Raw genomic sequence first — 89,578 nt, 5'->3', positions numbered from 1 at the left:
TCGGATTGACATTACTATTAACCAATGCATCTCGAGCTACCAACAAGATTGATAAAGAATAACTTTATTTTACCTTAATGATTAAACAACATCTAAAAATCAATTATTTATAGAGTTATAAAAAAACATAAAATGCGTCACTTATGAGTTTAATTTCGACTTATTTAGCTGTTCTATCGTTTGGTTACATTTGTTACAATTTATTGAACTCGTGAATTGTTCAACCGGTCAATTTAGAAATAGCACTTATGAGTTAGGTGAGCGATGCATAACTTGGAAAGTCGACCTTGTCCCAAAGTTGCTTTCTTAAATCATCTTGATTAGACCAATTCCCTGCTAATACCCACTCAACGAGTGCACTTGCCACGTCTGGATAGGTGACCACTTCGGCCTGTTTTTCACTGAGCCAAGCACGCAAGATAGCCGCATCTAAAAACGTCATGGTTTGAGCTAACCCAAGGGCCTCTAGCGTCGCCACATTGCTCTGTTGTTCGAACTGCCCTTCGAGTGGTTTGAGAAGCAATTTCTTCCCTAAGGTTAAGGCTTCAGATGGCAATTCAAAGCCGCCATTTGCGACCACACCAGAGCACTGATTGAGGTCGAATTGAAAGCCCGCATGACTCAGTGGTTTGAACTCAATATTTTCAACTCGGCTATGCTCAATCACATCCGGGTGGTAACAGACAAAGTTTTGCGAAATGAACTTCATCAGCAGCTCTGAGATCGACTCAAGATCCTCAAATGGCAAATAGACCAACGTAAAATCTTGTGTTGTTTTTATTTGTTGATCACCAACCAGCGTGTGAACGATAGGCGGCAAAATCGGCTGTTCAAAGTGATACCAGTGCAAGCCAATAGAGTGCTCGGTTGGGGCGAAATGTTGAATCACTGAATGTTCAATCCAGTTGCCCCCTTCTTTGGGTACATCATAACGAAACGCATTCTGGTGGCTTATCCCAATGCATGACACACCTTGTCTCTTAGCCGCCCATGCAGTGACAGGCTCAAAATCATTAATCACTAAGTCATAAGGCGTAAGATCGATCTGGTTAATCTCACGGAGAAATCGCCAGATGTTGTTCTTCATGAATGTTTTGCCGTATTTAACCTGCCCCTGCTCGCTGTAAAAAGTTAAGCCGCTGCGGGTCTGATAGTTGCCAAACGCTTCCATCGAAAAGTATTTGCTCTCATCTCGCCCAGAGAACAGAAAATCGACATCAATATTTTGCTGACGAAAAGCGACGGCCATTGCTCTCGCTCGAGCGATGTGCCCATTTCCTGTGCCTTGTACGCCATATAAAATTTTCATGCATGTTCCTTTATGCTTGCCACTTAAGCTCGGCAGTGGTTGTTGCCAACAAAATGATTACAGAATGAAGCTGATAGCAAGGCTAGTACAAGCGATGCCCAAGGCTGCGCCAATCAGTACGTCCGTTAAAAAGTGCACACCAAGTAGGATTCGAGAGCCAGCAATCGCTGCCGCCCAAATCAGGCTAAAGAGATATAAACTCGGATAGAAATGTCCGATTAGAGTCGCCATAACAAAAGCCGCAGCGGAATGCCCAGAAGGCAGGCTGTATTTATCAGATGGCACAATATGGGAGTAAAGCAATGAAGAGAATTCAGCGGGTCTGCGACGCTTGAGGGTATTTTTGGCAAACCAGTAAATAGGTAACTCGATTGCAAAGGCAGTTAAGCCCACCAAAAGAAAGTCTCGTCCGGTGTAACCGTCAGCCAGTAGTGCAACCAAAGCAATCAAAACGTAAAGGTGTCCATCTCCAGTATGAGACACCGCCTTACTGAGTGTCGCCTGTTGTCCGCTATAACGGCTCTTTAAACAGAAAACAGAAAATGCCACATCCCAGCGGACAATAGGTTCGATAGTACGCATACAATCTCCTTAACAATCCTTATTCAGTTAAGGCTCAAGTTATGCTCCTGAAATGACAGTTAAGTGACGTTTTGAATGAACTAAAATGAATTTTGAGGCGAATTGACCGCTTTCGCTAAGCAAGCTGATGAGGCCTAGAAACTGTCGATAAAAATAAAGCGACCCAAGGCCGCTTTATTCTTCTATGTTTTTACTTCTTTATATAAGCAAGCAAACGCTACTTCTATCGTGTTAATGGTTATAGCGTTCGCTAATGATAATAGTGCTCGCTAATGATAATAGCGCTAAAGGCTATAGCACTAAAAGTTATAGCGCTAATGGCTCGTGCTTTTTCACCAAACCGAAATCCGCCAATATCGCGTAGGCCGCTGGGATCATAAACAATACTAATAAGGTCGAGGCAAATATGCCGAATACGATCGAAATAACCAGTGGCTGGATAACCTGAGCCTGTAAGCTGGTTTCCGTCAACAGCGGTAGCAAACCTGCCGCAGTCGTCATTGAGGTCAAGAATACCGCTCGGAAACGCTCGCGACTGGCTTTCACCACCGAGTCATGCACGCTATCTCCCTCATCGACATGGTGACGAATGTACTGCACCAACAAGATGGAATCATTAACCACAATTCCGGCAAGCGACACAAAGCCCATCATGCTTGGCATACTCAAAGAATGGCCAAGTATCCAGTGACCAACGACCACCCCAATAAAAGCGAGTGGAATCGCTAACATCACGACCACAGGCTCTAAATAGCTTCTGAACTGATAGCTAAGAATCGCAAACACGCCGAATAAGCCGAGCAAGAATCCTTTGCCCATCGAAGCGCCCGTCTTGGCTGCATCCTTGGCCTCCCCTTCGAAATCAAAGCGTAAACCCGGGTACTTCTGAATAAGTTTGGCGGCTTCATCTTTTTGGAACTGAGCCAAAATCGCGGATGAACTCGCTTTCTTATTATCAATATCACCAAAGATACTGATGGTTCTCAACCCATCGATACGTTGGATTCGCACATAGTTACGCTGAAAATCTAACGTTGCCAATGTTGCTAATGGAATCTGACTGCCGTCTGCAGTGATGATTGGGAAGTTAGCCAGCTGCTGTAAATCACCCGCTTGTTCTTTATCAAGACGAACTTCAATCGAGATATTCTCAACACCGATTTGAATCTCATCCGCTGTCTGACCAAAGAAAGCCGCACGTAATTGGGAAGCGATCATCTGTCCATTCACATTGTAGGTCTCAGCGCCCGGACGCAGCTTCACCAAAATCTCTTCTTTACCCATACGCATGTCATCCAGCACGCCGTGCACGCCATCAAACTGATTAAGGTATTCCTGAATATCCAAAGAAGCGGATTTCAATGCGCTCAGGTCATCGTGTTTGGCGCGGATTTCAATAGCACGACCGCCCGGCCCCATAGTCGGTTGCTTGAACACCAATGAAATAGGATCCGCTAAATCGCCAATATCCTCTCGCCACGCATCAATGAAATCATCGATAACCGTATTACGACTCTCTGCTCCGCGTAAATCTAAGCGCACTGTGGCTAAGTGCGGGCCGGATTCATTGGCATCGGCGTTAGCATTGAATTGGCTAGTTATGTGCTCGACCAGTGTATTGCCTTCTTCAACCTCTTCGCTCCATTGCTTGTTCAAACGCTCAGCAGACGCGACAATTTTGTCGACCACTTTCTCGGTTTGAGACAGTGATGCGCCCGGCGGAAGAATAATACGCGCCTCGGCGATATCACCATCTAGCTCAGGGAAAGGTTGAAACTTAACAACGCCACCAGCAATCAAGGCGACCGAAAGTAACAACAACGTAATCACTCCGCCCATAAAGGCGTAGCGGAAGGTCACGACTTTCTCAACCATGTTCATCAAAGTGGTATTACGGAAGTTCTCAAACTTCTCAAGCAACACCACTTTAAAGCGCAGCGCTGGCTTATCATTTTTTTCTTTATGTAATGAATGAGATAAGTGATTAGGTAGAATCAGGAAGGCTTCAATCAAGCTCAACGACAGCACCAAAATCAATACTTGAGGAACGGCCTTAAGCACCGCACCCATCTCGCCATCAAGAAACAGTAAGCTACCGAAAATACACACCGTGGTTAAGAAAGAAGACAGAACTCCAGGAAGCACTTTCTTAACGCCGTTGTACACCGCATCATCTACGCTCTGCCCCCGATCTAAATGGGACGCTATCGACTCGGCGATCACGATGGCGTCATCCATCATAATACCGATTGCCATCAACAACCCGACCAGCGACATAATGTTAATCGACAAACCAAGGTTGGCCATTAAGAACAAGCCACCAAGGAAGGCAACTGGCAGGCCAGCAGCCACCCAAAATGAATAACGTAAGCTGAAGAACAGCCACATAGTTGCGAACACCAGCACAATACCTTGCCAGCCGTTGCTCACCATCATGGTTAGACGATCCCAAAGTACAGAAGATAGATCGTTGGTCATTTGTAGTGTCACGCCATCAGGAGCAATCGCGCTTTGATCTTCAACGAATCGTGTTACGTTCTCTTTGATTCGCAGCGCATCGTCTTCTTTGTTCTTACTGATCTTAAGCAGCGCCGAAGGCTTGCCATCAAATAACACCTTTTGTTCATCAAGCTCAAAGCGGTCGGTTATTTTGGCTATGTCTCTCAAACGAATCACCGAGCCATTAGGCGCAGATCCAACCACGATGCTTTCCAGCTCAACAGGCGTAACTCGTCTCTCGTCGAAACGAATCAGAAAGTTTTTGTCTGGTGTTTCAACGTTACCACTCGGCAGTTTTACATTCTGTCGACCAATTTGATCCGCGATATCACCGACACTCAAACCCAACTGACGAATAGCTTGGGTATCCAGTTCCACTCGATATTGATGATCCGAGAAGCCGCTAACCTCGACCAAAGAGACATCGTAATCAAGCTTCATGGTGCGCTTAAGATCTTCCGCGTAGGCCTTAAGTTCTGGCCACGACGTTTCGGCTGTTATAGCGATATCGACAACCGGTTCATTCCAATCTAGCTCTTGAACAACAGGCGATTCAATCTCAGTTGGGAAATCATTGATCGAGTTGATCTGGGTTTGCACATCCACCAGCATTCGGCCGATGTCCGCTTTTTCATTTAACTTTAGAATTAAACGAGCGCTGCCTTCGATGGCTTCACACTGAGTTTCTTCAATGTTGGCTAAGCCGTCTACTGCATCTTCCATTCGCACACACAAGCTCTCTTCCACTTCTTGTGGAGAGGCGCCGGGATAAACAATCGCAGCCATAATGTAAGGCGGATCGTAAGCGGGGAAGGTTTCACGTTTGATGGTTGATAGTGAGCTTATACCCAAGATCAACAACCCAAGCATCAACAAGTTTGCTGCTGTTGGGTGCCGAGAGAAAAACTTGATCATGACGCACTCTCCTGAGTATCTGATTCAAGCTCAGCCTCTTCAGAGTTGGACTCTCTCAGTAACATGCCTTCTATTGCTGGCAGGACATCATTGAGAACCAGTTTATCTCCAGTTTGTAGCTCTCCACTCACAACCACTTGATTGTCTCTGCGATAAAGCACTTCAACATTGACCACTTGCAAACGCTGGTTGTCATCCATCAGGTAAACCTTATCACCATGCAGTGCTCGCTCTGGAACCACCCAACTTAGATTGGCGACACCCTCAATCTCAGCTTTGACAAACATACCGTTAACCAAAGGCGTCGCGCTGTCTGGTTGCAATTGTGAGTAATCTTGAGCGATCTCGAGAATAATCCCCGCCGTCGCTTGGTTTTCATCAACTGTTTCGCTGATTCTTGCCACCTTCGCTGGCCAACTGAGGTTCAGGTTGCCGCTGTTAAGTTGAATGCTTGCTTTGATTGGCGCTTCATAAGGATTAGGGATTCCTGCAGCATCGCGAGGAAATTGGTTAAAGCTGGAGGCTAAAGTTTGCATATCGTGAATAGAAAGTTGCGCCTCTACTTCCATGACATTAATCCCGTGAGCAATAAACATCTCCTGCTGAAGGTTAACCACTTGATTTTGTTCGATATCAACCTGAGCAATTCGCATCGCTCTTGGCAAAGTGATCGTGGTCTTATCGAGAGAGCGCTGCGCCTCTTTTTCCTTAGACACGTTGACCTTAATCACCGCTTCCGCAACACGCTTTTCATCTGGCATCAACGCGATTTGGTTCGCGATATCTAATACCAACTTCTGCTGAGACAATGCGCTTTGTTGTTGCAGGTCGACATCCGATTGAGAGGTGAGCCCTTTCTTACGCAGATCCTGTTTACGTTGTAGCTCTTTATTGCTGATCACCAAACGATTCTTTTCGATCTTAAGAGTCTGATTAAGGTTGTCTTCTTCTTGATTCAATTTCGCTAATGAGGTTTGGCTTGATTTTAGATCCGCCTCTGCTTGTATCAGTTTCAATTCGTAATCCAATGGATCAACCTTGAGCACGACCGTTCCTGCAGGGATCACCTGGCCTTTTTCAAGATCTGGATGTCGATACACGATCTGTCCTGTCACCTCAGCAATCGCTTTCCATTCAACTTTCGGCACTACTTTGCCAAAGCCGACCGCTAACGGCGCTATCAGTTGTTGTTCTAGGCTCACAGTATCAACTAAGCGAGCCCTATCACCCGCAGGTTTGGTTGGAAGATCCGGCTTCAAGTTAATCGCGGCGACAAGGCCAATAACACCAACCGCAAGTGCTGGAAAGAAGAGTAGTTTTTTATTTATTTTCATTATCTTTGGTCCTGCACGGAAGAAGGGCTCGGTGCGTTAATAAAGCCTTCAGTCATCAATTGAATGTTGTGTTCGATTAAACGATTAAGAAATTCTTCATTAATCTCAATCCCATGAATTGCCAATAAAGGCGGCGGAGCGATGAAAGGAAACACCATCAAGCTTACATACGAAATACGGCACAATTTTGGATCCATGTTCTGTTTTAAGATGCCTTGTTCAACCAACTTTTCAAAAATGACATCTTGGGCTGGCTTTGCAACATCGAGGAAAACCTTTTCGAGCAACTCTCTTTGCACTTCAGAGGGAGGCATATTCATCACTTGGGCTATCAAGCGAGGAAACTTCGGCACTTTGACCATCTCTTTGTAGTAAGTCCGCATTAAATCAAGAAAGTTCTCATGACTGCTTTCATCAACGAGTCTCTGCATTTGTAATTGCATAGGGCGTAATGTTTCACGCAGCATCGCCTCAAACAATCCGGCTTTACTGCCAAAGTAATAGCGAATCATCGCAATATTCACACCCGCTCGCTCAGCAACTAAGCGAGTCGATACCTTGTCGTACGGTTGAACCACGAACAGATCTCGAGCGTGCTCAATGAGTAACTGCCGTACATCTAGATTCTGTTGAGGTCGCCCTGCTTTACGCGCTGCCATCACTGAGACCTATCCCTATAATTAATCACACGATTAATTATAGGGATAAATCGACATGGTTGTAGAAGATTAATTACTCACTATTTAATCAAATGATTAATTAATTTAGCCACCCTTTTAATTTTATTGGTGAATCGTTCCATCAAAAAGATTTACTACAAAGTTTTAACCTACACATCAGCCAAACGATAAACTAACCGCCCAGTACAAAACACTCAATCAGCTGATAACACCAGCAAACAACACGCAAGCAGCACAAACCAAAAAAAAACACCGCCAAAGCACGCTGATATTGGATTTTCTTGTTTGACGCTCAGAATAAATTGCGGTAAATATGGTGTTAACAGTTTATTTACGGATATTTGTGTAATGATTTTTTCTTCTTCTCGACTGCTGAAACTTCTCCTTATCGTGAACCAATCGCGCGGGTAAGTTGTGGGTCAAGAACTACACAAATATTAAAACCCGCGCTGAGCGGGTTTTTTTGTAACTGGCACTTTTAAAAGAACATCATTCTTAATAATAATTTGGATAGCAATCGATTCATTATCGATATAAGGAAGCACCCATGAACGATCAAGTGATAATTTTTGACACTACCTTACGTGATGGCGAGCAAGCGTTGGCTGCAAGCTTAACGGTAAAAGAGAAATTACAGATCGCTTATGCACTTGAACGACTGGGTGTAGATGTTATTGAAGCGGGCTTTCCGGTGTCATCACCAGGCGACTTTGAGTCAGTACAAACCATCGCAAAAAATATTAAAGACAGCCGAATCTGTGCACTTTCTCGTGCTGTAGCGAAGGATATCGATGCCGCTGCAGAAGCGTTAAAAGTCGCTGAGCAGTTCCGTATTCACACCTTCATTTCTACATCAACGGTTCACGTGCAAGATAAATTACGCCGTAGCTACGACGATGTTGTCGATATGGCAGTAAAAGCGGTAAAGCATGCGCGCAACTACACAGACGATGTTGAGTTCTCTTGTGAAGATGCAGGTCGTACGCCTATCGATAACCTATGTCGTATGGTTGAAGCGGCAATCAACGCGGGCGCGAAAACCATCAACATTCCAGACACAGTGGGCTACACAGTACCTAACGAGTTTGGTGGCATTATCAAAACGCTATTTGATCGCGTTCCAAACATCGACCAAGCAATCATCTCTGTTCACTGTCACGATGACTTGGGTATGTCGGTTGCTAACTCAATTGCTGCGGTACAAGCCGGTGCTCGTCAAGTTGAAGGTACTATTAACGGTATCGGTGAGCGTGCGGGCAACTGTTCTTTAGAAGAAATCGCAATGATCATCAAAACTCGCCAAGAGTTACTAGGTGTTCATACTGGTTTGGATCATCAAGAGATTCACCGTACCAGTAAGTTGGTTAGCCAGCTTTGCCACATGCCAATTCAAGACAACAAAGCAATCGTCGGTGCTAACGCATTCAGCCACTCTTCAGGTATCCACCAAGACGGCATGCTTAAGAACAAGAACACTTACGAGATCATGACTCCTGAGTCTATTGGCTTGAAAAACAAAGCATTGAACCTAACCAGCCGCAGTGGTCGTGCAGCCGTTAAGAGCCACATGGACGCAATGGGCTACAAAGACAATGAGTACAACCTAGATTCATTGTACGAAGACTTTTTGAAACTGGCTGACCGTAAAGGCCAAGTATTCGATTACGACCTAGAAGCACTAATGCACTTCGCAAATCTACGTGACGAAGATGACTTCTATAAACTTAACTACCTAAGCGTACAATCTGGTAGTGTTATGTCTACCACCAGCATCAAGCTGCAATGTGGTGATGAAGAGAAATGCGAAGCGGCTGTCGGTAACGGCCCGGTTGATGCTTTATACCAATGTATCTACCGCTTAACGGGTTACGAAATTGCATTGGATAAATTCGACCTTACCGCGAAAGGTGAAGGCGAAGATGGCTTAGGCCAAGCTGATATTATTGCGAACTACAAAGGCCGCAAGTACCACGGTACAGGCGTTTCAACGGATATCGTTGAGGCCTCTGGTCAGGCGCTACTGCACGTTATTAATAGCATTCAACGCGCAGACACCATTGCTGAAATGAAACAACAAAGAATCGCAACAGTTTAAACACCCAATAACAGAGCCCTAGAGCCGATGTTATTGGCTTTAGGGACAAAATTTAAAACGAGCTAAATAGCTCAGTAACAAAGAATTAAAGGATTAACATGACTGATAAATCATACAAAATTGCCGTACTACCTGGTGATGGCATTGGCCCAGAAGTAATGCAACAAGCGCATAAAGTGCTAGACGCGATCGAAAAGAAGCACGCGATTAGCTTTTCTCGCGAAGAGTATGATGTTGGTGGTATTGCAATTGATAACCACGGCTGTCCACTTCCAGAAGCAACAGTCACTGGCTGTGAAGAATCTGACGCAGTACTTTTTGGCTCGGTTGGCGGTCCTAAATGGGAACACCTTCCACCGAACGACCAACCAGAGCGTGGTGCCCTACTTCCTCTACGTAAACACTTCCAACTGTTCTGTAACCTACGTCCAGCTCAAATCCATAAAGGTCTAGAGTCTTTCTCTCCTTTACGTGCTGACATCTCAGGTAACGGTTTCGACATCGTGGTAGTCCGTGAGCTAACAGGCGGTATCTACTTCGGCCAACCTAAAGGCCGTGAAGGCGAAGGCGCAACGGAAAAAGCTTTTGATACCGAGGTTTACCACCGCTACGAAATCGAACGTATTGCAAAGATTGCTTTTGAATCTGCACGCCTACGTAACAAAAATGTTTACTCAATCGATAAAGCGAACGTTCTACAGAGCTCTATCCTATGGCGTGAAGTCGTTGAAGAGATCGCAAAAGATTACCCAGATGTAACGCTAAACCACATGTACATCGACAACGCGACCATGCAGCTAATCAAAGACCCATCTCAGTTTGACGTAATGCTATGTTCAAACATCTTTGGTGACATCATCTCTGATGAGTGCGCAATGATCACTGGCTCTATGGGTATGCTTCCTTCTGCAAGTTTAAATGAAAGCAACTTCGGCCTATACGAACCAGCAGGTGGCAGCGCACCAGATATCGCAGGTAAGAACATCGCAAACCCAGTCGCGCAAATCCTTTCTGCAGCCCTAATGCTTCGTTACAGCCTAGGCGAAGAAGCGGCAGCACAAGACATCGAAGCAGCGGTTTCTAAAGCACTTTCTGCAGGCGAGCTAACGGCAGACCTTGCTGGCAAAAACCAAGCGCTGACTACCTCTGAAATGGGTGACAAGATCGCTGAGTACATCTTAGCTTCATAAGCTAAAGGCTCCGATTAGAAGCAAGTACATAAGAATAATATCAAGCCAAGTCAGCGTAAACCGCATGACTTGGCTCGAAACAAACACTGGGACTGATGCTCCCAAGGAAGAAAAGCTATGTCGACAAACCAGCACGCAAAAACCTTATACGAAAAAGTTTATGACGCTCACGTTGCGGTTGCAGCGAAGGGCGAAACACCAATTCTTTATATCGATCGTCACTTAGTTCACGAAGTAACGTCACCTCAAGCATTTGATGGCTTGCGTGAGAAAGGCCGCAAAGTTCGCCAAGTTGGCAAGACTTTCGCGACCATGGATCACAACGTATCGACACAAACTAAAGACATCAACGCTTCTGGTGAGATGGCTCGTATCCAAATGGAAACGCTATCGAAGAACTGTGAAGAGTTTGGTGTCACGCTTTACGATCTAAACCACAAATACCAAGGTATTGTGCACGTAATGGGTCCTGAGCTAGGTATTACGCTACCGGGCATGACCATCGTATGTGGTGACTCGCACACGGCTACACACGGTGCATTTGGTTCACTAGCATTTGGTATCGGTACTTCAGAAGTGGAACACGTTCTAGCTACGCAAACGCTAAAACAAGCTCGCGCTAAAACCATGAAGATCGAAGTAAAAGGCAAGGTTACTCCTGGCATCACTGCAAAAGACATCGTGCTAGCGATCATCGGTAAAACAACGGCTGCTGGCGGTACTGGCTACGTAGTTGAATTCTGTGGTGAGGCAATTACCGACCTTACGATGGAAGGTCGTATGACAGTATGTAACATGGCAATCGAGCTTGGCGCTAAAGCAGGCTTAATCGCTCCAGATGCAACGACATACGAGTACATCAAAGGTCGTAAGTTCTCTCCAGAAGGCGAAGACCTAGAAGCAGCAATCGAATACTGGGATACGTTAAAAACCGATGCTGATGCAGAATTCGATGCAGTTGTTACATTAGAAGCGGCAGACATCAAACCACAAGTCACTTGGGGTACCAACCCAGGTCAGGTTATCTCAGTAGACACACCAATCCCTGCACCAGAAAGCTTCGCAGACCCTGTAGAAAAAGCATCAGCTGAAAAAGCGCTGGCTTACATGGGTCTTGAAGCCGGTAAATCTCTATCTGATTACAACGTAGATAAAGTGTTCGTGGGTTCTTGTACTAACTCTCGTATCGAAGACATGCGTGCAGCAGCAGCAGTAGCGAAAGGTCGCCAAGTTGCAAAACATGTGCAAGCGCTTATCGTTCCGGGTTCAGAGCAAGTTAAAGCACAAGCTGAGGCTGAAGGCCTAGATAAGATCTTCATCGAAGCAGGCTTTGAATGGCGTTTACCGGGTTGCTCTATGTGTCTTGCGATGAACAACGACCGTCTAGGTCCACAAGAGCGCTGTGCTTCTACATCAAACCGTAACTTTGAAGGTCGCCAAGGCCGTGATGGTCGTACGCACCTAGTTAGCCCAGCAATGGCAGCCGCAGCGGCTATCGCTGGTCACTTTGTCGATATTCGTGAACTTTAATTAGAGGATTTAACATGTCAGGTTTTCAACAACACACCGGATTAGTCGTTCCTCTAGATACGGCCAACATCGATACTGATGCGATCATTCCAAAGCAGTTTCTACAGAAAGTAAACCGCATCGGTTTTGGTAAGCACTTGTTCCACGATTGGCGCTTCCTAGACGATGCAGGCCAACAGCCAAACCCTGATTTTGTAATGAACGAAGCTCGCTACCAAGGCGCTTCAATTCTTTTAGCTCGTGAAAACTTCGGTTGTGGTTCATCTCGTGAACACGCACCGTGGGCGCTTGCCGATTACGGTATCCAAGTAATGATCGCACCAAGCTTTGCCGACATTTTCTACGGTAACTCGATCAACAACCAAATGGTGCCAGTTCGATTGACTGAGCAAGAAGTGGATGAGCTATTCCAATTCGTTGAAGCGAATGAAGGTGCAGAAATTACGGTTGATCTAGAAGCAATGAAAGTCAGCGCGAACGGCAAAGAGTACTCGTTTGAAATTGATGAGTTCCGTCGTCACTGCTTACTGAATGGTTTAGATAATATCGGCCTTACACTTCAACATGCCGATAAGATCTCAGAGTTTGAAGCTAAGATTCCTAGCTTCCTAAAATAATGAGACGTTTCTGAATAAATCTAAAGGTTGGCCAAGTGCCAACCTTTTTTATTTGGCTAAGCTTTTAACTTAACTTCATATGTTTATTTAAATGAAGAGCAATGAAAGAAAATGGTAAGCCTTAAGGTCTTAGTAGTCAGTCATCAGGAGAATGCCATGAAACAACTACTTTTTATTGTCAGCCTACTTTTCTCAACCTTAGCTTGGTCTGCGCCTAAATCCGATCTTTGGCCATACTGGAAGCAAAGCGACGAAACCAACCTAGAACAGGTATCTCATCAAGATTGGCAGCAATTCCTCGATAGCTACTTGGTTAAACAGGGGCAAAATACGTTAGTTAGCTATAAAGCGGTGAACACTGCCGATAAGACCAAACTTAAGCAATACATCAAGCAACTCGAACAGGTGAATCCGCTCAACTATTCAAAAGCGGAGCAGTATGCCTACTGGGTTAATCTATATAACGCCGTGACTGTCGATTTGATTCTTGATGCCTACCCGATCAAATCCATAACTAAACTTGGCGGACTATTTAGTTTCGGTCCGTGGGGAGATGATGTGGTAGTCGTTAATGGGAAATCACTGACACTCAATGACATTGAACACCGAATCCTAAGACCAATTTGGCAAGATCCTCGCACGCATTATGCAGTGAACTGTGCCAGCCTAGGTTGCCCTAACTTACAACCTGACGCTTTTACCTCTAAAAATACTGAAGCCTTGCTAGAGCAAGCTGCAACTGAGTTTGTAAGCAGTGACAAAGGCGTGATGGTTACAAACAATAAGCTTCAACTATCATCGATTTACGAATGGTTTGCTGTGGATTTTGGTACGAAGAAACAGCTTATTCAGCACTTAGAACAATATCGAATTGAAGCAGTAACCAATACTCAAAACATCAGTTATGAATACGATTGGTCGCTCAACCAAGCAAACTAGCTCTAAGGCTAAAGTTGATCACTAAAGTAAAAAAGAGGCGAGAGGTTTTTATTAACCTCTAGCCTCTTCTCAATTCTTTGACCGTATTTCTACAATTAAAAGCTTGAGCTCGGTTGCTGCAAGAACTCAATCTCTTCGGGAGTCGAAGCTCGCCCTAACACCTCATTACGGTGCGGATAGCGACCAAATCGCTCAATGATAACCTTGTGCTTAAACTCAAAGTCCAGATTATGCTCTAATCCCGTTTGAGAAAAGAGTTCCACGGCTTGTTCATGGACTAACAAAGATTCACTGTGCATATAAGGCATATACAGGAAGCTTTTCTGTTGCTCGTTAAGCTGGTGATCAAAACCACCCGCTACCGCCTCTTGGGCTAGAGCCAACGCCATCGGATCAGCAGAAAATGCTGTCGGACTTTTTCTACCAATATTTCGAGAAAACTGATCAAGTACGATAATCTCAGCCAATCGTCCTTGCGCAGTTTGGCGCCACTCAAATAGCTCGCCTTGAATGGCTGCTTTATGCAATTCAGAAAATCGAGACTCTATCAAAGTGTCAATCTCGGCGCCGCCAGTAAACCAATCTTTAGGCGTCAACTCATCGAACCAAAACTCTAGAACATCCTGATACGTTACCGTCATATAATTCCCTTTAATAAAAAACCGAGTAACTTTGTTATTACTCGGTTTAGTGTTCAATTACTTAAAACCTTTTACTTTCTTTATCAGGTCATAAGCATTCTGAATTTCTTGCGATTTCTCTTTCGCAACATTCATCATCTCAGGCGGTAAGCCCTTCGCCATCAGTTTATCTGGGTGATGTTCATTCATCAGCTTGCGGTAGGCTTTCTTCACCTCTTTACCGTCAGCACTTTCACTCACACCAAGAACCTTATATGCGTCGCCAAGTTGGTTCTGTTGCGAAGCCTGTTGCCAACCTGATGATTGCCCATGACCCTGATGGCCACCAAAGCTTCCACCTTGCTGTTGGAAACGGAACGCAGCTTCTTGCATCTGCAAGCGGCGTTCTAGTTGTGCTGCCGAAAACCCAAGCCCTTGCGCTATTTTATGCAGAACTTGACGTTCACTCGGGTGCAAACTTCCATCCGCAAATGCGGCAGATACCTGAAGCTCTAGAAAGAACTGCAGAAGATCAAAACGACCACCCGATGAGATTTTAACTCGCTCAAGTACGTCGTTCAGAGGGAAGTCGCTCTCTTTGCCGTCACGGAATGCATCTTGCGCTGCTTTACGCTGTTCGCCATGCAGGTTCATACGCTCCATCATGGTAGAAGCGAGTTGAATCTCTTCTGGCGTTACCTGCCCTTTCGCTTTAGCAACGTGCCCCATAACCGCAAAAGCGGATTTAAAAAACTCGTTCTGTCTTTCTGCTTGGCTTGGACCTCGACCAAAACCAGAGCTATTGAAGCCTGATTGGTTCAATCCGCGAGCTTTATCGAATTGGTGTCCTAAAAACAGACCAAAAACTAAACCGAGTGGCCCTCCAAATAAAAAGCCAAAAAACGCGCCCAAAATTTTGCCAAATATTTGCATTATGTGTTCTCTATCTATGAATTTTATCTGAGTAATGCTGTCTGATGATGCTGAATGCTATTATTTCCTTTATCATAAGGAAAATGCTTTATTAATTGGATTGATACTAGATCAACCCTTCATCTAGTGACACAGGATAGTTCAACTTCATGCAATCTTTTTCCCGCTCCTTGTTAGCCGCGTCTATAAGTACGGCGTTATACGTGTCGACAACTCAAGCTGAAACAATCACCGATAGTAGTGTGCAGGAAATGCCCTCTATAGATCAATGCTTGATCGAGCCCGCTGCAGAAAACGAGACACAGCTACCCGCTCACGTTGAGTCAGATCGCCTAGAAGCTATCAATGGTGACAAAGCAATATATTCAGGTGACGTAGTCGTTACGCAAGGGAACAAGACCATCCTTGCCGATAACGTAACCCTGCACCAACAAGAAAATATCGTTGTAGCTGAAGGCAACGTAAACTTTAGTGATGGTCAAATCAAATCTATCTCAGACAGAGCGACCAATAATCTGACTACAGATGAAATGACGCTTGAGAACACCGATTACGAATTCCTTTGCGAGCCCGGTCGCGGAGATGCTGTTTATATAGCAAAAACAGGTAAAGCGGTTTATGAGATTGAAGATGGCTCCATTACCTCTTGCCCTATCGGCGATAATGCTTGGCGTCTAAGAGCATCGAGCATCAGTGTCGACCAAGACGAAGAACAAGCCACTTTTTATAATCCACGTTTTGAAATCCAAAGTGTTCCCGTCTTTTACTTACCTTACTTAACAGTACCGGTGGGTGATACACGTAAAACCGGTTTCTTGTACCCAACAGTTTCGTATGGTTCAAGCGATGGTTTTGAAGCTGAAATTCCTGTTTATTGGAACTTAGCACCAGACTACGATTTGGAAACTACCTTCAAGTACATGCAAGAGCGTGGCACTCAACTCAACAGTAAATTCAGATATTTAAGCGATTTTGGTTCCGGTAGTATCGAGTCTGAATATTTACCAGACGATCAAAAGTACACTGATCTAGGCGATCGTTGGGGTTTCCAACTAGAACATTCAGGAATATTCCAACAATCTTGGTTATTCGAAATTGATTACTCTAAAGTCAGTGATATTGACTACTTTTCGGACATGAGCTCAAATATCGGTAACCGTGAAGATGGACAACTGCTTCAAGAAGGGCAAGCAACATACCGTTCTCAAAATTGGGATGCGTCTGTACTTGTTCGAGACTTCCAAGTTCTTACCACCAGCAATAACTTGCCTTATCGTCTAATGCCACAACTCGAGTACAATTACTATGCTCCAGAGGTAATGGATTACCTAGATTTTGACTTAATCAGTCATATATCAATGTTCGATACCGACGCATCAGGCAAACCATCAGCCACTCGTGTTCACGTTGAACCTGGTATTACAATCCCAGTAGGTAACACTTGGGGTACTTGGACAACAGAAGCTCGACTACTTGGTACTTACTATCAACAAGACCTTGACGGCGTTGATACAGGTGCGGGTTCTGATTATGAAGGCTTAGAAGAATCGGTAAGCCGAGTTATTCCAGAGTTTAGAAGCCACGCAGGTATCGTTCTTGAACGTGATACAAAAATTGTGGGCAATTACACTCAAACACTCGAACCTCAAGTTCAGTATCTTTACGTACCAGAAGAAGATCAAAGTGACATTGGTCTTTACGATACGACACTACTGCAGACCGATTACTATGGTCTATTTAGAAGCCGTAAATATAGCGGTGTTGATCGTATCGCATCTGCGAATCAAATTAGTTATGGTGCATCATCTCGTTTCTTCGATGATGAGTATAAAGAGCGTTTGAATATTTCTTTTGGTCAGATTTTTTATATCGATAAAGATACAAAACAGACTTTAGACAACGACGACTCTGATAACAAAACTAATTATTCGTCTTGGGCTATAGAAATGGACTTCAACTATGATGACTACCTGTTCTACCATGGTGGCGTGCAATACGATATTGACTCATCTTCGATGCAATTAGCGAATAGTACACTTGAATACCGCTTTGCTGGTGGTTACATACAAACCAACTATCGCTATGTTACAGAAGAATACATAAATGAAACTGTAGATTTTGACGTATCATCCATAACAAGAGATGGTATTTCGCAAGCGGGTTTACTTGGTTCCTACCAAATTTCACCGAAATGGAGCACCAGTGCTCAATATTTCTATGACTTAACCACACAAGAAGATCTAGAGTGGTTAGCTCGTTTAAACTATAGATCGGATTGTTGGTACATCGGCTTTACGTATAGTAACCAGCTGACAAATAACATTAGTGATCCAAATGTCACGCCTGAATATGAAAATAACTTTGGTGTGAATTTCGGTATTATCGGCTTTGGTACTAACTTAGGCTCTGATTCAGGCGCTGTTGGGGATAGCAGTTCTGATAACTCATTGAGCTACGGTCGCCCATTCTTCTTAAACAACTAATTTTCTTTACTGATAAGAAATCAGTAAATTTAAAGGATTACACATGACATTGTGGAAACGCACATTAATTGCTATCGCAGCGACTTGTACTTTATCAACAAGCTTTGCAGCGCCAGTCGAGCTAGACAGCGTAAAAGTTATCGTTAACGAAGGCGTTATCTTACAAAGCGACATCGATGCCTCGATGAAGACACTGCGTGCCAACGCAAAAAAAAGCGGTCAAACACTGCCATCGCAAGATGTGCTCAATGAGCAAGTACTAGAAAAACTGATCATCGATACTATTCAAACTCAAGAAGCAGAACGTATCGGTGTTCGTATTGATGATGCTCGACTTGATCAAGCAATTGAAGGTATCGCTAAAGACAACAACCAAACGGTAGAACAACTTACCGCATCGGTTGCTGAAGAAGGCCTTAGCTACAATGCATTTCGAGAGCAAGTAAGAAAAGAGATTGCAGCAAGTGAAGCTCGTAACGCCTTAGTTCGTCGCCGTATCAATATTCTTCCTGCGGAAGTTGATAACCTAGCAGATATCTTAGCGCAAGAGACTAACGCGACCGTTCAATATAAAATTGGCCACATTCAACTGCGCTTTAATGATGACCAAACCAAAGAAGAGTTAGAAGCTCAAGCTACTGAACTGGTTGAAGAACTGAACTCAGGCAAAGATTTCAGCACCATGGCATATACTTACTCTAAGGGTCCTAAAGCGCTGCAAGGTGGTGATTGGGGTTGGATGCGTAAAGAAGAGATGCCAACCATTTTTGCTGACCAGATCAAAATGCAAAATAAAGGCAGCATCATCGGTCCTTTCCGTAGCGGTGTAGGTTTCCACATTCTAAAAATTGAAGATGTGAAAGGCTTAGAAACCGTAGCAGTAACGGAAGTGAATGCTCGTCATATCTTGATTAAGCCAACCGTAATCTTGAGTGACGATGGCGCGAAAGAACAACTTGAAAAGATCACGCGCCGCGTAAACGCAGGTGAAGCGAGCTTTGGCGACCTTGCACAGCAATACAGCCAAGATCCAGGTTCTGCAGTACAAGATGGTGAGCTAGGCTACCAAACACCAGATTTGTATGTACCAGAATTCAAACACCAAGTAGAAACGCTACCAGAAGGCAAAATCAGTGCGCCATTCAAAACCGTACACGGTTGGCACATTGTTGAAGTACTAGACCGTCGCGAAGTCGACCGTACCGATTCAGCTTTGAAAAACAAAGCTTACCAAATTCTATTTAACCGTAAATTCAACGAAGAAGCTGGTGCTTGGCTACAAGAAGTAAGAGCAAGTGCCTTTGTTGAGATGGTTGAGGACGACCAAGATGACAACAACTAAACGTATTGTCATAACCGCAGGTGAACCAGCAGGGATAGGCCCAGATTTAACTTTGGCTCTATCTCAAGAAAGTTGGCCTCATCAACTCGTGGTTTGTGCTGATAAAACACTGCTATCCGAGCGAGCTAAAATTCTTGGTATCGAAGTCGATCTTCTGGACTACGATGCAAATGCAGCTAAGCAACCGCAACGCGCTGGCACACTGGTAGTGAAACACGTTCCACTTGCTGAAACGGCAGTTGCAGGTCAACTCAATGAGGCTAATGGTCATTACGTATTAAATACTTTAGAAACCGCAGCAATTGGCTGTATGAATGATGAATTTGATGCTATTGTCACCGGCCCCGTTCACAAGGGTGTAATTAACCGAGCTGGCGTTGCTTTTAGCGGCCATACCGAGTTCTTTGCAGAGAAGTCCAATACACCACTGGTGGTGATGATGTTGGCAACTGAAGGGCTGCGTGTTGCGCTAGTAACAACGCACATCCCACTAGCTTATGTATCTCAAGCTGTGACCGAAGACAGATTAGAGCAAATTATTGCTATTCTAAATAAAGACTTGGTTGAAAAATTTGCTATTGAGAAACCAACTATCTATGTGTGTGGCTTGAATCCACATGCTGGTGAAGATGGTTGTTTAGGGCGTGAAGAGATTGAAACTATCACCCCGACGCTAGAAAAAATTCACCAAAAAGATGGCATCAATTTAGTTGGCCCATTGCCAGCAGACACCATCTTTAATGAAAAATATTTGCAAGATGCAGATGCTGTTTTAGGTATGTATCACGACCAAGTACTCCCGGTATTGAAATACAAAGGGTTTGGTCGCTCAGTGAACATCACGCTTGGCTTACCGTTTATTCGCACATCAGTCGACCACGGTACCGCCTTAGACTTGGCAGGGAAAGGCCAAGCCGATACAGGGAGCTTTAGAACAGCGCTCACGCACGCCATTGAATTAGTAGAGAAAAAGCAATGAGAAATGATGTCCACTTAGGGCACAAAGCGCGTAAACGTTTTGGTCAAAACTTCCTTAACGATCCATACATTATTGATGGCATCGTATCGAGTATTAACCCACTACCAGGTCAAAACTTGGTAGAGATCGGTCCTGGTCTAGGCGCAATTACTGAGCCTGTGGGTAAGCTTGTCGATAAATTTACTGTTATCGAATTGGATAGAGACCTTGCAGAACGTCTTCGTAACCATCCAGATCTTGCGGACAAGCTAACGATCCGTGAAGGCGATGCGATGAAGTTCGATTTCCAAGAACTGGTTAAGCCAAACAATAAGCTACGCATCTTTGGTAACTTGCCATATAACATCTCTACACCATTGATGTTCCACCTTTTTGAATTCCATAAAGACGTGCAAGACATGCACTTTATGCTTCAAAAAGAAGTGGTTAACCGTCTAGCTGCTGGCCCTGGCAGTAAAGCTTACGGTCGTCTTACTGTAATGGCTCAATACTACTGTAAAGTAACGCCTGTGTTAGAAGTTCCACCAACGGCCTTCGTTCCGCCACCGAAAGTAGACTCAGCAGTCGTGCGCCTACAGCCATACGAAGTGCTGCCTTATCCGGCAAAAGATCTGAAATGGCTAGATCGCGTATGTCGTGAAGGCTTTAACCAACGTCGTAAAACAGTTCGTAACTGCTACAAGAGCTTAATCGATAAGGAAGTGCTTGAAGAGCTAGGTATCAACCCAAGCATGCGTCCTGAGAACTTAACGCTCGAGCAGTTTGTCGACATGGCAAACTGGTTGTACGACAGTCATAACGCTGACAAATAAATAAAAAAGGCTCCTACACTTCGGTTAGGAGCCTTTTTTATGTAATACTTTAATTACATTAAGTATATCAACAACAAAAGGTGCGAATATGGATATATCTACGCCTTGTATCAAATGCCAGGTTCACTCTAAGTACATAGAAGAACAATCTGAGCCAACGAAGAATCGTTATGTCTTCGCCTACATTATTACCATCAAAAATCTAAGTAAAACAACGGTGCAACTTATGTCTCGCCGCTGGTTAATTACCGACTCTAACGGCAAGCAGCTCACCATTGAGGGTGATGGTGTAGTTGGCCAACAACCCGTGATTGAAGCCAACGACGAGTACACCTACACAAGTGGTACGGTCATCGAAACCCCTGTTGGCGTTATGCAAGGTCACTATGTGATGACCGATAACAAGGGCATTGATTTTATTACCGAAGTTGACCCATTCAGACTCGCAATCCCTAATATTCTTAATTAGCCGTACATCCGTATCTACAGGAAACTATTGTGTCGAATTACATTGTCGGAGACATCCAAGGGTGCTTCGACGAACTTCAAGGACTACTTGAAAAAATTAACTTTGATAAACACCAAGATACTTTATGGGTCGCCGGAGACTTAGTTGCTCGAGGCCCTAAATCATTGGAGACGTTACGCTTTATTCGTAACCTTGGTGACGCAGCTAAGGTTGTATTAGGCAACCACGACTTACATCTTCTGGCGGTGTCCTTAGGACTATTTCCAGCGAAACCAAAAGATAAGACTCAAGCGATTCTTGATGCTGAAGATCGTGAACTGCTACTCGAATGGTTAAGACAACAGCCTTTGCTTCAAGAACACCCAGAGTTCGTGATGTGCCATGCGGGTATCTCACCGCAGTGGAATCTAGAAAGAGCACGTGTTGAAAATCGAGAGATCGTATCCTTGCTGAAGTCCGATAAATGGCAATGGCTAATCAAAAACATGTACAGTAACACGCCTGATTTATGGCATCAGGGTTTACATGATATTGAGCGCTATCGTTATGCAATCAATAGCCTGACAAGAATGCGTTTCTGTTTTGAAGATGGCCGTCTCGACATGGCATGTAAGCTACCACCGAATGAAATTACCGATGAACCATTAGTGCCGTGGTTTGACCTTCCGCAACGCGTAAAGCTCGATAAAACCGTTGTTTTTGGACACTGGGCTGCGCTTGAAGGCTATAACGGAAAAGACGTAATTGGACTTGATACTGGATGCGTCTGGGGAGGTGAATTGACAATTCTTCGCTGGGAAGATAAACAGTTTTTCACTCAGAAAGCGCTATAAAGATACGAGAAACTTGCGCTACCTTGGTAGGGTAACGCAAGCATTTTTCAGAGACTAGCTATTGATAACCACAGTTAACGCTCGAGAATCACAAACTCCATGTTGTGTTTGTTTTTCTCGTCAGCTTGATAGCTCTCGTTAAAGCTCTGCTTCCAACCTTCACCCCAGTCAGGAAATTGTGTATCTCCATCGACGGCGAAATCGATGTAAGTCAGATACAACTTGTCCGCTTTAGGTAAGCAGCTCTCATAAATAGAGCCGCCACCAATGATCATCACCTCTTCAACATCACTGAGTAGCTCTAGAGCCTGTTCAATAGAAGTTACCGTCGTTACACCTTCAATCTTTAAACTCTCATCACGGCTGATTACGACATTCAACCGACCCGGCAAAGGGCGTCCAATAGAATCGTAGGTCTTACGTCCCATCACGACTGGTTTACCCATAGTCGAGCGTTTAAACCATGCAAAATCCGCAGGTAAATGCCAAGGCATCTGATTGTCTTTACCAATTATACGGTTGTTTGCCATTGCCGCTATCATGCTGATGATCATAAATCGAAAGTCCTGTCCCTAAAAAGAAAATTAACGCTAAACGATAGGTCTACGGCGATAGAATAACAGCCCTGGCACAGCTAAGCCAACCGCCAACCCTGCGATAATGAACATCGATTTTAAAAAGTTCTCCATCAACATTGCCAACAACTCAGGCGTGTAGCCTGCCCTGTTAATCTCCACCATCGCAATCATCGCCTTGAAGGCGAACACACCTGGCACCATAGGAATTAGAGCTGCAACCGTAAACACCTTCGGATGTGCTAACAGTTTATGTGACCAATGAACCCCTATCATACCAACCACGGTTGCGGCGAAGAACGTCGCCCATTCGATTGGAATACCAAAGTGCATCATCAGATACCGGCTACCATGACCGATAGAACCACCGAGTGCACAATAAATTAAAGCACGTTGCGGAACGTTAAACACCAATGCAAACCCAACCGCAGGAATAGCGGCGAAAAACATATCGTTGAGCAGACCTAAAAACAGTTCGAAAATACTCATTAGCTTGCCCACCCCCAAACATCTGATAGACTCATCGCCGCGACAATGCCCAAGCTCGTCGCCAGAGTTAATAAGCTGGCCATGGTAAAGCGCGCTAACCCCATATTAATATGGCCTTTAAGCATATCAGCGACGGAGTTAATCAGAGGAAAACCAGGTACTAACATTAATACAGATGAAGCCATCACGATCGTGGGTTGGCCGCCAATATTGTAAAGTACGGCTTGAGCTGAAATGGTCGTGGTAACGAATGCTGTGATAGCAAAGTTTAATAGCGGATTGAAATGGCGGTGCCCAATCTCTTGCCTGACGATCATACCGCAAGCTGAAGCAATAAAAGTCATCATGAAGACTTGCCAGTCTCCGCCCGCAAGGTGGCTAAAAGAGGCGCACGACAACCCTATCATCACAACCACTAACCAACGGTTGTAGCGCTCGGGGCTGATGTTTTGAATCTTTTTATACGCCAAATCATAATCGAGAATTCCCTTCTCCATCATGATGCAAATGCGTTGAATGTCGGTGATAACCTGCATGTTAATGCCACGATCAGCACAACTTCGAGTAGTGGTAATACAGTGATCATCCATTACGGTAGTTACAACAAGCGCATTGGCTGACAGTGCGACTTCAACCTCATTCACCCCACAAGCAATACCGATGCGACGCATGATATCGCCGACCAGTGTGCTCTCTGCCCCGTGCGCCAATAACATTTGTCCTGATTGAGCGACGAGTCTTGAGATCGCTCTTTGCTTTGATGCCATGATTTCCTTCCCATAGGCGTTAATTATCTAAAGATAAATTTTGCATAAAAAACAGTAAGACGTCATGATTTAGATACAAAAAAACCGCAATTTTCATTGCGGTTTAATAAAACTATCAGTGTACTCGTAAGAAGCGACCGATGCGTTATGAGAAACTAAGAGGATTAGTCACGAACATAGATAACATGGCCGTCATCCTCTTCGTCATCCCAATCGTCCCAATCGTCGTCATCTTCAGTAACGACATTCTTACCGCTCATCGCATCTTTATGGTAGTCATCCCACATAAAGTCTACTTTTTCTTCTTCTTCAACTTCTACAACTTCACGAGGTAGGTTTTCCATAAACTCACCTAGTTTGAAGCAAAGATCTTTGGTGCCGATTTTATTCACAGCAGAGATCTTGAAGTACTCGCCTTCCCAGCCCAAAGCATCGATGATTTCTTGAATCTTTTCGTCTGCTTCGTCTTCTGGCATTAGGTCAACTTTATTGAACACTAACCAGCGAGGTTTTTGTGAAACTTTTTCACTGTATTGCTCAAGCTCATCGATGATCGTTAGTGCATTCTGAATAGGATCAGATTGATCGATCGGCATAATGTCGATCATATGCAGAAGAACACGACAACGCTCAAGGTGCTTAAGGAATCGGATACCAAGGCCAGCGCCATCAGCTGCGCCTTCGATTAGTCCTGGGATATCGGCAACAACGAAGCTCTTTTCAGGGACAACACTTACCACACCCAAGCTTGGGATCAAAGTAGTGAACGGGTAATCAGCCACTTTTGGTTTCGCAGCAGATACTGAACGAATAAAAGTAGATTTACCTGCGTTTGGTAGGCCAAGCATACCAACGTCAGCTAATAGAAGAAGCTCTAAACGCAGTTCACGAACTTCGCCTTTAGTACCCATTGTCTTTTGACGAGGAGCGCGGTTAACAGACGATTTAAAACGCGTGTTACCAAGACCGTGCCAACCACCTTTACCAACCATTACTTTCTTGCCGTGTTCAGCAACTTCAGCAACGATTTCGTTGGTGTGGATATCAACTGCACGCGTACCAACTGGTACTTTCAGCGTAATGTCTTTACCACGTTTACCAGTACAGTTACCGCCGCGACCATTCTCGCCACGCTCTGCATTGTAAAAACGTTGGAAACGGTAATCGATCAGTGTGTTTAAGTTCTCATCCGCTTGGATGTAAACATCACCGCCGTCACCACCGTCGCCGCCATCAGGACCACCTTTAGCGACGAATTTTTCGCGCCAAAAGCTAACTGTACCATTACCGCCATCACCGGCTTCTATTTTTACTACCGCTTCATCAACGAATTTCATTTTTTAACTCCGCACTTACGTTGCGTTACCACTCATCAAGGAGTGATATAAATTCTAGCAGATCCGTGTTTAGATCGATCACCTAAGATCTAGGCCGACCTGCAACCAAGGAACAAATAAGGAGAGGTTCTTTGCTTCTTATTTCTTAAAAACAAACGGCTTCTTAAAAACTAATCTGTTTATCAAAAAATAAAACGGCTTCTCAAAACCAAAACAAGAGCGTCTGCTTTTTTATTCTTGCTATAAATAAAAAACCCTGCCGAATCGGCAGGGCTTTTGAATTCAGCTTGAAAGCTAATAAAATAATCTAGTTAAAGATTAAATTACTCAGCTTCGATGCTTACAAACTTACGGTTTTTAGGACCTTTAACAGCAAATTTCACTTTACCTTCAGTAAGAGCGAAAAGAGTGTGGTCTTTACCGATGCCAACGTTTGTGCCAGCGTGGAACTTAGTACCACGTTGACGAACGATGATGTTACCTGCAAGAACAGATTCACCACCAAAACGCTTAACACCAAGACGTTTGCTTTCTGAATCGCGGCCGTTATTAGTAGAACCGCCAGCTTTTTTATGTGCCATTGTTAAACTCTCCTAATACTTAAGCGTTAATGCCAGTGATTTTCACTTCAGTGAACCACTGACGGTGACCAGCTTGCTTACGCGAGTGCTTACGACGACGGAACTTAACGATTTTTACTTTATCGCCACGACCGTGTTGTACTACTTCTGCAGTAACCTTGCCACCTTCAACAAGAGGTGCACCAACAGCGATTTCTTCGCCGTTAGCAACAAGAAGAACTTTATCAAATTCAACAGTTGCACCAGTTTCAACGTCTAATTTCTCTAAACGAAGTGTTTGACCTTCGCTTACTCGGTGTTGTTTGCCACCAGATTGGAAAACAGCGTACATATTTTACTCCGCTTTTTCCGCACAGCCTATGGTTGTCAATTGTACAACTCGGGTGTGCGCTAAACTAATCAATAGGGCGCAGATTCTACGGGAATCATGGCGCTATGACAAGCCATATTTTTAAAAAATTGGCGAAAACCTGTTCGCCAAAGAAAAGTGTGGCAATCATGCCCTTTAGCGATGTATTAATCAACGTTTTTTAGTGTATTATTCAACAATTGAATACAACGTATAAGCCTTACAGGGTCTAACTTCAGCCGGATGAACAATGGATTTTAAAGCTATCCAAACGCTTACTGCCAATGATATGGCAAAAGTGAATGAAACAATTCAAGCCCAACTTAATTCTGACGTAAGTTTAATCAACCAGCTTGGTTTTTATATCGTTAGCGGTGGTGGAAAGCGCCTACGCCCTTTGCTTGCTCTTTTATCTGCCCGCGCACTTGGTTACCAAGGTGAAGCTCATATCACCTCTGCAGCCTTTATCGAGTTTATTCACACCGCAACCCTGCTTCATGACGACGTTGTCGACGAATCGGACATGAGACGTGGTAAAGCGACGGCCAATGCCGCTTTTGGTAATGCCGCTAGCGTTTTGGTGGGTGACTTTATCTACACACGCTCATTCCAAATGATGACAACGCTAGGATCCTTAAAGATCCTTGAGTTAATGAGTGAAGCGGTAAACGTGATTGCCGAGGGTGAAGTTCAACAATTAATGAACTGCAATAACCCAGACACCACAGAAGAAAGCTACATGCAGGTGATCTACTCTAAGACTGCTCGTTTGTTCGAAGCTGCGACCCAAATCGGCGCGATTCTTACTGAGTCATCACCAGAGATCGAAACAGCAATGCAGAACTATGGTAAATACCTAGGCACCGCATTCCAACTGATTGACGATGTGATGGATTACACTGCAGATGGTAAAGAGATGGGTAAAAACGTTGGTGACGATCTTGCCGAAGGCAAACCAACGCTTCCTCTACTTTACGCAATGCATAATGGCTCTCCTGAACAAGCAAGCATGATTCGTGAAGCGATTGAGAAAGCGAACGGCATGGAACGTCTTGACGACATTATGGCTGTAATGAAAGAGACAGGCTCTTTAGAGTACACAACAAATAAAGCCTACGAAGAGGCCGATAAAGCCATCGCTGAGCTTTCTGTACTTCCTGACTCTGAATATAAGCAAGCGCTAACCACGCTCGCACACTTAGCTGTTAAACGCAGTAAGTAAGCAGGTTAATAGACAACTCGCTTCTAGCTTCTAGCTTCTAGCTTCTATATAAATAACAAAAAGAGCCTCAGGGCTCTTTTTTTTGGTTTTCAACAAATATTTGTAGGTGAGCCAAATTCAATATCGACTGGCTTCTAATGATAACGGCAGTTGTGCTTCAATCTCTTCAAGCTCTTCCATTGGCACCGCGTACTGCTCTTGCCCGTTGTAAGTCTCTACTAGCGCGTACTGCTCTTGCTCATCAATTACCAATACTTTTCCTAAGTGCCCCAAATATTCGACATTCATACCCTTCTGAACAGTAGCCATAACATTTACCTTCACATTAATTGTAAAGCTAAATACGAGTAGCTTGAACTTCAGGATCAAAAAAGCCGATCATAATGACCGGCCCTTATTAATTAGCTTAAGTCTGAGTTAAATAGCGTTTCGCTTATTTAGCGAATTCAACACCAATCTCGATGTCACCATTTAGCGTTTCAAGCATGCTATCTAAAGCGTTACGTTCGAAGTCACTTAGCTCACCGTAGCTAAGGATCGCTTCAGCGCCCTCTTTGCCTAGTTTAACTGGCTGTGCGAAGAATGGAGCGTGCTCGCCTTCACCTTCAACGTATGCACATTCAATCACGTTTTCTTCACCTTGAAGTGCTTTAACTAGTGCAAGACCGAAACGACAAGCCGCTTGACCCATAGACAGTGTCGCACTGCCGCCGCCAGCTTTAGCTTCTACTACTTCAGTACCTGCATTTTGGATGCGAGTCGTTAGCGCTGCAATTTCTTCATCAGTGAACTCTACGCCTTCAACTTGAGAAAGTAGAGGAAGAATCGTTACGCCTGAGTGACCACCGATAACAGGAACACGGATGTCGCCTGGATCTTTGTCTTTTAGTTCAGCAACGAACGTTTCAGAACGAATCACATCAAGAGTCGTAATACCGAATAGACGACGCTTGTCGTAAACGCCCGCTTTCTTCAGTACTTCAGCCGCGATTGGCACTGTTGTGTTTACTGGGTTAGTAATGATACCAACACAAGCAGTCGGACAAGTAACTGCGATTTTCTCTGCAAGAGACTTAACAATGCCAGCGTTCACATTGAAAAGATCCGCACGATCCATACCAGGCTTACGAGCAACACCCGCTGAAATAAGTACAACATCCGCACCTTCTAGTGCTGGTGTTGGATCTTCACCCGCGTAACCTTTGATCGAAACAGGCGTTGGGATATGGCTAAGATCGGCAGCAACACCCGGTGTTACCGGAGCGATGTCGTAAAGTGCAAGATCTGAACCAGCAGGTAGGCGGTTCTTAAGTAGTAGGGCTAGGGCTTGACCGATGCCACCAGCGGCACCAATAACAGCTACTTTCATTGTTATTCTCCTTGAGAGCTTTCTCTTATAGATTCTTTGTAGGGTAATTCTTGAGCTAAATCTAAGTTAAAAAACTATATTAATCACAAAGTGATTACAATCAATTAACGCTAGCTTTGCGACTTCGCGCAAGTCAATAAAACCGTGCTACACAGCAAGTTCGCATTATGGCGATAATCGACTGAAATAACAAAATAAGTCGTCGCAAATAACACATTATTCTATTAAATATTTACAGTGATATGACTAACAAATTACAGGGATGTTTTGGCTAAAATTGAATATGTATGCGAGAATATGCAAACATCTTTGTTAATGAATAAGAATGACATATGCGCAATACAGAAAAGCAAGACAACTTAGTTCGTGCATTTAAAGCCTTACTAAAAGAAGAACGTTTTGGCTCACAAGGCGAAATTGTGGATGCCCTAAAACACGAAGGTTTTGAAAGCATCAACCAGTCTAAAGTCTCGCGTATGTTAACCAAGTTTGGTGCCGTTCGAACTCGTAACGCAAAAATGGAGATGGTTTACTGTCTTCCTGCTGAGCTAGGTGTTCCGACCGTTTCTAGCTCTTTACGAGAATTAGTACTAGATATTGACCACAACAATGCATTGGTGGTGATACACACAGGTCCTGGTGCGGCGCAGCTGATTGCTCGTTTATTAGACTCACTAGGTAAGTCGGAAGGTATACTGGGCGTAGTCGCAGGTGATGATACTATCTTCATTACCCCAACGTTATCGGTTACCACTAAGCAACTGTTTGATTCAGTGTGTGAACTGTTTGAATACGCAGGATAATTGATCGCTGTTTCATAACTATCAGCCTTATTAATGGATCACGAGTATCTATTTGCTTCGTGATCCAAATCACATCCTAGAATATCCATACCTCCCTTCCAAAATCACACTAAACCATTGATTTTAAAAACTCAGTAGCAAATCAAACACGAGATCAAGACATCATTTGTTAGATTTTTTAGCTATATCTTTTAACATTCGAGTAATTTTCTGCCAATTTTTGATATTATTCAGCCACTTTTTCATCACATGGATTGAAAAAGGTGCCGTTTCCAAATAGGAAACTCCTGAAGCAACTACACTTGTTTCAGGGTTAATAATGAATAAAGGAAGGGAAATTCATGGCATTTACCAAACTTATTAAAGTTGGTGCTATTGCAGCTGCTGTAATGGGCGCTGGCGCTGTTAACGCTCAAGAGTTCATCACGATTGGTACTGGTTCAGTTACGGGTGTTTACTACCCAACTGGTGGTGCGATTTGTAAGCTAGTGAACAAGGGCCGCAAAGACCACAACATTCGTTGTTCTGTAGAGTCTACTGGTGGTTCAATCTACAACGTTAACACCATCCGTGCTGGTGAACTAGATTTCGGTGTTGTTCAATCGGACTGGCAATACCACGGCTACAACGGTACAAGTAAGTTCAAAGATCAGGGCGAATACAAGAAACTTCGCGCGATGTTCTCTCTACATACAGAACCGTTCAACATCATCGCTCGTACTGATGCTGGCATCAACAATGTGTCTGACCTAGCAGGTAAGCGTGTAAACATTGGTAACCCAGGTTCTGGTGACCGTGCAACGATGGGTGTTGTAATGGACGCTATGGGCTGGACTAACGACAGCTTCAAGCTTGCTTCTGAACTTAAAGGTTCTGAGCGTTCACAAGCACTTTGTGATAACAAGATTGATGCATTCATCTACATGGTTGGTCACCCGAACGGATCAATCAAAGAAGCAACAACGTCTTGTGATGCAAAACTGGTTTCAGCAACAGGTCCACAGATCGACAAGATCGTAGCTGAAAACCCATACTACGCTTACAGCACAGTTCCTGCTGGTATGTACCGTGGTACTGACGCTGACGTAAACAGCTTCGGTGTTGCAGCTACTATGGTAACAACTTCAGACGTTTCTGAAGAAGTTGCATACAACGTTGCTAAGGCAGTATTTGAAAACTTTGACACTTTCAAACGCCTACACCCAGCATTTGCTAACCTGAAAAAAGAAGACATGGTTAAAGCGGGTATCTCTATCCCTCTTCACCCAGGCGCAGCAAAATACTACAAAGAAGTGGGCCTTCTAAAGTAACTCTACTTTAAGCCTACTACACCAATAAGGAGGCTAGCCCTCCTTATTGGCTTTTCACGTTTTATAAAAATAATTTAAGTGAAAAGAACAGCCCTTTAAGTTTCTCCAATTTGGAGGACTTACCTTCGTATCAAGCCTAAGACAAAGACGAACAAAAAACGCATTTCCCTATCCATTCACTACACTAGATAGGAAATAAATAACGTTTGGTTGTTCGTAAGAAAAGGCAGACCATCAATAATAAGGATAAAGTACATGACGCAGACAACATCACCGTCTCCAGATGTGCAAGAAATGGTGGCACAATCAGATACTGGTGCGCGTAGCCCTCGTGGTATCCAAGGCCGTATTTTATGGTTTGTGCCTCTATGTTGGTCACTGTTCCAACTTTGGTATGCATCTCCGCTGCCGTTCATTTTTAACTTCGCAATTTTAAACGACACTGAAGCTCGAGCAATTCACCTTACGTTTGCTATTTTCCTAGCCTTTACCGCTTATCCAGCCATGAAGAATTCGCCTAGGGATCGCATCCCCGCAGTCGATTGGATATTAGCGCTTGTAGGTAGCTTTTCAGCTTCTTATATCTATATTTTCTATACTGAACTCGCTGAGCGATCGGGCGCACCAACAACATTCGATATTGTTGCGGCTGTATTCGGTATGGTTTTACTGCTTGAAGCAACACGACGCGCTTTGGGTCCACCTCTTATGGTTGTGGCAGCAGTATTCCTACTTTATACCTTTGGCGGCCCTCACATGCCGGACGTTATTGCCCACAAAGGTGCGAGCCTGAACAAGGCAATGTCGCATCTGTGGCTAACAACTGAAGGTGTATTCGGTGTGGCACTTGGCGTATCAACGTCATTCGTATTCTTGTTTGTACTGTTTGGTGCAATGCTAGAACGTGCTGGCGCCGGTGCTTACTTTATTAAAGTTGCATTCTCACTGCTTGGTCACATGAAAGGCGGCCCAGCGAAAGCAGCCGTTGTCGCATCAGGTCTGTCTGGTTTGGTATCAGGTTCATCTATCGCGAACGTGGTAACCACGGGTACCTTTACTATCCCGCTAATGAAGCGTGTTGGTTTCCCGGGCACTAAAGCAGGCGCAGTAGAAGTCGCGGCTTCAACCAATGGTCAATTAACACCACCTATCATGGGTGCAGCAGCCTTCTTGATGGTTGAGTATGTGGGCATTTCGTATGTAGAAGTAATCAAAGCCGCGCTACTGCCCGCTCTGATCTCTTACATCGCTCTGATTTACATTGTTCATCTAGAAGCATGTAAAGCAGGTATGACTGGCCTACCTCGTCGCCACACACCAACTATCGTACAAAGCTTACTGTCTTTCACGGGTACCATTTTAGGTCTGTGTGTTATCAGTGCCGTAGTTTACTACGGTGTCGGTTGGACGAAAGATGTCTTTGGCGATGCTGCAACACCAATCGTAACGGTGGCGCTATTAGTCGCTTATGTCGCTCTGGTTCGTGTATCAGCAAAATACGCATCTGAAGGCGGCATGGAAATCGATGCGGATCTCAAAGAAGTTCCGGATCCAGGTCCAACAATTAAGTCTGGCCTGCACTTCCTATTGCCTATCGTGGTGCTTGTTTGGTGTTTAACAGTTGAACGTTTCTCTCCAGGTCTGTCGGCATTCTGGGCGACCGTGTTCATGATCTTCATTCTGATCACTCAGCGTCCGTTAATGACTCTGATGAACAAATCAGACGATCTTGCAGAGCAAACTAAAGCTGGCTTCGTTGATCTCGCAGAGAGCTTGGTTTCAGGCGCACGTAACATGATTGGTATCGGTGTCGCGACAGCGGCTGCAGGTACGGTTGTAGGCGTGGTGACTCTAACGGGTATCGGTCTAGTAATGACGGACTTCGTTGAGTTTATCTCAGGCGGTAGCATCATTCTTATGTTGCTATTCACTGCAGTAATCAGCTTGATCTTAGGTATGGGCTTGCCAACAACGGCGAACTACATCGTTGTATCAACGCTGATGGCTCCGGTAATCGTGACCCTAGGCGCTGCGCACGGCTTGATCATTCCATTGATTGCGGTTCACTTATTCGTGTTCTACTTCGGTATTCTTGCGGATGATACACCTCCGGTAGGTCTCGCGGCGTTTGCAGCAGCGGCAATTGCGAAATCAGATCCGATTCGTACTGGTATCCAAGGCTTCACCTATGATATCCGTACCGCAATTCTACCTTTCATGTTCATCTTCAATACTCAACTACTACTGATGGGCATTGATTCTTGGTGGCACTTAGCACTAACGATTTTCTCATCTGTGACTGCGGTACTTATCTTCGCAGCTGCAACACAAGGTTGGTGGTTCACCAAGAACAAGTGGTGGGAAACGGTGCTGCTTATTGCATTAACCTTCACTTTCTTCCGCCCTGGCTTCTGGTGGGACATGATTTACCCAGAGAAAGTTCTTTCACCTGGAGTTGAGATCGCTCAAATCACAGAAAATCTATCTGTGGGACAATCACTTGAATTGAGAGTAGGTGGCGAAAACTTAGAAGGTAACTATTCTGAGAAAACAGTTCGCCTTCCGTTTGAAGATTCTGCGACAACAAGTGAAGACCGCATTGCTTCAATGGGCCTAATGCTGACACAAGCTGACGACAAGATGATTGTTGATATGGTTGAGTTTGGTAGCCCTGCAGAAGCCGCTGGCATTGACTTTGATTGGGAAATTAAATCAGTTATCCAAGACGCAGAACGACCAATGAAAGAGTGGGTATTCTTACCTGCCCTACTGATTTTGATTGGTTTAGCGATGAACCAAAGAAGGCGTGCTCGTAAGGATGAGATTAGCGCGTAATGGATAGAGCCAAGTAGCGCTCTACTCTATTTGGCTTTTTTACTACATGGAAAAGATAATTACAGCGTTTGGTATGTACTAAGCGCTGCTCAAAAAGAGACGAATACATGTATAGACAAATCCTTGTTCCCGTTGATCTTAACGACAAAGGCTTTTCTGATAAAGCCGTCGAGCTAGCGGTATGGCACGCGAAACACAGCAATGCTGAAGTCCACATTCTTAACGTACTACCGGGCATTCACATGTCGATGGTTGCGTCTTACTTCCCGAAAGATGCAGCGAACCAAATGAAGCTTGATGTGAAAAATCAGCTGAAAGAGTTTGCTGACAAGCACATTGACGATGAAGTGGTGTATAAAGTTCACGTTGCCGAAGGCAAGACTTACACAACGATCCTTGATTACGCAGAAAAACTGGGCGCTGACCTTATCGTGATGCCTAGTCATAAGCGTTCGAAAATCGACAAAGTTGTGCTTGGTTCTGTTGCAAGCAAAGTGGTACAGAACTCACCAATCAATGTATTGGTAGTTAAGCCGCAAGGCTAAATCACTTAATCGACACAACGATCTAAAAAGGTTGGCCTAAAAGCCAACCTTTTTTGTTTTTCGTTCACGCAATTTAATTCTTCAATCAACTCACTAAGTTCTGCGGATTACCCGCAACAAACCCATCAATATTGTCGATTAAGATATCAGACAGCTTTTGAATTGAACTGTCACTGCCCCACGCCACATGTGGAGTGAGTAATAAGTTCGGTAAGTGGCTATTAGCCAATAGTGGATTTGAGTTGTCGGCTGGCTCTTGTGTAAACACATCCATACCTGCGCCTGCAATCTCATGTTTTTTCAAAGCCTCAACTAGGGCTTGTTCATCTACTAGACCTCCGCGCCCGGCATTAATTAATACCGCGCTCGATTTCATCATTGTGAGCTCTCGCTCTGAAATCAGATTTTGGGTCGCATCAGTCAATGGGCAATGTAGACTGATCGCATCCGCTTGCTTCAATACCGTATCAAAAGGTAGATACCCTTCTCGACAAGACTCTGCTCCTTTTCGCTCGGCAAACATCACCTTCATACCAATCGCTTTGGCTAACATTGCGGTGGCTTGACCTAAGCTGCCACTCCCCATCAACCCCAGTGTGCTGCCAGCCACATCTTGAATCGGATGAGTAAAGAAGCAGAACTGCTTGTCCTTTTGCCACTCGCCCGCCTCAATGTCTTTATGATAACCAACAAGGTTTCGTTTAAGTGCAAACAGCATTGCGATGACATGTTCAGGAACCGATTGAATCGCATAGCCTTGCACGTTTGTCACTGCAATGTTTTTAGATTTGCAGTATTCCACATCGACATTATTAACACCGGTCGCTGAAACCGCGATCAACTTGAGTTTTTTCGCACCAGCGAGATTCGACTCATTGAGCACTACCTTGTTAGTGATCACCACATCAGCTTCTTCAACTCGCTCTGATACTTGCTCAGGAGCTGTGAAATCATACTCTACCCATTCATGCTCAAAGCTCAGAGGCTTTAAATGAATTTGAGATGGGATAGTCGCTCTATCGAGAAACACAACATTCAGCGTTGGCATTCTTCTTCCTTGGTTAGATCTATGAATCAGTCCATTCTAAGCTTTTAGCTTACTGTAGTCTGGAAGCTCAAGCGCAATTTCAAAGTGCTGTTCGATTTGTGGGGATGCTTGAGGATAAAAGTCACAGGGAACAAAGGCTTTAAACAATTGATTATTCGCTGGATGATAAAAGCTCAGCTCACACGCATGCAAAGCCAACCTATCACTGTATTCAAATGCTTCTGATGTTGCGTAAAACTCATCGCCCACAATCGGTGCGCCTATTTCCATGCAATGCACTCTCAATTGGTGAGAACGCCCGGTAATTGGCAGTAACTTAAGTAAAGTCGTTTGGAGTTCTTGCTGTTCTACCACATAACGAGTCTGTGATGATTTACCATCCTCGAAACACACTTTTTGCTTCGGCCGGTTTGGCCAATCGCAAATAAGAGGGAGGTCAATCAAACCTTCTGCTTCTTCTACTGAACCCCATACTCGGGCGTAATAGAGTTTGTGTGTCAGTCGATATTGAAATTGCTTCTTCAAATGACGCTCAGCTTGTTTGTGTTTAGCGAGCAGCATCAAGCCCGATGTCGACATATCCAAGCGATGCACCACCTGAATATCTGAAAAATCCACGACTAGGCGACTCCACATACTGTCGTAATGCTCTGGTAACCTCCCAGGAACTGAAAGTAAGCCAGCAGGTTTATTTACCACAAGAATATCGTCATCTTGATAAACAATATCAATCCAGGGGTCACGCGGTGGTGCGTAATGTTCTAACGCCATTCTAGCCTCTAGTTACTGTTAAATAATAACTTATGGTCAAGTTGTTTATTAAAAAATACAATTTAAGTCTTTTTTGTACATAAAAGTTGACGACCTTACAAAACATGGTATTGATAGGGGAACGGAAAATAAGAAGTCAGCATCAAAGGAAAAATGATGGACAGTACGGTTAAAACCACCAACACAAAAACACCAACCTCAGCTCCCCTATCAAGTTTAATTAAGTCTCTTGGCCCAGGCGTTATGATGGCCGCAGCGGCTGTAGGTGGTTCTCACTTAGTCGCCTCAACCAAGGCGGGTGCGATTTATGGTTGGCAGCTTGCCGCTCTCATTATCCTCGTTAACGTATTTAAATATCCATTCTTCAGAGCCGGCATCCAATACACGCTAGGAACGGGTCAAAGCTTGGTGGAAGGTTACTCTAACCTAGGCCGCCCATACCTTGTGATCTTTTCGATCTTGAGTGCCATATCTGCGGTCGTGAATACCGCTGCCCTGCTATTATTCAGTGCAAGCCTACTCAGTTACTTTGTTCCTTTCGATTTAGCCACTAGCACCTTGTGCATGATCGTTTTAGCGACATGCTTAATCATTCTATTCGCTGGCCATTATCGTGCTCTAGATACACTATCTAAAGCGATCATGGCGATCTTAACCATCACAACCTTAGCTGCAGTCGCCATTGCTATCGGCTCTCCAGTCGAACCTGATGCTGCTTTTGTTCCACCGTCGCCTTGGTCATTGGCTGCTATTGGTTTTGTCGTGGTGACCATGGGTTGGATGCCTGCGCCTATCGAAATATCAAGCATCACCTCTATGTGGCTAAAAAGCCAAAAAGAGAAGCAGGAAGTGACCGCACAATCAGCGCTGTTCGACTTTAACGTTGGCTACATTGGTACGGCGCTGCTTGCTTTAGTATTCGTTGCGTTAGGCGCGCTAGTACTTCACGGTTCGGGAGTTGAACTGTCTCGCTCCGGTGTTGGCTTTACTCATCAATTGGTCGGCATCTACGCTTCGACAATTGGTGAATGGTCTCGCCCGTTAATCGCTCTTATCGCTTTCTTCTGTATCTTTGGTAGCACCATTACCGTTATCGATGGCTACTCACGCGTGCTTGCTGAATCACAACGTCTATTATTCAAAAAAGATTCAAGCCCAAGAATGCTGCAAGGCTGGATAATCATTGTCTCTATCGCGGCACTCGCGATTGTGATGTTCTTTAGCGCAGCACTGATGCCTATGCTCGATTTCGCAATGGTACTCGCGTTTGCAACAACGCCATTCTTCGCTCTGCTTAATTTCATCTTGGTCAACAAAGCTAAGCTTCCAGAAGCGCTAGCCATTGGCAGCAAACTAAAATGGTTGTCTGTAGCAGGTCTTGTTTACCTATTTGGTTTCCTAGCGGTATTTGTTTGGTGGAAGTGGTTAATGTAACCAGCTACTTGAATTGTTAATTAAGCTACAGATACAAATAAGGCCTTCATAATGAAGGCCTTATTTCGTTGAAGCATTTCGCTAATTCAAAACTAGTTGTGAGAAACCACAATCAAGCGTAATGAATCTAGCTGAACCTGAGCTTTGCTGATGTAACCGGTCAGTTCATTGATTTGAGCTTCGATTACCTCTAGCTCTTCATCACGAATATTAGGATTCACGGCTTTAAGCGCTTGTAGACGCTCTAATTCACCGTTCAGGTTAGTCTGCATATCTCGTTGAGCTTGTTCACGCACTTCTTCCACTTTAGGAAGTACGTGCGTCTCACCCGCTTCGATTAGCTTGTGAATTTCACCTTGTACCGAGTTAACTAGCTTGCTCGCTAGGTGACGGTTTACAGGGCTTAATTGACGGTTAAAGCTGTCGAACTCAACCTGAGCTGATAAGTCATTACCACGGCCATCCATCATCAAACGAATTGGCGTCTTAGGCAAGAACTGGCTGATACCGCTGCGTTTCGGCGCTTGCGCATCCACAAGGTAAACCAGCTCAAGCAGGATAGTACCCACTGGCAGCGCTTTGTTTTTCAGTAGTGATACCGCTGATGCACCAACACCTTCACTCAGTAGCAGATCGATACCGCCCTGAATCATTGGGTGTTCCCAGCTAATGAAGTTCATGTCTTCACGAGAAAGCGCAGTATCACGATCAAACGTGATGGTTGCGCCTTCGTATGGTAAGCCTGGGTAGCTTGGCACCATCATGTGCTCAGACGGCGTTACAACCAGAGCATTCTCACCCTTGTCGTCTTGGTTCAAGCCAATCGTATCGAACAGGCTTAGTGCAAACGTTACTAGGTTAGTGTCGCCGTCAGTCGAGGCAATCTTCTCTGCAATTTCATGCGCTTTGTCGCCGCCGTTTGAGTGCATTTCTAATAGGCGATCACGGCCTTTTTCTAGATCTGATTTCAGGCTTTGATTTAGCTTGGCAGACTCTTCAATCACTTCATCAAGTTGCTCAGTGTTACCAGAAGCCAGCATCTCGATAAGAACATCTGAGTACTTATCGTAAACCGTGCGACCCGTTGGACAAGTTTCCGCAAATGCATTCAGACCTTCATCGAACCAACGCGCAAGGATCGCCTGTGATGTGCCTTTTAGGTAAGGAACATGAATGTCGATATCACGCAGCTGACCGATACGGTCCAAACGGCCAATACGTTGCTCAAGCAAGTCTGGGTTGAATGGAAGATCGAACATCACAAGTTGGTTAGCGAACTGGAAGTTACGACCTTCAGAGCCGATTTCACTACAGATAAGAACCTGAGCGCCGCCCTCTTCTTGAGCAAAGTAAGCCGCAGCTTTATCACGCTCTAGAATCGACATGCCTTCGTGAAATACGGTTGCACGCACACCTTCACGCTCACGCAGTGCTTGCTCTAATTGAAGAGCCGTACTTGCACGAGAGGCGATCACTAGGATTTTCTCGCTGCGCTTGTCTTGGATCTTTTCAATCAACCAGTTAACACGTGAGTCGAACTGCCACCAGCTTGAATCTTCACCTTCAAACTCTTGGAAGATCTCTTCTGGATACAGCATCTTCATTGCACGAGCTTCGGGAGCCATTTTGCCACCGATCATGCCAGATACACGCATTGAGGTTGTGTACTGCGTTGGAATCTCCATCGGCAGTAGGTTTACATTACGCTTAGGGAAGCCTTTGATTGCAGCACGTGTGTTTCTGAAAAGAACACGGCCGGTACCATGGCGATCCATAAGGTTATCAATCAGTTCTTGGCGAGCTAACGCTTGCTCTTCTTCGCTGCTATCACCTTCAATCACACGGAACAGAGGCTCAACATCTTGCTCAGAAAGCAGTTCCGTAATCTGGTTCTTCGCGCTGTTTTCAAGCTTCACTCCAGAGAACAGAGCCGTTACTGCATCAGCAACCGGTGCGTATTGGTCTTCTTCTTCAACGAATGCTTCGTAATCGTAGAAGCGATCAGGATCAAGCAGACGCAGACGTGCAAAGTGGCTCTCACGACCAAGCTGTTCAGGCGTTGCTGTTAGTAGTAGCACACCAGACGTATTTTCCGCTAAGCCTTCAACCACTTGGTATTCACGGCTTGGTTTGTCTTGGCTCCACTCAAGGTGGTGCGCTTCATCGACAACCAACAAGTCCCACTCGCCTTCAAGTGCTTGCTCGTAGCGCTTACGGCTCTTACGTAGGAAGTCCAAAGAACACAGAACGTACTGCTGGGTATCAAACGGGTTGTCTGATTCAGCAAACGCTTCAATACAACGCTCTTCATCGAAGATAGAAAAATGCAGGTTGAAACGGCGCATCATCTCTACTAACCATTGGTGTTGTAGAGTTTCAGGAACCACAATCAGAATGCGTTCAGCACGGCCAGACAGCACCTGTTGGTGGATGATCATGCCCGCTTCGATGGTTTTACCTAGGCCCACTTCATCAGCCAGTAAAACGCGCGGAGCGTGACGACGACCCACTTCATGAGCGATGTATAGCTGATGAGGGATCAAGCCAGCACGCATACCACACAAGCCACGCATCGGGCTCTTGTGTTGTTGGTACTGGTTGCTTAGCGCACGGTAACGCAACACAAAGTTATCCATACGGTCGATTTGACCTGCGTATAGCTTATCTTGTGGCTTGTTAAAGCGGATCTGGTTGCTTAAGAAGATTTCACGCAGAGTGACTTCTGTTTCTTGGGTATCTTCGCGAGTACCTAAGTAGGTTAGCAGCCCTTTGTCTTCGATAACTTCTTCGACAGACAGAGACCAACCTTCTTGGCATTCGATGACATCGCCTACATTAAACGTTACTCGGGTTACGGGAGCATCAGTACGTGCATAAACACGGTTTTCTTCTGACGCTGCAAACATTAGTGTCACTGTGCGAGCATCCATTGCTACAACGGTACCTAAACCTAAATCGCTCTCCGTATCGCTTATCCAGCGTTGCCCCAAAGCAAATGTCATGAATCGACTACCTCAATCTTATAGTTGGAATTTGGTCTTCTTAACTGCAGTTTTAAACAAGAACATTATCGCTCCTGAACTAAAAATATAGCCAAAAATGTCTAGTTTGCAGCCACTTTTTAAGTGCGCTCTCAATAATAAATATCTCGAGAAAATGGTGCAGAAAAAGGTCGCTAATCTTACTCGATGCTGTGATTTAGGTCACGCCTAAAGGAGATGATTTCATGCTTTTTTTCTGTTTTCGCCAGTGCAATCAAACTGTCAAAAATTCATGGTTAATCTATAGGTAGCAGATTGCTGCTCTCAAACGAATACACCATATTCACTCGTAACGATATGGTGCTGTTCCTCTAGATGAAGTTTAGGTGAGTAGTTGACTATCACCAGAATCAGATACTAATCTTTATATGAGCTTTATCTACGTTCAATGAATGCAAGGCAAGCCGCACGTCGGCAAGGAGATGCTATGGGCGAGACCAACCGGAAGCTATTTGTTTTAGACACCAATATCCTACTTCACGAACCCTTCGCTATATTTTCTTTCCAAGAGCACGATGTCGTTATCCCCATGACAGTGCTAGAAGAACTCGACAGAATCAAAGACAGTAAAAGAGACGTTGCTCGAGATGCGAGAATTGCGATTCGAACGCTCGAAGACCTGTTCAGGGAAGCCACACCAGACCAAATATCGGAAGGCATCCCTTTTTCTAAAGACATAAATGCATCTGGCAGTATTTCAATACTCGCTGACTACGAACTTCAAGAAAGCATCAAAGCCTTTGCCGATGACAAGGCGGGCGATAACCGAATCCTCAACGCTGTCCTCTATCTTCAAAATAAACGCGCACCACGCGAAGTGGTTCTCATCACCAAAGACATCAATATGCGTTTACGAGCAAAAGGCGCCGGTGTACGTTTTGTTGAAGACTATCAAACTGACCAACTGATTGATGATATCCAATACCTCACCAAAGGCTTCCAACAACTGGAAGGCTCATTTTGGGATGGTATCGATAATGTCGAGAGCAGAAGTTTAGGCGGCAAGACGCTGCACACCTTAGCAAGAGCGCCGTTCGAGCCAACCTTCCTCAACCAATATGTGATTGACGAAGAAAGTGACTTTGCCGCTCGAGTCGAGGAGATTGAGCCGGAAAGCATTACCCTGAGAGACCTCAGCCGCGAAAGATTGATGAATCGCAGAGCATGGGACATCACACCAAAGAACGTCTATCAAGGCATGGCGATTGATGCGCTGCTCGACCCTGATATTGATCTTGTGATTCTCACTGGCGCCGCAGGTAGTGGTAAGACACTGCTTGCTATGGCTGCTGCACTTGAACAAACCATTGAACGTAAGCAATTCGATAAGATCATCGTAACCCGCAACACCCCTGATATTGGTGAATCGATAGGTTTCCTTCCGGGTACAGAGGAAGAGAAAATGTTGCCTTGGTTAGCCGCAGTGACCGATACACTGGAAGCGCTGCACAAGAACGACCACTGCACAGAAGGCTCGATGAAGTACATCTGTGACAAAGCCAATATCCAGTTCAAATCAATCAACTTCATGCGTGGCCGCTCGATTCAAAATGCCTTTGTGCTTTTGGATGAGTGTCAGAACCTCACCGCTTCACAGATAAAAACCATCATCACCCGTTGTGGTGAAGGTACTAAGATCGTCTGCTCAGGTAACTTAGCGCAGATAGATTCTTCTTACCTAACCCCTGTGACTTCAGGCTTAACCTACATGGTTGAGCGTTTTAAAAACTTCGAAGGCAGTGCCAACATCCACCTCAATGGTGTGGTGCGTAGCCGACTAGCTGAGTTTGCGGAAGAGAACATGTAGTGACTCTATACGCTCACTGAATCAGTAATCTAAAAACAAAAAGCGCCTCACATTGGAGGCGCTTTTCAATTTAATATTTTGAAGTAAGTCGGCAGAGGTTAGTCTGAATTACTCAGTACCACCAACGGTTAGCGAGTCTAGTTTCAATGTTGGTTGACCAACACCCACTGGCACACTTTGACCAGCCTTACCACACACACCCACACCACGGTCGATGCTTAGGTCGTTACCCACCATAGACACCTGCTGCATCGCTTCGATACCAGAACCGATTAGCGTCGCGCCTTTCACTGGGTGAGTGATCTTACCGTTTTCAATCATGTACGCTTCAGACGCTGAGAATACGAACTTACCTGATGTGATATCGACCTGACCGCCACCGAAGTTCGGTGCGTAGATACCTTTCTCAACCGTCGCGATGATCTCTTCCGGTGTGTGTTCGCCCGGTAGCATGTATGTATTCGTCATACGTGGCATTGGAAGATGCGCGTATGACTCACGACGACCATTACCTGTCGGTGCTACACCCATTAGACGAGCGTTCAGCTTATCTTGCATGTAACCTTTTAGGATGCCGTTTTCGATTAACGTATTGTACTGACCGTTAACACCTTCATCATCGACGTTCAATGAACCGCGTAGATCCGTTAATGTACCGTCATCGACAATCGTACATAGGCTTGAAGTTACTTGCTCACCAACTTTGCCGGAGAATACTGACGACTCTTTACGGTTGAAGTCGCCTTCTAAACCGTGGCCTACCGCTTCATGCAGCAGAACGCCCGGCCAACCAGAACCAAGAACCACAGGCATGGCACCAGCAGGCGCAGCCACTGCTTCAAGGTTAACTAATGCTTGGCGAATCGCTTCATCCGCAAATTGGTAAGCAACTTGAGTGCCTTTGTCATCACTTAAGAAGAAGTCGTAACCAAAACGGCCACCACCACCAGCGCTACCACGCTCACGACGATCACCCTTCTGTGCAAGTACGCTAATAGACAAGCGAACCAGCGGACGAATATCACCAGCGTAAGTGCCATCAGTCGCAGCAACCAGCATCTGCTCATGCACACCACTTAAACTCACCGATACTTCAGTCACCATCGGCTCTTTAGTGCGAATGTAAGCATCTAATGATTTTAGTAATTCTGTTTTCTGCTGTTTTTCCCAACTCGCAAGCGGGTTAACTGCATCATAGTAAGCTTGATTAGAGTTGCGTTTGAACGCTTGAACCTTGCCGTTTTGACCTTGTTTAGCAATACCACGAGCCGCAATTGCGCTCTGCTTAAGACCATCCAATTGGATTTGGTCAGAGTAAGCAAAACCAGTCTTTTCACCAGATACTGCACGAACGCCAACACCGCAATCGATATTGAAAGAGCCGTCTTTAATAATGCTGTCTTCTAGCACTAAAGATTCGTGCCAGCTTGACTGAAAGTAGATATCAGCATAATCAATTTGGCGGGTAGCAATACTCGCCAATGTATCTGCGATATTTTGCTCCGTAAGCCCTGTCGGGTTCAGTAGCGCTTCTTCAATTTGATTAATGCTCATAGATGGCTCTTGTTTGTAATTAAAATTGATTGGTAAATCGAGAGTGTTGCGCGATGGGCATATTTTGCCTAATGGACTCGCAACTGGATGTGTCTATCTCAACCACCATACTTTTAGGATCTTGGTCTAACTGTGCGACCACTCGTCCCCATGGATCAACCACCATTGAGTGTCCCCATGTTTCTCTTTGGCAAGGGTGTTTTCCGCCTTGACCTACCGCGACAATCCACGACTGTGTTTCAACCGCGCGGCATCTTAATAGTACTTCCCAGTGCGCTTGACCCGTTACCGCTGTAAAAGCCGCAGGCACCACAATGATTTGTGCCCCTTGCTTACGTAACTCTGAATACAAGTGTGGAAAGCGCACATCATAACAAATACTCAAACCTAAGCGACCAAAAGGCGTTTCCGCTGTCACAACTTGGTTGCCCGGAGTGAAAATATCCGACTCTCGATAGCACTTATGGGCGTCAGCGACATCCACATCAAACATGTGTAGCTTGTCGTAATGAGCAACGAGGCAACCAAAATCATCAATCACCAAGGTGGTGGTCGTCACTCCGTTAGTTGTGCTTATCGGCATACTGCCAATGACGATCCAAATTCTGTGAAGCTTTGCTAGCTCAGAGATTTTCTTTTGCAGTGGGCCATCATTAAAAGGCTCAGCACACTGGTGATAGTCGGCTTTACTGCCAAAAACTAACGCGTTTTCAGGGCAAACAACCCACTTAGCCCCCAACTCTTTGCACTTTGCAACTTCTTGAGCAAGGTACTCAAAGTTCAATTCAGGGCTGGGGCCAGATGTCATTTGAATCAACCCAACACAATCCATGTGTATCGATCCTCCATTCATTATGATTCAGAAATCAGCATTTCACCGTATATTCGCTGACTCGGGCATAAGGTCTTTTCGGCTAATTTAAGGCCTATTCGGCTAATTTTCTCAGCTTCTCTGGCAGCTGAAACTCGCCAGAGCTACGAGAAAGTTCGCTCACCGTTGGTGAATCCAATGGTCCTTTCACCGAATAATTTACTTGGGTAAAGACTTCCACAACTGGCGAGATAACCGTGGTCACCGCCAATACGTACAGCGCCGTTTGAGGGGTTACCGCAAAGGCCGTTAATACGGGAATACCCGAGGTAATATCTGGGGTAAAGTTCACCTCAGCATCAACCTGACGCGTGTTGAGGTTAGCGATACCTTTGATTTTCATCTCACCTGCGACCGCATCCATGTTCAGATCATTGGTCAGGAAGATACCATTTTGAATCTCGCCCGTTCCGGTGATGCTGTTGAAGGCCATACCTTTATCAAACACATCTGAGAAATCGAGCTGCATCTTACGGATGATCGAATCTAGGCTAAACAGGCCAAGTAATCGAGCTGCGCCGCTCACATCCGAGATAATGCCTTTACCAAACTTGGTTTTAACGTTGCCATCAAGGGTATCCATTTTGATTCCCCAAGGCGAACCATCCCAATTTAGTTGACCTTCCAACGCGAATGGCGCTTTTTGAATCCCGGAAGTAATACCAAAGCGCTCCATGAGCTCGCTGTTGTTTTCACCTTCAACATCAACGGTTAACGATGAATGACTCTTGTCACCTTGCAGTTCCCACCAGCCACTCACATCCGCTTTGTTACCGCCGCTTCGCACCTGGATTTTGTTCCACTCGATACGATCTTCGTTCCTCGTCATTTCAACATCGACCTTACCCACCTTGTAGCCTTGCAGCCAAAAGTCGTTCAGCGTCAGGGTCAGGTTTGGCATCGCATCGTGGATCTCTCTATCCAATTTGGATATCAATGGCGCAGCTTGTTCTTTACGTTGCAGCAGTTGCTGATCTTGGTTGTTCTTATCACTCCACTCAGGAACAAACAGATGCAGACGATCCAGTGAAACTGTCAAATCATAAGGAGGCAGGTAGTTAATATCCCCTTCTAGCTCTTGGCTAGACACTTCCATTTGCCACGCCTGTTTGTTCTTACGAGCACTAAAATCGACGTCATTCCAAGAGATACCACCCAAGATCAGCTCTTTACTCTCAAAGGTAATACGGCTTGGCGCAGGTATGGTTGGCGTGTTCATTTGACTAAGTACAGCCGTTGAAGGCTTTACCGGTTCCATTACAACCGATAACCAATCATCGGCATTGAATTTGTCTGTACGAATCAGTGCGTGATGGCCCACCACCGGGCTAATTTTGTAGCCACCGCGACCAAGCACTAAGTTGGTCGCCGTTAACTCAGGCACGTCGCCTGTGATATCAATCTCAGCTTGGTACTTGGTGTTTGGCAATTGCAGGCGCGCGGTAATCGTCTCTTGGTTACCCGATGCCTGTAGCCTTGCAGAGCCACTTTCTAGTGATTTTTTCGCCAATGGATATGGGTAATCACTCGCCAAGTATTTTAGGTCTGACTGTAAGTCTAGTTGGTAGGTAAAGCCGATATCATTCAGCTGGATATCAATCTGGCTTTGCCATTGCGCATGACCTGATAAGCGGCTTAACCATTGCTCACCGATGTAAGGTTCTAGAGGCTTGACGTCCCAATCACCTAACACATCAATATCAACTGCATAGCCAGGACCATCATTAAGGCCCTTAAAATCAAGCGAGATACCTTGGTTAAGCAGATCCGCAGCGAGGCCATTTGCCGTCACTACGTCATTATCAAATTCAATTCGACCCGTGGTGTTCTCGAGCACCATTGGCGGCGCTTCAATCTCAACATGGTTGCCACTTAAGTCGGCGTAACCCCATGCTCTTGCTTCTTTTTCAGAATCAAACGGAATATTCAGCTGGAACTCAGAAGAGACATCACCACTCACTTGAAGTGCGGTTAAGGCTGCGCCTACCGAGCCCACCAGTGGCGAAGACGTCATGTAATCGCGTACTGCGTTGCCAGACGCCGTCGCTTTAGCTTCAATTTCAATATGGCCGCCTTCCCCTAAATAAGGAATGCGTCCTGTGATTCGATCTGCCGTCACATCCATCAGTTGAGCTGAGCGAGAATCCAGATGCATCGCATCATTTTCAAACAACAGATCAAGCTGAAGATCAGTAATCAGTGGCCACGCGGTATCAAAGCTGAATTTCGCATCTTCTAAGCCAACCCAAACCTGGAAAATACCATCGTGGTTAGTGTATGGATATTGAGACAAATCACCATGCCACAACAGTTTTACGGTATCCGCTTTACCGGCTTGAATCGCAGTTGAAAGGTAGTCTGTTAGATCTTGCCCAAGAGCCAGTGTAGGTAAGTAGCGCCATGTTTCACCGACATTGTAAGCGTCCGCTTCGCCGTAGAAGGATAAAAACGGGCTCGCATCTTTTGGGAAGTCTAAGCGGAATGCGCCTAGTACTTGTAAATCGGGGGTGGCAGCTGTGATTTTGTCTGACCACAGCTTCCAGCCGTTTTCATCTTGCTGCCAAACAATATCAACCTGACCTTGTTTGATATTCAAAGGCGCTTGGAATACGTCACCATAAGGGAACACATCGTCAATAACATGCAGGCTAGCTTTCGCTTCCGAGGCCGAACCAAACACACTACCAGACACTTGGCTAAAGCCTGGGACTAGTTCCCACTGCTCGATAGCAAGATCAGAAAAACTGGCTGAATAACGTAAACTGTCAATTCCCGAACCCATGGAAACACGGATATCAGAAACAGAGCCGCCCGGCGCCAATACGTTAATCATTTTGGTTGATTGTTCAGAGTCAGGCAGCAGCTTAATCAACGGAGTAATAGTCGCAATATCCAGCTCAGAAATGTTGAGTTGCCATGGACCTTGATTCCACTTGAACGCTACGTCGAGTTCCGGCCAAGGTGTGTCATCCGTTCTAAGGTTTAGTGAGTGACCATTTACTTGCCAACCATCATCCGTCGGCGACAACTTAAAGACACCGGACTCAAGCATGAGGTCATGCTCGCCATCTTCGTTCCACGCCAGTTCTGAGGGTAAAACCTCAACATAAGCGCTCACTGGCTTGCTATTTCGCAGCGTAAGCCAGCTATTCAAGCTCACAGTACCCGTTTCAATGCCGGATTCCGCCTGCATATAATGCGTAAGCCATGGCTTAACAGAAATGCTGTCGGCACTGACATAAAACTCACCAGTCACATCAGTCAGTGACCCACCATCAATAAAGTTAGCACTCACTGACAGAGAGTTTAGATTGGCATCTTTGATACTCACCACACCTTCAGCAAGGTGATGTTTGTCTGAATTTTGCCATTTTAAGGTTTCTATATCGAGCTGACGTTCTTCACCCGAAACAGAGTGATAAAGAATAGAAGAATCTTTTGCAGTTACATCGACGAGTGTTTTTAGCAGTAAATTATCGAGCTCTTGTATCACTCGCTTGGAAGACTCGGGATCTGTAGGTTCGTCTTTGCCATTTTGTCCGGCAAACAGATCAATTGAGCGGATATCAAGATACATTTGATTCATGACTAGATCGGCCACAACCGGGCGCATCTGCACGAGCGATTGAATCAAGTCAAACTCGACTTCAACACGCTCAACAGAGAAGGTCACATCTTCTGCATTGGGGAGGCTAGCTTTAACGCCTTGCAGAGCAATAGAGGGGTGAGTGTTACGCCAAAAACCGCCCACATCTTGAATCGAAAAATCAAAACCGGAGTGTTGGTTTACCCAAAGCTCAATTTCAGATTGATACTTGTTTAAATTGGGCAAGGCTACACGCAGTGTAGTAACGGCAATGGCTAGCGTTACTAAGAGAGTAACCACTAACCATAAACATGCACGTAGAATCAGAGTAACGCTTGAGCTCACAAAATTTCCATTACATCATAACAACATCAAACTGCTCTTGTATGTACAGAGGCTCAGCCTGGATTTTAACTTGCTTACCAATAAAGACTTCAAGCTCCGCAAGCGCATGAGATTCATCGCCCTCTAACGCCTCAGCTACGGCAGCTGCCGCATAGACCACAAATTTATCGGCGTCGTACGCACGATTCACTCGCGTGATCTCTCGAAGAATTTCATAACAAACGGTTTCAACTGTCTTCACACTGCCGCGGCCTTCACAAGCAGGACAGCTCGAACATAGGATATGCTCAATACTTTCACGAGTACGTTTACGAGTCATCTCAACCAACCCAAGCTGCGTGAAGCCATTAATATTGGTTTTCACACGGTCTTTGTCGAGCGCAGCCTCTAAAGAAGTTAGTACTCGCTTACGATGTTCCTCAGACAACATATCAATAAAGTCGATAATGATGATGCCACCTAAGTTACGTAGACGCAGCTGACGAGCAATCGCTTGAGTCGCTTCTACATTGGTGTTGAAAATCGTCTCTTCTAGATTACGACGACCAACAAACGCGCCAGTGTTGATATCAACCGTGGTCATCGCTTCAGTTTGGTCGATAATCAGATATCCACCAGACTTTAATTCGACTTTACGATCCAATGAACGCTGAATTTCGTTCTCGGTATCGTACATATCAAAGATAGGCTTATCACCTTCATACAGCTCAAGCTTGTCTGTCAGCTCAGGCACGTATTCAGAGGTAAACTCTTTTAGGTTTTCATATTCTAGACGAGAATCGACCTGAATCTTGCTCAGCTCAGTACCGACGAAGTCACGTAAGATACGTTGGCTTAAGCAAAGCTCACCATACAAACGAGTACGCGCCTTGTGCTTACCACGACGCTCTAATACTTTTAGCCATAATCGCTTCAAGAATGCGGCATCTTGTGCCAACTCATTTGAATCTGCACCTTCTGCTGCTGTGCGGATGATGAAGCCACCGTGTTCGTCACAGTAACGAGACACGACTTTTTTAAGACGGTTACGTTCAGACTCGCTGTCGATACGTTGAGATACACCAACATGACTTGCGCCCGGCATAAATACCAGATAACGAGACGGTAGAGTGATATCAGTGGTTAAGCGAGCACCTTTAGTACCAAGAGGGTCTTTGACCACTTGCACCACAATGTCTTGCCCTTGACGGACAAGCTCTGAAATATCACGAACCTGAAATTGTTTCTTTTCGTTTTCAGCGACACATTCAGTGTGTGGGACAATATCAGAGGCGTGTAAAAAAGCTGCTTTCTCAAGGCCTATATCCACAAAAGCCGCCTGCATTCCCGGAAGAACACGGCTTACACGTCCTTTATAGATATTTCCTACGATACCGCGTCGAGCATCTCGTTCGACATGGATCTCTTGAAGAGCCCCTCCTTCAATCATGGCCACACGAGTTTCACTCGGGGTCACGTTCAGCAACAATTCAGCACTCATGGTGCACCTCAGATTAGTAATTATAAGAATTCTTGCAGTAGCTGGTCCGTTTCAAATAAAGGTAAGCCGACAACGGCGTAATAACTACCTTCGATTCGGGTGACAAAGCGTCCGCCCAAACCTTGGATCCCATAGCTACCGGCTTTATCGCATGGCTCCCCTGTTTGCCAGTATTGTTCTATTTCTTTTTCACTGAGGGGTTTAAACCATACGTCGGTAATAATGATTTCTGTTCTTTGTTTTTCTTCTGAAACCACAGAAACCGCCGTCATCACTTGGTGACGTTCATTCGCTAACTGAGTAAGCATGCGCTTAGAGTCAGCAAAATCGGTGGGTTTCTCAAGCACTTGCCCTTGGCTTACGACGACTGTGTCAGAACCAAGAACGACTATATCAGAGCCATGATCTACAGTATCAGAACTAGGAACGACATGCTGCCTTTCAGAAGGGGTATCTTTCAATAAAGACAACGCAGCTAAAGCTTTATCTAAAGATAGTCGCTTAACATATTCTTCGGCGGTTTCTTGAGCGTGTTTACACTCTTCAACATCGGTTACGAGGACAGAAAACTCATAACCGAGTTGAGATAGCAATTCTTTGCGGCGTGGAGAGCCGGATGCCAAAACTAAATGTTTCTTTTCCATCGTCACGCTACCTCACATGCCAATGGCGACGCACGCGTCTCATTAATAAAAACATCCAAGGCCAAAGTATACAGTTTATCAATGCGCTCCATAACGATAACGGATTGAAAACAACATCTTGGATCAAATATTCACCAAAGAAGATCAACACCTCAAACAAGACCGTTAACGCGGCAATGATCATCGCTTGCTGCCATAACGCCATGTTACGAATGACGAGGAAGTTCATCGCAATAATGTACATCACTATTGCCATCATCATGCCTCGAATACCCAGAGTAGAGCCGATCAAAAGGTCCCACAATAAGCCTAAAATCAAAGCACTACCCACGTTAACACGATGCGGTAGAGCCAAAACCCAGTAACACGTAACCAGCAGTAACCAAGATGGTCTAAATAAATCTAAGCTACCAGGCCAAGGGATCGTCTGCAGAATCAGTGCTATTAAAAATGAGCAGAAAATTACTACCTTGCTTCTCAAAACGCTATTGGCCATCTTCGCCCTCTAACAATGCTTGTTCTATGCTCGATTGATCCGCTTGCATCTGTTTGTTTTCATCAGGCCATACAAGCAGCAGGTATCTGAGCTTATCGAACTCAACCACAGGCTCTGCTTTAATCACAGCGAACTCACGTTTCGGGTCGTAATCAACGGCCGTAACATAGGCGACTGGATAACCTTCTGGATATACCCCACCAAGACCTGATGTCACCAACAGATCTTCTTCTTGTATATCGGTACTGGTTGGAATGTGCTCTAGCTGGATCTCATCAATCATGCCATTGCCCGAAGCAATCACACGGATGTCATTACGAATAACCTGAACAGGAATCGCATTGTTTGCATCAGTGAGTAGTAATACACGACTATTATGAGCAGCAACGAAAGTGACTTGGCCGACAATGCCTTTTTCGTTGATCACCGGCTGACCTTCATACACCCCATCAATCTGACCTTTGTCGATCACGACTTGATGGCGATATGGTGAAGTGTCTACCGCCATAACTTCTGTGACGACTTTCTTCTCATCACGGATAAACGGCGAGCCTAACAGCTTACGAAGGCGCTTGTTTTCTTCTTGATATTGCTCAAGCAGAATCAGCTCGCTCTTCAGACGCAAGACTTCTCGTTTAATATTATGGTTAGATTCAATTAACCCTTTGCGAGTGCTAAAACGGTCGTAAACACCATCGAACATAGTGCGAGGCAAGTTGGCTGCATATTGAATAGGCGCAACCATGCTGTTTAATAGATAGCGAACATTTGAGAAAGCATCTAAACGACTATCAGCCAGCATAAGGCTGGCTGATAAAATTACAGCAAAAAACAGGCGCAATTGTAGAGAGGGACCTCTACCAAAAATTGGCTTCATTCTATATTTGGTCCTAGAGCTACATTTGATCCTATAGACAAGGTCCTAGGCTCTTTACATAAAACTAGATAAGAAAAGAGCCTAACACTAGATATTATTCTTCGCTGAACAGATCGCCGCCGTGCATGTCGATCATCTCTAGCGCTTTACCGCCACCTAGAGCAACACACGTTAATGGCTCTTCTGCAACAACAACAGGGATACCTGTTTCTTCTGTTAACAGACGATCAAGGTCTTTAAGCAGTGCACCACCACCCGTTAGTACCATACCGTTTTCTGAGATATCAGAAGCCAGCTCTGGTGGACACTGTTCAAGTGCAACCATCACTGCAGATACGATGCCAGATAGAGGCTCTTGAAGTGCTTCAAGGATTTCGTTTGAGTTTAGGCTAAAGCTACGAGGCACACCTTCAGCAAGGTTACGACCACGTACTTCGATCTCTTCGACTTCATCGCCAGGGTAAGCTGAACCGATTTCGTGTTTGATCTTCTCTGCTGTCGCTTCACCGATCAAGCTGCCGTAGTTACGACGAACGTAGTTGATGATCGCTTCATCAAAACGGTCACCACCAATGCGAACAGAAGACGAGTAAACCACACCGTTCAGTGAGATAACCGCAACTTCAGTAGTACCACCACCGATATCAACAACCATTGAACCTGTTGGCTCAGAGACACGTAGGCCAGCACCAATCGCAGCAGCCATAGGCTCATCGATTAGGTAAACCTCACGAGCACCAGCACCTAACGCTGATTCACGGATAGCACGACGCTCAACCTGTGTTGAACCACAAGGTACACAAACCAAAACACGAGGACTTGGTTTAAGCACACTGTTGTCATGCACTTGTTTGATGAAGTGCTGAAGCATTTTTTCCGTTACGTAAAAGTCGGCAATTACACCGTCTTTCATTGGACGGATCGCTGAGATGTTACCAGGCGTACGACCAAGCATTTGCTTAGCAGCGTGGCCAACAGCAGCGACACTCTTTGCAGAACCCGCACGATCTTGGCGAATAGCGACAACTGAAGGCTCATCAAGAACAATGCCTTGGCCTTTTACATAAATAAGGGTATTGGCTGTACCTAAATCAATCGATAGGTCGTTTGAAAACATGCCACGAAGTTTTTTAAACATATTCTTCGCTCATCCTGCAAGAATTAGAAGACAAAAATTGCACTAAATGTACCAATGCCTTGCTGTTACGGCAAGGCATTGAAGTGCAAACATGGACTGAAACCCGCAATTTCTTACAGATTCCTAACTTAAGGGGCAAAAATTATATTATTACTGACCTGTTAAGCCACTTTCACCTCGGTAGATCACACGATCGTTACCGCGGTAGATACCAAATGTGACGACGGTGGATGGATCTTCATCACCCAGTTGGCGCCAGTTGTAACGTAGCCATGGTTGATCTTGATCACTGCCACTACATGAGATGTTATTTCCGCCATCGCTATCAGGCTCAGAGTCATCCATTCTTAACCACAGACGAACTTGCTCACGTGGCGCGTCTGTTCCTGCTGGCGTATTTTGATTTGCTGTGACCTCTTCTTCTCCATCATCCACATTTCCACTACCGTTAAGTGAAACTAAAGTGGTTGCCGCCCCTTCACTGTGCCAAATAACTTGTTTACAAGTATTAGCCCCATTGAAGGTACTGCGGTCATCATCCTCGTTAACAATAAACTCGCTGCCATCCCAGAACTCAGCGCGCAATGGAATAGTTAGAGTAGTATCAGAATTGCCACCAATATCATCTAGCACCACTCGACCATAACGAGCTGGAGGCTGGACCGGAAACTCGACAGAATCAGTCAAAATATCAGAGTCAGTAAATGAAACAGGATCAACTCCTGCAACAGTCAAGCCAAAGTGGGTAATAGTGGAGTTAGCATCTGAAGTATTAAACGGTGCATCTCTGCGGCTAACGTCATCCAAATCCGTAACTCGCTGAAGAACAGCGGCACTATCGTTCAACAACCAATGCTTACGATCAGTAGACCAAGTGCCTGCCTCAGTATCCAGCAAGAACCCATTATCGACAGCTGTATCATCTAGAACACCAAAACTGGCTTGTAGGCTCGGGGCAAAGAATTGATAGTTGTTAAGCGCGTTACCAACACTGCTTTCACCTGATGCCATTGGGTATACCTGATGAACGGTTGAGTCATAAGGTTGGTCTAAGTATGCAATATCACTTTGATTTGTAACATTCCACTCAGGGTCACCTTGCATGAAGTATTTGGGGTAAAAACGGCCGATAGTTTTAGACCCAGTGACACCTGAATCACCATTTGGAGGGGCAATGGTGCTATAAAAGTTACCCGTTTCAATTGCAACCAATTCAAAACTTCCTACCTCTGAGTAGGTTAACCCATCAAGTTGGTACCCACCATTTGACTGATCACTAATTGAAATACTCGGAGATATCGTGTCGGGCATCAAATAGCCAAGTACACCCTCACTTGGTGTGTCTAAATAATGGGAAACACTGATCGAAGCTTGAGACACAAAATAATTCGAAGGAACACCTACATTATTTGAACATACGGAATTTACATTAGCTCCGGTAATCATGGGTTTCACGTCCACATCAAAGCTCTCCCCCGCTGCAACAAAGCCACTACTACTGGATTCTGTGCTCGTTCCACTTGAATCGCTATCAGTACATACAGCAAACTCATAAGGTTTAGATTTGACAACAAAGCTACCAACCAACCCCGAACTTGCGGAATCAGGCTGTTCATAAATAGGACACCCTTCAATTTCAGAACAATCAAAGCTAGGATCATTGATAACTACATTAACTTGCCCAACATTGCTCCAATTTACTTCAGTTGTAGCACCACCATTATCAAAATTTAGATCTGTAACTGAGAAGTCATCAAGTGATCCATCTTCAGGGGTAGGCATTTCAAGAAAGTAATCTTTAGAAGCATCAAATGATAAGTTTTTAGTATAGCCATTTACTGGGCTAACAACGCCTTGATCACAAGCTTGAGCCGTCACCTCTACCACTAACTCTTGAGAGTCTTGAGCTGCATTCATATGTATTTGGCTTGGGCTTGTATCAAACTTATAGGGCACATAAAAAACTTGTGTCGATGTTGCGGGCTCTGAATCGTAGACTCCCCCAACACTGAAACTACCAACCGTATCAGAGTCTAAATACAAGGTTCGAATGCCACCATCAAACGTATAATCCGGAGTTTCACACGCATTGTTAGCTTCACCCGTACACCATCGCGTTCCCGTTGGGGTTACCGTCGCTTCAAACTGCTCATTAGAGTCGACCAATTCGCCATTCTCTTCTAGGCGAAACTCAACCGGAATTCGCTCACAGGTTAGGCTATATAATTGTTGAGGTTCTACAACCAATAATCCTTGTTGTACTGGGGGTTCACAAGAATAATCAGGTTTGATTATCGTTACACCATTATCAAGCACGGCGACTCTCGCTGTCACGGCACCATGAATAGCTGTCTGATTTAAATCTACAGTATCTGCGAGAATAAATCCTTTGAAAGTAGAGTTCCCAACGTCAAATATGACCTCACCTTTAGGAGCGTATATAATGGGATAAGCGAAGTCAGATTGTATATCAACTGCCAAGTTAAACTTCATACGTGTTATCACATTTATTTGAGAGTTGCCCTCAAAGGCATATACCAAATCTCCTGCATCATGCTCATAATTATCAAAGGTCACCGTGGAATTATCAGGAAAAACCAGTTCTACACCCGCCCCTCCACTAACTTTAACATCTGAGATATAACTGTCTTCATCTAAGACGACTCGAACTAGATTATAATCATTCCCCTGCTTGTTGATAACGAGCTTAGACAAGTTACTCTCAATGAAAACATCTATTGTTTCACCGTTAATTTGGTAAGAACATATCTCTGAGTCCGCTCCGCAGCTCTGCAAAATATCCGAAGCCTTGCCCGTAATGGTTAAACTTTCTGATGGATTTTTTTCTGCAATAGAGGTTACGTAACTGCCTTTAATCTTTCTTAATTCAAGTTGGCTATCATTATTACCAACATCACATTGATGTTCATCACACACTGGAAAATTATAAATATGATAAAACTCACTCGCATCATCAAAACCCAATAATAAAAAGTCATCTTTTGTTGTCCATTTATCATTAAACAGCTCATAGCCTTCAGAGACCTTTTTTAAAGATTGATTAATATAGTTATTAGACCAGCCGCTAAATTTTGTTTGCTGGCTGGTAACCGTCAATGAGCTATTCACACCAGTCCAACTCTGAATGGGCTCGGGAAACAAGTTACACACGTTGGCAACAGGAACCACCTCAGGTAACTCAAACGCAAAGTAACCCACTTCTTCCGGAATATGCGTGCGGTCTCTAAAGTCCTCATCTACAACAAAGCTAACTTGGTTCGTGTTAATGTTACATCGACGTAGCCAGCCTCCGTGTCCACCAGCCCTCTCTTGTTTATTAGCTATGATCCCGTCAATATTCGTTAGAGAGGTGGTAGCATACTTATCCTCACAGCCATCCAACATTGGGTCATTACCGCTTTGACTTGGCGTATCATACCCTCTTGCAAATTGAACCTTAAAACCATCAACATCAAGGTTAGTATTGGTGGCTAACGTCGCTAAAAACGCGATCTTCTCATCGTCATAATCATCGTTACTGCGGTGAGAAGCACTTAGCTCCAAAAACAAATCAATGTATGACGTTTCATCGGTTCGCCTAACCTTGCCAGAGGTCATCCATTTATCATTGTTATTTCGAGTTTGAATTTGATGCAATACCACCGGATTAGAAGAAAAGCCAGCTCCGCCAAAATCGCTATAAAGGACTCTATCATTACTATTTGAGCCTGATTTAGCACTGGCTGCATCGGTGTTCAAATAACCCGCTATGACTTCATGGCCATTAAAATCGGCCACACCGGGCTCAATCGCAAGGTAACTGACTTCTGTTATCGGTTGGCTATCTAAATCTGAACCACCGCCATTCTTTGGCGCCTTAATCTGCTTGATGGTCGCTTCGGTTTTGCTTACCTCGGTAACCATTAACGTTGCAGGAGCATCCGCGTCAGGGGCACTTGAATCAATGGTTGGCATCACAAACACCAGTGGCGTGTTGGTATAAGACTGAGTCAGTGGGATCTTACATTCTCCACCAGAGCACTGAACGATACCAAATTCATACTGAGCATCGTTTGAATAAACCGGCGGTGGCTCGATATCCGAGCTGTCACATTCTAGTTCAGTACTGTCCCCACTATTAATATCGACGCTTTGCGGGTGAATACCTTTAAAGTCTGCGGGGTAATTGCCTAAAAAAGTAAAACCCTGCCCATCGTCAACGTAGTAGTCTGCGGTTCCGGCATCATTTCCCGCTCCCGGCTGATAAATCAGTTGAACACTATAGTCTCCCCCACCAACCATGTAACGAGGATCGCGAATAAAGGGCGTATCTCCCACCGTAGGCTCATTAATATCATTGGTCCAGATGGTGTATTCCGGGCGGTTATTTCCGGGCTCTTGCTCTGCAAACACAGATTCAACAAGCTGGGCGGAATTGATATTAAATGATATTTTAAATTCACCGCTCGGATCTACGTTACAAGTCGACGCTGTCGCGATCAAAGGGAATAGGCAGAAACAGGCAACTAAAATATATCTACATGCTTTCATCGTATTGACTCCTTCACCCACACTTCTTGATTACGTTGCACTTGGCTCACACCAGAACCGCAAATTACCGAAGACTCTAGAACATAGAAAACAAAGCCATCAAGCTCTCCTCGATTGGAACACTGCACTCGCTCAAGAGAGCAATTCACCGAAGCCGTATCAACCATAGAGCTTGCTACCGTAAAAATCCCACCTCCGGGTTGGAGATCATTGCTGCTACAAACACTAGCAACAGCAGAAGAAGCCTGAGGATCAGGATCCGGATAAAACTGAGTCATAACATATTCATTAACAGAGTGACTGAGCAACCAAGCTTGTGTGCCAAGTACAACTCGAGTGTTTGAATCATTATCAGACCAACTCGTTCGACTCAAACTTGTCGCTAAGAAACCAAGCACCACGATAACAAAGATGACAATGACTAACGCACTACCTTTTTGGGTTGATTTACGGGACATTAATCACCTGTATATCTAGCTCAAACACTGTGGACTCATTATTTTCTGCAAACTCGAGAATCAACTCAACAACACCGTTACTCTGAACATCCGCAGGTTGATAACTCAGAGTGCTATTCTCACTCATAACGCGATCGCTTATTGTGACACCATTACGAGTTAGTAAATTACTATTCGCAAGGCAATACTCCACAAGGTTATTTGAGTCAAAAATGTAGTGCCTTTTACCTACAGATTCACTGACAAGAGTGTTAGCTCCATTTGGAATAGAAAAGTATGCAGCAGATACGCTTGGAGGAACCACACTATCAAGGGGGTATATATTATTGAGGTTGCTGATATCTGTATGTGGCCTAGTCGGATTGATAACCAATGACATAGATTGTAATGAACTACTTGTCGCTCCAGTATCACTAACTAAGAAATTAATATCGGCCCCCGAGGTAGCGTAAAAACCTGAATCAACAATTGGATAAAATGATACGCAACCGCTACTTACAGAAGCAGGAAACAGATTAGGTACAGCATGTCTCACTTCACGAGAAAGCTTTTCCAATACAAACCTAGCTTCGGTTTGGAGTCGAAAGCGCTCTACAGAACCAAAATAGCCTCTCATTCCAAACTCAGTAAAGTTCGCAACACCAAGCAAGACGATACTTGAGATGACAATAGCTAAAATCATCTCTATAAGTGTAAACCCTCTGCCCTTCATTAATACTCCCCTCTGTAAGCGACTAAGGTGATAGGAGGATTATTGCTTGCGGTAATTGTTAACGTAAATTTCTGCATCGAAGCAGTTGGGGGATCGTTGGCAACAACCAAATCCACATCAAAATTAGTATAAGTGCTGCCGAGTTCAATTGGAGTACCAGAGCTCACCGTTCCGTAATCTCGAGCTAACAGATCGGTCATAATACTTTGACCTAATGCTGAAGCTCGGTTGGAATAATTCACTTGCCCTGAAAGCGCGGATTGTGGTGCGAGAAAAGTAGAAAATGCGAGCATTGCAAAACCAAGTAGTACAATAACAATGATCGACTCAATAAGCGTAAAGCCACTATTTACGTACTTCATGGGCATACCTGGTTACTTGGATAGACAAAACCTTGAGAATTGATACAAACCCAAGCTCTGTCTGGACTGTTATTAGATGAGATAGTAATTTGAACACCAGATGATGCAGTATTTTCAGGGTTACCTAAAAGGTTGAATTCGATTGGAGAAGAGTAACTAGAGGTAGGAACAGACGAGAAACTATAATCATCACTAGCAATAACATCACTTCTTGTTTCAGATATGTTGTAACAAGCAGATTGTGCGCCGATGCAATTGCTCTCAGCCACTAAACGTAAGCTTTCAGCTCCTGACACAGACATATCCATGTTAGACTGCATTCGATTCAATTGAACCTGTCGTATGACAGATGCTGCTTGTTCTTGCAAAGCATACAATTCATAACTTTGTCTTCCACTAAAGCGGCTAATCGCAGTTAGAGAAACAATAGCCAGCAAAAGAACAACTACAATTAATTCGACTAAGGTAAAACCCCAGTTTAACTTTGCATTCATAAATACCCCAAGTAACTCTTAGTAGCTCTACATTACAAGATAGAGTCAGAATAATGAAGGTTTCGAATATGAGTTTCAATTCTAATTCTAGTTTATAACTTGAATAAAAAAGGCCAGCAAATGCTGGCCTTCAATAGAAAAAATCTATATTAGCAATCGGTATCAACTACCATTGTTGACGGTGCTTCATCAACACCAGTCCCTGAAGCTTCGGTATATACAACATAACAGCCGGTTGCAATAATAGCAGCTGCAGTTGTCAATTCAGGGTCTGCAGTAAAAGTAGCATAATATTGAGCAGGGGCGCCAATTGCACCTGACACAGCAGAATCCCAATCTTCTTCTAGACCAGTAACAGCTAGTTCAATACCTGTAGCAGTGCCAGTTGGGTATCCAAAATACGTAGTAATCCCATCAACATCAGTACCAGCAGCAGCACTTACAGACTCAACGCCTTCAATAGCAGCCTTACCATATACAATACCTGCAGCGCCAGACATGGCCCCTTTTAGGCCTTGCAAAGATGAAGCTCGAGCATCGCCTTGCAGATTCAAGAAACGTGGTGCCGCAGTTACAGCAAGAATACCTAGAATAACAATTACAACCACTAGTTCGATTAGGGTGAAACCGCCTTGTCTTTTCATAGTTAAGCTCTCTCTATGTTTAATTTTACGCAGACTTACTGCAAAGTTACGGTCACACGACCAGTTTTAATTTCGTAAACAAATTCATGCTCTGTACTACCTTCTAATTGAACATAAGTACAGGTTGCATCACCTGAATTCGCTTGCGCTGAATATTTGTAATTTGAGTCGCTAGCAACATCTGAAACCGCACCGACTTTAGGGGGATTTTGCAGTAAGTTTTCCATCAACTCAGAACAGGTTTCATCTGAAATATCTTGTGGTGCAGTGCTCGAATCGTTGTTCAGAGTCCATGGGTAGCCATCTCTAAAATCGGTATCGACATTGTTACTGTTCTTCGATCTTGTTAACCAAAAATCAACACCATCATAATTTACAGTATTGTATGTTTCAACACCTATATTCTCTGACGGCCTAGCTTCTGCTTCCCACTGTGCTCTTGCCGACAAAACGGCGGTTGCAAAACCACCAGCGACACCTTCAATACTTGATTTCTTGGCTGCATCCGTCACATCTAAGAAACGAGGTAAAGCAGCAACCGCCAATAAACCAACGACAACAATCACTATAACCAACTCGACTAGGGAGAAACCCTTTTGATTTTTAAGCATTTTCTACCTACTCATCTAATTGCTAACGCGCATTATACATTCGCGCTCGTATAAAACCATAAAAAAACTGTCAATATTTTTACAAAGCCAAAATATTGGCTTTTACACTAAACCTTTCTCTTTCAAGTAATATATCTACCTGATATTTATCAGTATAATGATAACTACAGTGAAAGTGTCTGTTGTCACTTTTATCTTCAACTCTTGGAGAGCTTAGCCCTAAAATGCTCCCTTGAGGATATAATTGATCCAGCCAATAATTACAGTCTCGCTCCGTACCTTGGATAGGCATTACCCACCCAGTTCTGCTGTAGATCTTTGGGAGTTCCGAGCCTTCTTCTTGCCCAGCACCCAATAACAAATACTGCTGTTTGAACAAATTGGCTTGTTCAAGAATCCGCTTGCTCGCGACGATAAATGCTGTGTTAGTCGCTTCCTCTTCTACCGTTTTGAATGCAGAAAGCACACCGACAATAAGAAAAAGAATAACCACAGTCCAAATAACAAAACGTGAGCGTTGTAGGTTATTTAGCATTCCCTAACCTTTGATTGCATCCAACATTCCCCACATCGGCAAGAAAATACCCAGAGCTAAAATCAACACCATGCCTGCAACGATGGTTAACAAAATGGGTTCAATTCTGGCGGTTAAGGTTTTCAGATCGTAATCGACTTCGCGGTCATAAAAATCAGCCACTTCAAGTAATAGCTCATCAATACGACCCGTCTCTTCACCGACGGAGATCATTTGTATCACGAGCGGTGTGAAAATTTCGCTGTTAATCGCGGTCGACGAAACCGTACTACCGGCTTCAATGGCCGATTTCATGGCTTGAACTCGCAACTCTAGAAAACGGTTATCTAAAGCTTCCGCCGAAAGCGCTAGCGACTGGTTCAGTGGAACACCCGCTTTAAGCATCAAAGCAAAAGTACGCGAGAAGCGTGACAACAGTGCTCGATTCACTACCCCGCCAATGACCGGCATTTTTAAGCGTAATCGATCCCACTTTTCCAAGCCTTTGTCTGTCTTCACCCAAGCTTTAAAAGCGAAGATAAGACCAAAGATCACTCCAAGCATTAAGCCCCAGTAATTCACAAAGAACTCAGACATACCAATCAAGATACGAGTAGGCAGCGGCAAGTCGACACCAAAGCGCGCAAACATGCTTGAGAACTGTGGAATAACCTTGATGTTAAGAATGAACATTGCAATCAAGATAAAACTGATCACGAATGTTGGGTAACGCATCGCAGTCTTAATTCGTTTGCGAGTCTCAACTTCTTGTTCGTAATATCCAGCTAATTGCAGTAAAGCCTGATCTAGACGGCCTGTGTTTTCACCAACGCCAATCATCGAGACAAACAACGGACTGAATACCTTTGGGTGCATCTGCATTGACGCCGCTAAGCCGCGACCATTAGTTAGCTCAGCAACCACCTCTTCCAAGGCGGCTTTCAGCTGCTTATTTTCGCAGTTTTGAGTGAGGCCTTTCATCGATCTTAATAGTGGTACACCCGCTTTGGTTAGGCTGTATAACTGTCGACAAAACAGAACCAACACCTCTAACGGTACACTCGGAAAGAACAGACTCGATACATCCATATCTAAGACTGAACCACCACTTTTGCCCAGTTTGATAGAGGTTGGAATGATCCCTTTACTCATCAAGCTTTCAGCAGCAAGATCTTCGTTATTCGCGTCTAATTGCCCACTTACTTGACTACCATCAGAGCTGCGACCTACATAACGATACGTTGGCATATCATTCTACCCCTACAGATAAATTGGGTCAGTGGCACCGGACGCATCACCTTCGCCAAGATGCATTATCTCATCAAGACTCACGACACCTTGCAGAGCCAATTCCATCGCAGAAGCCAATAACGGTTTATAGTTTTCAGACTGTCTCGCCTTTTGAGCAAAACCTACCGCATCATTAGCTCTCAGTGCATCCATCATGTTTTGCTCTAGCTCCAACATTTCAAATACACCAATTCGCCCGCGGTAACCGGTTAAGTTACAGTTCTGGCAACCACGGCCTTTCATAAACGGCACACCTACTTGGTTAGGGAAACGGACGCTCAGCCATTGCTTGCGAGGTTCATCTAACTCATCCTCAACCTTACAATCTGTACACACTTTACGAACTAATCGCTGTGCGACTACTGCTCGAACAGCGCTCGCGACCAAGTAACCCGGAGCACCCATATCCATCATACGCAACGCGCTGTCTACCGCATCATTGGTATGTAACGTACTTAATACTAAGTGGCCGGTCAGTGCAGCTCTCAAGCCTATCTCAACGGTTTCGTGGTCACGCATCTCACCGATAAGAATAATATCGGGATCCTGACGTAGAAAGGTTCTCAAGATAGTAGAGAAATCGAGATTGATCTTAGGGTTTACCTGAACTTGATTCACACGAGGTAGGCGGTATTCCACCGGGTCTTCCGCAGTAATGATCTTTTTACCCGGTTCGTTTAATTCACTTAACGCGCCGTATAAGGTTGTTGTTTTACCTGAGCCGGTTGGGCCGGTAACCAAAATCATGCCATGTGGACGGCGCAATTGTTGACGCAGACGAACCAACAGATCACTCGGTATGCCCGACTCTTCTAGTTTACGTAGGCCTGCTGACTGGTTAAGAAGACGCATAACCACTGATTCACCGTGCTGTACTGGCATGGTCGACATACGAATATCAACCGACTGACCTTTAGCTCGGATATTAAATCGGCCGTCTTGAGGAAGACGTTTCTCTGAAATATCGAGGTTTGCCATCAGCTTCAAGCGCAGTACAAGTGCCGAAGCAATATTCACCTCATTCAGCAATGTTTCATGCAGCACACCATCAATACGCTGACGAAGACGCAATACGTTTGAATCTGGCTCGATATGAATATCCGAAGCGCCAACCTGAATAGCATCTTCAAATAGCGAGTTGATCAGCTTAACGACGGTAACTTCATCACTGTCTTCTTCAGCGATATCGAAATCAAAGGCATCATTAACTTGGTGTTCAGCGTGAAGTTGCTCAGCAAACGAGGCAATCTCTTTGGTTCTTCGATAATAGCGATCGAAGCCATCAACCAATTGCCTTTCTTGAGCAACAACGAATTCCAGCGCGTAATCGCCGAGCTGACCAAGCAAAGACTCTTGGGCAAACAGATCCGCAGGGTCACTCATTGCAACACGCAAAGTGTCACCTTGGCGTCCAATAACCAATGCACGAAGGCGACGAGCATGTACTTCGGGTAAAAGCTGTACTGCTTCAACATCGACAACGGCTCGGCTTAAATCAATAAGAGGAATCGCTAACTGCTGCGACAAAAAGCTCAGCATTTGCTGTTCTGACAAGAAGCCAAGCTCAATTAGCGCATCACCCAGCTTACGCCCAGTACTTTTCTGAGCGGCCAGTGCTTGTTCAACTTGAGCCTCAGTGATAATGCCTTCTTCGACAAGCAAATCACCAAGTCTTTTTCTTAATCTAATTTGCATCGCCGCTCTCCTCTAAAGCATTGAGTATTTTTAACCGGTCACGCACAAAGCTTTGTGATTGAGATGAGATACCGACTCTGGTTAACGCACCTTGGTATGACGCTTTAGCAGCTGTGAAATCGAGTTGACGTTCTTGCTGAATCGCTAAGCCTAACCACCAGCGAGCATTATCTGAATCGACCTCAACCAACTTTTGGTAACTTTCCAATGCCACTTCTTCTTGCTGACTCTTTTGACTCAAGGCCGCACGCATCGCCAAATAATTTTGGGTAGGGTTCGGTGGTAAATGTATTAACGGACTTAAAGCCGCTTCTGATTGATTCGCTTTTACCAGCAGTTTTGATAACCCTAAACGCAGTTTTTCACTGTTGATGTTGAGCTTGATACCAGACTGATAAAGCTCATAGGCTTTGCGAGTATCGCCTTTACCAAAATAGAGAATCGCAAGTTTCTGACGGACATCTTCATTTCTTGGGGTATAACGCAGCGCCTCGGTATAACCTTTCAACGCACCAGTAAGATCGTTCGCATCAAGCGCTTTCTGAGCTCGACCTTGTGCATTCACAGATAGCTGTTCCGGAGTTAACTCAACCTGCTCGATCAACATTCCGCTATTTTCTGAACCACCAGAGGTTATAGGCTCATTAGAGATAGACGCAGGATCTTTTTTGGCCACACTAGCAACGTAAACTGGTTGGAGGATGTCAGTCCTAATCGTTTTAGGCGTGCTTAGAGGTTTAGCCGGTGTTTGTTGTTTTGTCGCTTTTGGGGCAGACATAACAACTGATTCGGAAACACTAGGCTTAGATTGAGCGCTTTTTGCCATCGCAGTGTTTTCTGTTGAAAGGATCGCAGAGTCTAGTGTCACCAATTTCTTAGTTGGCGATGAGATAGGTTGAGCGGCTTCCTGGATGCCATTTGAATCATCAACGACAGAGACTTGAACCTGTAAATCTCGAGTTGAGATTGACTGCTCAACAATAGACTGATCAATCACAGGGCCTTGCGATATCGCCCAACCGCCCATCGCTAAGCTCAACGTAAAACCTGCAACAACCCAAACTAGGGGGGAACGCGTTTTTACTTTAGGTACGACTGCCGCTTCAATCGAAGTCGCTGACTTTTTCTTTGCCAATTCAGACAAGGCGTTGTTAATGACGCTCATAATTAATTCCAACCCCACAGTATTGGCGTTTTAAATTTAGGCTTACACACATCGTACGTTTCATGCATAGCTGAAAAAAGATGTTGGTTGTCGATACTTTTCTTATCTTCACTGAACGAAAGCAATAGAGCCTTATGGCAAAGTTGGTTTATCAATCTAGGGATACCTAACGACGAACGACAGATCGCCTTTTTTTGATTCAAGCTGAATAACTCAGGGCTGCCACCAGATTTAGCGATTCGATTATCAATATAAGCCACCGTTTCATCGAGATTCAGCGGTCTCAGTGTCGAACTAAATGTGATTCTTTGGCGAAACTGCCTTAGGTGGTAAGCCTCTAATCGAGCATCCAATTCTGGCTGACCTAATAGAACAATCTGCAGCAGTTTTTTATCTTCCGTTTCAAGGTTACCAAACAACCTTAATGTTTCGAGCGCTTCATCCGATAGAGCCTGAGCTTCATCAAGAATAGCCACCACTCTTAAACCAGAATTGTGCAATTCAATGAGCTTATGCTGAATGTTATCAACCAAGGTTGCTTCATTATCGACAGCTAAACCAAGCTCTGTTGCAACCGCCTGGCGCAAGTCTGCCCCTGATAACACAGGGTTTGGTAAGTAGATCAGAGCTGTACAGTCATGTAGGTGATTGACCAACATCCGGCAAACCATGGTTTTTCCAGTGCCTACCTCTCCGGTCACCTTAATCACGCCCTCACCCATTTCCAACGCCGAGATTACCGTCTGAATCGCTTCGAAATGAGGCGCTAAACCATAGAAGAAATCGGTATTCGGCGTTAAGGTAAATGGCAGTTGTTCAAAACCAAAGTGAGCTTGATACATACGACGACCTAGCTTAGTGAGACACTGCCACTCTATATTGAGAAAGTAAGCAATTACTCTTCATCAGGGAACCACTGCTGAAGAAGATCACGTGAACGCTCCAACTCATTTTGCCAAGTATTCACACCCACGATCGTTGGCTTAAGCAAGATCACGAGTTCAGTTTTTTGCGTTAACTGATTGGTGTTACGGAACAAATGACCTAAGGCTGGAATATCACCGAGGAATGGAACTTTAGAGGTCACATCACTGGTGTTGGATTTCATCAAACCACCAATAACAACCACATCGCCATCTCGAGCTCGAATCACTGAATCAGACTCACGAATAGAGCTTTTCGCCAAAGGAAGTTGCACCAAGCCCGTCGTGGAACCTAGGTTGAGCTCTTTCACTTCTTCCTCTACCTCAATAACGGCTGGGTGTACATGTAAGAACACGCTACCTTTATCGTCTATCTGAGGGGTAACATCTAAAGAGATACCAGAGAAGAACGGAGTTAATTCAACTTCAGGTGCGACATTCGCGTCATCACCACTACCGACCGAACTTGATAAATCTGTTACGTAGTATTCGTCGGTACCCACTTTGATAACCGCTTTCTGGTTATTTGCCGCCGTGACTCGCGGGCTCGATAGAACATTAAGGTCACCTTGAGTGTCCATAAAGCTCAAAACTGCTTCAAAGCTGCCATCTGAAATCGTTACGTTAGTTTGTCCGCCTAACAAAGAGCTGATTGCATCTAACGGCGGTAAAGTACTTGCCGGACGATCAATTACAACGCCACCGCTGCCAATCGACTTAGACAAATTCGACCAGCTAATTCCCTGTTGGTAGCCGTCACTCAAGGTCACTTCCATGATTTTGGCTTCCAAGATAACTTGACGCTGCAGGCGTTTTTGAGAAATACCTAAGAACTCTCGAACCTCACGAATTTCGTCAGGGTAAGCACGCACTGTAATCACACTCGCTTGCGGGGTCACGACAACGCTTTGCCCATCGCCCGAGCCAATTAAGTGAGCAACCGCCGCTTCAAGCTGTGGCCAAAAATCACTTTCAGAGGTCGTTTCAATCTCTGTACCACCATTCGATGTCGAGTTTGATGAATTAGAAGAGTTAGATGAATTTGACGAGTTTGAGTTCGAGTTTGAAGAGCTCGATGAATTCGAATCTGAGTTAGAGATCGTGCCGGTGGTGATCGTCGTTAGTGAGCGACCAGAACGCTTAACTTGTAAGTAATCGACAGGGATCGTTACGGTGCGAAGACCGGCAGGATAAACTTGAATCACTTTGCCACGCTTTTCAATATCGTAGCCATACATATCTTGAGCAACAGCCAGTACCTCATCTAACGTCACGTCCGTTAGATTAAGCGTAAGGTTTCCAGACACACTTGGGTGAATAGCCGCACTATATTCCGTACCTTTCACTAAGCTGGCAAAAAAAGTTCTCGCTTCAACGCCTTTTGCCTGAATACGAAAACGCTTAACCGTTTCCATCCCCGGAGACATCGAGTCAGAATTAAGCTGAGGCATAAGGTCATCTTGAACCGACGAAGGCAGCTCATGAAGCGCTCTGCTATTGGCTTCATTAATTGATTCGTTTAAAGACTCTTTAATCTCAACAGGATCTCTATGCCCCATCGAACAGCCGACTAAAGATGACACTAGGATTGCTACTACAAGTTTACGCATGTCTTCACTCTAACCTTAATTATTCTTAACATCTAAAGAGAACATCTCTAATTTCCACTGCTTAGAGCTTCTCTGCAGAGTGACGTATTCTGGATCTATGTTCTTAACTCGGTACCCTCTGATCGTTTCCCCTTGTCCGAGAATCTGACCATTCATAATCGCATAGCAAGGCGTATCTCCCTTACACACGATGCTTTCTAAAGAAGGCAAGCGATAACGAGTTGGTGCTTTCTTAGCAGGCGCCGTTTTCTGTTGAGGTGAAAGCCAGCCTAATGGCGCCGTGGGATCTTGCTCAGCCCACACAAAAGAGCTACTAAATAGCAAGGACAACAAAAGAGTTCTAACCACCGATAAACTCCTGTCTAGTACCTAATGTGTAAACCTCGAACACCAGTCGCGCTTTAGGATATTCTTCTACTGAGTATTCAAATGTGCGCCAGTAGTAACTCACAGGTAGAGACTCAAGTGCTTGAAGGTAAGCTGAGATATCAAAGTAACTGCCGGTTAGCTCCATTCTTACAGGGTGAAGAAAGTAGCCTGAATATTCGCTGGTCTCTTTATTGTTCGAAATCGCTTCTGGTTTTAATGACTCTAGCGACTCAAGCTTTAGTCCATTACCGGCGTTAAGAACGCTCTCCAGTAACTGCGACATTTGAGAAGGTGTGATTAATCCATCAACAATCTGAGAAAGCTGAAGAGAGAGATCTTGGCTCTCCACCAGCAGCTTTTTGTACTCTCGATTAATTTCTTTGTCTGGGTCTTTGTTTAACTGAGCTTGCAGAACAAGTAACTCACCTTGCTGCCTTTGATTCGATTGAGTCAGGCTGCTCGCCTTGGCATTTTTAGCTTGTAGATCGAGATACGCAGGCTCAACCAATAAGGTGAACAACAACATCGATAGGCCAACAAAACCACACACAAAAAGTAGCCATTTTTCTCTTTGACTTAATGCAAGAAACTTATCGCTCAGCTGGTTCCACTGCTGCATTATTTACTCTCCCGACGAGTACTTAGCTCAAACGTCACCACATCCTGATCATTACGGCCAATTTTTAGTTTTTCAAAAGTGCGTCCGACTAAATTAAGCTCACTTTTAAACTGACCAATCCAGTTCGGAACGACATTTGCGTTACGAGCCAAGCCACTAAGATCTAAAGTATCGTGGGTCATGTAGATGTGCGAAAGAGAAATGTCATTTCGGCCTAATTTAGCTAAGGAATTCATGACGCCAGAATACCCGACTTGTTGGGATTCGTCGTATTGTCCAACAGCCTTCAAAGCCTCTTTTTTAGCCTCAGTCTCACGTTTGAGACGCGCAACCGCCGCGACTTTCTCTGGAGACGGTTTATGCTGAGTTAACTTACTATTCAATTGGTTAACTTGCTTGTTAAGTTGATTCGAGTCTTGTTGCAGGGCTGTTAGCTCTTTATCTAGATTAGAAACTTGATACTGCATTGCGAAGTAACCACCAAGCATCAAAACACAAACTACTCCCCAGCTCGCAACAACATTGGTCAGCGTAAAATATTCTTTTTTAGGCTTAAGGTGTTCAGGGTAAAGATTGACCTTAAACGTCTCTTTTTCAGCTGCAAGTTTAAGCAACAAACTCTCTGAATTATCACGCTCACCTTCAACCAACAGTGAAACTGTCGAGCTCAATGTACTGTTTAAGGCACTTTGTAACTCTGCTTCATCTTCTTCGTCACAACAGATTTTAAGCTGGTGAAGCTGGGTGCCTTTAATTTGAGAAGAAAGGTAATCAATCGAGCGTTGAAGCTCTAAAGCGAGGCCATCTAACTGCAGAGCACTTGACGCAACACCCGTTAAAGGTGGCACAACACTGCGGATGGTTCTTTGAAAACAAACGGTATTTTCGACAAACGCACCCAATTTAAAGTGTGAATTGACGCTACGTTGTAAAAGAATGAAATTAGACAGTTCGCCTGCACTGTAACCCCAGATTTCATCTTCAGGAGCAACACCTATTAATTCAATCTGAGCCGAATTAGTGATATTCAAAAGCTTGTCCAACAGCTTTTTAGGCAGGACATATACTTGCAGCTTGTTCGACGTTGGTAACGCGACCGCACTCGCAGTAATTTCCGTGACTCTTTCTGAAACAAGATCTTTGAGTAAAAAAGGCAGTGCTACCGACCATTCACTCTCTGGAATGTCCGGTTTATCAATTTGGTAGGTTTGGTAGTAGTTAGCACAGACAATCAGTTGGACGCTATTACTGGTAAACGCCTCACTGCTAAGCGATTTTTTTAGCGCACTCTCCCAGTCCCCATTAACCACGGGAATGCTGGCTACTTGAGGATCTTGTTCTGTCGATGAAATATAAATGGCGTCATTGCCCAGCAAGACAACTTGCGAGCTACCTTTATTATTCGTTGGCTTTATTTTGTCTAAAATCGCTTTAAAATTCATTCTTAACTACTACTCTTACGCCATCGATTTCTTCGTCCAACTTTGACAACAGATTCCGCTTTCGCGGCTTTTTCTGCTTGATTAGGCAAAGGGATAATTTGTTGTTCTTCGTCGAAATATCTCCCTTGATAGCCGTTAATGCCTAACTCTATCAAGGTATTCTTTTCTTGTTTTGTCTCGACTCCAACGGCAATAACTTGAGTTGGAGAATCACCACACGCCCCAATTAAGCTGCGAACAAACAGTTGGTTCTCATGCCTTTGGTCGATTTTCTTTATTAGGCTTCGATGAAGCTTAATATAATTAACCTTCAAATCCTTTATATAGTGAGTGCTAACAATGGTTCGCCCAGCTTGGCCAACCACAACTTTACACCCTAAACCTCGCAACATCTTTGCCACCGGTCTCATATAATCAAGATGAGCAATCAAGTGCCCTTCTGGAAACTCAAACGCAAGCTGAGAGCGGTGTTGAGCAGAGAGCTGTAACAACTCACTCCTAAACCACTTAAAGTGCTGTTTATTAGCAAACGGGGTAACATTCAGATTCACTGAATAGTTGATAGGTTGAGTTGATTCTTTCAACGATTTCAACACAACCTTTAGAACCGATTGGTCCATTTGAGCTTGATAACCCACTTGCTCTACCGCAGGCATAAATCGAGACGATTTCAATAAACCTTTGTCAGGATCCTGAATTCTAGTAAATATTTCTCTATGTAATTCATTAACTTGACCAGATTCCGGCATAAGATAACACCGCTGAGCAAAGATTACTAAATTTTCAGGAAGCAGCGCTTTATCAAGTAATGTTCTCCAACGAACACTGCCTCTATCAAGCTCATTCTTATTCTCTTTCGGGTAACGGCTCCAGTTATTAATACGCTCTAACTGAGCACTCTTTAGTGCCGTTTCCGTTTCATCCATGATCTGGCTATGACGCTCACCTTCGGTATACATGGTCACACCAATATGACACCAGTTATCCGACTCTAAAGGCTCTGGCGGAGTTAGCTTATCTAACTGCCTTAAACACTGAGCAGCCAAGGTCGCAATATCTTTTGCGCCCTGATGAGGGATAAATACAGCAAAGTCCGCTTCGTAATAGCGAGAAAAAATGACATCGGGATAGCGTTGAACGATATTCGACAGTACTTCACCGACTTCAATAATAAAGCCGTCTGTGGTTTGCTTATCGTTAGCATCACTAACTTGCTCCCATTCGTCGATACGTATCAGTAACACACCGCCTCGAGCACCACTTTCATGCAGTGCCGATTCCAGCTTATTATCGAATAAAACTCGGTTTGCCGTTCCCGTGAGTTTATCTAGGAAAGTATGGGTACGAATAAAGGTATCAAAGCGACTTCGTTCTTGACGAGCATCTTGTAGCTCTTCAATCAATACATCTAAGGCTTCGCTTGCGGTATAAGGCCACTCTCGCTCATCTCCCTTTGCATGAGCTTCAACCTGACCGGCCAAGATCATTCTTCCTCGCTCTTCCAAGATTTCAGAACCCATGAGTTGTTCTTTCAACCAACGAACACCGCGAGCAAGACAGAACAGAACCAATGCGACAGCCAAAGTAATTGACCACATCGCTTCCATTGAGTAGTTGTAGCCAATATAAGGAGGAAGTGCTTTAAATTCGATTCGGTAGCCTTCATTACGCTCTAAAATGAAGCTTTTCTCATAAAGACGATTGGGATCAATTTGTGGGGAGGTATCTTTGAAACGATAAACGATGCCGGTCTTGTTCGAGAGTTTCATCTCAACAATATTGCTCGCCTGCAACATCTTAGGCATCCAACGCTGCATTGAATACGCGGCGTCAGGGTCTTCCATCTCTTTATCTACAACGTCGACAATGCCAACCAAATAATGGTCTAAATATTCCTGTCCAATACGCTTAAAGGAAAGTGTGCCACCAATAAAAAGAATGAACATCGCGCTGATCACTATCACGGTGACAAATGCGACCAATCGAGTGCTCAATTTTAGTGTCGGGGTATATCTCATGAATAACGAAATCCTTTTCAACTCACATTATACCGTATTGCTACTTATACTATAAATTGACGTTGTAAATAAAGCGTTAAGAATTGTAGGTAACAAAAAGCCGCGATGAACGCGGCTTTTTCCAATTTAATACTGTCTTTATAATATATTAAAAACAGGGATCAAAATGGGATGTCATCATCAAAATCCATTGGCGGCTCATTATATTGAGGTTGAGCCTGCTGAGGAGCTTGTTGAGGTGCTTTTGGCTGCTGTTGAGCGGGAGCACTGTATTGTTGTTGCTGTTGTTGTGGCTGCTGTGGCTGACCCCAACCACCTTGCTGTTGGTTGTTACCCATGCCACCTTGAGCAGGAGCACCACCTTGAGCACGGCCGCCAAGCATTTGCATTACACCATTGAAGCCTTGAACAACCACTTCAGTTGTGTAGCGATCTTGACCGCTTTGATCTTGCCATTTACGTGTTTGAAGTTGACCTTCAATGTAAACTTGAGAACCTTTACGTAGGTACTCACCAGCAACTTCCGCAAGCTTGCCAAACAGAGCAACACGGTGCCATTCTGTTTTTTCACGCTGCTCGCCAGTTGCTTTATCACGCCATGACTCTGACGTTGCAATGGTAATGTTCGCTACTGCGCCGCCATTTGGCATGTAACGAATTTCAGGGTCATTACCTAGGTTACCCACTAATATAACTTTGTTAACTCCACGGCTAGCCATGATTTGCTCCGTCTAAATTCATAGTCTCAGAAAATTTTAGCGCACAAGAATAGCATGCTTTTCTACAGTGATAAATCGCATTCCTATTCTCTCCTCACTACAAAGAATAAAAACGTAACAAATCATGATATTCAGAGCGATGTTGCTTTTTTCTCCACTTACAAACCACTCATTTACTTTGATAATTGATATTCAACGCAAGTCACTATCAAGGCGCTAGAGAAGCTAAAGCCTGCATGACAACGTGGAATCTAATCCCACTCAAACAGGACGTTTCAATGAGAAAATCAAGATACGCTCGCACTTTACACTTTCTGTGCATCGACCCAAACGATACCTATCTACATGTAAAAGAGATAGAAAAGCATTTATCTATTGTTCTCTACAAAATGACACCCGACGAATTAATGCTAGTTGATAGAAAGCAGAGTAACCGGATCTTGCTCGTCGATTACAGAGAGGTACCACAACTACTGATTATTTGTCCTAACCTGACTGTTATGTGGAAAAATCACGAAATCATTTTATTCAATGTCCCCCAGCAACTTCCAACCTCAGAGCTTCTTACCTATGGGGTACTAAAAGGACTCTTTTACAACACTGAACAAAAGGACAAGATTGCTCGTGGTCTTCAAGAAGTCATTGATGGCGATAACTGGCTGCCAAGGAAGGTAACCAATCAACTGTTGTTTTATTATCGCAATATGGTCAATACCAACACCACACCAACCAATGTTGATTTAACCATTCGTGAGATCCAGGTGATTCGCTGTCTTCAATCCGGGTCTTCAAACACACAAATCGCCGATGACTTGTTTATTAGTGAGTTCACGGTTAAATCTCACCTCTATCAAATATTCCGTAAGCTTGCGGTAAAAAATAGAGTTCAAGCGATAGCATGGGCAAACCAGAACCTGCTTGCATAATCGACCCACCTCTTAGTCTGACGATAATTTTGAGGGAAGCTCTAGTAAACCATGGCTATTGTTGCTGAATTTTCGACATAACTTATGCTAGAGTTGCCCTCAGAAATATCAACCACTCAGGTTGAATCAATAATTATTATAGATAAAGGGTCTTATCATGATCAAAAAGTGCCTTTTCCCGGCAGCTGGCTACGGTACACGTTTTTTACCTGCAACCAAGTCAATGCCTAAAGAAATGATGCCTGTAGTAAACAAACCTCTGATTGAATACGGTGTAGAGGAAGCTATCGAAGCTGGTATGGATGGAATGTGCATCGTTACTGGACGTGGTAAGCACTCGATCATGGATCACTTTGATAAAAACTACGAGCTTGAGCACCAGATTAGCGGCACCAATAAAGAAGACCTATTGGTTAATATCCGTGAAACGATTGAAGCGGCAAACTTCACCTACATTCGTCAACGTGAGATGAAAGGCCTTGGCCATGCTATTTTAACGGGTCGCGAACTTGTAGGCGATGAACCGTTCGCAGTCGTGCTTGCTGATGACCTTTGTGTGAACGAACAACAAGGTGTGTTGGCTCAAATGGTTGCACTGTACAAACAGTTCCGTTGTTCAATCGTTGCTGTTCAAGAGGTGCCAGAAAACGAAACGCACAAATACGGTGTTATCTCTGGTGAAATGATTAAAGATGATCTTTTCCGTGTTGACGACATGGTTGAGAAGCCAGAACCAGGTACTGCACCAAGTAATCTAGCGATCATTGGCCGTTACATTCTGACTCCAGACATCTTTGAACTTATCGAGCAGACTGAACCAGGTAAAGGTGGCGAAATCCAGATTACCGATGCATTGTTAAAACAAGCCAAAGCAGGCTGTGTATTAGCATACAAATTTAAAGGCCAACGCTTTGACTGCGGTAGTGTAGAAGGCTATATCGAAGCAACAAATTACTGCTTTGAAAATCTATACAAAAAAGACCAGCAACAAATCGAACTAGGTAAGCACTCAACAACAAAAGAAGCTTAATCGCTAGTTTTGGCATACTAACTAATGATACGTAGCGATGAGTTAGTCGCGTAATAAATGATTTAAAGGGTGACTCGAAAGCGTCACCCTTTTTTTGTTTACTGTTTTTTTATCCAGTAAAACTTTGCACAAATCTCACTCTATGTAATACTTTAGCCACTTAAAATTACATGGTCTATTGAGATGGATAAAATAGAAATTAGAGGCGCTCGTACGCATAACCTCAAAGACGTCAACCTAACCATTCCACGTGACAAACTGACTGTCATCACCGGATTATCGGGTTCAGGAAAGTCGTCACTTGCGTTTGACACACTCTACGCAGAAGGTCAGCGTCGTTATGTTGAATCTCTGTCTGCTTACGCTCGTCAATTTCTATCTCTTATGGAAAAGCCTGATGTCGACCATATTGAAGGTCTGTCTCCAGCTATCTCAATAGAACAAAAATCGACTTCACATAACCCTCGCTCAACCGTCGGTACCATTACCGAAGTCTATGATTACCTCAGATTATTGTATGCGCGAGTAGGCGAACCTCGCTGTCCAGACCACAACATCCCTCTAGCAGCACAAACCATCAGTCAAATGGTCGATAAGGTCTTAGAACTGCCTGAAGGCTCAAAGATGATGTTGATGGCACCGATTGTCAAAGAGCGCAAAGGTGAGCATGTTAAAACACTGGAAAACTTAGCTGCGCAAGGCTTTATCCGAGCCCGAATTGATGGTGAAACCTGTGATCTATCCGATCCACCAGCCTTAGAACTTCATAAAAAGCACACCATTGAGGTCGTCGTTGATCGATTTAAAGTACGTCCCGATCTACAGCAACGTTTGGCTGAATCGTTCGAGACCACATTAGAGCTATCTGGCGGCATCGCTGTCGTCGGTTGGATGGACGAAACGGATCAAGAAGAGATCGTATTCTCTGCTAACTTCGCTTGTCCTAAATGTGGTTACAGCATGCAAGAGCTTGAGCCTCGCCTGTTCTCATTTAATAACCCGGCAGGAGCATGTGGTACGTGTGATGGTCTTGGTGTTCAACAGTATTTTGATCCAAGCCGAGTGATTTTAGATGAGAACCTAAGCATTGCTGAAGGTGCGATAAAAGGTTGGGATCAAAAGAACTACTACTATTTCCAAATGCTAACGTCGCTGTCAGAACATTATGGTTTTGATCTGTATGCGCCATTTAATTCTCTACCGAAAAAGACTCAAGAGATCATTCTAAAAGGATCAGGTCGTACTGAAGTGGAATTCAAGTACATCAATGACCGAGGTGATATTCGGGTTAAGCGTCATCCATTTGAGGGCATTTTAAATACCTTGGAGCGCCGTTACCGTGATACTGAATCGAGCGCAGTGCGTGAAGATCTTGCTAAATACATCTCAACCAAATCGTGCTCTAGCTGTGATGGCACTCGCCTGAGATTAGAAGCTCGTAATGTTTTCATTGGTGATACAACACTTCCGGAAATCGTTGAACTTAGCATTGCTGACGCACTACAATTTTTCCAAGAATTGAAGCTAGACGGTCAACGTGGGCAGATCGCAGATAAAGTGATGAAAGAGATCAATGATCGTCTGCATTTCTTAGTCAACGTTGGTTTGAACTACCTTAACCTATCACGCAGTGCTGAAACGCTGTCTGGTGGTGAGGCGCAACGTATTCGTTTGGCGAGCCAAATCGGTGCCGGTTTAGTTGGCGTTATGTATGTACTTGATGAGCCATCAATTGGTCTCCACCAGCGCGATAATGAACGTCTATTGCAAACCTTAATTCACCTGAGAGACTTAGGTAATACGGTACTTGTTGTGGAACATGACGAAGATGCAATTCGTTGTGCTGACCATGTTATCGATATCGGTCCAGGAGCAGGGGTGCACGGTGGTCACGTGGTGGCAGAAGGTACCATGCAAGACATCATCGAAAACCCGAACTCTTTGACAGGCCAATACCTGAGCGGTGCTAAAGAAATTGCAGTGCCTGAAAAGAGAACGCCTATCGACAAGAAAAAGGTCGTCGAGATCGTTGGCGCAACGGGGAACAACCTAAAGAATGTGACCGCGACAATTCCTGTTGGCTTGTTCAGTTGTATTACGGGCGTATCAGGTTCGGGTAAATCAACGCTTATCAACGATACCTTCTTTAAAGTCGCCCACACTCAATTAAACGGTGCCACGACTGCAGTTCCAGCAAAGCACAAAAAGATTAAAGGGTTAGAACATTTTGATAAGGTAATCGACATAGATCAAAGCCCTATCGGTCGTACACCAAGATCAAACCCTGCGACCTACACAGGGATTTTCACCCCTATTCGTGAACTATTCGCGGGCACTCAGGAATCACGTTCTCGTGGTTACAAGCCAGGTCGATTCAGCTTTAACGTTCGTGGTGGTCGTTGTGAGGCTTGTCAGGGAGACGGCGTAATCAAGGTAGAGATGCACTTCTTACCCGATGTGTATGTGCCTTGTGATGTGTGTAAAGGTAAGCGCTATAACCGTGAGACTCTAGAGGTCCGCTACAAAGGTAAAACCATTGACGAAGTTCTAGAGATGACTGTGGAAGATGCTCGTGAATACTTCAACCCGGTACCTGTTATCGCTCGTAAACTGCAAACTTTAATGGACGTTGGCCTCTCTTACATTCGCTTAGGGCAAGCAGCTACAACCTTATCTGGTGGTGAAGCTCAGCGTGTTAAATTAGCGCGTGAACTGTCTAAACGAGACACGGGAAAAACCTTATACATTCTCGATGAGCCAACAACAGGCCTTCATTTCCACGATATCCAGCAGCTACTGACGGTATTACATAGACTGCGTGATCACGGTAATACAGTTGTCGTGATTGAGCACAACCTAGATGTCGTTAAAACAGCAGACTGGATCCTAGATCTTGGCCCAGAAGGTGGGCAAGGTGGTGGTGAGATTGTTGCAGAGGGTACACCTGAAGATGTGGCGTTAGTCGAAGGTTCACACACTGCTCGCTTCCTTAAGCCTATGTTAAATTTGAAGTAGGTGTAAAATAGCGCCCTGCGGGCAGACAGAAAAATGTTAAAGTAACAGAGCTTGTTTCAGAAGGAACAAGCTCTGTTTTTATAAGGTTAGGGATTTATGGCAACAATACACACTAGCGGTACTCAGCTAGAAAATCAGGTCACTCAGCTACCACTCAACAAAGCATTTCTGGCTTCTTTAGCTGTTGTATTCTTGTTAGCTATGCATTTTTTTATGCCGAATCCTGGTGGTTCGGGCCTTGCTCTATCCTTTAACCCTACCACTTGGCTAGCGCTAAGCTTCACGCTAGCGATTGGCTTTTACCAACTCGCGACCAATCGAGTACTCAAGTATTCCAAATTAACAATTGGCTTGTTGATTAGCTGCATCATACTCACGCTACCCATTTTATACAGCAATGCTGCACCTCAAGGAGCGTCAGGACGCTTGCTTGGATTGTGGGCGGGCTTTGCCTTATTTGTGGTGCTGCAGCAATTTAAGTTCAGCAATAAACACAAGCAACGTATGTTGTGGTTCATTGTACTTGCTGTTGTTATACAAGCACTATTTGGCTATGTGCAATATTTCTTATTAGAACCTGGCAACCTATTTGGCTACAACACTGCTGCAAACCGACCATATGGGATATTTCAACAACCGAATGTAATGGCAAGCTTTCTTGCTACTGGTTTTGTGCTGTCCGCTTACCTTTTAGCAAGGCAGCCGGCTAAATATAACCATAAGATCAGCGAATCATTCCTACTGTATTTAACTCCAACCTTAACCGTGCCCTTGCTGATCATCATTGCATCACGTACCGGATGGTTGGCCGCTGTCATTGGGTTTATCTGCATTCTGCCCTATCTATACAAGTTCTCGACCAAGAAACGCTTCTACGGATGGTGCGCATCAGTGCTCGTCGGTGTCGTCGTCGCTTTTTCGGTGATCAGCCTAAGTGCGACTGATAGCCTCGCTAGCAAGAAAGCGAACCTAGAAAGCCCGCGCGCTTATACGTTCCCGCAAGCTTTAGATATGATGATCGAAAAGCCATTTACAGGTTATGGTTACGGGAAATTTGAGTCTGAATACACGCTATATACAGCTCGCCAACATCAACTCAACTCGAACTATCATCCAGGTCTTCCTTCAATGGATCACCCGCACAATGAGTTCCTGTTTTGGGGAGTTGAAGGGGGGATTGTACCAATCATCGGAATCTTGATTGCTGCAATATTGGTGATGTCACGCATAACAAGTTCAGCAAAGGGAACACGTCTAGCCCTGCTCGCGTTATTTATCCCAATCCTTTTGCACTCTCAACTTGAGTATCCTTTTTACCACTCGGCGATTCACTGGATAACATTCATTATATTGATTTACTGGGTAGATCAGCGCTCTTCCCGACATTATCAACAGTCATTCAGTATCATCAGCAAGACCCTATTTAGAGTGTTGAGCTTAGTGCTCCCTATTTTGGTCAGTTTTTATATGTTGAGCGCCCTGCACACCAACTATGTACTGACTAAGTTTGAACTGTCTAAGCCGAAAAATCCGGACATTCTTAAGCAGGTAACGAACCCAGTAGTGTGGAAAGATCGCTACGATTGGGATATATACAGCACTTACCTTAATATCGGCCTCTACAAAGCCGACCCGAGCCTTATACAGCCTTACATCGATTGGTCACTGGAGATCATAAAGAGTAAACCAAGACCGGCTTTCTACAGCAATCTGATTCTGGCGTATCAAGGCCTAGGAGAAGAAAGTAAAGCAGAGCAAATTCGTAGCGAAGCGAACTTTTTATTCCCTAACAGAGACTTTTCAAAGGTTCAGTATAAGAAAGTGTCACAAGCAGAAGATAACGTTTCGTCTGCAGAATAATGTTAAGAATTCGCAACGCAAGCTTCACTTAGTAGGCAGTAGGAGCTTGGGGTAGATACAAAAAAGCGCACGATCTCTCGTGCGCTTTTCTTTTTAATTTCAGTTCATGCAGCTACTTCAAAACATCTTTTAGCGCTTTTAGGCACAACGCGACATTCTCTTTACGAGCACCGTAACCCATTAGGCCGATACGCCATGCCTTACCAGCCAAAGAGCCAAGCCCAGCACCGATTTCAAGATTATATTCTTCTAAAAGCTGCGTTCTGATCTTAGCCTCATCAATTCCTTCTGGGAAATAAAGTGCATTAAGCTGCGGCAGGCGGCTCTCTTCATCAACCACAAACTTTAACCCTAGAGCTTCTACGCCTTCTTTAAGCTCTTGGTGCATCGCATGATGACGAGACCACGCATTATCTAAGCCTTCATTTTTCAACAAAACCAGCGACTCATGCAGAGCATAAAGGCTGTTCACGGGTGCGGTATGGTGGTAGCTACGCTTACCTTCTCCACTCCAGTAACCTAATACTAAACTTTGATCCAAAAACCAGCTTTGCACTGGTGCTTTACGGGCTTTCATTTTATCAACCGCACGCTGAGAGAAAGTCACTGGAGATAGCCCTGGCACACAAGACAGACACTTTTGGCTGCCAGAATAAACCGCATCAAGCTGCCACTCATCAACCAGCAATGGCACACCACCTAATGATGTCACTGCATCAACAATCGTTAACGCATCAAACTGACGAGCGACAGCAGAGATAGCTTGAGCATCAGATAACGCTCCGGTTGATGTCTCTGCATGCACAAATGCAACAGCAACGGCATCGGGGTTTTCTGCCAATGCTTGTTCTACCTTTTCAACTGAAACGGGCTTGCCCCATTCGTCATCAACAAGGATCGCTTCGCCACCACAACGCACCACGTTTTCTCGCATACGCTCACCGAAGACACCGTTACGACAAACAATCACCTTTTCACCAGGCTCAATCAAGTTAACAAAACAGGTCTCCATACCTGCACTGCCCGGTGCAGAAACGGCAATCGTAAATTCGTTTTCAGTCTGGAAAGCGTATTTAAGAAGCTGTTTCAGTTCATCCATCATCGCAATAAACAGCGGATCTAGGTGACCTATGGTTGGACGGCTCAAAGCCTGTAACACTTGAGGTGAGATATCTGAAGGACCAGGTCCCATTAACGTTCGGTGTGGTGGATAAAAGCTATCGATAGCAGTAGTGAGTGGTAAATTAGACATGTACATCCCTTACGTTAATGTTGTGAACAATCCACCCTAAAGCAAATTGATTACCTCAGCAATTAGCCATAAGTATTGAGGTCAAACCACTGTCACATAATTGTTAAAATTATTTTTCAATTATCTCAAGTTACGGATTGACATTGTTACCACAAAAACGTTCAATGAAACGGCTATCTAGCAGAAGAGGAGCACTGCCCAGGCAGATGTTTTGTGGAACCGCATTTCCAATACAAAACATTTATGGGGAGCAGTGCCGAGATAATAAAAGGATGCAGGACCTTTATTATCGGTTGAGCGGGCTGAATCCCGTCAACTGTCGCCATTTCTATATGGTGAAGAGCTTCTGAGGTTACTATTCTAATAATTCCTCTCTTTTTGCTCTAAAACTCTCTTCGAAAAACATCGGACGTTGGATTACCCAACCGTAATTTTATTTTAGGAAGTCGTGGGAGATATATCGTGAGTGCATCTAATGTAGCTGGTTCTTTTAATGTCGCTAAGTTTGGTGGAACAAGTGTTGCCAACTTTGAAGCAATGAGCCGTTGTGCTGCCATTATTGAAAACAACTCAAACACGAAACTGGTCGTGAGTAGTGCATGCTCTGGTGTCACTAACTTGCTGGTTGAACTAGCAAATGGTGTTCAAGACAAAGCTCGTCGTCAGGAACTAATGGCGCAATTAGCGGACATTCACAACGCAATTCTTGACCAACTCGCAGATCCAATCAGCATCGAAAAAGAAGTCCACAGCATTCTTGATGACATTGCGAGCGCTGCAGAGGCCGCATCATTCCAAACAAGTACTAAACTGACGGATCACCTTGTCGCATGTGGCGAGTTGATGTCGACACACATCTTGGCTCAGATCATCTCTGAACGAGGCACTCCTGCTGTTCGCTTTGATATCAGAGATGTGATGCGTACTAATGATGATTTTGGTAAAGCCGAACCTCAACTAGAAGATATTGCCGCTCTAGCGCAAGAGAAACTGATTCCACTTTGCCAACAACAAGTTGTCGTTACCCAAGGTTTTATCGGCGCTGATAGCGAAGGTAACACCACGACTTTAGGCCGCGGTGGCAGTGATTACTCAGCAGCACTGATTGCCGAATCTGTACAGGCGATTGGTCTAGAAATCTGGACAGATGTTCCAGGTATCTACACCACAGATCCTCGTATTGCACCTAAAGCTTCTCCTATCCCAGAGATCAGCTTTAGTGAAGCATCGGAAATGGCAAACTTTGGTGCAAAGATACTGCACCCTTCAACTCTAGTACCTGCATTGCGCCACCAAATCCCGGTATTTGTCGGCTCTTCTAAAGCACCAGAGTTAGGTGGAACTTGGATTCGCCAAGAAGTTGAAAGCTCACCATTATTCAGAGCACTTGCTCTTCGTTGCAACCAAACGATGGTTACGCTTCGCAGTGCAAACATGTTCCATGCTTACGGCTTTTTGGCGAAGGTATTCGAGATCCTTGCTAAACATAAGATCTCAGTCGATCTCATCACGACTTCAGAGATCAGTGTCTCACTGACTCTCGATCAAACAGACACATCAGGTGGTGCTCCTGAGTTACCAGAAGCTGCTCGACTGGAGCTTGAAGAGTTGTGTTCTGTAGATATTGAACACGACCTATGCCTTGTTGCGCTTATTGGCAACAACATGAGTGAAAATAAAGGCTATGCAAAGCAGGTGTTTGGCACTCTGGAAGATTTCAATCTACGTATGATTTGTTACGGAGCAAGCCCACACAACTTGTGCTTCTTGCTAGATGCATCTGTTTCTAAGTTGGCGATCCAAAAACTTCACCAAGAGTTATTTGAATAAGGCGATGGTTAATTAATTGGTTTTAATTAACCAAACCCCAGATACAAAAAGGGTTGCTCTTGAGCAACCCTTTCTCTTTTTTACTTTACGAACCAAAGCTCGTCATAGATTCAAACTAGTTAATGTTTGGACCTAACCACTTCTCAGCTTCCAACATATCCCAGCCCTTACGATCAGCATAGCTATCCACTTGATCCTGTTGAATCTGTGCAATAGCAAAGTATCTAGCATCAGGGTGTGAGAAATACATACCCGACACTGAGGCACCTGGCCACATTGCGTAACTCGTGGTTAGTGACATGTCGATGGCTTTTTCAACGTCCATCAACTCCCACAACGTGCCTTTCTCTGTATGTTCTGGGCAAGCAGGGTAACCCGGAGCTGGACGAATACCTTGGTACTTCTCTCGAATCAAATCGTCGTTAGACAAATCCTCATCAGGCGAGTAACCCCAAATGTCCTTTCTCACTTCTTTGTGTAAATATTCTGCAAACGCTTCAGCCAAACGGTCCGCAACCGCCTGAATCATAATCGCATTGTAATCATCACCATTAGCTTTATATTCATCAGCAAGCTCTCGCTCACCAATACCGCCAGTAACCGCAAAGCCACCAATCCAGTCAGCTTTACCGCTTTCTTTTGGCGCAATGTAATCAGACAAACAGTAGTTAAAGCCTTTTGGTTTCTCTGTTTGTTGACGAAGATTGTGTAGAACTTTTAGAACTTCGGTACGAGATTCATCGGTATACACCTCAATATCATCACCAACACTGTTCGCTGGGAACATGGCACACATACCACGCGCTTCAAGCAGCTTCTCTTTCTCTACGCGATCCAGTAAATCATTAGCATCTTTGAATAAACGTTTTGCCTCTTCACCCACTTCTTCATGATCAAGGATTGCAGGGTATTTACCAACCAATGACCATGTCATAAAGAATGGAGTCCAATCGATGTACTGACGCAAAGTTGCCACATCAAAATCATTGAAGATATGAACTCCCGGCTTAGCGGGTGCCGGTGGCGTATACGCATCCCAATCGATAGCAACTTTATTGGCACGAGCTCTTTCAAGCGTGACAGGCTTGGTACGAGGCTTCTTACGATTGTGCTGATCTCGAACGCGATCGTAATCGATATCCAGCTTCTCAACGAAAGCGGGTTTCAATTCATCAGAAAGTAGTGAAGTACAAACACCCACTGCACGCGAGGCATTATTTACGTATACAACAGGTTCTGAATAATTCTGCTCAATCTTAACTGCTGTGTGAGCTTTAGATGTGGTTGCGCCGCCAATCAGAAGAGGCAGCTTGAAACCCTGTCTCTCCATTTCTTTAGCAACATGTACCATTTCATCAAGAGACGGTGTAATCAGCCCAGACAGGCCAATAATGTCGACATTCTCTTCTTTCGCTACCTTGAGAATCTTCTCGCAAGAAACCATCACACCTAAGTCGATAATTTCGTAGTTATTACACTGTAAAACCACACCAACGATATTTTTACCGATATCGTGAACGTCACCTTTAACGGTCGCTAACAAAATCTTACCGTTAGTTGCGCCCACTTCTTTGGATGCATTAATGAATGGTTCTAAATGGGCAACCGCCTGTTTCATCACACGCGCAGACTTTACAACCTGTGGTAAGAACATCTTACCTTCACCAAACAGGTCACCAACAACGTTCATTCCGTCCATTAGAGGACCTTCAATCACTTCAATAGGACGAGAGGCATTAACACGAGCTTCTTCGGTATCTTCAACAATAAAGTCGGTGATACCTTTTACCAAAGAGTGCTCCAAACGCTTCTCTACAGGCCAAGTTCGCCACTCTAATGCAGATTTATCTTCAACCTTACCAACAGCACGCTCTAGGTATTCGGTCGCCATATCCAGCAATCTTTCAGTCGAATCATCACGACGGTTTAGTACCACATCTTCAACAGCATCACGCAGATCTTCTGGAACATTATCGTAAATTTCCAACTGACCAGCGTTTACAATGCCCATATCCATACCGTTTTTAAAACAGTGATATAGGAATACCGCGTGAATAGCCTCACGGACGTAGTTATTACCACGGAATGAGAATGAAACATTCGACACACCGCCAGAGATCATCGCATGCGGGAGATCGCGTTTGATGTCTCCTACTGCTTCAATGAAATCAACCGCATAGTTATTATGCTCATCGATACCAGTAGCCACTGCGAAAATATTCGGGTCAAAAATAATATCTTCTGGTGGGAAACCGACTTCATCAACAAGAATGTTGTAGGCATTGGTACAGATTTCGACTTTACGCTCTCGAGTATCAGCCTGCCCGACTTCATCAAACGCCATCACGATGACAGCAGCACCATAACGACGAACTAATTTGGCTTGCTCAACAAACTTCTCTTTGCCTTCTTTTAGAGAGATTGAGTTAACGATGCCTTTGCCTTGAATACACTTTAGGCCAGCTTCGATAACTTCCCACTTAGAAGAATCGACCATAACAGGTACTTTCGAGATTTCAGGTTCTGAAGCACATAGATTCAGGAATTTAACCATACACGCCTCGGCGTCTAGCATCCCTTCATCCATGTTGATATCGATAATCTGAGCGCCATTTTCGACTTGCTCGCGAGCAACACTCAAGGCTTCGTCGTAAAGCTCTTCTTTGATCAAACGCTTGAAACGCGCAGAACCAGTGACATTGGTCCGCTCACCTACATTCACGAACAAAGATTCTTTAGCTATCGTCAGTGGCTCTAGTCCCGAAAGACGACAAGAAACTGGTAAGTCTGGCAATTGACGCGGCGTTACACCTTCAACGGCCTCAGCCATTTGACGGATATGCTCTGGAGTAGTACCACAACACCCACCAATTAGGTTCAAGAAGCCACTTTCAGCCCACTCTTTAACATGTTCAGCCATATCCTCAGGAGAAAGGTCATACTCACCAAATGCATTAGGCAAACCCGCATTAGGGTGAGCAGAAACATTGCACTCTGAGATACGAGACATCTCACCGACATACTCACGCAGTTCATCAGGGCCCAATGCACAGTTCAATCCAAATGAGATTGGTTTTACATGACGAAGGGCGTTGTAGAATGCTTCTGTCGTCTGTCCTGAAAGGGTACGACCTGATGCGTCAGTGATGGTACCGGAAATCATCACTGGAAGAGCAATACCCACCTCTTCAAAAACAGATTCAACGGCAAAGGCACACGCTTTCGCGTTTAACGTATCAAAGATAGTTTCAATAAGAATTAAATCTGAACCGCCCTTAATGAGCGCGCGAGTCGATTCAGAATAGGCTTCAACCAGTTCGTCAAAGCTAACATTACGGTAACCTGGATCGTTTACATCAGGCGAGATAGAACAAGTTCGGTTGGTTGGACCTAATACACCCGCGACGAAGCGAGGTTTATCTGGGGTCTTTGCAGTCCATTCATCAGCTGCTTCACGAGCAAGCTTGGCAGCAGCAAAGTTAATCTCTTCACTAAGGCTTTCCATATCATAGTCGGCCATAGCGATGGTTGTAGCGTTAAAGGTATTGGTTTCGAGGATGTCAGCCCCAGCTTCCAAGTATTCTGAATGGATATCTTTGATAAGCTTAGGCTGTGTAAGAACTAAAAGGTCATTGTTGCCCTTTAAGTCACTGTGCCAATCAGCAAAGCGTTCACCACGATAGTCTTGCTCTTCCAATTTATAATCCTGAATCATGGTGCCCATGCCACCATCAATCAGTAAAATTCGTTGCTTCAACAGAGCGTCAATCTTTTGCCTTACATTACTTCCCACGGTACAACCTCATTCCTTTAATTATCCCTCCATCCTATCACACATTAAAAAGGAGTCTAGACGTCTAAAAAAGGAAATTGATTACTGAGTCATGACAAAAAAATGTTTGCTATTTGAGCATGAGACAACGAAAATTCATATTCATACTTTGTTACATGTTGGAATCCCAATGTCGGTCTATTACACCTTATGCTTCTTGTCCGCTGCAGCCATGCTTATTGCTTTCGTGAATACAAAAATTGGTAAAATGCAGACAACCATCGCCATCACAGCTGGCTCAATGATGTTATCTCTATTGATTATCATTGCGGGACAAAATAATTGGTTCCAATTGGCAGACATTGCCTCAGAGACCGTTGCCAGTATCAATTTTGAAGATTTCCTTCTAAAAGGGATATTAGGATTCTTACTATTTGCAGGCGGTTTGGGAATCAAATTACCAAACCTAAAAGACCAGAAATGGGAAATAACAGTACTCGCGTTAGGTGCTACGCTGTTTTCAACATTCTTTATCGGTTTTGTGCTGTACGGGTTTTGCCAGTTCATCGGTATTCAATTTGATCTGATTTACTGCCTACTCTTTGGCTCGCTAATCTCTCCAACCGATCCCATCGCCGTGCTAGCAATAGTAAAGAAACTCGACGCTCCCAGAAGAATCTCTACTCAAATCGAGGGAGAATCTCTATTCAACGATGGTTTTGGCTTAGTTATCTTCGTAACCCTATTTACTATCGCATTCGGCACAGAAGCGCCAACCGTCGGTAGTGTGACCATGCTATTCGTTCAAGAGGCGATTGGCGGCATTGTCTATGGTTTTGTTTTAGGTCTTGTATTCCACTACCTAATCAGCAATACCGATGACCACTCGATGGAGTTGCTATTAACCATCGGCATCCCAACTGCTGGTTATGCGTTTGCTGAAGTTCTACATGTATCAGGCCCATTAGCGATGGTGGTATCAGGTATCATGATTGGTAACTGGACTCGCTTTATCGGATTCTCGAAAGAGAGTGAAGATCACCTAGATCATTTCTGGGAGTTGATAGATGAATTCTTAAACGGCGTATTATTCCTACTAATTGGTATGTCGATGCTGTTATTCAAATTCCACCAAGAAGACTGGATCTTAATGGCGTTCGCAGTCCCTCTAGTATTGAGTGCACGTTACTTGAGTGTTTTCTTGTCTTACATCGGATTTAAACGCTTTAGAACTTACAACCCGTGGTCGATTAAGATTCTAACTTGGGGTGGCTTACGCGGTGGCTTAGCATTAGCCATGGCACTTTCGATCCCTTCAGGTATCTGGGTAATTGAAGACAAAGCAATAGATGTAAAAGAGATAATCCTTGTCATGACATACGCCGTTGTTGTGTTCTCTATTCTAGTTCAAGGCTCAACAATCACTCCTATGATAGAGAAAGCAAAACAAGCAGAGAAAGAGCTAGATTAACACCTAGATAGATCAACCAAAGCCGCCTACTTTAGGTGGCCTTTTTTATACCCAATGAAAGTCAAACTCACCAATTCCCATACTGGAGCTATCGCTGAAAGATATGCGTGGAACATAGAGCTCATATCGATATTTGATACCGCTAATATTTGAGTAATCGAAAGCCTTAATGTGGGTGGACAGAACTCTTTAAGGAGCTTAAGTCATACAGAGAATTAGTTCTTCTGCCCACTCGCTAGTCTACCCAATAACCCACTCTCAAGTTATATAAGCTTCAATCGAAAGGCTTCACCTTTCACCTGGAAACAAAAATAACGGGACTCAACGTCTCGCTAGAATAGCGTTAGTTATTAACAGGACTACGGAGCTAGATGAGTGGTGAACAGAAAGCTTTAGCTTTGAACTAAGTCATTAAATACAGCAAGGCTGCACTAAATCAGTGTTCGATAGAGATAGCTAAAGGAACACATGGTACTTCAAGTGATACTTGTAAAAATGACAGGAATAAAAAGCGCTAGCATTTCTGCCGAGACGTGCAGACTAGAGTCTTAAATATGGCAAGGCTGGAATGAGTAGGCACTCCGGAGATTCGAGCACGCAGGTGAGCTAGGAGCGCCTAGTTATCCCAACATTACTTCGTAGAAGCAGCAGATACAAAAAAGCCCCAGTATTTCTGCTGAGGCTTAGTATATGGAAAGGTTGGAGGTTTAGACTCCCAACACGCGCTGTTTTGGTAAGTAGGAGAATCCGCGGCTTTGCTAATGGCGTATATTATACCAATCCGGAAAATT

General features: G+C 44.5%; 70 protein-coding genes and 1 riboswitch. Of the genes, 24 read left to right on the top strand and 46 right to left on the bottom strand.

What is annotated here, in order from left to right; genetic code table 11:
* Window positions 1-253 precede the first annotated feature (253 nt).
* From AB4512_RS06000 to AB4512_RS05980, 5 genes are all read right to left on the bottom strand, one after another.
* A complete protein-coding gene (locus AB4512_RS06000) occupies window positions 254-1,309 on the bottom strand; it encodes an MJ1255/VC2487 family glycosyltransferase (RefSeq protein ID WP_017062929.1) in 1,056 nt (351 codons plus the stop codon).
* Between the two features lie 57 nt (window positions 1,310-1,366).
* Window positions 1,367-1,891 carry a phosphatase PAP2 family protein gene (locus tag AB4512_RS05995; RefSeq protein ID WP_372174618.1) on the bottom strand — a complete coding sequence of 175 codons (525 nt, stop codon included), beginning with the start codon at window positions 1,889-1,891 and terminating at the stop codon, window positions 1,367-1,369.
* A gap of 306 nt (window positions 1,892-2,197) precedes the next feature.
* Window positions 2,198-5,305 (bottom strand): efflux RND transporter permease subunit, encoded by a 3,108-nt coding sequence (locus AB4512_RS05990; protein WP_136982217.1) that lies wholly within the window; start codon window positions 5,303-5,305, stop codon window positions 2,198-2,200.
* Complete coding sequence (locus tag AB4512_RS05985; RefSeq protein ID WP_372174616.1) at window positions 5,302-6,639, bottom strand: efflux RND transporter periplasmic adaptor subunit; 1,338 nt, start codon at window positions 6,637-6,639, stop codon at window positions 5,302-5,304. Before AB4512_RS05985 ends, AB4512_RS05990 begins: the two co-directional genes overlap by 4 nt.
* Window positions 6,639-7,298 (bottom strand): TetR/AcrR family transcriptional regulator, encoded by a 660-nt coding sequence (locus AB4512_RS05980; RefSeq protein ID WP_017062933.1) that lies wholly within the window; start codon window positions 7,296-7,298, stop codon window positions 6,639-6,641. The genes AB4512_RS05985 and AB4512_RS05980 overlap by 1 nt, the downstream gene beginning before the upstream one ends.
* 568 nt (window positions 7,299-7,866) lie before the next feature.
* On the opposite strand from AB4512_RS05980, the gene leuA reads away from it, so the two are divergent.
* The 5 genes from leuA (at window position 7,867) to AB4512_RS05955 (ending at window position 13,690) form a co-directional block, all read left to right on the top strand.
* The gene (gene leuA / locus AB4512_RS05975) at window positions 7,867-9,414 is read left to right on the top strand and encodes a 2-isopropylmalate synthase (RefSeq protein WP_017066940.1); all 1,548 of its coding nucleotides are present in this window, start codon (window positions 7,867-7,869) and stop codon (window positions 9,412-9,414) included.
* A 98-nt stretch (window positions 9,415-9,512) separates the two neighbouring features.
* Window positions 9,513-10,604 (top strand): 3-isopropylmalate dehydrogenase, encoded by a 1,092-nt coding sequence (gene leuB, locus AB4512_RS05970; protein ID WP_017061390.1) that lies wholly within the window; start codon window positions 9,513-9,515, stop codon window positions 10,602-10,604.
* 117 nt (window positions 10,605-10,721) lie between these two features.
* Window positions 10,722-12,134, top strand: coding sequence for a 3-isopropylmalate dehydratase large subunit (gene leuC, locus AB4512_RS05965; RefSeq protein ID WP_017062936.1), 1,413 nt, complete (start codon window positions 10,722-10,724; stop codon window positions 12,132-12,134).
* Window positions 12,135-12,148: 14 nt separating this feature from the next.
* Window positions 12,149-12,751, top strand: a complete 603-nt coding sequence (leuD, locus tag AB4512_RS05960) for a 3-isopropylmalate dehydratase small subunit (RefSeq protein WP_017062937.1) — start codon at window positions 12,149-12,151, stop codon at window positions 12,749-12,751.
* A 156-nt stretch (window positions 12,752-12,907) separates the two neighbouring features.
* Window positions 12,908-13,690, top strand: coding sequence for a DUF547 domain-containing protein (locus AB4512_RS05955; protein ID WP_017061387.1), 783 nt, complete (start codon window positions 12,908-12,910; stop codon window positions 13,688-13,690).
* 95 nt (window positions 13,691-13,785) lie between these two features.
* On the opposite strand, the gene AB4512_RS05950 is transcribed toward AB4512_RS05955, so the two are convergent.
* A complete protein-coding gene (locus tag AB4512_RS05950) occupies window positions 13,786-14,331 on the bottom strand; it encodes a DUF924 family protein (RefSeq protein ID WP_017066942.1) in 546 nt (181 codons plus the stop codon).
* A 57-nt stretch (window positions 14,332-14,388) separates the two neighbouring features.
* Window positions 14,389-15,243 carry a co-chaperone DjlA gene (djlA, locus tag AB4512_RS05945; RefSeq protein ID WP_017061385.1) on the bottom strand — a complete coding sequence of 285 codons (855 nt, stop codon included), beginning with the start codon at window positions 15,241-15,243 and terminating at the stop codon, window positions 14,389-14,391.
* Window positions 15,244-15,392: 149 nt separating this feature from the next.
* Between djlA and lptD the strand changes: the two genes are divergently transcribed.
* The 6 genes from lptD (at window position 15,393) to AB4512_RS05915 (ending at window position 22,161) form a co-directional block, all read left to right on the top strand.
* Entirely contained in the window at window positions 15,393-17,726 is a 2,334-nt protein-coding gene (lptD, locus tag AB4512_RS05940) for an LPS assembly protein LptD (protein WP_229647480.1), read from the top strand.
* Between the two features lie 43 nt (window positions 17,727-17,769).
* Window positions 17,770-19,068, top strand: coding sequence for a peptidylprolyl isomerase SurA (gene surA / locus AB4512_RS05935; protein WP_136979300.1), 1,299 nt, complete (start codon window positions 17,770-17,772; stop codon window positions 19,066-19,068).
* Complete coding sequence (pdxA, locus tag AB4512_RS05930) at window positions 19,055-20,047, top strand: 4-hydroxythreonine-4-phosphate dehydrogenase PdxA (protein ID WP_372174615.1); 993 nt, start codon at window positions 19,055-19,057, stop codon at window positions 20,045-20,047. The genes surA and pdxA overlap by 14 nt, the downstream gene beginning before the upstream one ends.
* Entirely contained in the window at window positions 20,044-20,859 is an 816-nt protein-coding gene (gene rsmA / locus AB4512_RS05925) for a 16S rRNA (adenine(1518)-N(6)/adenine(1519)-N(6))-dimethyltransferase RsmA (protein ID WP_017062942.1), read from the top strand. Before pdxA ends, rsmA begins: the two co-directional genes overlap by 4 nt.
* Before the next feature lie 88 nt (window positions 20,860-20,947).
* The gene (apaG, locus tag AB4512_RS05920) at window positions 20,948-21,328 is read left to right on the top strand and encodes a Co2+/Mg2+ efflux protein ApaG (RefSeq protein WP_004735899.1); all 381 of its coding nucleotides are present in this window, start codon (window positions 20,948-20,950) and stop codon (window positions 21,326-21,328) included.
* A 29-nt stretch (window positions 21,329-21,357) separates the two neighbouring features.
* On the top strand, window positions 21,358-22,161 hold the full coding sequence (locus tag AB4512_RS05915) for a symmetrical bis(5'-nucleosyl)-tetraphosphatase (protein WP_372174614.1): 804 nt from the start codon (window positions 21,358-21,360) through the stop codon (window positions 22,159-22,161).
* A 74-nt stretch (window positions 22,162-22,235) separates the two neighbouring features.
* Here the strand turns inward: AB4512_RS05915 and folA are convergent, their stop codons facing one another.
* The 6 genes from folA to rplU form a co-directional block, all read right to left on the bottom strand.
* Window positions 22,236-22,715 (bottom strand): type 3 dihydrofolate reductase, encoded by a 480-nt coding sequence (folA, locus tag AB4512_RS05910; protein ID WP_017062944.1) that lies wholly within the window; start codon window positions 22,713-22,715, stop codon window positions 22,236-22,238.
* A gap of 36 nt (window positions 22,716-22,751) precedes the next feature.
* On the bottom strand, window positions 22,752-23,225 hold the full coding sequence (locus tag AB4512_RS05905; protein ID WP_017062945.1) for a threonine/serine exporter family protein: 474 nt from the start codon (window positions 23,223-23,225) through the stop codon (window positions 22,752-22,754).
* Window positions 23,225-23,992, bottom strand: coding sequence for a threonine/serine exporter ThrE family protein (locus AB4512_RS05900; protein ID WP_017061378.1), 768 nt, complete (start codon window positions 23,990-23,992; stop codon window positions 23,225-23,227). Before AB4512_RS05900 ends, AB4512_RS05905 begins: the two co-directional genes overlap by 1 nt.
* Window positions 23,993-24,156: 164 nt before the next feature.
* Window positions 24,157-25,329, bottom strand: coding sequence for an Obg family GTPase CgtA (gene cgtA / locus AB4512_RS05895; protein WP_017061377.1), 1,173 nt, complete (start codon window positions 25,327-25,329; stop codon window positions 24,157-24,159).
* 323 nt (window positions 25,330-25,652) lie between these two features.
* The gene (gene rpmA / locus AB4512_RS05890) at window positions 25,653-25,910 is read right to left on the bottom strand and encodes a 50S ribosomal protein L27 (RefSeq protein ID WP_004735905.1); all 258 of its coding nucleotides are present in this window, start codon (window positions 25,908-25,910) and stop codon (window positions 25,653-25,655) included.
* 19 nt (window positions 25,911-25,929) lie between these two features.
* Window positions 25,930-26,241 carry a 50S ribosomal protein L21 gene (rplU, locus tag AB4512_RS05885; RefSeq protein ID WP_004740823.1) on the bottom strand — a complete coding sequence of 104 codons (312 nt, stop codon included), beginning with the start codon at window positions 26,239-26,241 and terminating at the stop codon, window positions 25,930-25,932.
* 268 nt (window positions 26,242-26,509) lie between these two features.
* On the opposite strand from rplU, the gene ispB reads away from it, so the two are divergent.
* Window positions 26,510-27,481 carry an octaprenyl diphosphate synthase gene (gene ispB / locus AB4512_RS05880; RefSeq protein ID WP_017061376.1) on the top strand — a complete coding sequence of 324 codons (972 nt, stop codon included), beginning with the start codon at window positions 26,510-26,512 and terminating at the stop codon, window positions 27,479-27,481.
* A gap of 117 nt (window positions 27,482-27,598) precedes the next feature.
* Here ispB and AB4512_RS05875 read toward each other — a convergent pair whose 3' ends face one another.
* Together AB4512_RS05875 and mdh are read right to left on the bottom strand one after the other, a co-directional pair.
* On the bottom strand, window positions 27,599-27,790 hold the full coding sequence (locus AB4512_RS05875; protein WP_017068805.1) for a hypothetical protein: 192 nt from the start codon (window positions 27,788-27,790) through the stop codon (window positions 27,599-27,601).
* Window positions 27,791-27,914: 124 nt separating this feature from the next.
* Window positions 27,915-28,850, bottom strand: coding sequence for a malate dehydrogenase (mdh, locus tag AB4512_RS05870; RefSeq protein WP_009847834.1), 936 nt, complete (start codon window positions 28,848-28,850; stop codon window positions 27,915-27,917).
* Between the two features lie 332 nt (window positions 28,851-29,182).
* Between mdh and argR the strand changes: the two genes are divergently transcribed.
* From argR to AB4512_RS05850, 4 genes are all read left to right on the top strand, one after another.
* Window positions 29,183-29,653, top strand: a complete 471-nt coding sequence (argR, locus tag AB4512_RS05865; RefSeq protein ID WP_004740827.1) for a transcriptional regulator ArgR — start codon at window positions 29,183-29,185, stop codon at window positions 29,651-29,653.
* Between the two features lie 341 nt (window positions 29,654-29,994).
* Window positions 29,995-30,963, top strand: a complete 969-nt coding sequence (locus tag AB4512_RS05860) for a TAXI family TRAP transporter solute-binding subunit (RefSeq protein ID WP_017061374.1) — start codon at window positions 29,995-29,997, stop codon at window positions 30,961-30,963.
* Between the two features lie 255 nt (window positions 30,964-31,218).
* On the top strand, window positions 31,219-33,798 hold the full coding sequence (locus tag AB4512_RS05855; protein ID WP_372174613.1) for a TRAP transporter permease: 2,580 nt from the start codon (window positions 31,219-31,221) through the stop codon (window positions 33,796-33,798).
* Window positions 33,799-33,905: 107 nt separating this feature from the next.
* Window positions 33,906-34,343 carry a universal stress protein gene (locus AB4512_RS05850; RefSeq protein ID WP_048609641.1) on the top strand — a complete coding sequence of 146 codons (438 nt, stop codon included), beginning with the start codon at window positions 33,906-33,908 and terminating at the stop codon, window positions 34,341-34,343.
* 85 nt (window positions 34,344-34,428) lie between these two features.
* Here the strand turns inward: AB4512_RS05850 and AB4512_RS05845 are convergent, their stop codons facing one another.
* Window positions 34,429-35,391 carry a D-2-hydroxyacid dehydrogenase gene (locus tag AB4512_RS05845; RefSeq protein WP_372129595.1) on the bottom strand — a complete coding sequence of 321 codons (963 nt, stop codon included), beginning with the start codon at window positions 35,389-35,391 and terminating at the stop codon, window positions 34,429-34,431.
* A 36-nt stretch (window positions 35,392-35,427) separates the two neighbouring features.
* Window positions 35,428-36,162, bottom strand: a complete 735-nt coding sequence (gene rluA, locus AB4512_RS05840; RefSeq protein WP_102332750.1) for a bifunctional tRNA pseudouridine(32) synthase/23S rRNA pseudouridine(746) synthase RluA — start codon at window positions 36,160-36,162, stop codon at window positions 35,428-35,430.
* Window positions 36,163-36,318: 156 nt separating this feature from the next.
* On the opposite strand from rluA, the gene AB4512_RS05835 reads away from it, so the two are divergent.
* Entirely contained in the window at window positions 36,319-37,596 is a 1,278-nt protein-coding gene (locus tag AB4512_RS05835) for an NRAMP family divalent metal transporter (protein ID WP_372174612.1), read from the top strand.
* 92 nt (window positions 37,597-37,688) lie between these two features.
* Here the strand turns inward: AB4512_RS05835 and rapA are convergent, their stop codons facing one another.
* Window positions 37,689-40,598 carry an RNA polymerase-associated protein RapA gene (rapA, locus tag AB4512_RS05830; RefSeq protein ID WP_017062952.1) on the bottom strand — a complete coding sequence of 970 codons (2,910 nt, stop codon included), beginning with the start codon at window positions 40,596-40,598 and terminating at the stop codon, window positions 37,689-37,691.
* A gap of 466 nt (window positions 40,599-41,064) precedes the next feature.
* Here rapA and AB4512_RS05825 point away from each other — a divergent pair, with 466 nt between their 5' ends.
* Complete coding sequence (locus tag AB4512_RS05825; RefSeq protein WP_017062953.1) at window positions 41,065-42,444, top strand: PhoH family protein; 1,380 nt, start codon at window positions 41,065-41,067, stop codon at window positions 42,442-42,444.
* A gap of 108 nt (window positions 42,445-42,552) precedes the next feature.
* On the opposite strand, the gene tldD is transcribed toward AB4512_RS05825, so the two are convergent.
* The 26 genes from tldD to AB4512_RS05695 form a co-directional block, all read right to left on the bottom strand.
* The gene (gene tldD, locus AB4512_RS05820) at window positions 42,553-43,998 is read right to left on the bottom strand and encodes a metalloprotease TldD (protein WP_017061366.1); all 1,446 of its coding nucleotides are present in this window, start codon (window positions 43,996-43,998) and stop codon (window positions 42,553-42,555) included.
* Window positions 43,999-44,017: 19 nt separating this feature from the next.
* Window positions 44,018-44,830, bottom strand: coding sequence for a carbon-nitrogen hydrolase family protein (locus tag AB4512_RS05815; protein ID WP_017061365.1), 813 nt, complete (start codon window positions 44,828-44,830; stop codon window positions 44,018-44,020).
* Window positions 44,831-44,924: 94 nt separating this feature from the next.
* A complete protein-coding gene (locus AB4512_RS05810) occupies window positions 44,925-48,800 on the bottom strand; it encodes a YhdP family protein (protein WP_102393505.1) in 3,876 nt (1,291 codons plus the stop codon).
* Window positions 48,801-48,810: 10 nt separating this feature from the next.
* On the bottom strand, window positions 48,811-50,280 hold the full coding sequence (gene rng / locus AB4512_RS05805) for a ribonuclease G (protein WP_017061363.1): 1,470 nt from the start codon (window positions 50,278-50,280) through the stop codon (window positions 48,811-48,813).
* Between the two features lie 20 nt (window positions 50,281-50,300).
* Window positions 50,301-50,924 (bottom strand): nucleoside triphosphate pyrophosphatase, encoded by a 624-nt coding sequence (locus AB4512_RS05800; RefSeq protein ID WP_136973950.1) that lies wholly within the window; start codon window positions 50,922-50,924, stop codon window positions 50,301-50,303.
* A 7-nt stretch (window positions 50,925-50,931) separates the two neighbouring features.
* Window positions 50,932-51,420, bottom strand: a complete 489-nt coding sequence (mreD, locus tag AB4512_RS05795) for a rod shape-determining protein MreD (protein WP_017061361.1) — start codon at window positions 51,418-51,420, stop codon at window positions 50,932-50,934.
* A complete protein-coding gene (mreC, locus tag AB4512_RS05790) occupies window positions 51,410-52,297 on the bottom strand; it encodes a rod shape-determining protein MreC (protein ID WP_004735927.1) in 888 nt (295 codons plus the stop codon). Before mreC ends, mreD begins: the two co-directional genes overlap by 11 nt.
* Window positions 52,298-52,391: 94 nt before the next feature.
* Entirely contained in the window at window positions 52,392-53,435 is a 1,044-nt protein-coding gene (locus tag AB4512_RS05785) for a rod shape-determining protein (protein WP_017062957.1), read from the bottom strand.
* 150 nt (window positions 53,436-53,585) lie between these two features.
* Complete coding sequence (locus tag AB4512_RS05780; protein ID WP_372174611.1) at window positions 53,586-57,986, bottom strand: DUF6701 domain-containing protein; 4,401 nt, start codon at window positions 57,984-57,986, stop codon at window positions 53,586-53,588.
* Window positions 57,983-58,444: a hypothetical protein gene (locus tag AB4512_RS05775; protein WP_017068732.1), complete on the bottom strand. Its 462-nt coding sequence runs from the start codon at window positions 58,442-58,444 to the stop codon at window positions 57,983-57,985. Before AB4512_RS05775 ends, AB4512_RS05780 begins: the two co-directional genes overlap by 4 nt.
* On the bottom strand, window positions 58,434-59,156 hold the full coding sequence (locus AB4512_RS05770) for a PilW family protein (protein WP_017068731.1): 723 nt from the start codon (window positions 59,154-59,156) through the stop codon (window positions 58,434-58,436). Before AB4512_RS05770 ends, AB4512_RS05775 begins: the two co-directional genes overlap by 11 nt.
* A complete protein-coding gene (locus tag AB4512_RS05765) occupies window positions 59,156-59,518 on the bottom strand; it encodes a prepilin-type N-terminal cleavage/methylation domain-containing protein (protein WP_372174610.1) in 363 nt (120 codons plus the stop codon). Before AB4512_RS05765 ends, AB4512_RS05770 begins: the two co-directional genes overlap by 1 nt.
* Window positions 59,515-60,012 (bottom strand): prepilin-type N-terminal cleavage/methylation domain-containing protein, encoded by a 498-nt coding sequence (locus AB4512_RS05760; protein ID WP_137001738.1) that lies wholly within the window; start codon window positions 60,010-60,012, stop codon window positions 59,515-59,517. The genes AB4512_RS05765 and AB4512_RS05760 overlap by 4 nt, the downstream gene beginning before the upstream one ends.
* A gap of 149 nt (window positions 60,013-60,161) precedes the next feature.
* Window positions 60,162-60,656, bottom strand: a complete 495-nt coding sequence (locus AB4512_RS05755) for a type II secretion system protein (protein ID WP_137001737.1) — start codon at window positions 60,654-60,656, stop codon at window positions 60,162-60,164.
* Window positions 60,657-60,691: 35 nt separating this feature from the next.
* Window positions 60,692-61,267: a prepilin-type N-terminal cleavage/methylation domain-containing protein gene (locus tag AB4512_RS05750; RefSeq protein WP_372174609.1), complete on the bottom strand. Its 576-nt coding sequence runs from the start codon at window positions 61,265-61,267 to the stop codon at window positions 60,692-60,694.
* A 79-nt stretch (window positions 61,268-61,346) separates the two neighbouring features.
* Window positions 61,347-61,802, bottom strand: a complete 456-nt coding sequence (locus tag AB4512_RS05745; protein ID WP_372174607.1) for an MSHA biogenesis protein MshF — start codon at window positions 61,800-61,802, stop codon at window positions 61,347-61,349.
* A 3-nt stretch (window positions 61,803-61,805) separates the two neighbouring features.
* A complete protein-coding gene (locus tag AB4512_RS05740; RefSeq protein WP_017061351.1) occupies window positions 61,806-63,029 on the bottom strand; it encodes a type II secretion system F family protein in 1,224 nt (407 codons plus the stop codon).
* Between the two features lie 12 nt (window positions 63,030-63,041).
* Window positions 63,042-64,766, bottom strand: a complete 1,725-nt coding sequence (locus tag AB4512_RS05735) for a GspE/PulE family protein (RefSeq protein ID WP_017061350.1) — start codon at window positions 64,764-64,766, stop codon at window positions 63,042-63,044.
* On the bottom strand, window positions 64,756-65,931 hold the full coding sequence (locus tag AB4512_RS05730; protein WP_372174605.1) for a tetratricopeptide repeat protein: 1,176 nt from the start codon (window positions 65,929-65,931) through the stop codon (window positions 64,756-64,758). The genes AB4512_RS05735 and AB4512_RS05730 overlap by 11 nt, the downstream gene beginning before the upstream one ends.
* Window positions 65,932-65,933: 2 nt before the next feature.
* Window positions 65,934-66,773, bottom strand: coding sequence for an ExeA family protein (locus tag AB4512_RS05725; RefSeq protein ID WP_017061348.1), 840 nt, complete (start codon window positions 66,771-66,773; stop codon window positions 65,934-65,936).
* Window positions 66,774-66,826: 53 nt separating this feature from the next.
* Window positions 66,827-68,464: a pilus (MSHA type) biogenesis protein MshL gene (gene mshL / locus AB4512_RS05720; protein ID WP_372102413.1), complete on the bottom strand. Its 1,638-nt coding sequence runs from the start codon at window positions 68,462-68,464 to the stop codon at window positions 66,827-66,829.
* A 15-nt stretch (window positions 68,465-68,479) separates the two neighbouring features.
* Window positions 68,480-68,812 carry a hypothetical protein gene (locus tag AB4512_RS05715; protein WP_017061346.1) on the bottom strand — a complete coding sequence of 111 codons (333 nt, stop codon included), beginning with the start codon at window positions 68,810-68,812 and terminating at the stop codon, window positions 68,480-68,482.
* Window positions 68,805-69,452 (bottom strand): type 4a pilus biogenesis protein PilO, encoded by a 648-nt coding sequence (gene pilO, locus AB4512_RS05710; RefSeq protein ID WP_017061345.1) that lies wholly within the window; start codon window positions 69,450-69,452, stop codon window positions 68,805-68,807. The genes AB4512_RS05715 and pilO overlap by 8 nt, the downstream gene beginning before the upstream one ends.
* Window positions 69,452-70,894 (bottom strand): MSHA biogenesis protein MshI, encoded by a 1,443-nt coding sequence (locus tag AB4512_RS05705; RefSeq protein ID WP_372174604.1) that lies wholly within the window; start codon window positions 70,892-70,894, stop codon window positions 69,452-69,454. The genes pilO and AB4512_RS05705 overlap by 1 nt, the downstream gene beginning before the upstream one ends.
* A 2-nt stretch (window positions 70,895-70,896) precedes the next feature.
* Window positions 70,897-72,912: an RNase E specificity factor CsrD gene (gene csrD / locus AB4512_RS05700; protein ID WP_017062969.1), complete on the bottom strand. Its 2,016-nt coding sequence runs from the start codon at window positions 72,910-72,912 to the stop codon at window positions 70,897-70,899.
* A 161-nt stretch (window positions 72,913-73,073) separates the two neighbouring features.
* The gene (locus AB4512_RS05695; RefSeq protein WP_017061342.1) at window positions 73,074-73,631 is read right to left on the bottom strand and encodes a single-stranded DNA-binding protein; all 558 of its coding nucleotides are present in this window, start codon (window positions 73,629-73,631) and stop codon (window positions 73,074-73,076) included.
* A gap of 278 nt (window positions 73,632-73,909) precedes the next feature.
* Between AB4512_RS05695 and AB4512_RS05690 the strand changes: the two genes are divergently transcribed.
* The 4 genes from AB4512_RS05690 (at window position 73,910) to AB4512_RS05675 (ending at window position 80,462) form a co-directional block, all read left to right on the top strand.
* Window positions 73,910-74,557, top strand: a complete 648-nt coding sequence (locus tag AB4512_RS05690) for a LuxR C-terminal-related transcriptional regulator (protein ID WP_029235590.1) — start codon at window positions 73,910-73,912, stop codon at window positions 74,555-74,557.
* Between the two features lie 157 nt (window positions 74,558-74,714).
* Window positions 74,715-75,587 carry a UTP--glucose-1-phosphate uridylyltransferase GalU gene (gene galU, locus AB4512_RS05685; RefSeq protein WP_372174603.1) on the top strand — a complete coding sequence of 291 codons (873 nt, stop codon included), beginning with the start codon at window positions 74,715-74,717 and terminating at the stop codon, window positions 75,585-75,587.
* Window positions 75,588-75,770: 183 nt separating this feature from the next.
* Window positions 75,771-78,602 carry an excinuclease ABC subunit UvrA gene (gene uvrA / locus AB4512_RS05680; RefSeq protein WP_017061339.1) on the top strand — a complete coding sequence of 944 codons (2,832 nt, stop codon included), beginning with the start codon at window positions 75,771-75,773 and terminating at the stop codon, window positions 78,600-78,602.
* 96 nt (window positions 78,603-78,698) lie between these two features.
* A complete protein-coding gene (locus AB4512_RS05675; RefSeq protein ID WP_017061338.1) occupies window positions 78,699-80,462 on the top strand; it encodes a PglL family O-oligosaccharyltransferase in 1,764 nt (587 codons plus the stop codon).
* A 112-nt stretch (window positions 80,463-80,574) separates the two neighbouring features.
* Here the strand turns inward: AB4512_RS05675 and AB4512_RS05670 are convergent, their stop codons facing one another.
* Window positions 80,575-81,714: an alanine--glyoxylate aminotransferase family protein gene (locus AB4512_RS05670; protein ID WP_017061337.1), complete on the bottom strand. Its 1,140-nt coding sequence runs from the start codon at window positions 81,712-81,714 to the stop codon at window positions 80,575-80,577.
* Between the two features lie 176 nt (window positions 81,715-81,890).
* Window positions 81,891-82,068: riboswitch (Lysine riboswitch) on the top strand.
* A 108-nt stretch (window positions 82,069-82,176) separates the two neighbouring features.
* On the opposite strand from AB4512_RS05670, the gene lysC reads away from it, so the two are divergent.
* Window positions 82,177-83,544, top strand: a complete 1,368-nt coding sequence (gene lysC / locus AB4512_RS05665) for a lysine-sensitive aspartokinase 3 (RefSeq protein WP_017062973.1) — start codon at window positions 82,177-82,179, stop codon at window positions 83,542-83,544.
* A 115-nt stretch (window positions 83,545-83,659) separates the two neighbouring features.
* Here lysC and metH read toward each other — a convergent pair whose 3' ends face one another.
* Entirely contained in the window at window positions 83,660-87,337 is a 3,678-nt protein-coding gene (gene metH / locus AB4512_RS05660; protein WP_017062974.1) for a methionine synthase, read from the bottom strand.
* Between the two features lie 169 nt (window positions 87,338-87,506).
* Here metH and AB4512_RS05655 point away from each other — a divergent pair, with 169 nt between their 5' ends.
* Window positions 87,507-88,787, top strand: coding sequence for a sodium:proton antiporter (locus AB4512_RS05655; protein WP_017061334.1), 1,281 nt, complete (start codon window positions 87,507-87,509; stop codon window positions 88,785-88,787).
* Window positions 88,788-89,578 lie beyond the last annotated feature (791 nt).

The organism is Vibrio sp. 10N.222.52.B7, assembly GCF_041474275.1.
GTDB lineage: Bacteria > Pseudomonadota > Gammaproteobacteria > Enterobacterales > Vibrionaceae > Vibrio > Vibrio crassostreae_C.
The sequence above is the reverse complement of the archived record's forward strand: the minus strand, read 5'-3'. Positions and strand labels throughout refer to the sequence as shown.

Excerpts from the sequence above, each read along its gene's own strand:
- AB4512_RS06000 (WP_017062929.1), bottom strand. The coding sequence starts at position 1,309 with ATGAAAATTTTATATGGCGTACAAGGCACAGGAAATGGGCACATCGCT.
- AB4512_RS05995 (WP_372174618.1), bottom strand. The coding sequence starts at position 1,891 with ATGCGTACTATCGAACCTATTGTCCGCTGGGATGTGGCATTTTCTGTT.
- AB4512_RS05990 (WP_136982217.1), bottom strand. The coding sequence starts at position 5,305 with ATGATCAAGTTTTTCTCTCGGCACCCAACAGCAGCAAACTTGTTGATG.
- AB4512_RS05985 (WP_372174616.1), bottom strand. The coding sequence starts at position 6,639 with ATGAAAATAAATAAAAAACTACTCTTCTTTCCAGCACTTGCGGTTGGT.
- AB4512_RS05980 (WP_017062933.1), bottom strand. The coding sequence starts at position 7,298 with ATGGCAGCGCGTAAAGCAGGGCGACCTCAACAGAATCTAGATGTACGG.
- leuA (WP_017066940.1), top strand. The coding sequence starts at position 7,867 with ATGAACGATCAAGTGATAATTTTTGACACTACCTTACGTGATGGCGAG.
- leuB (WP_017061390.1), top strand. The coding sequence starts at position 9,513 with ATGACTGATAAATCATACAAAATTGCCGTACTACCTGGTGATGGCATT.
- leuC (WP_017062936.1), top strand. The coding sequence starts at position 10,722 with ATGTCGACAAACCAGCACGCAAAAACCTTATACGAAAAAGTTTATGAC.
- leuD (WP_017062937.1), top strand. The coding sequence starts at position 12,149 with ATGTCAGGTTTTCAACAACACACCGGATTAGTCGTTCCTCTAGATACG.
- AB4512_RS05955 (WP_017061387.1), top strand. The coding sequence starts at position 12,908 with ATGAAACAACTACTTTTTATTGTCAGCCTACTTTTCTCAACCTTAGCT.
- AB4512_RS05950 (WP_017066942.1), bottom strand. The coding sequence starts at position 14,331 with ATGACGGTAACGTATCAGGATGTTCTAGAGTTTTGGTTCGATGAGTTG.
- djlA (WP_017061385.1), bottom strand. The coding sequence starts at position 15,243 with ATGCAAATATTTGGCAAAATTTTGGGCGCGTTTTTTGGCTTTTTATTT.
- lptD (WP_229647480.1), top strand. The coding sequence starts at position 15,393 with ATGCAATCTTTTTCCCGCTCCTTGTTAGCCGCGTCTATAAGTACGGCG.
- surA (WP_136979300.1), top strand. The coding sequence starts at position 17,770 with ATGACATTGTGGAAACGCACATTAATTGCTATCGCAGCGACTTGTACT.
- pdxA (WP_372174615.1), top strand. The coding sequence starts at position 19,055 with ATGACAACAACTAAACGTATTGTCATAACCGCAGGTGAACCAGCAGGG.
- rsmA (WP_017062942.1), top strand. The coding sequence starts at position 20,044 with ATGAGAAATGATGTCCACTTAGGGCACAAAGCGCGTAAACGTTTTGGT.
- apaG (WP_004735899.1), top strand. The coding sequence starts at position 20,948 with ATGGATATATCTACGCCTTGTATCAAATGCCAGGTTCACTCTAAGTAC.
- folA (WP_017062944.1), bottom strand. The coding sequence starts at position 22,715 with ATGATCATCAGCATGATAGCGGCAATGGCAAACAACCGTATAATTGGT.
- AB4512_RS05905 (WP_017062945.1), bottom strand. The coding sequence starts at position 23,225 with ATGAGTATTTTCGAACTGTTTTTAGGTCTGCTCAACGATATGTTTTTC.
- AB4512_RS05900 (WP_017061378.1), bottom strand. The coding sequence starts at position 23,992 with ATGGCATCAAAGCAAAGAGCGATCTCAAGACTCGTCGCTCAATCAGGA.
- cgtA (WP_017061377.1), bottom strand. The coding sequence starts at position 25,329 with ATGAAATTCGTTGATGAAGCGGTAGTAAAAATAGAAGCCGGTGATGGC.
- rpmA (WP_004735905.1), bottom strand. The coding sequence starts at position 25,910 with ATGGCACATAAAAAAGCTGGCGGTTCTACTAATAACGGCCGCGATTCA.
- rplU (WP_004740823.1), bottom strand. The coding sequence starts at position 26,241 with ATGTACGCTGTTTTCCAATCTGGTGGCAAACAACACCGAGTAAGCGAA.
- ispB (WP_017061376.1), top strand. The coding sequence starts at position 26,510 with ATGGATTTTAAAGCTATCCAAACGCTTACTGCCAATGATATGGCAAAA.
- AB4512_RS05875 (WP_017068805.1), bottom strand. The coding sequence starts at position 27,790 with ATGGCTACTGTTCAGAAGGGTATGAATGTCGAATATTTGGGGCACTTA.
- mdh (WP_009847834.1), bottom strand. The coding sequence starts at position 28,850 with ATGAAAGTAGCTGTTATTGGTGCCGCTGGTGGCATCGGTCAAGCCCTA.
- argR (WP_004740827.1), top strand. The coding sequence starts at position 29,183 with ATGCGCAATACAGAAAAGCAAGACAACTTAGTTCGTGCATTTAAAGCC.
- AB4512_RS05860 (WP_017061374.1), top strand. The coding sequence starts at position 29,995 with ATGGCATTTACCAAACTTATTAAAGTTGGTGCTATTGCAGCTGCTGTA.
- AB4512_RS05855 (WP_372174613.1), top strand. The coding sequence starts at position 31,219 with ATGACGCAGACAACATCACCGTCTCCAGATGTGCAAGAAATGGTGGCA.
- AB4512_RS05850 (WP_048609641.1), top strand. The coding sequence starts at position 33,906 with ATGTATAGACAAATCCTTGTTCCCGTTGATCTTAACGACAAAGGCTTT.
- AB4512_RS05845 (WP_372129595.1), bottom strand. The coding sequence starts at position 35,391 with ATGCCAACGCTGAATGTTGTGTTTCTCGATAGAGCGACTATCCCATCT.
- rluA (WP_102332750.1), bottom strand. The coding sequence starts at position 36,162 with ATGGCGTTAGAACATTACGCACCACCGCGTGACCCCTGGATTGATATT.
- AB4512_RS05835 (WP_372174612.1), top strand. The coding sequence starts at position 36,319 with ATGGACAGTACGGTTAAAACCACCAACACAAAAACACCAACCTCAGCT.
- rapA (WP_017062952.1), bottom strand. The coding sequence starts at position 40,598 with ATGACATTTGCTTTGGGGCAACGCTGGATAAGCGATACGGAGAGCGAT.
- AB4512_RS05825 (WP_017062953.1), top strand. The coding sequence starts at position 41,065 with ATGGGCGAGACCAACCGGAAGCTATTTGTTTTAGACACCAATATCCTA.
- tldD (WP_017061366.1), bottom strand. The coding sequence starts at position 43,998 with ATGAGCATTAATCAAATTGAAGAAGCGCTACTGAACCCGACAGGGCTT.
- AB4512_RS05815 (WP_017061365.1), bottom strand. The coding sequence starts at position 44,830 with ATGGATTGTGTTGGGTTGATTCAAATGACATCTGGCCCCAGCCCTGAA.
- rng (WP_017061363.1), bottom strand. The coding sequence starts at position 50,280 with ATGAGTGCTGAATTGTTGCTGAACGTGACCCCGAGTGAAACTCGTGTG.
- AB4512_RS05800 (WP_136973950.1), bottom strand. The coding sequence starts at position 50,924 with ATGGAAAAGAAACATTTAGTTTTGGCATCCGGCTCTCCACGCCGCAAA.
- mreD (WP_017061361.1), bottom strand. The coding sequence starts at position 51,420 with ATGGCCAATAGCGTTTTGAGAAGCAAGGTAGTAATTTTCTGCTCATTT.
- mreC (WP_004735927.1), bottom strand. The coding sequence starts at position 52,297 with ATGAAGCCAATTTTTGGTAGAGGTCCCTCTCTACAATTGCGCCTGTTT.
- AB4512_RS05785 (WP_017062957.1), bottom strand. The coding sequence starts at position 53,435 with ATGTTTAAAAAACTTCGTGGCATGTTTTCAAACGACCTATCGATTGAT.
- AB4512_RS05780 (WP_372174611.1), bottom strand. The coding sequence starts at position 57,986 with ATGAAAGCATGTAGATATATTTTAGTTGCCTGTTTCTGCCTATTCCCT.
- AB4512_RS05775 (WP_017068732.1), bottom strand. The coding sequence starts at position 58,444 with ATGTCCCGTAAATCAACCCAAAAAGGTAGTGCGTTAGTCATTGTCATC.
- AB4512_RS05770 (WP_017068731.1), bottom strand. The coding sequence starts at position 59,156 with ATGAAGGGCAGAGGGTTTACACTTATAGAGATGATTTTAGCTATTGTC.
- AB4512_RS05765 (WP_372174610.1), bottom strand. The coding sequence starts at position 59,518 with ATGAAGTACGTAAATAGTGGCTTTACGCTTATTGAGTCGATCATTGTT.
- AB4512_RS05760 (WP_137001738.1), bottom strand. The coding sequence starts at position 60,012 with ATGAATGCAAAGTTAAACTGGGGTTTTACCTTAGTCGAATTAATTGTA.
- AB4512_RS05755 (WP_137001737.1), bottom strand. The coding sequence starts at position 60,656 with ATGAAAAGACAAGGCGGTTTCACCCTAATCGAACTAGTGGTTGTAATT.
- AB4512_RS05750 (WP_372174609.1), bottom strand. The coding sequence starts at position 61,267 with ATGCTTAAAAATCAAAAGGGTTTCTCCCTAGTCGAGTTGGTTATAGTG.
- AB4512_RS05745 (WP_372174607.1), bottom strand. The coding sequence starts at position 61,802 with ATGCTAAATAACCTACAACGCTCACGTTTTGTTATTTGGACTGTGGTT.
- AB4512_RS05740 (WP_017061351.1), bottom strand. The coding sequence starts at position 63,029 with ATGCCAACGTATCGTTATGTAGGTCGCAGCTCTGATGGTAGTCAAGTA.
- AB4512_RS05735 (WP_017061350.1), bottom strand. The coding sequence starts at position 64,766 with ATGCAAATTAGATTAAGAAAAAGACTTGGTGATTTGCTTGTCGAAGAA.
- AB4512_RS05730 (WP_372174605.1), bottom strand. The coding sequence starts at position 65,931 with ATGAGCGTCATTAACAACGCCTTGTCTGAATTGGCAAAGAAAAAGTCA.
- AB4512_RS05725 (WP_017061348.1), bottom strand. The coding sequence starts at position 66,773 with ATGTATCAAGCTCACTTTGGTTTTGAACAACTGCCATTTACCTTAACG.
- mshL (WP_372102413.1), bottom strand. The coding sequence starts at position 68,464 with ATGCGTAAACTTGTAGTAGCAATCCTAGTGTCATCTTTAGTCGGCTGT.
- pilO (WP_017061345.1), bottom strand. The coding sequence starts at position 69,452 with ATGCAGCAGTGGAACCAGCTGAGCGATAAGTTTCTTGCATTAAGTCAA.
- AB4512_RS05705 (WP_372174604.1), bottom strand. The coding sequence starts at position 70,894 with ATGAATTTTAAAGCGATTTTAGACAAAATAAAGCCAACGAATAATAAA.
- csrD (WP_017062969.1), bottom strand. The coding sequence starts at position 72,912 with ATGAGATATACCCCGACACTAAAATTGAGCACTCGATTGGTCGCATTT.
- AB4512_RS05695 (WP_017061342.1), bottom strand. The coding sequence starts at position 73,631 with ATGGCTAGCCGTGGAGTTAACAAAGTTATATTAGTGGGTAACCTAGGT.
- AB4512_RS05690 (WP_029235590.1), top strand. The coding sequence starts at position 73,910 with ATGAGAAAATCAAGATACGCTCGCACTTTACACTTTCTGTGCATCGAC.
- galU (WP_372174603.1), top strand. The coding sequence starts at position 74,715 with ATGATCAAAAAGTGCCTTTTCCCGGCAGCTGGCTACGGTACACGTTTT.
- uvrA (WP_017061339.1), top strand. The coding sequence starts at position 75,771 with ATGGATAAAATAGAAATTAGAGGCGCTCGTACGCATAACCTCAAAGAC.
- AB4512_RS05675 (WP_017061338.1), top strand. The coding sequence starts at position 78,699 with ATGGCAACAATACACACTAGCGGTACTCAGCTAGAAAATCAGGTCACT.
- AB4512_RS05670 (WP_017061337.1), bottom strand. The coding sequence starts at position 81,714 with ATGTCTAATTTACCACTCACTACTGCTATCGATAGCTTTTATCCACCA.
- AB4512_RS05655 (WP_017061334.1), top strand. The coding sequence starts at position 87,507 with ATGTCGGTCTATTACACCTTATGCTTCTTGTCCGCTGCAGCCATGCTT.